The following is a 115343-nucleotide window of genomic DNA, read 5'->3' as shown; positions in this document are numbered from 1 at the left end:
AAAATAATCAATTAATAAAATCAATGGAGCAACAGCAAAACCAAGTTTGTGCACCAGCTGGAGGTTCTGTTATTGTTCGGATGTAATTCGAATTCAAAAAACACACTTTGTAGTATAAAGTGTGTTTTTTGAATTATTTTCTTTTTGTATAAAACCCTTGCGTAATTCGGTCTAATATAATCGCAATCACGACGATAGCTAGTCCAGCTTCAAATCCCATTCCGATATTTACTTGTGTTACAGAGCGATATACATCGACGCCAAGTCCTGGCGCTCCTACAAGTGAAGCTGTTACAACCATTGATAACGAAAGCATAATACTTTGATTCACGCCAGCCATGATCGTTCCGGTTGCGAGCGGTAATTGTACTTTAAATAATTTTTGTGATGCGGTAGAGCCAAATGCATTCGCAGCTTCAATTAAATCTTCTGGAACTTGTCTAATTCCTAAGTCTGTAAATCTGATTGTCGGTGGCATAGCAAAAATAACGGAAGCAATAATGCCTGGTACGACGCCTACTCCAAAAAATGTTATCGCGGGAATGAGATAGACGAATGCCGGCATTGTTTGCATAAAATCTAATGTCGGCTTTAAAAATTTTGAGAAACGTTCATTTTGAGATGCTAAAATGCCAATGGGAATTCCGATAATAATTGAAATAATAACTGACGTAAGTACGAGCGCTAATGTTTGCATCGTTTGTGCCCAGTAGTTAATATTTAAAATAAATAATAATCCGATGAGCGTAAAAATGACTAAAGATAATTTCCTCGTTGTGTACCAAATGAGGAAACATAAGATGATAATCATCACTATGGCTGGTATTATTGTTAAAAAATTAGTGAGTAAATCAACAAATCCACCGATAATATAGGAGAATCCTCGGAACAAGCCTTCAAAGTGCTCATATAAACTTGCAACAAATGAATCAACCCATTCGCCTAATGGAATGCGCGGAATATTATTCATCGTCTTTCACCTCTTCCTCAATGTTACCTGCAAGAGCTTGAATGACACTTTCACGTTTAATAATTCCTCTTAACCTTTTCTTCTCATCAATTACGGGTAACGGATATTTCATCTCCGCCATTTTTGCATACGTTTCTTCAAGTAAAGTATCTAAATAAACGTGCGGAATATCGTTAAGTAATAAATCAGCAATCGGCCACTGTTTTTGTACTGCTTTACTTGCATCATCCGCAGTTAATATACCTAGAAATTCATACTTTTTGTTTACAACATATACCGTAGAAACACCTGCATTTCTCATAATTTGCAGAGCTACACGCGGCCCACGATCGATTAATAACGTTTCTGGTCTTTTTAAAATAGATTCTGCCGTAATTACTTTTCCTAAATTCACATCCGCAACGAATTTCTCTACAAATTCATTTGCAGGGCTCATCATAATTTCTTCCGGTGTTCCAATTTGGACAATTTCTCCATCTTTCATTAATGCGATACGATCACCAATTCGAAGAGCTTCATCTAAATCATGTGTAATAAAAATAATTGTTTTTTCCATTTTATCTTGTAACTCTAACAATTCATCTTGCATTTCTTTTCGAATTAGTGGATCTAATGCACTAAATGACTCGTCCATTAGTAATACATCTGGATTATTCGTTAGTGCCCTTGCAATTCCAACACGCTGCTGCATACCACCACTAAGTTGACTAGGGTAATTATCTTTATGATGATCGAGTCCTACTAACTGTAGCGATTCTAACGCCTTATTTTCTCGTTCCTCTACTGGAACTCCTTGAATTTCTAACCCGTACGCAACGTTTTGTATTACCGTACGATGTGGAAATAAAGCAAACTTCTGAAAAACCATACTCATTTTCGTCCTTCTTACTCTTCGCAATTCTTCTTTTCCCATCGTTGCGATGTCTTCACCATCTATGTATATATGCCCGGCTGTCGGTTTGATTAATTGATTTAGCATTCGAACTAGCGTTGATTTCCCACTACCAGACAAACCCATAATAACGAAAATTTCTCCAGTGTATACTTCAAACGTTGCCTTTTTCACACCAACGTTCATTCCTGTCTCCTTTAAAATTTCCGATTTGCTTTTTCCTTCTTTTAATAAGGTAAGCGCTCGTTGCGGATGTTTCCCAAAGACTTTTGTTACATTTTCAACACGTACCTTTGTATTATCCATGTCACTACTCCTTTTCTACCCATCTATTTACATAGTGTTGCGATTTTACAGAGAAATATTACATAAAAATGACATATATAAGATTTCTTTAAAAATTCTTGTTTCCGTTCATAATAAGAAGGTTCACTTATAGATTAATTTATAAAAAGCAAAAGCTTCACAGGAGGTTTTGAATGCGAAAAAAAATATGGATTATAAGTCTGTTACTATTTATTAGTATGATTTTCACTTCTTGTAATGCAACAAATGCAAATTCGAAAGGAAAAATTAAACTTGGTGTAACAAGTTGGAAAGAAAATATCGCAACCGCAAATATGTGGAAAGTTTTATTAGAAGAAAAAGGCTATAAAGTTGAACTCATGTATTTAGAAAAAGCTGCGATATGGACTGGCGTCGCACGTGGTGATGTTGATGCGAATCTAGAAGTATGGCTTCCTGTTACAGATAAACCATTAAATGCCCGTTACAAAGATGACTTCGTCTTAAAATCAAAATGGTATGAAGGTACTGGGCTTGGTTTAGTCGTCCCTTCTTATGTGAAAAACGTTAACAGTATTGAAGATTTAAATGCACATAAAGATGAGCTAGATAATAAAATTGTTGGGATTGAACCTGGTAGTAGCCTAATGAATTTAACGAATAAAGCAATGAAGGAATATGATATAAAACTAAAACTTGTCCAATCTTCAGAAGCTGCGATGATGAGCGAACTAAAGAAGGCATATACGAAAAAGAAACCAATCGCTGTTACGCTTTGGAATCCTCATTGGGGCTTTTCAGAGTTTGACTTAAAATATTTAAAAGACCCTAAGAAAGTATATGGTGAAAAAGATGACATTTATTACTCCGTTCGTAAAGGTTTCGAAAAAGATCATCCTGATATTGTGAAATACTTTGACAAATGGAAAATGAACGATGAACAACTAGGTACTTTAATGGTCATGTTAAATAAAACGAAAGATCCAGAAGAAGCCGCGCGAAAATGGATTAAAGAGAATCAAGCTTTAGTTGATGAATGGATAAAAGAATAAAGAATGACAAAAACAGGCTAGGGAATTTATCATATTCTCTAGCCTGTTTTATGTTATTTTTTCTCAATAACTGCATCAACAATTCCATATTCCTTCGCTTCTACTGCCGTCATAAAATAATCTCTTTCTGTATCATGAGCTACCTTTTCTACTGGTTGCCCTGTTCGATCAGATATGATTTTGTTAATATCATGTTTTAACTTTAATATTCTTTTTGCTGTAATTTCAATCTCCGTTGCTTGCCCTTTTACACCGCCGAGCGGTTGATGAATCATGATTTCACTATTAGGGAGCGCAAATCTTTTTCCCTTTGCGCCACCTAATAGTAAAAGTGCACCAAATGATGCTGCAAAGCCCATGCAAAGCGTTTGCACATCTGGCTTAATAAGGTTCATCGTATCTAATATTGCAAATCCTGCTGTAGTTGAGCCGCCAGGACTATTGATATAAAGGAATATATCTTTTTCTGCATCTTCCGCTTCTAAAAATAATAATTGTGCTACTACACTGCTTGCAACTTGATCGTTAATTTCTGAACCAATCATAATAATTCGGTCTTTTAATAATCTTGAATATATATCATAGGAGCGTTCTCCTAATTTCGTTTGTTCTATTACGTAAGGAATTACACTCATTATAAATCCCTCCATCTGTTTTATGCCGCATTAAGCATACAACTGTAAGAAGAAGATTGTTTCATACTGAAGAATAACACTGGTTGTATTGATGGTAACTTAGTGAAATCTATTGTTGGGAGAAGTTTCGTCAACAATTCAGGTCTTTCTTCTCGAATAGAAGTTATAACGATTTCAACATCATCCGTGTACTCCACTATTTCAATGCCTTCTTCATTTACAGTTTTCAGCCTATTTCTACTCCTAAATAACGATGCTTTCACTGCACCTTCTGATACCGAACACACTTTAGCAATATCCGCGATACTATACTGAAAAACATCCTTCAATAATAAAATTACGGATTGTTGCACATTTAACGAAGACAATACTTTCCCTACCATTTCATGCAAATCTGCAATTTTCCCATGTGGTTCTTCAAATGTATTTTGCTGTTCTAACTTTTCTTGAACGGATTTTGATTTTATTTGATCTAACCATTGATTTCGAGCAATTTTATACAGAAGCGTTATACAAATTTCCTTCTCACTATACTTTTGAAGAACTTTGCAAATTGCTTCTTGGGCAAGGTCTTCCCCATCCCATTTGTTTTTCGTCAAAAACGTACAGTATCTTTTTACCTCTGCATAATGTTCAATTAAAAAATTTATATTTGAATGATTCATATCGATATGATCCTTTAAAACCTGAGTTACTTTTGTGCACAAAATAACCACTCCTTTTCAGCGCTTACTTATTAAACGATTGAACAAAGAAAAAAGTTACGGGGCTTATAATTAATTTTATGTTTATGTTCATGAATACGGGTCATAAATATGTTATATAGCATTTTACATGAGGAGGAATCAATTTGCCAAAATTAACAGTGGAAGGTACCGGAACTTTCGATATTAAAGAAGGAACGAAATTAGTATTAGCACTTGAAGATAACGGTGTACACATTCTTCATCGTTGCGGTGGCAAAGCAAGATGTACAACTTGTAGAGTTGAAGTCATTGCAGGTGATTTTTGTGAGGCTACAAATGATGAAAAACAAGCTATTACGGAAAAAGGAATTGAAGACCACTTACGATTATCGTGCCAAATGCGTGTACATAAAGATATTACTGTTCGCCCAATACTTACAGTTGAAAGTTCCGGTTTAGATGCTGGAGCACGTCCGGCGGAGTAAAATGATGAATTTAAAACAGCTAGCCGGTGAATATGCTGCTGGCTTTGTAAGAGATGGTATGACGATTGGACTTGGTACGGGTTCAACCGTATATTGGACGATACAAAAGTTAGGTCACCGTGTACAAGAAGGGTTATCTATTCAAGCTGTACCGACATCAAAAGAAACTGAAGTATTAGCAAAACAATTATCTATTCCGCTAATCTCTTTAAATGAAATTGATATACTTGATCTCACAATTGATGGAGCAGATGAAATCAATAATGATTTACAATTAATAAAAGGTGGTGGTGGTGCATTACTTCGCGAAAAGATTGTTGCCACCTCCTCTAAAGAACTTATTATTATTGCAGATGAATCCAAACTCGTTTCACATTTAGGTACCTTTCCACTTCCTATTGAAATCATCCCCTTCTCTTGGAAGCAAACTGAAAAGAGAATTCAATCTTTAGGATGCGAAACGCGTTTACGTATGAAAGATGGCGGACCATTTATAACTGATAACGGCAATTTAATTATTGATTGTATTTTTCCAAACAAAATATTGAATCCAAATGATACACATACAGAGTTAAAGATGATTACCGGTGTAGTTGAAACAGGATTATTTATCAATATGACGAGCAAAGCGATCATCGGAACAAAAAACGGTATAAAAGAATATTAAGCATTTTAAAGGCTGACTTTTGCAAGTCAGTTTTTTCTTTTATAGCATTACATTATGATATACTATGACAACACATTCATATCACACTAGAAAGGGCTGAACAATTTGCAATCCAAACTCATAACAGAACTTACTGATTTAGAAACTGCCTTTTACATTCGAAAAGAAGTATTCGTAAAAGAACAAGGTGTACCTCTTGAGGATGAATTCGATACATATGACCAAATTGACGAGGCATGCAAACATATATTAGTTTATTATAATGAACTTCCTGTAGGAACTGGCCGTATACGATTCGTTGACGGAATGGGTAAACTAGAAAGAATTTGTATTTTAAAAGACTATCGCAAATACGGATTAGGCAAAGTAATCATTCAAAAGTTAGAAGAGATTGCTCGTAACAAAGAAGCAAACAAAGTTAAACTACACGGTCAAACACAAGCTGAAGGGTTTTATGAAAAATTAGGCTATCAAACTTCTTCCGACGTATTTATGGAAGATGGAATTCCACATATTCTTATGACGAAAGTGTTATCATAATAGAAAGGTTACTATATGATTCTACATTATGTATTCGTATAGTAACCTTTCTGTAGCTTATTCGTTTGAAAGTCTCTTTGATGAATATTCTAGATTAATACAAAAAGACGACGCTGAATACGTCGTCTTTTTTATAAGCAGAAAAGTTAACTCTCAAACTTCCTTTTTTTGCATCAAAGCCCATCATCTTTCATTTCATTTTGAGGTAAAGCTTACACTGTTTTCCATAAGGATAAAGCAAAAATCCAGTTTGGATCCCCATGTCCTTCATAATTCTGGACTGCTTCATACACTTTTCCCTCGTGTAAAACTTTATCTCCCTTTTTATATGCTTTCTTTGCATCCCACGCTTCATATGAAGCGCTTTCAGTTTTTGTAGTAATTGTGAACGTATCACTTTGTACGGATTCATTTCCAACTACATCCACTGCTTTCACTGCATATTTATAAGTAGTATTAGCGAGTAAATTTTTATCCATATAAGAAGTCGTATTGGATGTTGCAATTTTTTTCATTGTTCCTTCTATTTCTCTATAAATATCGTAATAGTCTACACCAACGTTATCATCAGATGGACTCCACATTAGATTCACACTTGACGCTGTTGTTCCCATGCTATGTAATCCTTTTGGTTGTGTTGGTGCTTCTGTATCAGGAGCCTCAACTGTTGTTTTCACTGTAAGCGCTGTACTTTCTTTCGATACATTGCCAGCTGTGTCAATTGCTTTTACAGTATAAGTGTATTCTGTACTTGGTTTTAATTGTTTATTAATAAAATGAGTGCCTAGTACAGTGTCAATCATCTCTCCGTTATGGAAAACTTGATATCCTTTCACCCCTACATTATCCGTAGAAGTGTTCCATGTTAGTTCTATACTATTTGCTGTTACTTTTTGCGCCTGAAGTCCATTTGGAATACTTGGAGCTTCTGTGTCTGGTTTCACATTGTTGATGAGGTTAACATCAATTACATTATAGAATGCATTTACTGTATCAGCTACATCCCATACTGCTAAAATTACATGATATCCACTACGGTCAGTAGGTACATTGATTTTGTGAGTTAAATTATTTGAAGCTGCAGAACCATCATGTTGTACAGTGCCAATTGGCTCAAAGTCCGCTCTTGTTAGTGCTTTATTTGGATTCCATCCTTTTTTTGTAATATAGTAATGCCATTTGCTTGTTAAGTGAGGCGCTGTATACTTCCAAGTAAATGTATTTTCCCCACCTGTGATTGTATTTTTAAACCAACGATTTGCTGCTTGTTGATCTAAAATACCGCCAAATTTTCCACCTGCAGAAGCGATTTGCCCATCAACTGGGCCAATTTGTGGGAATCCTTTTGGAGCTTCTAAACTTTGTGGTTCATACATAACACTTCCGCAGTTTACATTTAGAGCACCATAAGTTGGACTACATAAAGCAGAACGGCTACCAGGCTTTTCAACAAAGCCGTGCGCGTATGCATTTTGAGGAATAAGTGTCGTTCCGATAATTCCAGCTGTTAATGCAACAGCTCCAATACTTTTTTTGTTCATTTTCAAGTTTTGTAGTTGTTTTAAAAATCGATTATTCATGTTCCTGTCCCCTTCTTGTTATACTTCGTAGTGTAATGTGGGCTTTGATGTAAAAGAATAACAAGAGTCAATCTTATTTCGTGTATGCGTAAATATGCATACACCATCGTAAAGAAACATTTCATTTCTTGTGAAATATTTCACTTACTGAATATATCATGACATAGAAATCACTTAAATGTGTGCAGAAGTTGTGCAGAAACAGTGAAATTACTACTAACACGTAAAACTACATCCTAAATTTATAAAGTAAAAGTGAGCAATAGAAATTGTAGTACTTGTAATGAAAAATTTTAGGTATATATATGGATGAATTGTACCAAGTCGTCTTGAAACTCTTCATCGTTAACTTAAAACGCATGGCAATGTGAGATCACATTATTTTAAAACAACGTGCCATCTCCATTTTCCATATATCTTTCTATCAATACTTTGAAATTACTTATCACTTGTAAACATTTCCGAATCCGTCAATATAGTTTCATAAAACTTATCATATTCTTCACTGTATTGAAGTTTTAACTTTTCTATTAAACTTGTATCTGGTGAAATAATATCAATTACGTCTGTACTTATATACAATAAATAAGTATCGTTATAAAAAGAAATATACGCTTGCTGACCACCATTAACGACATACTTGCAATACTTATATACTTCATCTTCATGTACACCTTTAATCGTAGTAAATATGATTGTACTTTCAAGATCATCAACGTCTACTTTCGTTTCTGCCCAATTCTTAATCTTCATGAACCTTCCAATTTTTGTTTTCTCATTTATTCTCTTACTTTTACCATATGTTATGTAACCGGAAATAAATGAAACATCAATTGTATCAGGACTTTTAAAAAGTTCAGTCAAAATCCCTCTTAACCCTCTCAAATTACCCTCAAATAATTCTATATCGAATCTAATTCTATTTTTCGCCTCCACTTGAAAAAATGGTGTAGCTGTCATGTCAGAAAAATTTACATCTAGTATTTTCATTCTTTCCATTTCATCAATTCCTCGCTTCATATAACATAAAAGTGTCTATATCATTTAATATAGACACTCTTTCACATGTATAGTTTTAATAACAGCCTGTAAATTTAAAAATTTCATCAACTGCTTGCTTATACCCACCTGATTTTCGGAGAGACTCCTTCAAATTCAAAGCAGCTTCTTTACATGACGGATTATTTAATACTATTTCTACACTTTCACTTAGTTGATCCGCAGTTAATCCTTGCATTTGCAATTTAACTCCTGCCCCGAGACTCTCCACTTGCTTTGCGATTACTGGCTGATCTGCACTTTGCGGAATTACAACGAGTGGAACACCGTTATATATCCCTTCATGCGTACTGTTCATACCGCCGTGTGTAATAAATAGTTTCGTATATTTGAGAAGTTCAGTTTGTGGTACATAGTTTTTCACAATGAAGTTTTTAGGGATATTACCTAAATCACTTATTTCCGTTTTGTTGCCAATAGACATAACAATTGTATGCTTACTATTCTCGAACGCCTTCATACAAAGTTTATAAAAATCAAGCGCTTCATTAAAAACAGTACCTAATGAAATGTAAATCAGGCTTTTTTCTTCAATTGAAGTGTAATCAAAACCTTCATTTTTCACTTGTGTAGAGATAGATGGACCCACAAATTTGAATGTTTCATTAAATGTATCCCCAAAAGGTTGGAACTCCTTAATTGTATACACAATAGTAAGTGAAGCTGGATTACAGAAAACTTCATACGGTGAGTTTATATTAACACCATATTTTTCTGTAATTCCATTAGTTAAGTTTTCAAAATCATTATGTATTCTATCCTGAACTTCCAGTGGGATATTTTTAGAAAGATGGTCTAACATTTGTTTAAATGATTTTTCATCTTGTGCAAAAGATGTGCATGAATTTATGGCTGGAAGATTAAGAATTTGGGCAATTAAGCGACCACAGCCAAACATCGAATCATGAATAATATAATCAAAATGTTCTCCTTCAATTTGTTCTAGAACACTCGGTATAATAACATCTGCTGTATGTAAAAGACCATTTATTCTTTCCTGTAAATAATTCCGACCACCGGAAAGAAATGCTTGTATAAATTTTTGATCATCAATCGTTCGTACAGTAGCACCTGTCTTCTCAATACGCTCCCTGAAAGCCTCTATTGAAAAATAAACTACCTCTTCACCGCGAGAAATCAGTTCTTCTACAACATGTAATGTTGGATTTATATGTCCTTCTGATCCAGCGTTAATGAATAAAACACGTGCCATTCAAAACACTCCTTAAATTTAAAAATTTCTATGTTGTAAAGAATATGGATACTTTCCATACTCTTTACGGAGTTATATGTATCATTTTCCTGCTAAATTGACCTAGCAAGCCTAAAACCGAGATCATCTATATGAAATGTAGGATGACTACGACGGCGACAAGTAGCACCGCACCCTCTCGCTTCTTCAGCCCAGCTACCGCCTCGGAAAATTCGGTACGATCCATATACCTTTTCATCATACAAATCATAACACCATTCCCAAACGTTCCCTAACATATCATATACTCCCCATGCATTCGGTTCTTTTTTACCGACCTCATGAATTTTCCCATCCGAGTTTTTATTATACCAAGCTATCTTATCAAGTTCTCCATATGTATACCCAGTAGTCCCTGCTTTACATGCATATTGCCACTCTGCCTCAGAAGGTAATCGGTAGCCGTTGGACTCTACATTACAACTAACCTTTTGACCGCCATCACTAATAGAATAATATTCTTTTAATCCCGCTTTTTTTGAAAGTAAATTACAAAATATAATCACATCATTCCAAGAAGTATTAACAACGGGTTTATGATTGCCTAGAAAAGAATTTGATGATTCATTTATAACAGTATAATATAATTCCATCGTTACAGTATATTGTGCAAGAAGAAACGGCTTAATTTGGGCCTTCCATTCTCTTTTAATTCGATCGTCTCTTAAAACTATCTCCCCTCGTCGGGATTTTTACCATATAAGAATCAATCAAGCGAATTATTTCATTCAATATTATTCCTCCATTCAAAATGGAACATAATTTAATGTTTTTAATGCACCAATTTATACTTACTGCACTTCCTTTATGAATCGTTGAACCTCATTTGGTGTTTTTAAAATAATAATTCTTTTATCCTTATTGAATTGATCGATTCTTTTTAAAATTGCAGGTCTTTTCGACTTAGGATATTCCCATATCCATTTGAAAAATTGCAAGTCAAATCTTTCTTCACATCCAGCACCCATATCCGGTCTTGTTTTATTACGATATTGCACAATTCTTTTAAAAGCACGATAAACACATATTGTTCTATGAATATCAAGGAAGATAATTGTATCAGCTGCGTTAATTCTTATGTCCATTGTCCCGCCATAATTCCCATCAATAATCCACTTTTCCCCTTTAACTAATTCATTTTGAACCGTTCTTTGCTCCTCTTTCGGTACACCCTCCCAATTTGGTTTCCAAAATAGTGTATCAAGATGATGCACCTTAATATTTAGCTTATTACCTAACTGCCTTGCTAATGTGGATTTTCCTGAACCACCAGAACCTATTAATATTATTTTTTTCATAAATACCCCTTTTTACATCTTTTATTTCTTCCGTAGCATAAACTCACCAAGCATTCCTACTCCAACACCAATTGTGTAAGCCACTAAATCACTCCATAAAAATCCGTAACCTAATACGAGTCCACCTAAAGTCGTTGCTCGAATGCTATCTATCCATTCCGCATGGTACAATTGACTAATTTCAATCCCGTAGCAAAATATCAAACTAATAAAAGCTAATTTCCTCGTTTCTATTTTAGGAAACAAAAATCCAAATCCAATAAAAATCATTAATGCCCATAAAGCATCACCTAAGTACCCATTTAACAAATCTGGTAACGCAAAAGCAAACTTTCTTGAACTAAGACCTAAAATAATAACAACTATAGTAAACACCGCATATAGTAATCTATTTCGTTTCGTATTCATTTCAAAATCCCCTAATATATAATGTAAAACTGCAAATAGCTAGTAAAATATAATCATTTTACTAGCTATTTATAGTCGACTTCACTTTGTATTTAATCCAATAACTCTTGCTGCTTTTTCTTTGAAAATGATTGTAATACTAAATCATACGACCAATCTATCATTTTATTAATTTGTTCTTGCCCCACATCCTTATGTATGTACACTGTATTCCAATGCTTTTTATTCATATGATATCCAGGAATTATTGTTTCTGGGTAATCTTCTCTTATTCGTAAAGAGAGTTCTGGATCACATTTTAATGTAATCGCAGCTTTTTCCCCTTCTTCATGGTTCACTATCGCAAATATTTTATTATTGAGCCTCATACATGTTGCACTCCAGCCATCTGGAGAATCCTCTGTCGCTTTTCTTTTCGATAAACAATACGATCTTGTTGCATTCATTCTAATTGGCACCTCTTATTCTTTCACTATTTGATTACGCTGCATCACAATTTGCTTCGTCGCTTTAAATTGCTGTTCACCATAAAACTTTATTAGTTTCTCGCCGCAAAATAGACTTACAATATCAATATGAGATATCTCTCGAAGTAACATTGTAAGCATCTTCTCACCAATACCTTTATTTCTTACACTCTCATGTACGACAACATCTTCAATATACGCCCGAAAAACACCGTCAGTAACAACTCTAGCAAATCCAATTAATTCGTTTTCTTCCCATACTCCAATAGCTATACTATTCTTTAACATTTTTTCAATATCGACTTCTTTTCTTTCTGGCCACCAGCCTACAATACCGTAAAGTTTCTTTATTTTTTCTACACAGATTGGTTGTTCATGTTGTAATTTATACGTGTACATTTTTCCTCCCCTAAACTAGTGTACATAATATTATTATAATCTCTTTTCTAAAAAGTGTTGGCTATGCCCTTTAGGATGATCTTCAACAACACCATATTCTCGGTATCCGTGCTTTTTATAAAAATCTGGTGCTTGGAAACTAAATGAATCTAGTAAAATGAGTCTACATCCTTTTTCCATCGCAATTTCTTCTATTTCATGTAACAATTGACTACCATAACCATCATGACGAACAGATTCATCAACCCATAAAAAATCTATATGAAGATGATAAAAATACATCGTTCCTGTTACACCGCCAAAGATTTTTCCATCTTCATCTTTCACTACGAAGCTTACTTGTTCCATCGGTTGCTTTACTTCATCTGTTAAAATAGACATGTTATATTGAATTACTTTATTTTTAATGTATTCTCCTTCAGTGCGAGTGCCATTCTCTATGCTTTTCATATATTTCCTCCTTTCAACTTAGTAAGCTACATTTAATTTTTACTTCTTCTCTTTAATATACTAATGAATACAAATCCGCCATATGTAACAAAGCAAGAAAACCCAATTATCCCTGGTACAGAGACATAACCTGTTCTCACATAACTTATAACGGCAAAACTAGCGATTAATAATAAAATAGATGGCCAAAATATAAGAGCTGTTTTTCTTCGTCTCTGTTTCGATGTACTTTCTTTCTCCTCAGAAACACGTGTGCCAAAAAGCAAAACAATACAAATAAGAATCGCTGCAAAGTAAATAGTATCTAATGACAAAGTGTGATCGTATAGCGCAATTCCAACTTCAAGAGCAATAATTGTAAGGATTAAAATAATGATTGTTGAAGTCTTTAAGTTTCGCTTCAATCGCTCACCCCTAATATACTTTTACTGTATTCTTTGTATACGTACCTCAAAGCTTCTATAACGATTTCATCAACTTGTTTATTATCAGATCGATTAGGTAAATCTCTTCCCCCAATTACATAAAGAAACGGAAATTTATGAAACATTCCTATTATACCAATATTTATTATAGCGGTGGATAAACCACCTGTCATATGAGCTAAATGATAATACGGTATCCCTTCATAATCACCTTGTTGCCTTACCATTCCATTAATAATGGGTTCCCATAATTCTGGTTCTGATTTATATCCTTGAAAAATATGTACTAAAAGTGAAAGAACTTGATTTAACTCTCCGACATTTTGCTCATCTCTAGGGTTTTCCTGTATATGAATCTTTGAAAAGTACGTTAAAACATTTTCTCTGACAGTTTCCCATCCTCCGCAGTGCATAACAATTGACTGAGCTATACAGCTGTCGTGACATGCTATCATTACTTCAACCGCTTTACTAAGTGTTAATGTAGCTCTGTCTTGTAAGTGAGGATATAACTGCGCACTATCCTCATTTGGACTATACTTAATGTGATGAAGTGTATCACTCCAACTAATTAGTTTATCCTTTACCATCTTTGCTACTGTAAATCCAATTGCCACTTTTGCTGCTGATGCTAAAGGAACGTATAGCTCATTGTTATGGGTAGCAACTATATTTCCATTCTTTGTTGAATAAACAAGTATTCCAACTTGACCAATTTGTATTTCTTTTATTTTTCTAATGACAGCCTACATATTCATCCCTCTTCTTATATCGTTTTATCATCTTCTCAAAATTCGATATAGAATATAAGAATCCTTTTTTGTTAAATGATAATCATGAATACAATAAGAAAAAGATAGCATGAGATTTCTTCATACTATCTTTTGAAGTATATACAATTTCTTTTTAAAATTATTTTTACAGTAATAGATACAGCTATTCTTCAGTAGGATTTTTAGGACCATTAAGCTCCAATTGATAAAAAGCTAAATCTAGCCATCCATTGAACTTATAACCAGCCTTTTTTATTGTTCCCGAATAAACAAATCCGAAGTTTTTATGCATTGCAATGCTTTTTTCATTTTCCGCATCAATTCCAGCAATTAAGGTCATATATTCTCTTTCTTTTGCAATTGTAATTAATTCTTCCAGTAAAGAGGACCCAACTCCATTTTTTCTATATTCTTTATCAACATACACAGAATGTTCAACTGAATATTTATAGGCAGGCCATGCCCTAAAGGGGCCAAATGTCGCAAATCCTACTACTTTATTATCTAGCTCGTAGACTAAAATTGGATAGCCATCAGCCTTTTTTTGTTCATACCAACCTATTCTATTTTCAAGGGTTACAGGTTTGTACGCATATACAGCTGTTGAATTAAGGATTGCATCATTATAAATATCTAAAATAAATGTTACATCTTTTTTCATTGCTTCCCTTATCATTGTTTTCTTCCTTTCATAATGATCTTTCTCTGTACCTTTCTTTCAACTGATCTACCTATTAATAATACAAACTTATTTTTACAACCGAATTCTAGATTTTCGAAAACCATCAATTGCATTTAGTACCGCAGATAATATGAAGATAATTATCCCTCCACCAATTAACCACGTTTTAAATTCCTCTGGAGAAATTGTAAACACATTTGCCACATACGTAATGAATCCTTCGTTAAATAAATGAGGATTTACTACGATTACAATGAATACTATTGTTGCAGCTAACTGTAGGATTGCATTCCCAATTGCCAATTTTTGCGTCCATTGTCCTTGCACTAACTTATAAAGAGATATACCTATTTCGAAAACGATCATAATTACAACGATTGGCCAATACTGAAGTAAAACATCTTGATTGAAAGTTGGTGCGACAAACTTCAATCCATTTGCCGTACCATTATATACGCCAACAAGATAATTCGCATAAAAGTAAAGTGTAGCCCACACTGCCGTCCACATCAAACCTCCAAAAACTTCAAACTTTGAAATTGACTTTTTCTTTGGCACATACGAGATATTTTTCAAATCATCAGGTGTCCATTTTTTTAAACTTGTCGTCAACGGTTGGGTGCTTTTGTCTTTATCTGTTCTTTCTAAAATAGCAAATACAAGTGTCAACCAGAAAAATACATGGAGGCCTACTTCGACAATTTCCCCAATGCCTTTACCTATCAATTGTAAAATAACATTCAATACTGCCTGATCACCAGTATAGCCTATAAAATTTTCTGCAACCATTGAAATGAGTGCGATAACAGCTGCAATTGGTAGGATCATTTTTAATAATGTCGTATATACATCAAAATAACGTGGTCCAATTAAATGCATCGGTCTATCCAAATACCCATTAGCCAACGAAACTGGGCTCCCCAATTTTTCAAGGACACTCTTTACATCTTCCTCATTGTACTCATCAGGTAACATATCCTCTATTGTCGACCGTAGTTCAAGCGTAATATCTTCACGATTTTTTTCAGGTAATCTCTTCGCAACTTCATGGACGTACATATCAATCAAACTCATTCTCGTCCTCCTCCTTTAATAGGTTATAAAGCTCTTTTGAATCCTTTATCCACTCCTTTTTCAATTGTAAAAATATCTCTAATCCATATTCACTTAAAACATAATACTTACGAGGTCTACTCTCCGTTTTATCCCAACTACTCGTCACTAGCTCCTGCTTTTCTAATCGGCGAAGTAGTGGATATAAAGTACTTTGATCTATCATGATTCCTGATTGCTCCAATAATTGGACAAGCGAATATCCATATTGCGGCGTTCTTAGTTGACTTAAAACCGCTAATGTCAATGTCCCTCTCCTTAGCTCAGTAATTAATGAATTTAATAAAGTATCCATTCACCCACCTCATTTCCATTACTATATGTCATACAGTATGTGTTTTATACTATGTATCGTACAGTATTAGTGTGACAAAAACAATAATTTTCCAAAAAATATATACAATAAAAAGCACAAACTATCTAATTTGCGCTTTTCTAGCTAACTTAAATACCTATAACACTCTTAACTTTGTCCCTCTGGTAATAAAAAATCTCCCTTTTCTTTAAAAAATGGAGCAACACCTACAATTGCCTCAAAATTGATTACTCCATATACATGCGGGTATTCTTGACCGTTAGAAGCAAGTTCATATTTTATTTCTGCTTTTACTAGGGATGGATCAATTGTAAGTAATAAAACATCTTCTTCATGACTGAAATATGTTTCCGCAACTATTAAAGCTTGGTCTAATAATGAACAATGAATGAACCCCTCTTCTTTAAGTGAGGCTTCATTAATCTCTCTAGTTGTTTTTGCGATTTCCCAATTCCTTTTTGTTATTACTTTTGTAATCATATCCATTCCCCCTATATCTTTATATAGAAAAAAAGAGGTTTTTCTGTTTATTACTAGAAAATCCTCTTTTTACGTTTATTTTAATTCCTTAATTAAAGGTGACGCTTCCCCACTATGGAAAATCCATAAATCATGAAGCGATCTCGTACATCCGACATACAATAATTTCGCATCATGTTTTGTATTTTTGTAATGTTCCTCATCAACGTCGATTAGAAGTACGGCATCAAATTCTAATCCTTTCGCCAAATATACAGGTACTACCGAAATACCACCTTCATATTTGCTTTGATCTGCTTCAATGACATTAACAGTCCACCCTCCATTTGTTAACTTCTCATATATATCACGGCATTCATCGTCTGTTCTTCCAATTACCGCGATTGTTTTCACATCTTCAGTTTGCAAATGCTGTAATGTCTTTAAAACTTCAGTAAATTGGTCCTCTGCCGAAATTACTTTCACGTCTTCACCGCTACGGAAAACTGGAGTTGCGAGTCCCACTGGAATCTCTGCATTTTTAATTATTTCATTCGCGAATTCAATAATTTCTTTTGTAGAACGATAACTTCTCGTCAATTCATAATAACCTGTTTCTTGGAATACTTCCTTAAAAGCACCCCAGTCTTCAATTCCTTGATAATCATAAATCGCTTGAGATAAATCACCTAATATAGTGAAAGAATTACCTAGTGTAATTTCTTTTAATACATATACTTGGAATGGCGAGAAATCTTGCGCTTCATCAATAACGACGTGATGGAACTTTTGTCCAATTTCAATTCCTGTTATGCGATGTTGTATGTAAATTAAAGCTGGTAAGTCTTCTACATACACTTCTTTTTTACGACAATTCTTTTCTGTTTCTTGAACAAGTTCTTCAGGTAATACTTCGAGTATTTCTTTACTCTTTATCATTGAATTATATATTGAAAGCGGGCTCATTTTCGGCCAAAAATTCATATATGTGTTCAATCTCTTTGTCGCTTCTTTTTTTAGTAATTTTTTCTCGTTTGTTTCTCCAAACTTTTTAAGCTCAATTTCAATCCAGCGCTTCATACGGCCGACTAAACGTTCTCTTCTTTTCTTTAATGGATAGTGTTTATATTCAACCTGCATCCATTTTTTAACGTCTTCCACTGGAATAACAGCTTTATCCCATGCCTCAAAATCTTTTGTTGGCACTAAATCTTTTTCAAATTGAATCATTCTTTCTTCAATAAACGACTTAAATTCCAGCGTGCCTTTCAATTTACCTAGCATAACCTTTTTTTCATCGCGATTAATTGAGAAAGCTTCTTTCAATTTTTCTTCTGTCTGCTTCAGTTTCACCGAACCATCTAACGTACGTAATGCCCAATCTGGAAACGTTGTTTGACTAATATTTCCTACACCTAACTCAGGAAGTACACTTGAAATATAGTCTAAAAACAAACTGTTTGGAGCGAATACGATCATTCTCTCCGCTTCAAGTTGTTCACGATATTCATAAATTAAAAAAGCAAGGCGATGTAAAGCGATCGTTGTTTTTCCACTCCCTGCAACCCCTTGAATTAATAACGGTAAGTTTCTTTCCGCGCGAATAATATCATTTTGCTCCGATTGTATAGTCGAAACGATATCTTTCAATTTGTTATCTTTATTCTCACCTAATCGATATAGAAGAAAATCATCAGCATGTGAGACATCTTCATTTCCTTTCACATATGTATCAACAACACGTTCTAGTTCTCTCTTTCGAATCGAAATGTTTCGTTTTAAATAAACATCGCCTTCTACTAATCCGTCTGGTGAATGATAAAATGCTAATTCTTCACCACCGGTAAATGAATAAAACATACTTGCGACAGGTGCACGCCAATCAATTACAATTGGTTTCATCGTATCTTTATCCGAAACACCTACTTTACCGATGTAAATCGGCATTACGTCTTCCTTGCCATCCTCCTGAAAGTCTAATCTTCCAAAATACGGCTCATGTACACCAATACGTAAGCTTTGTCTATTAGACTCCCTCATACTTTCAAGAATTTGCTCTTTAAAATCTTCTCCATAATAAACCGGGATTTTTTCAAGCTGTTCTAATTGATCATCCATCGTACTTAAAGTATCTTTCATTTTTTGTAACTCTTCGTCAAAAATGTTGTTCATTTGATGATTCCCTCCTGTCCGTTCCAATTTTTTCAGTCGAAATATAATTTTATTAAAAATCCATTCATAAAGTCAATAGTTTTAGTAAGAATTTTCTAAATTAAAAAAGAGTAGAGATTAATCCCTACTCTTCCTTACTTTAATTCGATATGCCAAACATTCATTTAATGTTGCCAATTCTTTATATTTTCGTTTTTCAAAATCATATGCTCCCCCAGGGAAGAATCCCATAATACTTAAACCAGCTTCAGCACATAGATTGCTAATCTCATCTACCGTATAACATCGTAAAGACTGTGTTACTACATCATTTGGATAATTAGGGTCCCACCAATGATCTAACATTCTTTCATTTATACTATCATATTCGTATTTTCGTATAGCTGCACTTAAGGACATTTCTTGTCCACTTACTTTTTTCCAATACAATGGTTGATAAATATCAATAAGTGCACATCCATCATCCTTCATCCAATTTTTAATCCGTTTTAATAGAATCAATTGCTCATCATCTGTTCCTACACCAAATCCGTCTAAATAACTAACAACATCAAACTTTTCTTCAAAGTTAATTTTATAAAAATCAGCGCAATGAATATCTATATAATTAGTAGAATGTTCTTTTGCAAACATAACTAACTCTGGTACAAGTTCAACCGTAGTCATTTTCACTTGTAACCTAGACATCGCCCTTGCAAATCTACCATTTCCTGCTCCTAATTCTAACATCGTTTGAAATGGATGACCAACTTGTTCTTGAACTTCTTTAGCAACCTGCTCTAACCAGCTTTCTGTATTGATATCGTAATTCGACAGTTCGAATTGTTTTTGGTAAAATCCCTTCACATTTAATTCGTTCATTATTATTCTCCTCCTGCACTAGATTTTTCTGCTACAGGTGAGAAACTAAATTTCTGACACCCATGAAAAAAACCATTTTTATTTCTCTATATTTATGATTTATCAAAATAATAAGAATTTTGAAATTACCAATATAAAAAGCAGATAATGGTCGATTCCACTATCTGCTCTATAGCTGCTTCTATTTTCCTTGTTGATACTCCACCCAATCACCAGAAATGATAACTTTCTTTAGCATCTCTTTATCTTGAGCAATATACACAAATGCACGTATTTCTCTATCACCTAAATAAATCGTTTCGGTGATTCGGTCATATAAATCACTCTCTGTATTACCTGTGTATTCTTCAAGTTCATCTAACTTTTGCAGAACATCATCATTTACTTCATAAACTTCTCCGTATACTTTGTCCTCATTTGAACAAATCATCGCAGGGTACCCTTCGTATGTATCAAATAATTTACCATACGTCCATGCTTCGTCTGCGATGCATATTGCACCTTGCATAAAATGAGCATTCGTTTGCTCTTTTCTTAACGTGCCATACACGAAAACGTGATGCATAAATCCCTATCCCCTTTATATGTCTCTACTTTCTAATTTGTAAATAAGCACGAATCATAAAGTAACTCACTTCATTTGGAAGTTGGTCCTTAATCGATTTCAGACCACCCTCTGCATTTTGCACGGCAGTTTCAATTAGAGCTTCATACTCTGCTGGAACAAAGCTATTCCAGTCTACTTCCATACCATCTTCAAAGCAACGGATTAAATGATTTTCAATTGTTTGTCTTGATAACCCACGTTCCTTTGCAACCTCATTTAGATCAATACCTTGTTTATACATTTCATATGTTTCTAAATGAGAATTTGCTGAAGCTTTCCCTGACTTTTTACGTTCTGAAACAACTTCCGTCTTAATTGTTTCAGCATAGTTTGGGTTATCCTCAATAAAGTGCTGCACTGCTTGTAAGAATTGAGAGCCATACTTCACAAGTTTGTGTTCTCCGATTCCTTTTACAGTTAGGAGTTCGGAGTCACTTTGTGGCATTTTCGCACACATATCTTTTAACGTTTGGTCAGAGAAAATAACGAACGGCGGTACACCTTCTCCTTGTGCAATTTCTTTACGCACTTCACGAAGCACTTCAAATAAAGGATGGTCTTGAACAATTTGTCTCGTTTCTACTCGTTCTTTGCGTAAAACATTCTCTTTACCAAGTAATACTTCTTTTCCTTTTTCCGTTACTTTTAATGTTGGATACGTACCATGTTCAACTGCAATTAACTCATCTGAAATTAAAAACTCAATAAACTCACTGACTTCTTTCACACTACGGTTTGATAAAAGACCATACGTTGGCAAAGTATGAAAATTAAATTCAATGACTTTCTTATTTTTAGATCCAGTTAATACTTGTGCAATCATTTGCTTTCCGAATCGTTGGTTCGTCCTAATCATACAAGATAGTACCATTTGGGATTCTCTCGTCACATCGATACTTTCACGGTCATCCGTACAATTACCGCAGCGACCACAATCTTCCTTCGGCTCTTCTCCGAAGTATTGCAAAATAAATGATTGTAAACATTGTTCTGTATGACAGTAATCGGTCATATTTTGGAGTTTTTCAAGCTCATTTGAAAAACGTGATTCTCCAGTTGATTGATCGATTAAAAAGCGTTGTACTTGCACATCTTGAGAAGAATATAACAAAATACATTCACTATCTAATCCATCACGACCAGCACGTCCTGCTTCTTGATAGTAACTTTCCATATTTTTTGGAAGTTGATAATGGATAACGTAACGTATATTCGATTTATCTATACCCATTCCAAATGCAGATGTTGCCACCATAACACTTATTTCATCTCGTAAAAAGAGTTCTTGCTGTTCATTTCGATCGTGGTCGCTCATACCAGCATGATATTTCGATACAGAAACTCCTGCTTTCCCTAAATCTTCATATAACTGATCCACAACTTTTCTTGTAGCTGCATATATAATCCCAGATTCCTTCTGATTTTGACGAATATAATCCGCTAAATAAGCATTACGATCCTGTCCTTTAATGACAGAGAATGATAAGTTCTCGCGCTCAAACGTTGTCATAATCGTGTTTTCTTGATTAATTCCAAGCGTGTTGCAAATATCTTCGCGAACTTGTGGTGTTGCCGTAGCAGTTAACGCTAATACGAGCGGCTTTTCTGGAAGATAATCTAATATGCGATGTATATGTAAATAACTAGGACGGAAATCATGTCCCCACTGCGAAATACAGTGCGCCTCATCAATTGCAATCATCGGGATTTTCATATCGATAAGTTGATCAACAAATTCCATTGAATCAAGACGCTCAGGCGCCACATAAAGTAACTTATAATGGCCTTGTTTCGCTAATTGAATTCGTTGATTTGCTTCTGTAATAGAAATAGAACTATTAATATAAGTCGCTGAAATACCGTTTTGTACTAATGTATCTACTTGGTCTTTCATAAGTGAAATCAAAGGTGAAATAACTAATGTCGTTCCTTCGAATACTAATGCGGGAATTTGATAACAAATTGACTTACCACCACCCGTAGGCATAATACAGACTGTATCTTTCCCATCTAATACATTTTTAATTGTTTCATCTTGTCCTCTTCGGAATGACGAATAACCGAAATAAGACGCTAAAAGTTCTTGTGCTTTTGTAAACAAAAAAGAGTCACCTGCTTTTCTTTATCTTTCATCTATTCCCATTATATCATCAAACTGATTCTCGCCACTTTGAATTTTATAAGTATTTGAGTTCTATTTGCTTCCTACGTTTTCCAACATAAAAAAAACAAATCTAGTACACAAGAAGAAAGAATTTCAAAATAAATATTCATTTAATTTACCTTCCTAGAATACTACTAATCGTATACATATGAATTTGAGGAGGTTAAATTATGAAGAGTCGTTACAATAATTCCAACAAACCTAAAGCATCAAATAAACAACTCCAATTCTCTAATAATGATGCGTGGAAATATGAATCATTTTATAAGTATCAGCCCTTATTTTCTTATAGCAAGCTTATGAATTTCCTTTCTCAACTTTTTAAACGTTAATACATGTGCCAAATATATATCATTCAAACAAATTTTCTCAACATATAACTTATAGACTTACTACAATACAGTTGTTACCATATATAATAATCTGTTAGATAAACCCCTTATGTTGACCTGCTTAAATTAGCAGGTCTTTTTTTATCCTTACATATTGCAATGTATCGTAGCCTGGCTGAAAAGTCTTTTCTCCATTTTAGAACCCTATTCCGCTCTCCACAAATGATTATAATTCCAAAAAGCAAAATATAAATCTGCTACATTCATACAAGTAATTCATTTTTTCTCAATACACAAAGTGAATTTCATTTGTTACTATGAAAGTACTCCAGATGAGTTTTTGCTCATCAACATTATCTAGTTAAAGGGATCTGCCGCGGGAAGCAGATCCCTTTAACTTTATTAAAAAGTACCCTTCTCATTTGGACACATTTACCAGGTTTTTTCGAAAGAATTTTATGTTAATATTACGTAGTCGAGTCCGACATCTCGGCAATACCCTTTTGAGGTCCTGTAATTTCCCTTGCAGGACCTCTATTATTTTAAAATTCTTTTGATTCATATATATCATAATCATGTTTTTCATTCCCCTTCAACCTTCAACTTTCTTCTTTTCCAACTCTCAAAAAACTCTTGGACACGTAACTTAAAAATAACGTTTATCATATTGTGAGGTATACATGTTCAAAGGAGTGTAACTATTTATGTATACTTATTGGCAATCGTATTACTCCCCTTATCATATCACTAATGGAAACGTCGATTCATTTGTACGAAATTACCGAGTTAGTAAAAACGAAAACTTTTTAAAAGGATATATGCGTTCTTTATGGGAACAACACGTCGCTTGGACTCGATTAGCTATAATAGGCATCGTCTTTAACTTGCCCGACGTAAACGTTACCGTTGGACGTCTTCTACAAAATGCAACACACATGGGGCTATCACTTGAACCATTCTACGGTGAAGATGCAGTAAAAAAATATAGTGCATTAATTAAAGACCACTTAACAATCGCTGCTGATCTTGTTAAAGCCGCAAAAGCTGGTGATCAAAACGCATCGGCCGCTATAGAAAAGAAGTGGTACGCTAATGGAGATGAAATTGTTGAGTTTCTAACCAGTATCAACCCATATATAGAAAAAGAAGCATTTAGAAAAATGTTTTATGAGCATTTAGCGTTAACGAAAGCGGAAGCACTCGCCTTCCTAAATAAGGATTATGATGCCAGTGTAAAACTATACGATAAAATTGAAAAAGAAGCATTAGAAATGGCCGACATGATAACAGACGCAATCGTAAAACAATTTCCGCAAGTATTTCAATAAAAATAAGCCGATTTGAAAAAACAAATCGGCTTATTTAGTTTTCTATCAATGATATTTCACTACTCCTCTTTACATTTAACGTATATCGATATATTTTATTAATATCCGTTTTTTATAGGAGGAAATAGTTTGATTAACGCAATTGGTCTCGTATTTATCCTCACAAATAAGCACGAGAAAAAGAAGAAAGTTTATCTGAATGAAAAATTCGCATTAATAGACATTATTGATTCTAAAGAAGTATTTGATGATGAAGGTAACTCATTAGTAGAACTAACATGTAAATACAGCATATACTTAGATGAAAAATACTATTGTAAATCTCTCGATGATTATACTGGACAAGTATTCCCCTTCTTAAGCACAAAAATAGGAAAAGGACTTCTTAGAAACTTAAATTATTACTTTTCTTACGTTGATGCCTATGATAAAAAACCACCTGTTAAAGAAATAAGACCTCTTATGAAACAAGTAACTAACAGATAGCGGACAGTATTCAAAAAGAAAGCACCTAACTTCAGATGCTTTCTTTTTTTGAATCAGTAACTCTCTAACTTTCATCTCCTTCTAAATATATATACCCACGCATACTTTAAAATAAAAACATTGGAGGATTAGGCTGAATGAAATATTCAGAAACAATCGTAAGTAAACGGCTTCGAAAACTTAAAACTGCTGGTATGTTTTTTATACTATTTTTAATCGCCTGGCTTGGATATACAAAATTCCTTTATGGAAATGGTTTTCTTCTAGAAAAGAAAAATTCAGTTGAAGTAATGAATACTAGCGTTACTGGAGAAATAGAAAAGAATTTCCATGTAAACTTACAAGGCTTTCGCAAAACGAACCTTGATACACTTATAGATGCTAGTAAAACTGATCCTAGCGAACTATCCTTAATTGAACTTATCAATACATCTTGTTCTAAAGATTGCACAGGTGAACCTTCAACCTACGTTAATTCCAACCACGGGTATATCTTTTATACAGAATCTAATGGTACGAATGTAGCTCTAAAAATTAAAAAGCAAGATTCATGGGAAATTGAAAAGAAATCTGTTCAAAATGGAATTTAAAAGGTTCATACAAAAAAAGAGTACTTTACTTTAAAGTACTCTTTTTAAAATATTACCACTTACGACATTTATTATCATCGTCGTCACGTTTACGATTGCGACGGCAATCATCACAATCACAGTCACGTTTACGTCTACAACCACAATCATCACAATCTCTGCGTCTACATCTTCCAAACATTAAATCATCCCAAAATCTATTACAATCTCTGCGTCTACAACCACAATTATTACACATGAATATGACTCCCCTAATACATATTTGAATTCATCATATTCTATGTTTAAAAGCGTAAAAAGGCTTGTTTAATAGTCTATTTTAAATGTATTAATATGATATAATTTGAATCAAGTACTAATTCATGCCTATATTTCCTGCTGTGCTTCCACAGCCCCCTTCAACCTCTGCAACATATACCCAATTCCTTGACACCCTTCTAACGGATATGTAATGACTTCTTCTGGATATAATTTTGTCACTACTTTCTTATGCTTCTTCCCTGCAAGTAAAACTATTTCATCAAACTGAAGTAAGCCTTTATCAATCATCTGTTGTTTTAATTGTTCTATACTAATAATTTCATTACTCTTTGAATCAAATGCAAGATCATAGTTTTCCTGTACAATATCATTTGATTTTAAAAATCCATGCTTTGCTGATAATATAACCCAGTTCTCGAAAAACTCAGTTGCATACGCCTGACATGCTTTTCCGAATGGACTAATATATACATCTTTTGCCTCTGCCTCTCCGTAATCTGAGTACTTATCCCAAATTTTCTTCTTTCCGCATGGAATTATGCATAACCTTTTCATCGTTATTTCTTACCTCGCTTCTATATTTCTTATGGAATATCAATTTTCCAGTACATTTTTTTACAGAATACTATATACTTATCTCGAAAGATAAAATTACATTATCTCCTATATTTGGTTTAATTTATTTCAGAACAGTCTATTAAGCATATTTATTACATAAACACACCGTACTAAAGTCACTTTCATACAGCATGCAAACACGTCATCCTTTAGTGAATTTGTAAAAATTTCGTAAAATCAAGTACACTTAATCTCCCAATTGCTATTTAATAGTACAATATATAAATGTAGTATGAAAAGGAGGTGAACAACTATGAAAAATATACTCCCAAGCATTATTAGCTTATATTATTGTTTGTATCATCGCGATTATCATTCCAAGCATCTGACGGCTATAATACTATAGGTTGGAAATTCTTTGTTGGGCAAGCGTACGCAATACCTATTTTCATTATCGCTGCTATTATCACATTTTATATAAATAAGAAACGATCTTATGAATAAATGATAAAAAGGACAAGTAGCCAATATGACTACTTGTCCTTTCTTTTATCCATACTCAATAATATTAAGCTTGGAATGTTTCTGTTAGTACAGGAACGATTTGTTTTTTACGAGATACAACACCTTTTAAAGTGGCTGTGTTGTTTTGTAATGTTACGTTGTAAGCTTTCTCAACAACGTTTGTTGCTTTACCAATCGCAAGACCAACAGAATCGTTAGTTAAGATATCAGTTACAACGAATAAGAATAGGTCCAAACCTTTTTCTTCTACTACTGTAGTGATAACTTTTTCAAGTTCTGCTTGGTGTACAAGAACGTCGTTTGTATCAACAGCGTTTACTTGTGCGATTTCAACTTTCGCGTTACCCATTTGGAATTCTTTAGCGTCAAGAGAGATTAATTGCTCCATTGTTTTTCCGCTTAAGTCAGCACCAGCTTTTAACATTTCTAAGCCGTAGCTATCTGCATCTACACCAGCGATTTCCGCTAATTCACGAGCTGCTGCTATGTCTTGTTCTGTGCAAGTTGGAGATTTGAATAGTAAAGAATCTGAAATGATTGCAGATAACATTAAACCAGCAACTTCTTTACGAATTGTAACGCCATTTTCTTTGTACATTTTATTTAAGATTGTAGCTGTACATCCAACTGGCTCACAACGGTAGTATATAGGATCGCTTGTTTCAAAGTTAGCAATACGGTGATGGTCAATAACTTCTAACACACGAACAGATTCGATATCGTTAGCACTTTGTTGACGCTCGTTATGGTCAACTAAAATAACGTTGTCCACTTCGTTTGCTACTGTCTCAACAAAACGCGGTCCTTCTACTTTAAAAGAGTCTAACGCAAATTGAGTTTCACCGCTGATTTCGCCTAAACGTACAGGCTCAGCATTCATTCCTAATTCTTTTTTCAATTCTGCATAAGCAATCGCAGAACAAATTGCATCTGTATCTGGGTTTTTATGCCCGAAAACTAGTACTTTTTCCATGTTTTCCACCTCTTCATGAAAAGGATATCTTAAAGAAGCAAATATGACAATATTTTAGACACATTTTTTTATAAATAATTGTACTTTCTTCTATATTTTTCATAAAAAAGATCATCTAAAATGAATTAGATGATCAAAATGTATATTTAATTTAAAATAGTGTAGGAACTTGCACTACATTGTTAAACGCAAAATTGGAATTTAAAACATTATTCACAAGGTTCACATCAATAACTTGATAAAACGCATTTCCAGTGTCCGCAATCTCCCAAACAGCTAAAATAAGATGATAGCCACTACGGTCAGTTGGTACATTTGCTTCATGCGTTACTGTTGTCCCCGGTCTAACTCCGCCATCATTTTTTACATAGAACGGCACTAAATCTAAACTAGACCTTGTTAAAGGCATATTTGGATTCCAATCCTTCTTTGTAATGTAGTATTTCCATTCTTTCGTACTATGAGGAGCGGTTAGTTTCCACTTGAATGTATTCGTCCCGCCGTTTAACGTAACTTTCTTCCACCTATCCACTGATTGAGCGTCTAAAGCAGGAAAATGACCAGCACCTGCAATTTGTCCATCAGAAGGTCCTAATTGCGGAAAGCCGCCTATTCCTTCTACACTTTGTGGTTCATATTGAACTGGACCGCAATTTACATTTACCCCTTGCTTACATAAAAAAGATCGGCTCGCTGGTGATTCTACATACCCATGAGCTGAAGCCTTTTCTGAAAATCCAAATGTTAATAATCCCGTAAGTAATATCCCACCACTTAACATAATCTTTTTCATCTTTTGTAAACTTGTCTTTTTCATTCTTTCATCCCCTTCCCAAAAATGAAACGAAAATAACTATAGTTGCCTAGTCATCTTCTCTACAACCATTATAAGTGGAAGGGCATTACTAAAAGAACCCTCTAAAAACTTTCTCAAATTCTTTTAGCTACAAAAATATCAATTCTTCACGCATTTTAATTACCAGTTATCAAATCTATTATTTATTTTGTCGTTTTACTGTTAAATACTTATAACACCGTCTGAAAATACAAACGGCGTTAAAGTAGTTAATAATTACTTACAATTATATATCACAGTGTAGCTTCGAAAAAAGTTTGATTACATTAACTCTATAAACCTAGATAAAATAATACAAAGAAAAATTGTGTTTTGAAAAAGATTGATCTAAACACACTTTAAATATACTCAATTAAACCATTCGTTTATAAATAAATTACGAAATTGGCAAAGGTAGTCTAGTTATCAAATAGCCCTCTTCCTCTCAGATTTGCGGAAACAGGCTCCTTTCCTATTTCACGTGCCCATATAGATAACTGGCCGATATGGTGGATTTCATGGACAATGACATGACGTATTATCTCTCCGTGTGTACATTCAATGACTCGGCGCCTGATTGGGGCGTCTCTAGAGCTAATCGGTTCTTCATTGAAATCAGTTTCTGAAAGTTTCCGAGAATCCATTTCATTTGTCCAAGATGTCACAAATGGCTTCACTTTCTCGTGATATTGAGCTGAGAGATTTTTTACTTTTTGCAAGCTGGCATACTCTTCAAACAATGGCTCCTCAGGAACTGGCTCACCTCGCAAACCTAAGATCCACATATATTCCACATCTACAATATGAAATAAAGTATGTAGGATACTGCCGAACCCGCCGACCCGTTTCTTTAATAGTTCTTCATCCGGCATGTCTTCGCACAATGTAAACCACCCATCACGAACTTGCCAGTTATATTGAAACAGTTTCAACATCACAGCAACCTCCATCTTTTAGATTAACATTTAATATTCACCAAAAGACTTCAAAATCAAAATCTAAAAAACTGTTAAAATTCTCTACAGACTAGCCCTTTAAATTAAACATTCCAGATGAAGTTAAAGGGTCAAAAGAAAAAAACTATTATACAGGATTTTATCAAACTTTATTTCGAATTATTAATCTTTTTGTAAATCAACACACGGACATAATAACAAATATGTCGTTTGAAATTATCTCCCTTTTCAAATAAAAAACTAAATCATTTTATAATAAATTACTGTTGCATCTAACTCACCATTCGGAGAAATTGCATACCCTGGTATTTTACCGGATTCTTGATAGTCTAACGACTTGTACAATCTATTCGAGGGATCTCCTTCTCTAGTATCTAACACTAAAAGAGATCTGTTTTCTCGCTTTGCCCGTTCTTCTGCTTTTTGCATAAGTAAACGCCCAATACCATTTCGTCTATAATTCGGATGAGTCATTAACTTGCAAATTTCAGCTCTATGTATCCCATTAGGCTTTGTAACTAAATGTAATTGAATACTCCCTGCCACTTCATTGTTTATTTTAGCAACATACAATATCACTTCTGGTGCTAATACAGTTTGCCAATAATTTGTTGCTTCTTTTTGTTCCAGTGGAGGTAAAAAACCAATTGACGCCCCATCATTTACTACAGTTTTCAACAGTTCAGAAAGCTCTTCAATGTCTTCATCAAGTCGTTTAATTTCTTCTATTACTATACTTCGCATTCCTTTTCCCCCTTTTGTTTCATTGTAACAACTTTTAAAGAAGGAATAATGAAATTCTAAGATGAAATTATTAAATATATGATTTTTTAAAGAAAGGATACCTATATGAAATATATATTAGATAGGACATATGCAAGAGAATTACTCCGGTGGGCATATGAACAAAACCCAGGTCCGTGGTTCGATCATTCACGTAATGTTGCCCTTGCAACTGAAAAGATAGTAGTTGTTGAACTTATTAATAATGGGTACGACCTAGATGCTGATATAGCATACAACGCTGCCCTCCTGCATGACATAGGAAGATATAAAGGTTTTACTAAATCTGTTATTCATTCCTATGATGGTTATATGTATATGAATGATTTAGGGTATACAGGAAACGCCATTATATGTGTGACGCATTCATTTCCTTGCAAAAATGAGCATTTAGATATCGCGGCAGAGTGGAGCATTGTTCCTGATTATATGGAAAGCCGATTAATTGAAATATTGAATGAAAACAGTGACTACGACTTATACAATAAGGTGATTACCCTTTGTGACGCACTTGCTGATGCGGAAGGCTTTACTACTCTTGAAAAAAGATTGGTTTCAGTTGGTTTACGTCATGGCACAACCTCTCACACTTCTTTACATTGGAAGGGATTCTATGCAATTAAGAAAGAATTAGAATCTTTAATTGGTAAGAGCATATACAAACTTCTCCCTAATATAGAGATATCGATTTATAAAAATATAGAATATTAAAATGGGATTTGACTTGATAGAACATAAAGGTAACTTTGATTTTGGATATGAAGATATTGCGGGTATATCTCGGAAATGTAAATTTTCTAATTGTTCGCATACAAATGAACCACACTGTGCAGTAAAAAAAGCTATCTCTGACGGCATACTTTCTGAAGAAATATTTAATAGTTTTTATAGAAATTTAAACGAGGCACACTATGTTTCTAAACAGAGTAATAAAACAAAAGCTATCGACTATATGAAACAATTGAAACTCTTTCAAAAAAATTAGACTAAACTAGAAAGTCCCCCTTAAAAGAATATTTTAAGGAGGGCTTTTTCTTGTTTAATGATTTTGATGTTTCAATTCCACCAGACATTCTTGTACTAAGGTTACTGCCTGACTCATTGCAGCTCCCCCAGCAAACGCGGCTGAAACACCACAAGCTTCTAAAATTTCTTTATCAGAACATCCTTGGTCAATACAGCCCTTCGTATGATAAATCGTACAATATTCGTCTTGTGTTGCTAAACTAATCCCTAATGCAATGAGCTGCTTTTCTCTTTTAGTTAATGTACCCTCCTGAAAACATGCTTGTGTAAAAGCGTTATATGTTTCTGCAATTTCAGGGATTTGTTGCGTAAAATTCCCTATACCTTCTTTATAATCAAGTAATACATCATTTATAGAGCCATATTGTTGATTTTCCATCGTATATCCTCCATTCAATTTATTCACACTTACTTTAGTATGAGATAAAATGAAGGACATATACAAATATTTACTTTAAAAAATAGAATGAATTTTCAGTTTATTTCACTTTTAAATTTGCACATCTACAGTTTCAGCCCATTATCTACTGACACTTTTTCTTTAGAATTTTTCCTTTCAACCTCTTTACTTCTTTCTTCCCAAAATGTTAAACCTTCAATTCCCACATTTTTAGGATCAAACACTGGATCTTTCCCTTCTTTTTTCTGCGTTTCATAGTCTTTTAACACTTTTAATGCCGTTTTACTTAATAATAGAATCGCGATTAAGTTTAACCATGCCATACTACCGATTCCTAAATCTCCAAGGTTCCATAATAGCGAAGCTGATTCTACGCTACCGATGTAAACCATAATTAAAAACCCAATTTTCAAAATTGGTTTTAACCAGCTATATTTGAGGTCACGATCTAAATAAGTGAGTGTCGTTTCAGCGATATAGTAGTACGCGAGTAAAGTTGTAAATGCAAAAAAGAAGATTGCGATTGAAATAAATAATGGACCAAATCCTGTCATAACAGTTTCAACTGCTTGTTGTGTATAGATTGGACCTGCATCTACATTTCCCATATTCTTTACAATAGCGCTTTTCCCTTCAGGTATTACATTATACATACCTGTTATTAATATCATAAGAGCTGTCGCTGTACATACTACAATTGTATCAATATATACAGAAAACGCTTGAACTAGCCCTTGTTTTGCAGGATGAGATACTTCAGCAGCGGCAGAGCTATACGTTGCTTCTCCAACACCAGCAACATTTGAAAATACAGCACGCTTTACACCCCATGCAATAGCTGCGCCGACGATGCCGCCAAACATTTCATTTACACCAAAAGCACTTGAGAAAATTAAAGCAAACATACTTGGAATTTCCGTTACATTCGCAATTAATACGATACATGTAACAATTACATAACCAATTGCCATAAATGGAACTAGCATTTGAGAAACGCCCGCAATTCTCTTTACGCCACCAAAAATGATAGCTGCTAATAATATGACTAACAATATACCAGTTATATATTTGCTAATACCATTAGAATTTTCAAATCCAACTGCGATACTACTCGATTGAATACCTGGTAATAAAACGCCATATGATAGTGTTACAACGACCGCTACAATGACCGCAAACCATTTCATTTTCAAGCCTTTCTCAATGAAATATGGCGTACCACCACGGTATTCATTGCCTACTTTACTTTTATATACTTGTGCTAATGTTGATTCAACAAATGCACTAGCTGCTCCTAATAATGCCATCACCCACATCCAAAATACAGCTCCAGGTCCGCCGAAAGCGATAGCTGTCGCTACTCCTGCGATATTACCAATTCCAACCCTACCTGATAACGCCAAACAAAATGCTTGAAAGGATGATATCCCAGTCTCCGAGCTCTTCCCTTCAAATAATAGTTTAATCATCTCCTTAAAATAGCGAATTTGTAAAAAACGAGTTGCAATTGTGAAATACACTCCTGCTCCTAATGCGAAAACAACTAAGCCAATACTCCAAACTTGCCCTACTAACCATTCTACTAACTGCTCCACCCAAATCCCCCTTATAATTCTTTTGAAAAAGCAATTTTATATATAAGAAAACGGACAACTATTATTAAACCTTCCAGTTGTCCGCATCTCTCATTATTTCATCCCTCTATTTATTAACAGTTAGACTCTCTATTACTTTATATTTACCCAAACACTTTTCACTTCTGTATAGTTATCAAGGGCGTATGAACCTAATTCACGTCCGATACCAGATTGTTTATATCCACCAAATGGTGCAGCAGCATTTTCTAAGTTATAATCATTAATCCACACTGTTCCTGCCTTTAATTTATTGGCCACTTGATGCCCTGTTTTAATATTTTGTGTCCATACGCCCGCAGCAAGTCCGTAAGACGAGCGATTTGCTCTTTCAATTACTTCTTCTGTCGAATCGAACGGGAGTACAACGACAACTGGTCCGAAAATTTCTTCCTTAACAATTGTCATATCGTCTGTAACATTTGTGAATACTGTTGGCTGTACAAAATAACCTTTTTCAAATGCACGTTCACCGCCAGCTGCAACAGTAGCACCTTCAGATTTTCCTTGTTCAATGTAATTTAGCACACGCTCTTGTTGTTTTTTAGATACGAGCGGTCCCATTTCAGTTTCCGCCTCCATACCTGCCCCTAGCTTCACGTTATTTGCCATTTTCACAAGTTCATTTACTACTATTTCATAATGTTTCCGATGAACGAAAACTCGAGATCCTGCGCTACAATTTTGACCATGATTATACATAATGCCTTGGAACGCACCGTTAATCGCTTCTTCTAAGTCAGCGTCTTCTAAAATGATGTTTGGTGACTTACCACCAAGTTCTAACGTTACATGTTTAATTGTTTCTGCAGATTGACGCATAATATATTTCCCTGTAACTGTTGAACCTGTGAAAGCTACTTTATCAATATCATGATGGTTTACAATTGCCGATCCTGCTTCAGGACCGAAACCTGGTACAAAGTTTACGACACCGTTTGGAAAACCAGCTTCTTTAAAAAGCTTCGCTGTATATAGTAAAGATAAAGGTGTTTGCTCTGCTGGTTTTAATACAATCGTACAACCTGTCGCAAGAGCGGCTCCCATTTTCCAAGAAGACATAACGAGCGGAAAATTCCACGGGATAATTTGACCTACAACGCCAACCGGTTCATGGCGTGTGTAATTTAAATAATCTTTTGAAATTGGAATGGTTTGACCAATAATTTTTGTAGCCCATCCCGCGTAATAGCGGTAATTTTCTACAGTCGCTGAAATATCATCATCAAGTGCTACTTGATATGGTTTTCCATTATCTAAAGCTTCTAGCTGTGCTAATTCTTCTCTATGCTCTTCAATTAAGTCTGCTAATTTATAAATAAGGTGTGCTCTTTCAGCAGTAGTCATCTCTGCCCACGGGCCTGATTCAAAAGCAAATCTTGCCGCTTTTACTGCGACATCAATATCTTCTTCTTGCGCTTCACATACGACTGCTAGAACATCTTCTGTTGCTGGATTGTATGTTTCAAACGTCTTTCCACTTATTGAAGAAACAAATTCACCATTAATAAACATTTTAATTTCTTCATTTAAAAACGCTTTCACTTTTGGTTTCAGCTCAATGTTTGTCGTTAACATATATACTCTCCTCCTTATTTAAACAGCTGCATGAGCTGCAATTTCTAGTAAAATAGTTTGAAGCTTTTGATCTTCTTCTTCAGTTAATCCTAATCTCGGATAACGTGAAGGTCCTCCGACTTGCCCATGTAATTCCATTGAACGTTTAACGATTTGCACATACTTTCCTGATCCTTCAAGAAACTCACAAAGAGGTAAAATAGCATCGTTCATTTCCCACGCTTTTTCTAATTCACCATTTTGAAAATGCTCATACATTTTCGTAACGAGTCCTGGAACGATATTTCCTGCTACTGAAACCCATCCCGAGGCACCAACTAAATAAGATTCCATAACTAAATCTTCAGATCCGCAGAAGACTTGGAAAGCACCTTCGCCTTGTCTTACTAAATCTCTCGCTTTTCGAATATCTCCGCTAGATTCTTTAATATGTGTAACATTTTCACATTCTTTTCCAATACGGAGCATTAGCTCTGTACTCATATCAACACCAGAAGTAAATGGATTATTGTATAGCATAATTGGTATATTTACAGCGTTTGAGATTTCTTTAAAATGAAAATAAATTTCCTCTTCTTTCGGTTTACAGTAATACGAGTTTATAATTAAGGCACAATCTGCTCCGTGCGCTTCTGCATGTTTCGTATATTCAATCGTTTCTTTCGTCGTCTCCGCAGCAGTTCCAACAATAACTGGAATACGGCCATCAACTTCTTTTAATACTGTTTCTACCATGTTAAATCGTTCTTCTTTTGATAAACTAACAAATTCCCCCGTACTTCCATTAATAATAATTCCAGCTACCTTTTGCTCAATAAAGTAGTTTACGTTTTGTTTTACGCCTTGCCAATCAATCTCTTGAAATTCATCCATTGGTGTTATTAATACTGGAAATGCCCCTTTAATTTTTTGCATCTTTATCTCTCCCTTTAACATATTATTTTAATAAGAAACCTGTTGGAAACGGATCAGTAGGATCTAATATAAATGTTTGCATACCTGTAATAAACCCTCTACTTTCAAATCGAAAAATGTATCCGAGTTCTTCTTTCTTCACTTTTTCTACTGTTATAAAGCTATTAAAAATACTTTCATTTCTAAAAGGTTTATCCGCTATATAATCATTTTTAAATAATGTATGAACATAAGACACAATAGTAGAAACAAAACCTGGTGAACGTACTATAAAGTTATCTTCATGAAATGTAATCGACTTTATATGGTTCTTTTCTTTTTGCATAGAATCTACTAAAATAAGTCTTTTTATTAATAACTGTTTTTGTATAGTTTGAAGTGTAGCTTCACCCCATTTTTTTAATTTAGAGATGTTTTCAATACTGATTTCTGGCGAATACGTATCTTTTTCTACAACTGCATATACTTTATCTGCCTGTATGAGAGAGTAACTTATATTACCAATCTTTAAATTTTTCTCAATCATATAACATAGTTTGCTTTCAATCGAAACAGATACAACTTCATCATTCTCTACATATGCATCGACTGAAAATATTCCAGATAGCGTTTCGATTTTGTATTGATTAGACTCTCTCTTTTTTAAATACCCGCTTTCTAGTAACATCGTTATTACTGCGACAATGCCTCCGTAATGAAGAGGAATGGATCCTTCATGATTAAAAAACAATACAGCTGCATCCACTTCATTATGAATAGAAGGAACGACAATACATCCATTTAAACCGATAAAACCACGTGGTTCATTTAATAAAAGCTTCATTTCTTCTGCTAATTCACCTGAAAATTGTTCGTTTAACTGCTCCAAACTGTAGTAGTATTTGCATGGTACGTCTTTCATTACACGAAATGCCTCACCATTTACGTGTACGTCTACTGCTGTATACATTTTTTGAACGTTCATTTTACATCCTCCGTTTCATGTTCCATCGGCGGAATTAGCAAAAAGCCTTCTTTAAGTGGATCCTTTTCATTGTAAAAAAATCTATGCATACCCATAAGCCAAGCTGATCCTGTAATTTTCGTTATTACAGCTTCAATATTTTCCACATATGTCGTATTTATGACACACCCTTTAAATAATGAGCCAACGATACTCTCATGAATAAACTCTTCATCGATTTTAATTTTTTTATGAGCGTATAATACAGCTAACTTCGCTGATGTTCCTGTGCCACATGGAGATCGATCAATTCCTCCTGGCGGAACAACAACTGTATTTTTCACATGCGCACTTTCATGAGTAGGATCTGTATAAAATTCAACATGTGTTAATCCTCTTATAAACGAATACTCTGGATGAATGATTTCAAACTTCTCATTAATTGTATTTCTAATATGAATCGCCTTATCAATGATTGTAGATGCGTTTTCTGGTACTAACTCTAAACCTACTGACTTCGCATCGATAATGGCATAAAAATTCCCTCCATACGCAATATCCGCCTCTACAGTTCCAATTTCTTCGACGTGTACAGAAATATTTTTCAGTAAAAAAGCTGGTATGTTACAGAAGGAGACTTCTTTCGCTTTCCCATCTTGAACAGAAATATCTACTTCAACTAAGCCAGCTGGTGTATCTAGCTTTAAAGAAGTAACCGGTTCAATTACTGGAATTAAACCTGATTCAACTAAAGCTGTACATACACCGATTGTATCGTGGCCACACATCGGCAAATATCCACCTGTCTCTATGTATATAACACCTATATCAGCTTCAGGATGACACGGATCTGTTAATAGTGCTCCTGACATTACATCATGACCACGTGGCTCATTCATTAACAATTTGCGAATCCAGTCATACTCCTTTTTCATATGTAACATCTTCTCTGCCATTGTCTCTCCAATTAACTTAGGAAGTCCGCTAATTAATGTCCTCGTTGGATTCCCTCCTGTATGTGTATCAATCGTCGTAAAGACTCTTTGTAACCTCATCCGTTTAACACCCTTTCTGTAAAACGACTCAAACGAAGTGGTTCAATAGGAATGATTGTTTCTTTTTCATTTAATAACTCCTCAATCACTTTCCCGGTAACTGCCGCAAGACTAATTCCATCGCCTTCATGTCCTGCTGCAATAAAATAATTCGGAATATGTTCCACTCGTGAAATTATCGGCAAATGATCTTCTGTCCACGGGCGTAATCCAGCATATGAACGAATCACCATCATATCTGCCATTTTCGGATAAAAACGAATTGCTCTATTCGCAATACATTTAATAACCTCGTTATTTATCTTCGTATGAAAACCTACAAACTCTCTACTACTACCAATTAAAAAATTTTGGCTTTCTGTCGGTTCAAATACAAGTGCCACCCCATACTTTTCAGTTAAAGCATCCACTTTTCTTTTTCCACCAAATTTAGAAATTAAATAACCAAATTCCATTACTTTACGGCAGCCAACGTGTTGTTGCCTTGAAGCTACAATAATATGTCCCTTTCTCGGTTCAATTGGGATATTCACATCTAACATCTGTCCGATTTTAGGAGCCCACACACCGGCTGCGTTCACCACTTTTTTCGCAGTAAACGTTCCATTTGTCGTTTCTACAATAAAGGAACCGTCTATATCTCTTTTCACTTCTTTAACTTCTGTATGATTAAAAGCTTTTGTACCAAATTTCTTCGATTCTGCAAGAAGTGAAAAAGCAAGAAGATACGGATTTACAGTTGAATCCGTTGCACATTCTAAACCGCCTAATAAATCATCTGCAAAAAATGGTGATTCTTCTTTTATATCTTGCCTATCAAGCATTCGAAATGGTAAACCAGCCTCTTTTTGACGATTTACCCATTGCTGCGCTGCCTCCATCTCTTCGTCTGATTCACAAACGAGAATGCTTCCTGGCGCTCTATATTCAAATGAGTGCTCCAATTCTTCACTTAATTCATTTACTAACTTTTGACTTACTAACGACATTTGACTATCAAACCCTGGGTCTTTATCAATAGCCAAAATGTTCCCATCACACCGTGAAGACGTCCCACTGACAAATTCCCCTTTTTCAATGATTGTTACGTCTCTTCCGTATTTTGATGTGTAATACGCGATAGAACAGCCTATAATACCACCGCCTATTATTAAAACGTCACTGTGTCTCACATAGCAGCCTCCTTTCTCCTAAATCTCTCACTTTCTATTTATGCAATTGGTGTGCCAACTCTACATACAGAACTATTTATATGAAATAATTTTTATTTGTAAAAATATTTTAAATTTATCGTAAATAGGTGTATTATTTTTTTATCACTGTCTAAATTTTTATACATAATAGGAGGACAATATGGCATTTTCATTCCCAACAATAAAAGAGTTAATAAAAATTTTGTCAATTGATTGTACAAGTATCGTTAAGCGCATGAAACAGGTAGGTGAAAAATTTTATTACCTCCATTCACCTACTGAGGAATGGAGGTGCACAGTTATATATGAAGATGACTCTTTCACTACTTTAATCGACGCATTTTCTCATGAACTAGCCGTTGTCATCATTAAAGAAAATCAAGAGCCTTTATGCTGTATAACTGCTCAGCAAATGATTCCTTTTCTTTATAAGTATTACAATGAACTACTAGCTTTTTATAACACCGTTATTCAAACGTCTGATTCTTCTGTTACAGTCATCGACGATAAAGAATGCGTTCGTACTTGGACAGATGGCGCTGAAAAGATTTTTTCAGTGAACCATAATGAAATTATCGGACAACCCATCACCCGTTTTTTTGATTATAAAGATTTAGAAATTCTGCAATCATTACATGACGGAAAAAGCATAATTGCTCATTTCCATCAGCCACGTCCAGATTTGTTCGTATTAATTAATTCAAACCCAGTTTATTGCAACGATAAAATTATTGGAGCAGTCGTTTCAGAAACGGATGTTACAAATCAAGTCGTATTAAATGAAAAACTATTTAATATGTCGCATGAAATGCACCGTTTAGAACAAGAAGTAGCAAAATATAAAGATACATCCGATCCTTTCCTTGCGATGAATGGAAAAAGCCCTGTTATACAAAGAACGATTCAATTAGCTAGAAAGGTTTGTTCAGTGAAATCCACGGTTTTAATACTCGGAGAAAGTGGAGTTGGAAAAGAAGTGTTTGCGAAAGCAATTCATGAAGCAAGTGAGACAGCAAATGCCCCTTTCATTTCAATTAACTGCGGCGCAATCCCAGAAGCGTTATTTGAAAGTGAATTATTTGGTTACGAGCGCGGGGCGTTTTCTGGTGCAAATAGTAAAGGTAAGAAAGGTAAAATAGAACTTGCACAAGGCGGTACTTTATTCCTCGATGAAATAGGCGAAATGCCGCTCGATATGCAAGTGAAACTTTTGCGTGTACTGCAGGAACGAAAGTATTACCGAGTTGGTGGAGAAAAAGAAATACATATCGATTTCCGCATTATCGCTGCTACAAATCGTGATTTACAAGAAGAAATGAGAAAAGGAACTTTCCGAGAAGATTTATACTATCGCTTAAATGTAGTTAGCTTGCTTATTCCACCGCTGCGGGAAAGACGAGAGGATATTATCGAATTAACCTATTCCTTCTTAAACGATTTTTCAATAAACTATAACAGGCCTATTCGCGACTTACCTTCAAATATTATGCATGAACTGCTTCATTACAATTGGCCTGGTAATATTCGCGAGCTCCGCAACGTAGTTGAAAGACTCGTCGTATTTGCAACAGACGGCATTATTAAACAAGAATATTTACCATTTCATACAAATGAAACTTTAGACAATCATATAGCTCAATCCCTATTACTCAGCAACAATAATACGATTCTTTCTTTACAAGAAGAAATGGATGAGCACGAGAAAAAGGTAATTGAAAGAGCTTTACGCATTTTAGATGGTAATAAATTAGAATGTGCGAAACACCTTGGCGTAACGAGGGCCACTTTATATAACCGTTTAAAAAGACTAGGGTTACAATAAAGTGAAACTTTAATCAGTGGGGGTTTTGTTCATCCCCACTTGATTATCAGCCCTCACCAATTGGACTTTTACGGGCAGCCCGCCCCCCACCTAACTTCTTTGCTTTCACTGAATTTTGAGGTGGAGTCTTACTGCCCAGCAAATAGCGGGATAATCCCTCTCCTCCTCTATATTGGCATAGTTTTTGCATAATAATTTATGTAAACCGAACTAGAGGAGGAATACATATGACGAATAAAGAGAACTTAATTGTTTGTCGTTGTGAAGAAGTTACATACGAACAACTTCAATCGACAATTGCTGAATATAATTGCTCAGCTCGTGAGCTAAAACTAAGAACACGTGCTGGTATGGGTTTTTGCGGCGGTAGAACATGTAGAATGACGATAGAACGAATGGTAGAAAATGCGAATCCTAACATATCCCAAAATGAAATTCCATTAAAATATCAACCGCCAGTGCGTGCAGTTACTTTTGGAGCGGTAGGTGACAATCAATGAGTAGAATTACACATCACCCTATTTTAGGTAGTTTAAATAGTAGTCAGCGTATCAATTTTCAATTTAATGGTCAACAATATGAAGCATATGGACATGAAACGATAGCGGCCGCTCTACTCGCAAACGGAATAAGAACGTTAAGAGTGCATGAAGATAGCGGAACTCCGCGAGGTATTTATTGTAATATCGGGCATTGTTCTGAATGCCGCGTGACTGTAAACAATCAAACGAATGTACGAGCTTGCTTAACTGTAGTTGAAAACGATATGGTTGTTGACAGCGGAAAACAGCATCCAAATACCGTGAGAGAGATGGTGAAAAAGCGATGATCGATGTAATTATTATTGGTGCAGGACCAGCAGGATTATCAGCTTCCATCTCTTGTGCACGTTTTGGACTTAACGTACTTGTTATTGATGAATTTATGAAGCCGGGCGGGAGATTGTTAGGACAGTTGCATCAAGAGCCTACTGGGGAATGGTGGAACGGAATAGAAGAATCAAAACGTCTTCACGAAGAAGCAAAATCTCTTTCAGTCGATATTCGGTGCGGTGTTTCCGTCTATAATTTAGATAAAGATGAGAGTTGTTGGTTCGTGCATACAAATATCGGTACGTTAGAAGCACCGTTCGTACTAATTGCTACTGGGGCTGCGGAGTATTCTATTCCCCTACCCGGCTGGACACTTCCAGGGGTTATGTCAATTGGCGCAGCTCAAGTTATGACAAATGTTCACCGCGTTCAAGTTGGTAAAAAAGGAATCATTATCGGTGCTAATATTTTGTCATTCGCCATTTTAAACGAATTGCAATTAGCTGGCATCACAGTGGATCATATTGTAATTCCTGAAAAAAGCGAGTTAAGCCAAAAGGCCGGTGAACCAGAAGAAGTTTTAAAATCGCTCTTAAATGCGGCTCACCTCGCCCCATCTCCCTTCCTACGTATAGGTAGCCGTTTTATGAAATATGATTGGATTCGAAAAGCTGGATTAACATTTTATCCAAATAGCGGCATGAAAATAAACGGGACGCCGCTTCATCTTCGTAAAGCTGCACTTGAAATTATCGGTACAGATCAAGTAGAGGGTGTACGTGTTGCTAACATTGACTCTAAAGGGAATATTATTAACGGATCAGAAAAGATCTATGAGGCAGACTTCGTTTGTATAGCCGGAGGTTTATATCCGCTTGCTGAGCTTGCCGCTGTAGCGGGATGCCCTTTCCATTATATTCCTGAACTTGGCGGGCATGTTCCACTTCATTCAGAAGAAATGGAAACCCCTCTTCCAGGTTTATTTGTAGCTGGAAATATTACTGGCATTGAAAGCGGAAAAATCGCGATGGTGCAAGGAACAGTTGCAGGTCTATCTATCGCTAAACATGCAAGTGAGAAACTTGACGTAGTCGACCAACAATTACAACAAGCAATTCAAAACGTTCACTCTGTTCGTCAAAAAGCAGCGATTCAATTTAATCCAATGATTGATGTTGGTAGACGGAAGATGAATGAGATTTGGCGTGCTTTTCAATCATTCGAAGAAAATCAACAAATGAAAGCGTGAAAAACTAGCATATAAAAAAGTGGTGGATTCATTACTACACCTTCTTTTCTAATGTATTAATCAACTGTATTTTAAAAATTAATAGGACTTAACCTAATAAAAATCACACCATCATTCTTCTACCGTGCTTTGAATAATAAAATATAAGATTTCTGAAATATCATATCAAATATAGTCGCGATTTATTTATCGCAATTTATCGAATAGATAAATAAAATTTGTTTTATGTCAAAATTATTATTTATTTGGATAGCCAACTTTGGATTAGATAGATAAAATGATGCAAATACTAAATTGAAGACACTTGAAATACTGGATTTTATTCTAAAAGAAGAAACATACTAGCAATATTAATACAAATAAAAAACTGTTAGAGCATACAGCTCTAACAGTTTTATTGTTCATTATTATTAAATTTCGCTAATGCGTAGATGCCTTCTTCATCATCTAATTCAAGTTGCAATCTTGCTGCAAATGAATTGACGTTGTATTCTCGATCAAGCAACAAGCGTAGTGCTTCGATTAAGTTTGCTTGAATTAAAATTTGCTGGCGACCATTTACCTCTACTTCTGCAGAGAAACCGTAGTCATCATCATACATTAGTTCAACTGAAACTTCTTCTGGACCAACTTGTCTTTTTTCAGCGATATATACGCAAAGTGCATTTATAAGTTCTTGTTCAGAAATTTTTATTGTTTCCATGCTACTTCATCTGCCTTTTTCTTACGTTGATCTTTGAAGTATTTAAATGCACGAACTGCTAACATTACGATACCAGCCATTACTAACATATTTACCATAAACGCTAATACAGAACCAAGTGCTCCCATATTTGCAAATAAGCTACCCATTAGTAAACCACCAAGACCACCTAGTAATAAGCCTTTCATAAAGCCACCTTTATTACTTTTTGGCGCTGTGTTTGTTGCTTTTGTTTTTGAATCAGTTGTCGTTTTTTGTGAATTCACATTAGAATCTTTTTTGTTTAAATCAACTTTTGACTTTTGACCTGAACTTGGTGTATATGATTTTTTACCAGATTTGTAACTTTTCGCTGCCGCATGATCTACGAACATAAAGCTACTAGCCCCAAAGATAACCATGAATGCTGTCATTACTGCTACAAGTTTTTTCAACATATTATATCCATTCTCCTTTTATATAGATATATGTGAAATCTACCTTTCTAGTAAATTCAGAATGATAGATTTGTTTTAAAACCATTTTAAAGGTTCTTATGAACTTATTATATGAACTTTTGTCGAAATATGCAAGCATTATTTACTTACGACATTTCATGACATAGGAAAAATTAAGCAAAACGGAATTGACTTTAAATGAAACAAAACATATTATAAGTTCATAAGAACTTTTTATAATTTTGGAGGTGAAAAGATGGAAACATTTCATCTCACACGAAACGAAATGGCAACGCTCCTTCTATCACTAAGAGGATGGAATACGAAGAAGCCTCTCGGCATTTTACAAGAAGCTTGGGCAAAGTCACATAAAAAAGATATTGAAAGCGGACAAAGCGTTACTGCTTTTATTACAACCGCACTTTCACCTATTTTTGAAAAATTGATTAAGATTGACGATACAGATGTCGGTTTTTCTTTAAATGAAATAGTTGCGCTTGGCAATCAGATTGAAAATACAAGCTTCTCTGTAACTGCTATGCAAAACTGGGTGAAACGAGATATAAAAGAAATGATTGGCTCCCCTCAAAAAGGGAAGAAATACTCAATCGAACAAGCAGCATTACTATTCATTGTCGAAGATTTAAAAACAGCGCTTGATTTTGAATCTATTCGCAAACTATTACGACTCATCGTAAATGACCCGGCCGATCGAAGTGATGATTTAATTAACCCTCTTCATTTATATGTAGCTTATTCTTCTTTATTTGAAGAACTGAATCAAGGGAATTGTTTACAACTAAATGCTACAGATACAGTTCATACGATCGAAAATATCGTAAAAGAAAAAGCTGATAAAATAGCAAGTAAGTTCGATCAAATTAATAACGAACAACGCGAAGCAATTCGTAACGCTATTATTATCGCCACACTTTCTGTACATACCGCTTATGTACAAATGCTAGCGAAACGATATGTGACAGCAACATTATTTTTACAAAATTTAGATGTGAAACCTTAAAAAACAGGAGCAAATTTGCTCCTGTTTTTTTATATCAATATATCTTTTGTACTATTAAGCTCACATGAAATTCGAAATTGCCTTTCATGAACTTTTTCGGTGACTAAAAAAGTTTTATGTAGACACCTTTATTCTCACTAATATATGAGAAATTTTTAATAATCTTTTCATTATCTCTTCATGAAAACATGGCTTATATCCTTTACTATAATACTTATGAGAGACATAAAAGAATTGAAATGGCAATCCCCTATATAAATAAGGTATAATCTACATATAGTGAACCTTTTATATTGTTAAATAAAGGGGCTTATATTCAAAATTCATAAATTAGAAGGTGCAACAATGTTAAGTAGTTTTATTCACTCAGTATTAACGTTTTTTGAAGGATTAGGTTATTGGGGCATTATGCTCGGACTTATGATTGAAATTATTCCAAGTGAGATTGTCCTTGCTTATGCGGGATACTTAGTATTCAATGGTAGTATCTCATTTGTAGGCGCAGTTATATTCGGTACAATTGGTGGTGTTATTGCCCAAATCTTTGTTTACTGGATTGGTCGATATGGTGGTCGCCCTGTATTAGAACGTTACGGTAAGTATATTTTCATACATAAAAAACAAATGGATTCTGCTGAAGATTGGTTTAATCGTTACGGAACTGGCGTAATTTTCACTGCACGTTTCATTCCTATCGTTCGTCATGCGATATCAATTCCTGCTGGTATTACAAAAATGCCATTACTACGTTTCACTACATTAACAGCACTTGCGATCATCCCTTGGTCTATCATTTTCATTTATTTAGGTGAGAAACTAGGTGAAAATTGGGAGAATATTAACGATATTGCTCGGACCGTATGTGAAATCGTTCGCTATCGGTGGCGTTGTACTTATACTTTTATATTTCGTAATAAAAAAGTGGACAAAAAAACGTGAAAATCTTGCTTAAGATTATAATAAAAACCGCTATAAATTCATTAAGAATTATAGCGGTTTTTATTATCGGCTTGATCATGTATTAGAAATTGTATTATTTCTTTTTTATGCTTTAAGTCATGCTCGATAAGTGATGAAAAATAATTATTTAACCTCAATTTTTTTGTACCAAATTGATAGTCATTATTAAAATTCCGAGCAGGAATTCGCTCAATTTGGTCTACTAATTGTTTACGAGTAAAGCTAAATTGATCTATTAGTTCTTCTTTTGAAATACCAGACCTTGCATATTTTATTTCACCCTTATTCATTTCCTCAACACCTGTTGGAACGATATGTACAGATTTCCCGCTTACAAAATATGAAATTCTATACTTCATTAAAAACTCATCCCAAACAATAAAATGTGAAATTACATCCGTAATTGCCCATGAACCTTTTTTAAATGGTTGAAACCATATATCCTCCGATATTCCATTCAATGTTTGGCACCATTCTATTAGATTTAACTTTTCTTCCAGAATCCTCCCTTTCTCCATAATGCACTCCTCTTCCACACTAATAATTCATTCATATTAATGATTTCTAGACATTTCATTAAAACCCTCCAGTCTAAGATTTACATGGATAAGCAACAATTCCACCATAAAATACGTATAGTAACTCAAAAAGGATTGATTCCCTATGCATTGGCAGCAAAAAGTACCATACTTAATCGGACGCCCTGTTGGTGTTTCTCTCATTAATGGGCAAGGGACATCCGGCGTTTTATGCGGCGTTCAAAATAATCAATTATTTGTTTACGAATACCTTTACCAAACCCAGTTCGCCATGAAACATTATGACTTTAGACAAATTCAAGATATACACGCCTTTCCAAATTGCCCACACCAAAATCCTCTATACTAAAAAACAGGAACGGCTTTATTGCCATTCCTGTTTCTATTGTTTATGCATTATTTTTCAGAGTAAAACTTCTGCACTGCTTCATCAAAATAGATCCATCCTTTCCAGCCTAAATGAATCGTATCTTTTAAGAAATACTTATCATATTCATGGCTAGAAAAATCGACTACTGGGTATCCTGCTTTCTCAACTTGATCGCGAACCTTATTGTAATACACATCACGACGTTCTTTTGGGAAACCAGCGTAATCATACCACGGTCCGTTTACAGGCACAGAAATAAAGAGTGGTTTTACATTTTTTTCTTTGAAAAGATCTAAAACAATTTGTAAGTCATCATATTCTGGTGAATCATCATACGATTCATTTGCTCTAAAGTTTTTTAAACCTTTTAATTTTTTCTTTAAATTATGTTTATAATAATATGGATTTTCAATTCCGAATGTATTTGTTGTGGATCCTACTTTACCTTCTTGTTCCGCATGTTTACGTGCATCTTCCCAAGAAAGCGAACGTAATCCCATATTTGTTTCCTCTTTCATCGCTTCGATCTTAAATAGAGAGTTAAATAAATCTCTATGATCTAAAATGTTCCGGTACATATACGCTAGCGGTTTAGCTAGTCCAGCTTTTATGTTATGTTTTGTATCGTTATATACAATACTTTCTAGCGAACTACTTAATATCGCATCCTTACGAACAACTTTATAATCTAGTAAACGTTTCGCGATTTTTTTCTTCATTTCAGGCTTTATTTCGTCATTAAAAATAAAGTGATAGGCTTGTTGTTTGGAGAAATTATTTGTAAAATCCCCTTGTGATACACCGGTTTTTGTAAACCATTGTGGTGAAAGAACAAAGACTACCTTTTTACCTTCTAATTCATCCATTGTAGACGTCATATTTAATATATGAGCCAAGCTTTGCGTACCACCAGTCCCTATTAAAAATGGAGTAAAACCTGCTGGATTTACTTTAAAATAGTTAGATGGATGATATGCATCCATTCGTAAAAACTCTGATGAACCATACATCGGTAAATACTGCGAATTCTCTAACATTTTCTGTTGCAAGAAAACACTTTGTAATTTCTCTTTTTGTAAGGAAGTTGCTGCATCTTCTATCTTTTTATCGCTTATTAGTGATACTAAACTCTTAGATGGAATAAGCAATACAATGAAAAAGAGTAGACACGCTAAAATAATTGGACCAAAAGCATGCTTCATCTTCATCGGTTGTTCCTCTTTCTATTACGAATAAATTGTAACCCTTGTTTATGACACGTCATCATTTTTCTCCTTTTTTCTATACATGTTCCATTCTATTTATCTATTATATACATGTATGTATTCCTCTCTTTTCTCTGCAAATTCATACATTCATAGAGAAAGAAAATGTTTCCAAAGAAACATTTTAATTATACAAGATTCTACATAAATTTCACACTGGAATTTATGTAATAATTTTATTTTTAAGCTATGAAAAAACTTATAAAATGTCTATAATTCATTTGAAGCTATAAGAAAAAACAGACTATCACATACGTGAAGTCTGTTTCTCCATCACTTTATTTTTGTACATCTGCCCATTTTAAACTTGTAGCTGGACCGAATTGATGTACATATAATTCTTTCACATATGGTTTTTGTAAGTAAGAAAGACCGCGCTGGAATACTGGTGCAATTACCGCATCATCAAGGAGCACTTTTTCCGCATCTTGTAGTGCTTTCCAACGAGCTTTTTCATCATTACCTAACTCTGTTTTAATCTTCTTAATTAAAGCGTCGTATTCTGGATTTGCATATCCTGTATTATTTACGGTACTTCCCGAAAGGAAAACTTCTAAGTATGTCATTGGATCTGGATAATCAGGTAACCAACGTGATAACGACATTTCGTATTCTTTTTTCTTCTCTAACGCTAGTTTTTGCGTATGTGGTTGTAATTTCACATTTACTTTTAGCCCCGGTAAGTTTTTCTCAAGCTGTTCTTTAATATATTCGCCTACCTTTTTAAAGTTCTCTAAGTCATAGTTTAATAGTTCTAACGTCACTTCATTTGTGCCTGTCTCTTGCTTCGCCTTTTCCCAATATTCTTTCGCTTGTTTTACATCCGTCTTATTAAACTCACCTGCCGTACTTCTAAAATCTTTCTTATCTGGTCCTTTTAAAAATCCTTTTGGTACGTAATAATTCGCAGCAACTGATCCGTCATTTAAAAATGATGTCGCCAAGCCCTTTTTATCAAACACTGTACTTAGCGCAAGACGTGCATTTTTATTTTTAAGAATCGGCACATTTTCATTGAAACGGAAGAAATACATAACCGGATCTGTATATTGTTTCAACTCTTTATTGTTTTTATATTTATCTACGAATTCTGTTGAAATGACAGCTCTATCAACTTTATCTGTCTCATATAAATTTACCGCAGTTGAAATTTCTTTAACAATTTGATAGTTTACTTCATCTAACTTCACTTCTTTTTTATCCCAATATTTATCGTTTTTCTTCATTGTAAAGCTCGCTTCGTGCTTCCACTCTGATAATGTAAACGGCCCATTATATATCGCTTTATTTGCCTCTAACCCGTATTTATCACCTTGCTCCTTCGCATATTTTTCATTAATTGGATAGAAAGATGGTAAAATGAGTAGTTTCGTAAAATACGGTACAGGATGTTCCAGCTCTACAACGAACGTTTTATCATCCTTTGCTTTCACACCTAATTCTTCTAAGCCTAATTGTTTCTTATTTATCTTCTCCGCATTTTTCACATCGTACGCGATATATGCATATTGAGAGGCTGTATCTGGATTTATAAGTTGCTTCCAAGCATATACGTAATCATGAGCTGTTACTGTATCTCCGTTAGACCATTTCGCATCACGTAAGTGGAATGTATATGTCTTACCATCTTTACTCACTTCATATTTTTGTGCTCCCGCTTGAATCACTTCATCATTTTTCGATAAACGGAATAATCCTTCCATTACGTTATTCAAAACGTTAAATGATACCGCATCTGTTACTTTCCCTGAATTTAATGATGGAATTTCACCCGTTTCTAGTAGTTGTAATACTTTCTTCTCATCTTTCGGCTTTGTAGCTGTTTTTTCTTTAGCACAGCCTACTAAAAATGAAGATACAAGTAGAGTACTAACTAATGAGTAGCGAACAACCTTTTTCATATAAAGCCCCCCTATCTTTTTTAAGGTAAGTAACGACGAGCACCAGCGTATTCTTCTATATATCCTGGTGTATTTAGCGGTATAATTTCTACCGATCTTTCAGCCTTTGGAGAGTGAATCATATTTCCATCACCAATATACATGGCAACGTGATGAACACTACCTTTTCCTTGATTATGTGCAAAGAATATTAAATCGCCCTTTTGTAGGTTTTCTTTATCAACCGCAATTCCTGCTTTTGATTGTGGCCCAGAATCCCTCGGTATTGTAATGCCATGTGATTTATAAATCGTATGTGTAAATCCAGAGCAATCAAATCCAAAACCACTTGTACCAGCCCATATATACGGTAATCCTAAAAATATTTTTCCAGTGTTTATTAAGTCATCAGCGGTTGGAGTTGGAATATCATTTTGAGAATGGTAAACAGTTCCATCATTTTTCCGTAGCCACGCCTTCTGACCATTTGGCAACAATACGCGGTATGAGATCGTATCTTCACTTAATAGCGGTAAACGCGTATTATAGCTGACTTCAAGCGATTTATGTTTTTCAGAAGGGTTAATATATACAATTGCTGTCGGTTTCGTTACTAATACAAAAGCTTCGTTTGTTTTATCTGCAAATTCCTGATTATACGTTAATTGTTTTTCAGGCATCCACCCTGGATACCCTTCTTCATTTCGCGGCGTTGGCTGTCCGTGCACTAGTACTTTTACCCAATCACCTTTTTTATCAATTACTGTTACTTCTTGACCGAGTAGCGCTTGCGTTTCTAATTTATTTGCACTCGTTAACCAAAGCTTCTCATCTAGCGTCATTGATTTCGTCCACTTCCATAAATCAACTGGATTTGTCGCACTCGGTGCATCAATTGGTCGTAATGAATCTGGTGCAGTCCATAACGTTGCAGCAGATACATCTATAAATGCTTTACTACCCTTCTTCTCCTCAGCATTCACCGAAGTAAACGATGAAAATATAAATAAAGTTGTTAAAAATGCAGTTCCTACTTTTTTCATATATATCCCCCTTATAAGATAGTTTACTAGGTACTACTTCTAAGATTGTATATTCACTATAGAATGCAGGTTTACCTTTGGACCAGTGTAAGTCATCCCTTCTGGCTCTTCTACTAACCATAACGGTGCATCAAGATCAAAGTAATGAATATTCGGATGAGCCGCAGCTAAATGGGCGACAGCACTAACTGAAAGTGAAGATTCCATCATACTTCCGACCATACATTTCACACCTGCTGCTTCCGCAATATCCGCAATTTTCCATGCTTCTCGTATGCCGCCGCATTTCATTAATTTAATATTAAGTAGGTCTGCATATCCTCCTTGGACAATCTTTAATGCGTCTCTTGCCGAAAACATACTTTCATCTGCCATAATAGGCGTTTGTACATTGTCCTTCACGTACTTTAATCCTTCCCAATCTTTCGCATGAACTGGTTGTTCTACAAATTCTATATTTAAATTTCTATTCTCCATTTCTCTAATAATAGAAACCGCTTCTTTCGGTTTCCATCCTTGATTTGCATCTAAACGTAACGTCGTATTCTTTGGTACTACATTTCGAATTGCCTCTATGCGTTCTAAATCTAAATGTGCCTCTTTACCCACCTTAATTTTTAATGTTTGGAATCCCTTTTCGATATGCTTTTTCGCTTCTTTTGCCATTAATAAAGGCTCATCAACACTTACTGTAATATCAGTATAAATCTCTTTCTTCCCACCTAACAATGCATATAACGGTATGTTGTGAAATCGACAATATACATCGTATAAAGCCATATCTACCGCCGCTTTCGCACTTGTATTTCCTATACAGCTCATTTGAATGTGTAACAATAACGTTTGAAATTGCAGCACATCTTTATCAACTAATACGGAGCGAATTGGCCCTAATATTGCTTCCTCAATCCCGTTGGCAAAATCACCTGTAATAACCGGTGTTGCTGCAGCAGCTCCTTTTCCAACAATCCCTTCATCTGTATGAATAAACACATCTATACTTTCGATTTCCGTTACAGTGCGAAGCGCAGTTTTAAACGGTGTATGAAGCTTTACATGTCGGCGGTTTACCTTCACATCGGTAATTTTCATTTTGTTCATCCTTTCATTGTTTATAGAGTGATACTTTAATATCCGGGTGGCTTTTCCGTTAATGCGAAACAAAAAAATCCAGCCATAAGAAGATTCTTACGGCTGGATTTTGTCTATGAATGGGTAGACAAAGCAGCGATCTGATTATATTTTTTCTGTGCATCCTTTAGCGCTACAAGTAGCGCCTTTTGAGACGAACCGAAGTACCGATTTTTTATTTCTGTTACTAATGCTTGGGTCATTAATATTTTTATGTAGAAACAAATATTTAACAAATTGAGATGTTAATGTAATTGTGGCTGAGCAATCTGCATCTACAATTTCCCCTGTATCCTTCTCAAGTACAAATGCTACAAAATAACTTTTGAACTTTTCGGTAATGGGATTATTTTGAGGTGCTTTCGCATCCCCTACGACGTAAATTGTATTTGAAGCGTACACAGCTATCTTCCTTTCTTATACGAGGATAACGGTTTTCTTAACAGACGTATAAGCTGTTAACTCAACGTTGATTAAAAAATGTATCCGATTACCTTGTATTATATACAATTGACAGAATTTTAACAATATTTATTTTGACATATATTCCATAATTATGAAAATCTCTTGAAACAATTAAAATCGGCTCAAACTTCTCATTTTTACAATATGTCATTGCTCCTTGTACCATGACATTCACACTACAAACAACTTTTCCCTCATACATCAAAAAACAGTTAGCTATCGCTAACTGTTCCACCACTTCACTTTGGCAATACGAATATTGTTTCGTTTGACTTAGAAAATTGATACTCTTTTCTAGCAAACTTTAAAATCTCTTCTTCATTATCGGTTAAATTCTCAATGTTAGTCTTTAAAGAACCTTGATCTTTCTTTAAAGAAACTAATTGTTTCTTTTGATTTGTTATTGTATTTTTTTGCCATTAATTACTTCTTGTTGTTTCGTTAAAATATATTGAACGTACAAAGTAGTCGCAGCAATAAAAATGAACATGAAAATAAAACGCCTTAACTTCTTCTTATTTATAGTTCGCTTGTCGTTAGGCTGTGATAGTTGCTCTGGTATATTAGGAACATTGACTCTTTTGAGTTTCCTCATTTTCAAATCCCCCTAACCCATATTTTCTCACTACCATAGGTACGATCTCTTACTAACTTAAATTCTATTCTTATAAAATAACCTCCTTCACAAAAAAATCTCACAAATTAACCAATTAGAGATAGCGTTCGACGACATCTCTGTATTTAAAATGAGAATTTTTATTTATGCTGCTATAAAATAGTAGTTTATGTTATTCTTTTTCCCCAATTGTAGAAAACATTTTTACACATATAAATTCTAGTTTTGCATACCGATGTTATAACATGCTTACAAGGAGGAAAAATGATGCACTACCGTACATTAGGTAAAACTGGAATTACTGTTTCTGAAATTGGCTTTGGAGCGTGGGCGATTGGCGGCGATGAATGGGGTCCTGTTAACGACAAACAATCTATAACCGCTATGAAAAAAGCAATTGAATGTGGCGTAAACTTTATTGATACTGCTGATGTATACGGATTAGGACATAGTGAAAGGTTAGTAACTCAAGCAATAAGAGAGCACCGTAATAATATCGTTTTATCAACGAAAGGCGGTTTAATTGGGCATCACTATGATCCAAGTGGAGAGCCTGTTTATAATACTGCAGAAAAAGTGATCGCAGTATTTGAAACTAGCTTACTGCGCCTAGAAACAGATTATATTGATGTTTATTTCTGTCACATTTGGTGGGATAAACAAGAAGAAACAGAAGCATTTTTACGAGCATTTGAAATATTAAAACGGGACGGAAAAGTAAGAGCTGTTGGTGTTTCAACTCACGACATACAATATATAAAACACTTCAATAAAAACGATGAAATTGATGTTGTGCAACTTGATTACAACATATTAAACCGAAAACCAGAAAACGACATACTGCCCTACCTACAGGAGAACAATTTAGGAGCTGTTATACGCGGCCCTTTAAAAATGGGGATATTAACTGGAAAATTTACAAATAAAACAACTTTTCTTGACGGAGATTTACGCAAAGAATGGCCAAAAGAAAAGTGGTTTCAAGAAGATTTACAAAAAGTAGAGAAACTACGATTACTCTCAAATGAAAATCAAACCTTAGGGCAACTTGCACTTCGTTATGTCCTCACTCATCCAGCGGTATCGGTCGCAATTCCTGGCGCAAAAACAGAAAAACAAGCGAAAGAAAATGCAGACTCGTCTATCCGTCCGATTCTTACAGATGAGGAATTAGCGCATATTCAGTCAATATAAAACAATACCAGCAGCTGGAAATATCCAACTGCTGGTCTTGTTTTACTTTTAATATTGTAAATCAATATCATATTCCATCCTCTTCGCTGTTTCTTCAGCAACCCGAGCACCTAACAAATTTCTCACAATGTGAAATGACATATCAATTCCAGCTGAAATTCCTCCAGACGTAATAATATGCCCCTCATCTACAAACTTTACATTCTCTAATACTTCCACATTCGGAAAATCATTTCTAAAACTTTCAATACTTGCCCAATGTGTTGTCGCTTTGAAGCCATCGAGTAATCCAGCTTTCGCAAGTAAAAGCGCACCGGTACAAACAGAAGTCATTAACTTTACTTCTTTCATTTGCTCACGGATCCAATTTGTTATTATTTCATTTTTCATTTCGTTTTCTCTAACACCTAACCCACCAGGAATAATTAAAATATCAACTGGAGGCAAGTTTTCGATACTATAGTCCGGTTGTACCTTTAATCCATTTCTCGCTGTAATCATTTCTCCATCTTGACTAACAGTATGAACTGTAAATGGTTGACCTTCACTTGTTGCTGTAACGGAAAAAACTTCAAATGGACCAGCAAAATCTAACACTTCCACTTCATTAAAAAGAAAAATCCCTACATTCCAGTGGCTAATCATAAGCTCACTTCCTCTTGCAAATGATGTAATAGGGATTCATGCCCTTTTTCTAAAGCAATATCATATGCGGTTTTCCCATCATTTTTCTTAATCATTTTATTAGCACCATTTTCAAGAAGTAATATAATGATTTCTTCATTTCCTAATAACGCCGCTTCATGAAGTCCTGTCCAGCCACCACTTTGCACAGCATTCACATCTGATCCCTTTTCAATTAAGAAAGCTACAAGCTCGCTTTGTTTGTTCGCAATTGCTGCTTGAAGTGGCGTATTTTCATTTTCGTTTTTTGCTCTAATATGTATATCTGCACCCTGTTCTAAAAGGAAGCTTGCTAGTTCTTTCTGTCCAAAATAAGCTGCTAAATGAAGTGGTGTCCGACCATCTTCACTAAATTCGTTAACAACACTTGGATCCGTATTAATGATTTCTACTACCTTTTCTTTTTCCCCTCTTATGACTGCTTGTGATATTGATATGATTTGTTCCATAATGAACCTCCATGTATACAAATATTAAGTACCCCTTAATAAATTCCATTAATAATCACATGTTCCTTTCTAAATAATTAAGTTTACATAATAATATTATTTTTACAATTCGCTATCCTAATAAAAAAACAACCCACTCTAATGAGTAGATTGTTTTTGAATTTCATTTTTATAATTGTTTAAAAAAATATCATTTTCACTTACAACTAATAAACATTAATAAAAATGAAATGAAATTATATATTTAGCAGCCATAAACTCTTTACATATCAAAACCGGCTATTTACTTAAATTAATAGTTTTTATCATTTAAAAATAAAAATGGCATTTATCCTTACATTTGAAAAATACATATGTGACAAGAATCTATAGCAGTACGCTTATCATACTAATCTATAACAATTCTGCCTTCTTCCCTTACCTGTATCCTTTAAAACATAAGACTTTAAAACGAGTGCTGTTAGTGAATCTGTTAATGTTTTATATGATAAATTTGAAAGAGCTAATAGATCGTTCGTATATAACATTCTATGCTTCTCTAATAATAATAGTACTAATCGTTCTGACGGTTTTAATGTTTCATCACTTTCTAGTATAAAATCTATATTTTTCATATTCCTATTCTTACTCCTTATATAAAAAAATGATTTTAGTAGTTATTTAATATAAAAATACTACATAACAAATTTGAAGATATATCGAAATAACATAACGCCCAAACACTTTTATACTATAACATAAAAAAGGCATTTCCCCAAATTGAAAATGCCTTTTTATATCTACTTCTCTTTTTTATATAATTGATATGATTGTTCTAGCCCTTTATTATATTTCGTATTATTATCTGTCCATTCTCCCCCTAAATTTCCTGGCCACCCTGATGTATTAGCAACATATTTAAGCAACTCCCAATCCTGCAGTCCTTTTTTCACACCACGCTCATACGATTTGACCATACTTGAAATTGCTATCGTTGTATTTATACGCGAATCCACTAAACTCTCTTCCGATGATTGCGCTGGTGCTAATCCACCACGATGTAATTGGAATAATCCGAAAGATGTCCCGTTATCTCCTATTGCTTTTCGGTTAAATTTTGTTTCATGATCCGCAATTGATAATGGTATCCAATCTGGAATATCATACCTCTTTGCAACTTCACTAATTACTTGTTTATTATTTTTAATCTCTTTCTGCTTTTCATAGTTAATATAAATTACATAACTTAAAGTAAATAACGTAAATAATATGAATATATATTGTAGTGCCTTTTTCATCATTTCATCTCCTGCTTTGTATATGTTTCACTTTCTATATACACTATAAGACTTTTATGTGACATTCATTTGACAAAATGATATTAATTATACATAAGCTGTTACAGTTTTAACTATCAATCTAAAAACTACAATTCTTCTAAAAGACTCCTTCAACACATAAAAACAATCAGCCTTTCATGTACTATACATGAAAGGCTGATTGTTTTTCACTACACTTTTTTATGTATACAGTATATCCCTGCTATAATAAAACAAATTGAAATTACCGATAAAATTGTACCCTGGATTTCATAAAATGCAGTAAAGAATTTTCCGCTTGGTCTATCCCAAATTTCTAATGAACCCGCGTAAATTGCGGAAGTTATATATGTAAGACCGAATAGGAGAATTCCCGAAAGAACATAGGTTACTCCACTATTTTTCATTATTAGCTCACCTCCATTAATTTTATATGTGAATAAAACAAAAAAAGACCTTTATACGTTAAAGATCTTTTTCATCTTATTTTGTTACAAAAAACGCCAGAATCTAAAACAAAAACTTACTTTATGATTAACATCCCTATATACAAATTAAAGACTATAAGGTTGCCAGCGTCTTCTCAATTATCATTTTTACATTAAATGTTTCTTGCAATATGCGGTTTACTATAATGGCTTGTTCCACCACCGCCTACTATTACTTTACCGCCTTTTTCGAAGATTAATAATTTACTTGAACCATCTGAAAGTAAAACTATTACTTCAGCATGATCACTTGTCGCTACATAGATTACATAACCACTTTTTGAAATACAAGTTTCCCAATGCTTATCAAATTCTGATCTTACGACTCGATTAGAATACACTTGATTTTCAATTCTTCCTGGCTGTTCATTTTCCAAATTTTTCTTACCTCCTTCCAAAGTTGTCATTTATATATAAATGACGGTTTCTCAATAAATTAGTGACCGTCCTTAATATAAATAGTATATGTAGTTAGTAGGAGAATGCTTGGACAATGAAAACGTAACAGCATTTAAGTATTTTACAATCGGAATTTTTCCTTAATCATTACAGCTACTTCTTTAGCACTCAAATGAGTATTATTAATTTTTATGTACTCTTCTTTTTCAATTTCATCATGAAATGAATTTAATCTATGTTTTGTCATCGTTTCTTTTAAATTTTTTTCAGACCATTCAATGTCTCTTTTTTCGGTTTATGCTCTAGTCTATGTGGACTTTTATTTCGCTCTAATCTTTCATCTAATTCTGCCTCGAGCTCTACAAAATATACTGCTGCGCCTTTTGATTCAAAAATACTTACTACATGGTTTATGTACTCCCAATCCGATTGAAGGTCAAATGCCCATACATATGTAAAAATCATTCCGTATAAATCACTTTTAGACACTTCTTCAAATATTTCATTACGAAACAAACTTACTAATCTTTTTGCTTCCTTTGTACTGTAATCAAAAAATGGACTTACTAAATCAATGGTCATGTGATTATGAAAAATTTTCAAATCTGTTAGTTTCGCTAATTCTTGTCCGACTGTCATTTTCCCGACTGCTTGCGGGCCAAATATTAAGATGAATTTCATTTGTTTTCCTCCGATTTCCCTCTATAAACAATGAAATAAAACATATCCTAACATTGAAAATAAGACAGTCGATGTTGTGTCGATTGCCTTATTTTCATGAATAATTCCTATATTATTCCTTTCGTACAGCTTCAAAAGTAATAATTTGTTCTGCATTTGACGGTTGCTTTTCACAAACATAGTCAGCAGAGCAAGTAATGTCAGTGAAACCTATACTTTCTAAAAGGAGTTTAAACTCTTCTATTCCATACCACCGCATTGCAAAACGTTGTAGTTCAGTTTGTACTAACTGTCCTTTACTCCATTTTTCGTATTTTAAATATGATACAGTTACTTGGTTAAGCCAATCTATTTCAATTGATTTATTTTCTAATGTAATCCCGTCTCCGCTTGGTAAGGAAAAAGTCGATGTATGAATCTCACCCGTCTTCCAATCATACGGAAGTCCAAGGTCTACAATTAAACGCCCACCTGGATTAAGATGTTCATAAAAACATTTCAAAGCGTTTATAGAATCATCACGATTTACAATTAAACAAAAGGATCTGGTAGGAATTATTATCGCCTCATATTTATATGGTAATGAAAATTGTTGTAAGCTTCCTTGGTATAAATTAGGGTTTAAGCCTCTCTCTTTACAACGCTTACGGCAAGAATCTAGCATTTCAGTTGAATAATCTATCCCATCAACTTTAAATCCAACTTCAAGAAGTGGAATAATGACACGCCCTGATCCTACTGCCGCTTCGAGAATTCTTCCCCCACAATTATTTAAACGTTCTTGGTAATACTCAATATCACCATTTAAAGAATAACCGACAGGTTTTGTAAAATCATATAGTTCTGTACAAAGTGTACTATAAAAACTAAACATTTATTTTCTCCTCCGTTTTATGTGTACGGAAGATTCTAATTTACTTAATCTTTCCGTACCTCAAATTTTAATGAGAATTCGAAAGAGCTGACTGTCATAATTTACCACTCACTTTCCATGTAATATATTTACATTGTATACTATTTCCTCGCGATTGAACATATAAAAGTTGAAAATTCTGATTATAAACAAAGGGCTTACTATAGTAAGCTCTTTATCAAAAACTATTTATTTCACAATCGGCAATGTCACTTCACTCAATTTCACCGTTAGCTTCGTTCCTGCTTTCGGTCTAATTGTATAATCGTAATCACTTGCGATTAAAACAACCCCCATTTGATGCCCTGCTTTAAATACATAATCATCTGGCTGCATGTCCCATGTAAATGTGTAATCTTTACCAGGTTGAATCGCTGTTGAATTTTCTATACTATTTAAGTTTTGCGGATCCATCCAACCTCTCGTTACAATTTCAGGCCTCGCTCCGCCATAATCAACAAGTAAAGCTGTTAAATTTGAAACAGATCGATCAATATTTCCTGTTATTGAAATTTTAGGCGTACCACTTATTCGCATATCTTTTTGCAGTACAGGCATTGTATATACTAATCGATTCGCTATTTCTAACTCAGGGTTTTCTACTAGTTGATTTGACTTTATTTTGGCATCATCTACTAATGAGAAAACATTGTTTACTGATCCCATACTTAATGGTAGATTGACTGCTTTATTACTTAAATACATACGGACTTTTGATGGTACAGCTGCTGGATCTGGCCAATTTTTTATTTTTTGCCACGATTTATTTTCACGTTGTACATCTACCATCGGTTCATCCATAATTCCATTTTCAATTCCATATAACCAATAATCGAACCATTTATTTTGGGTTTGTTGCCAGTTATTACTTGATGTTCCGCCGTGTCCACCTTGATGTAACCACATTTTACGAGGAACATTATTTTCGCCAAGAGCTTCCCACCACTGTGAGAACTGCTTCGTTTTTACATTCCAATCATTTAAACCGTGAACAACAAACACACTAGCCTTCACATTCTTAACATCTTTTACATAGTTACGTTTATCCCAAAAATCGTTATAATCGCCTGTTTTACGATCTTGTCCAGCTGTTAGTTCTTTAATAATTTGCCCGCAAACTTCAGGGTTCTTTCTTGTTAGTACTGCTTCAGCCATATTATCTGTATCTTCTCCTTGATAACCACCCGGCGCAATAACCGCCCCATTTGCACGATAATAATCATACCAACTACTAATCGCTGCGATTGGAATAATTGTTTTTAACCCTTCCACTCCTGTCGTTGCGACAGCATTTGGTAACGTACCATTATAAGAAACTCCTGTCATCCCTACATTTCCCGTAGACCAATTCGCATTTACTTCCTTACCATCCTCTGTATATGCTTTTGCACGACCATTCACCCAATCAATTACAGACTTCGTCCCAAGTATTTCTTGCTCATCTCCAGTTGTCGGACATCCATCTGATTTTCCAGTTCCGATACTTTCACCTAAAATGACTGCATATCCTCTCGGAACATAATAATTACCATAAGATCCAAGATTAACTGCCCCATACGGTTTTCCTTCATACGCATACAATTCTTCATCAACATTATAAACAGGAACATCTTTTAATCCAGATCGATATGGACTCATTTCATAAATAACGGGGACTTTCACATCTGGATTCGTCTTTGGACGCATAACCTTTACTGATACACGATCTTTTTTACCATCTCTATCACTATCGACTTCTGTCTCTACAAATAAATTTTCAATAATTGCTTCATCAAGAGAATAGATTGGTTTTGTCATCCCATTTTCCAATTGAATTTTTGTGTTTGGAGTTAAAGCTTCTGAAATTTGACCATTTAACTTAATATCACTCCCTTTTACAGAGCTCCCTTCCTTATTTTCTGCATGTGCAGTCATACTAGAAACTCCTGAAGTAATTGTTAAAGATAATATAGTTGAAAGTGTTATTGCTAATTTCTTTTTCCTCATGCCCTTCCCTCCCCATATATTCCTTCTTTTACTATACATTAAAATTACAGAAAATTCAGTTTATATTTTATGGAAAGTTGAGAAATTTGTAAAACATTCGAATCTTTCAAGATAATAGAAAAGGAACTAATAACAATTAGTTCCTTTCTATATACATATAAAATTGTATTTCTCCATCTTCTACCGAAACTCCGTATTCAAAACCATGTCTTTCTAATATACTTTTTACAATCGCTAATCCTAATCCAGTACCTGATTTTTCTTTACTGCGAGAAGATTCTAATACGTAAAAAGGCTCCCAAATTTTATCTATCTCTTTAATTACCTCAGCAGCAATACCATTTTGAATTTGAAAATACACAATGCCATTTTTCTCTTCTAATGTGATTTTTATATTTTGATTCGTTGTATATTTTATCGCATTAGAAATTAAATTTTGAAAGACCATTCTCATTTTATTTAAATCAGCATAAACAATCGTGTCACCAACACTATAGTTCACTTGCAACTTGATTTCTTTCGACTCCAGTTCAATCTTATGCTTATCTATTATACTTTGTACTAGTGGTTCAATAGGGAATTCTTCTTTTTGTAAAATATCTCTTTCTAGTTTAGAAAATCGCAATAACTCTTCAATTAAATTTGAAATTTGATCTGTTTGTTTAATGATTGTATCAACATATGTGCCATCATCTAAACCGTCTTTTATTCCCATAGAATATGCTTTTACTAATGCGATTGGTGTTTTTAATTCATGAGTTACATCGCCCATAAATCGTTTTAAGTGGTCATTTCGATCTGTTAAATCTTGATGTGCTTCCTGTAATTTATCACTCATAATGTTTATACTATTTGCTAAATCACCTATTTCATCATTCGTTTTAACTTTCGTCCGTTTAAATTTCAGACGTGAAATATCTTCTGCGACATCACTCAATTCATTCAGTGGTGTAGTGATTGTTTTTGAAAAAATCCAGACGAGCACAATAATAAGAAGTAGTGAGAATCCCAAAATGTATAAATAAAATGAGTTAAGCGTTTTAATTACTTCATTTGAATGTGCTATAGAAACTCCTACTAAAATCAACATATCATCTTTCGCAATGTATTTCGCAAAAAAACTAGATTTTATCTTTTCTTGATCATATATTTTATTCGATTGTCCGAGGTTCTTCACTTTCGTAATTTCTTCTTTTGTAATCCAAAGTTTATTCAATGCAACTCTCTTTTTTGTAAGTTGCATGCGTAATTCTTCATTAATAGCATCTTCTGAACTATTTATTGATGTATAAGCAATCGTAACATTACCTTCATTTTCAATACGATTTATAGCATCATCCAGTTCTTTACGCGGTATTGACTGGATTTGCGCTGTAATGCCTTCTAAGCTTTCGCGTGTTTTGTGCACATTATATTTTGGTAAAAAATAGTTAATTAATAATAAAGAGATGGAAAAAATAAGGATGACTGTTAAAGAGATGCTGAAAAATAACTTTTTACCGAGTTTATTCACACTCTTCCTCCAAACTGTATCCTAAACCGCGATGTGTCTTTATAATATTTTCTCCTATTTTTTTACGTAATCTTCTTACATGCGTATCAACCGTTCGCTCTTCCCCAAAATAATCAAATCCCCAGACGATATCTAACAACTTTTTCCTCGTTAAAATCGTGCCTTTATGATTTAAAAAACACTTTATTAATTGTAATTCTGTCTTTGTAATGTCTAGTTCTTTCTCGTTTTTATATACTTTATTTTTAGTGAAATCTATTTTTAAATCTTGAACTTGAATAACATCTTCATGCTGTACAAGCTTTTTCGCTCGCGTAATTAGCACTCCTGGGTGAAATGGTTTTTTCACATACTCATCTGCCCCACTTTGAAGAGCTGCTAATTCATCTTCACTTTCACTTTTCGCAGTAAGCATTAATACTTTTACACTCGAATTCTTTTTTATTTCCTGACAGACAGTAATACCACTACTTTTCGGCATCATCCAGTCTAAAATAGCTAAGTCAATTTTCTCATCATAAAATATTTGAAGTGCTTCCTCTCCATCTTTTGCTAATAAAACTTCGAAGCCTTCTTTTTCAAAATATGCTTTTAAAATTTTCAGCATATCTTGTTCATCATCCGCGATTAATACTTTCATTACAATTCCTCCGTTACTTATAAACAAATATCAATTTTATCATACAACTTCTTTGTTACATCAATGTGACATAAAAATATTTACAACGTTTGAGGGTATAGTAAGCGTGAGGTGTTGTTTCATGTTCAAAAAAATAGGAGCCATTACTCTTCTCTTCTTTTTATTATCAACAAATGCGTTCGCAAATACAAATAAACAAATTGAAGTATTTGATTGTAAAAAAGAAATGGTCGTTCAAAAACAATCTTTAGATCCACCTATTCAAAAAGAAGCTGTTCAATATGCTAAATCCATTACTGGCCCGTTCAAAAACTTAAACGTCGTTCCAAAAGATGGTCACATGATAAAAATCCCTTTATCTAAACCAGTTTCTATTACAAATCAATGGTTACATACAACAATTGATGAGGTACTTATCCTTCTCCCACTTAATGAAAAACCTTACATTATGCTTTACGATGATGAGAATAATCCACATTTTTATTATGTAAAAGGTAATCCGAAGGTTTTATTGAAACAAATGAATGTTAAATTATAATTAAAAAAGATCCCGCAAGTATCATTCGCGGGATCTTTCTTTATCAGTTAACAACTTGATTTTCATTTAAAAAATTAATAATCTGCCTTTTGTGATGGTTATCGTGATCTACGAATTCTTTAATAATATATATTAGAGAGTACGGCATTCCAGTATGAGGACAATATGATACTCCATTGGAAGTTAAATGTTCCTTTAGCTTTCCAATAGACAGTCGGTTAAGCTCTTGAACAAGTAAATCTCTTTTAGCTTGTGCTTCTTCAAGAAGTTTTATCTTAGATATACCTGATTTTGCATAATTAGAGGCTAGTTTATTATATGTATCAAAGTCAGGGAACTCCATTCCCTGTCCATCTCTCACTGATGATAATGTCTCACGTAAAAGATAGTCATCCCAATTCATAATATGAGATACAATCTCACCAATAGTCCATTTCCCCTCTGATATTGGCGCTGTCCACAATTCTTCTTTCATACCTTTCAATGTGGTTATCCACATTGAATAATCTTTAAAATCATTAATAATTTTATTTTCTCCCATCATCTAATCCCCATTCTAATAGTAGATTCAAATAAATTATACCATAAATCTACACAACTCAGAACAAACGTTCTTTTGGAGATCAAATAATAATTCACTACATCCTTTTATCTAAGTTTAGATAATGGCTTGTTCCTACATACATTTTCCCTTTCACAAATCCACTCGAAGTATAAAATTGATCCCCCTGTTCTGTATCTGTATGTAAGACAACAATAGTAAAATAGATTTTTGCATCGCTTAAGATTCTCCCTAACAGTAACCTTCCAAATCCTTTCCGCCGGTAATCTTTTGCAATATAAAATCTCCTTAACCTACCAATCTTATTGTCTTCTGTATACAGATTTTCATTTATACCTCCAATCCCAATTAGCCTTTCCCCTTGAAAAATGCCATATAACACATCCATCAACTTAAGAAAAGTAAACACCCCAAAAACAAAAAAATGAGCTGACTTCTCAAAATAACTAACTGTAGAGAAAGAAAAATTTCATTTAGTGGGTACTTCAAAACCTTAGCTTGATGGCGATGGGGTAGCGAATCTGAGCACCAAGCAACCAATGAAAACAGATTTTCGCTTTCGCATTGGCAGCGTGACGAAGACGTTCACAGCAACGGTTGTACTTCAATTAGTCGGAGAGAACCGCTTGAATCTAGACGACTACATCGAAAAATGGTTGCCTGGTGTCATTCAAGGAAACGGATATGATGGTAACCAGATTACTATTCGGCACATATTGAACCATACAAGTGGTATCGCTGAATACTCAAGGTCAAAAGACGCTGACTTTACGGATACAAAAAAATCGTATACGGCTGAAGAGTTAGTGAAGATGGGGATTTCTCTGCCCCCGGACTTTGCCCCAGGAAAGGGCTGGTCTTATTCAAACACAGGATACGTATTACTAGGTATTCTTATTGAAAAAGTAACCGGAAACAGCTATGCGGAAGAGATTGAAAGTCGGATTATTGAACCGCTTGAATTGTCGAATACATTCCTACCAGGCAATTCAAGCGTTATTCCAGGCACCAAGCATGCCCGTGGATATGTCCAACCAGACGGAGTAAGTGAGCTAAAAGACGTTACTTATTATAACCCAAGTGCAGGTAGCTCAGCTGGAGATATGATTTCTACTGCTGACGACTTAAATAAATTCTTCTCTTACTTGCTCGGGGGTAAATTACTGAAAGAACAGCAACTAAAACAAATGCTTACTACAGTTCCTACAGGAAAAGAAGGAATCGATGGATATGGTCTTGGAATCTATGAAACTAAGCTTCCAAACGATGTCTCGATATGGGGACACACAGGTGGCATTCTAGGGTTTACTACTCTTGTTGGAGGTAAACTTGGAGGCAAGCATACGTTGGTCGTCAATTGGAATAGTTTGGGTAGAACTGATAGTCCTAATCCCTTTAAAAATATTTTACTTGCTGAATTTAGCAAGTAGGAAAAAAGGAAAAATTTATCGTAGTTTTCATAGTTAAAAATATACTTTTCTAGTTCAAAAGCCCCAACTTATTTTCAAGAAAAATTTGGGGCTTTTTTTGTTTTGGTGGCGTTTATTCTTCTTAAGTTGATGTGTGAGTGTGCCATGTTGGTTAAAATTAGTATCCGAAACACCTCGGATAATTCCTACATCGTATAGGGCTTGTACATCATAATGCCGGCTGCGAACGTATTTACACCGAGAAGATGAGTGGGGCAAAAGATGATTGCCAAGAACTGGTATGCTAGCTGTTCTTGCAGAGTTTGAGCGTGATATTATTCGTGGAAAGCCTCTTCATAAAGATCATACGTAAATACAAACAAAACCAGCAAAACACCTCTTCTGTGTCGTACTGGTTTTGTTGAAGTCCATCTAGAATTGTAGCTAGTTCAACGTGATTGCAAATTCCGAGTTCGGCGCGCCAGCAAATACAACCGTTCCGTTCTTCGGCAGTTTTACTTTGTTATTACCGCTCACAACGGTAAAATTGACACATACTCCCTTCTCATCATACACCGCGAACGAACTCTTCGATGGCAACGCCACGGTCATCGTTTTCCCCGCTGCCGCTTGTGGGATCGTAAACCATTTCGCATACCCATTTGCTTGCAGCGTAACTTTGGATGATTGGCCTGCATCAAGCGGTTTTACGCTGGATCCACTTACGTATAACAATCCGGCCATCTCCATATATTCACTGCCGCCTTCTGTATAGAAATGAGTTTCCGTCGTATCACGGCCATTCATCACTGGGATTTGGAGCTGATGCGCCGCGGTGTTCGGACCTGTAATTTTTCTGCCGTCCCAATAGCCCGCCAGGCCTTCCTTGCGAGTAATTTCTGTGGTAATAAGTTTCGGTTGAACGAGATATTCAATAGAACTAAATTTCTCGTTCACGAGATAGAACTTGACGCCTTCCCGCTTCGCCCATGCGGCAGCGGTTTTCTTCGATAGCACGTTGTCTTCTAGTTTCTCGGCTAAATAGTGAGTCATCACATTTTGCCCTAAGCCTGGCGTCGATTTATATGTGCTCTCCTTCAAATAAGTTCTTCCATTCTTCTCAGTGACGAAGTTGAGCTTGGAAGTACCCTTCTCATTAATAAAGCTTCCATTCGCAGTATATACATATTTTTCTTCTCGATTAGATGGTAAGAACAGTTCTCCATTCTTCGTAATTTCTATTTTGAAATGACTGTCGCTATTGCCGTAAAAGCCCGCTTTCTTCGCCACGTCTTGAGGCATCTTGGCCTTGACCGGCTTGCCAAAGGATTTGTTTGGCTTAATTTCCTTAATTGTACCCTTCTCTTTAAGCGCGGCGAGCAGTAATTCAGTTGCCAGTAGTTGATTTGTAGAGCTTTGCCCGCCGGATGACAACACAGCCACTGCCATCTTCTGTTCCGGAAGCACGACCAGTATAGCATGTTGCAGTGACGTGTCGCCGCCCTTAGCCAAGCCTTTTATCCCATATTCACTGAATGGGTATAGTTTCACACTATCCCAGCCAAGACCATAGTTAAAAATATTATCTCCATCCCCCGGCCACATTCCTTTTTTATATTCCTCTTGCTCCATCGCCTTGACTGCCTTATCAGAGAGGATCCCTTTTCCCTGTCCCATAAATAATTGTGAGAATCGTACCATATCTTCTGCCGTGGAAGAGATCCCTCCCGAACCAATCACATTCACCGATTCAATGGGAAGTTGCCCTTGGTACGTCGGAAAATAAAGTTCAGCCCGCTTTTCGCCTTCCCATTTGTCCTGCGGCGTTTTCGTATGATTCAGCTTTAAGGGTTCTGTAAACCGTTGATGTAGAAATTCGGTAAAGCTCATACCGCTGACTCTTTCCACCAAAATCTCAGCCAGCGTAAAGCCGTCGTTGCAGTATACCGAGAGCGCGCCAGGATCCGCCTTCAAGCTTTGGTTGGACAATTGCCGCAACAAGACATCATGGGCATAGGTATCATTATCGTTAAATAAAAATGCATTACTTAACGTGGAACCTTGCAAGCCGGAGGAGTGGTTTAACAGCATACGCGGCGTAATGCGTTTGTACCGCTCGTCTTTCATCTTGAAATCAGGAACATAGTGGACGACAGGAGCATCCAAATCGACTTTTCCTTCGTCGACCAATTTCATTACAGCCGTTGCTGCATACATTTTACTGACTGAACCAATCCCGTATAGAGTATCTTTAGTCAGCAATTGTTTCCTTTTCATATCGTTCTTGTCTGTCTGACCCGACAAAATAAGTTTGCCATTATCAATCAGCGCATACTGCACGCTAGTCGTCCCATGGGACTTCGTGAGTAGGGCAGCCTTATCTGCCGCAATCTTCTCCAGTTCTTGGCTAGCAACTTCTTGGTTAGCTACAACCGGAGTCTTACTGCTAGAAGACGCCATCGCGCCTGTTGGTAGGGTCATCGTTAGCGCCAATGTAGCGGCTAATACCCCAGATAGTTTATTTTTCATGAGAGAATTGCCTCCTTAGATAAGTGATCGATTTAATCACTTATTTGTTTAACTATAAAAAACATGACAAAATCTATCCGTTTTTCCTCTTTGCCTACTTGCTAAATTCAGCAAGTAAAATATTTTTATAAAAATCAGGACTGTCAGATTTACCCAAGCCGTTAAAATTGACGGCTAACGTATGCTTACCTCCAAGTGTGCCTCCAGCAAAAGTAAGAAACCCTGGAATGGCGTCTCCGTGTCCCATATCGAGACACCGTTTGGAAGCTTAATTTCATAGATTGCAAGACTATACCCATCGATCCCTTTTCTTCCTGTAGGAACTGTAGTAAGCATTTGTTTTAGTTGCTGTTCCTTCAGTCATTTGCCACTGAATAAGTAAGAGAAGAATTTGTTTAAGTCGTCAGCAGTAGAAATCATATATCTGTTCCGCCTTTCATGCTTATTTATATTTTGATCATACACAATGAAAATCTCTTTTTCCTTACCTATTCCTTACAAATCCCTTACGTTCAAAATAGCTTCTATAATAGGGGTCACCATACATGCCCATAAACTTAAGAGATTTTAATACTCTTAGGTACTAAAAAACGTTATTCTTTCTAAACAAGCTAGAATAGAAAGGATGACGTTTTCTTATGAATCTCTCGATTCAAGATGAACTACAACCTGGAGGAACATTGGAATTAAAAAATGCTTATATTGGTGATAAACAACAACTGTTCGCACGTGTAATTTTTAATCGATTAACAGAAAAACAACTTCAAAAACGACGAGCGAAAATTTCGGAAAAAGAAAAATCCCAAAATAGATCGTACTCGGAGAAAAGTAAAATGGTAGCGGGATTAAACGTGTACGTGACGAATACACCTTGGGAATGGGTTCCGATGGAACAGGTACATGAGTTATATACTTTGCGTTGGCAAATAGAGATTGTCTTTAAAACGTGGAAATCACTCTTCAAAATAGACCATTATCGTAATGTAAAACAGGAACGATTAGAGTGCCAACTATATGGAAAGCTAATCGCTATTTCCCTTTGCTCCTCTACTATGTTTAAAATGCGCCAACTTCTTTTACAAAAGAAGAAAAGAGAATTAAGCGAATATAAAGCGATAGGAATGATCCAAGATTATCTATATCTTTTGTATCAAGCTATACAGAAAGACACCCAAGAAATAACAAAGATTCTAATCCGTCTATTCCACCTATTACAGAAAAATGGGCGGAAATCTCATCGATATGAGAAGAAAACAGTTTTTGATATTATGGGTGTTGTCTATGAGTATAGTGGACTTAGAAAACAAAAGAAAGCTGCATAATCTTTAAAAATGATACCTACCTAGGTTTATTTGGCATGCTCATCTTTAAGAATAAAAAGTGTTTTAAGAGTGTTGTAGTTTATTTGAACGAAAGTTCATTTTGTTTCTGTTCTTAAGTTGATGGGTATGATGCCATATAAACATTCACTAGTTTTATTAGGAAATTAAATCCTTCGTCTTTGCTTTCTTGAACAAGATAATCGTGTTCGTATATCATTAAATCTTCAATTCGTTAAATATGTATATCTTTCAAGTAAATTCCTCCTTAATATGAAAATACATAAAAATGCTCAAGAATCATTTATTCTGAGCATTTTTATGATTGTTACTTTATTCAATTCGTAGTATGCGTATTCTTCACTTCAGATGTAAATCGATAATATAATTGTTTAAGTTCTATACATTTAAAGGTATGTGTACTCAAAAATCATTAATAAAGTTGTTTAATTCTTATTGAACTAAAGCACTTGTTTGTTTAAGTGAATACATTCACATTTATAATGTCTCTCAAGTATAATATCAGTTTATATATTCACCATTCTTCTCTAACAGGTTCAAGAAAAATTGTAATTTGTTAATCGATATGTTTGTGTAACCACTGTCCAAATATCTTTAACTGTTTTTCAATATGAAAGTAATGTTCACCTGTCTCCGTATCAACTATTTAAATTGTACATTCATACTTTGATTATTTCTATACTTCTTGTTAAATTAAATGGTAAAAAATCGGTTTTTTCGGCTATTTTTTTCATACAATTTTACTACTTGTTATTAACAAAGACAGCGCCATATACTTGAATTACGATAAACTTAATAAAAGGGATTTAACTAAATGTAAACTATCATTCCTAATTTGGATAGTATGGTTGGTTAAACTTGCCGATTACATAGAGAGCATCTATTGTAAATCCGAAAGAAATTAATTAATCTTAATAGATTGATTATAACCGTCATATCCTATAAGTTCGTTTATCGAATTATTTATTAAATATGAAAGGATGATAAACATGATTGTAAGACTTAAAAATGAATCAGCACGAAAAATAGTAAGATATGTTGGAGGGGCCGTTTTACTTTTAATAATCGCTTCTTTCCTTTATCAGTGGAAAAATGACTTAGTAATTGATCATACTGAAAGAATCAGCTTTGCACTAGCTATCACTACTTTTCTATCTACCTTCTTACCTTTTAAAGAGAAAGTTAAGAAGTAATTACATATTTTTCATTCGCATAAAACATTTATTTTAGAATTTAAAAAAGATTCATCAAATGTTAACTATCTTTCTTGATTTAAATAGGCTTAATAGATGAATTCCAAATATCACATCCTATAAGTTAGTTCATCGAATTATTTATTAAATATGAAAGGGCGATAAATATGATTGTAAAACCTAAAAACAATTCAACACGAAAAATAGTAAGATATGTTGGAGGAGCCGCTACTCTTTTAATACTAGCATCCTTCCTTTATCAGTGGAACAATGGTTTAGTAGTTGATGATACTGAAACATTTGGTTTCATGCTAGCCTTCACCGGTTTCCTAACTACCTTCTTACCTACTAAAAAGAAAGCTACTAACTAATAAATAATTACATATTTTTTTATTAACATAAAACAATTATATTAGAATAAAAAAAGGATTGATCAAAAGATCAATCCTTTACTCTACTTCATTTAAGAAGAACAATGTTAACGCACCAGGTCCTGTATGCGCTCCGATTGCTGCTCCAATTGTATTTACGATAAATACTTCACAGCCGAATCTTTCAGTAATTAATGCTTTTAATGCTTCGGCAGTTTCTAAATCATCACCGTGAGTCATACCGATTGTTTGACCTTTAAGGTCTTTCCCGCGCTCTTCCATAATATCAACAATTCGGCTTAATACTTTCTTTTTCCCTCTTACCTTTTCAAGTGGTACAAGTTTTCCTTCATCCACATTTAAAATTGGCTTAATGTTTAATAAACCACCGATGAAACCGGCTACTTTACTTAAACGTCCACCTCTAACAAGGTACTGTAAGTCAGCTACAGTGAAGATATGTTCCATATGCTCCATTAGAAAAGCGACACGGTTTAATATTACTTCTTTTGATGCGCCCTCTTTTGCCATTTTTGCAGCCTCTAATACGACAATACCTTGACCGAGTGAGGCACATTTTGTATCGATAATTTCTAAATCTAAATCAGTGTATGTTTCTTTCACTTCTTTTTTAATGAGAACTGACGATTGATATGTACCAGACAATTCAGATGAAAAGGCTAAATATATACAAGGGTTACCTTCCTTTGCATAGGAAACAAATTTTTCTTGGAATGTTTCAAGTGAAGGCAATGACGTTTTATAAATTGCGCCTTCTCTCATTTTTTGCAGTAATGTAACTGATTTTAATGTAACCCCATCTAAATACTCTGTTTCTGCTTCATCATATACACGGAGTGGAATTAAATCTATATCATATGCTTGCAGCAATTCTACCGGTAAATCCGCCGCACTATCCGTAATGATTTTAACGCCCATTTTTAAACCTCTATTCTGTTATAAATATATAAAAAAATAAAATAAAAATATTACTTTTAAATTATATACGTAAAACAAGAATGAAGAAAGGGAAAGTACTTTATATTATATGCACTCTTCCTCAAAACTTGAACTGTTAAGAAAAATGATTTTGATTTATCCTCTTTTCACTAGTTATTGAGCCATATATAATGAGAATATTAATACTTTTCCAAAGGTGGTTACTTATGAGTATACAACTAGCTACTTCTAAAGATTTAGAATGGATTAATAATCAATACGAATCAATAGGATTTGTACCAAGTGATTTAAAGCGCGATAAGGTTGCGATTATTACATACAACGGCGAGTATGCAGGTGTAGGTCGTTTAGTTCAAATTGATGAAGATACTATTGAAATGGGTGGTATTTTCATACTTCCTAAATTTAGAGGCTTACAATTAGCCGGAGAACTCGTTTTATTTTTAGTACAAGCAGCGAAGGAATTACATATTCAAAATGTATTTTGTCTCCCTTTCGAGGAATTAAGAAACTTTTATAAAAAATACGGTTTTACTGAAGTCGATACTACGCAAGAGGTTGTCCATCCAATTATTCTAAAAAAATATAATTGGTGTTTAAAAACTTATGATAAACATGTATTACTATTTAAGTTTTGAGTTTTCTATAATAGGTGGGGGTACACGTTGTATTACACCTTATGTTTTAACAAAGGTTTACCCATTTCACCTATTTAAGTAACTTGTTTTTCCAATCAATCTGTCAATTGTATTTCACATCTTTCCACATCGCTTATTAGTTAGCTCGTTTACAAACTTACTAACACTATTTTTAAGTCTCTCTATTATATATTCCTGAAGAAATTTTCAGCTAATTGATGGAGATATGATTTTTTATGTAATCCGCACTCGCACTTCCTGTTCTTGTAATACTTGAATGATTAATTCTAATACAATATTTTGCATTAGTTGATACACATTATCATGCGATGTACTTTGTTCTATAATATATGCAACCCTTTGAAAGATATAACCTTCTACAAGTAAGCTCCCTTTTTCAAAGGTACGCGGATTCTTTCCTTTCTTTTTTATTTTTGGTAATGAAATTTCATTTTTTGTCAAAATAATTTCCTGTGACACCTCTTTTATTCCTATTACTTTTTCTTTAAATACTATCTTTTCTTGCAAACTAATTTCACCTTTATACCTACCTATTTCTATTGGTAGTTTCGCTGTTACATATTTATTTAATTCTCCTTCCCTTTCCTTTTCTAATATCCTACTGTGGATAGGAACCCACGAAGATGTCTCTATCCTATTTTCTTCAATATCACCTTTGACTTTTTGATTAGAGAACTCTAAAAGTACTCTCTCTTCATGAAGATTTGAAGAAACTAAATGACAATACGCCTCTCCATGATAATGATGCACTGTAGTTAATAACTTTGAATCTAATTCTCTACACCCTGCATTTTTTTCATTTTGAAATACAAATTCTTCTTGATTTCCCACACTAATATTAGGAAACTTTAAAAAACTAGACACTTCGGAAATAATGGAAAATGGGGTTTTCACTATAATGGAACGTACTGAATTATTTATTTCTGATTCTGAATCTACAACTTCTTTTTCTAATTCCGCAACTTCAACTTCTTTCTCTGAATCTGAAGCTAGACCTTCCGATCCAGATACTTCCTTATTTTCTAGTTTTACCTTGTGACTGTAATTACCCGGTGTGTTTAGCTTTTTTGCTTTATAAATTTTGTGCCCCACTTCGGCACCAACCCATGGCTTATTCATGATCATCCGCCCCCGTCTCCATTTAATAAATTTTGAACAGATCTATGTTTTTATGTTCACATCATTCTCCTCTTTATATATGTTTTATAATAAAAAAAGACATTGTCTTCGTTACGAAAGACAATGCCTTTTCTATTACTAGGCTTGTACTTGTTGTACTTGTAACACTTTTAAAGTAAGGTCTAATACAATTTTTTCACGTAGTGTATCAAACGAATCATTTAAAGGTGTAGGGCATGGTGAAAAATCTAACTCAAAGAAATTAGCAGCAATTAATTCACAATACGGTTGCTCATTATAATAAACTGTGTTTTCAAAGAAGTACTTGTCCAAACGAGGCAAATCGCCATTCTTAGGGTTAATGAAATGAGAAGCTGCGTCTGAAGAAGCTGCAATTATAGGTTGCGTAAGGAAATCTGCTGCTGTTAAGTCTGCAAATCCGTAAAAATTAACATTAGCAATGCGATCATATAAAGCTGCATTACATTCGTTAGATGCATATTCAATATTTTTACGAATATAGCCTTCTACGAATAGTTTCGCTCTTGTAACTCGGCGATAATTTGTACCCGGAATTGGTGAGAATGCTACTGGAACTAACTTACATTGAGTTAAAAATACATTTTTCAATACCCTTTTAATTTCAACAGCTGGAGGATCAAGTGGAATATCTGCTTCTACAACGATTTGTACTGTTCTCTCCGCTAAGACAACTGGCACCTTAATTAATGCATTTGGCGTAACAATTGGTGCTGCAGCCTGATCAGCTAAAGGTATTTGATTTTGTGCCCCAACTTGGCATGGTACATTAATCGGACATTGTTCACTCATATTTTATAATCTCCTTTTATATAAAAAATTTAGAGTTTTTTAACTCTCTTTACTGTATATGTACTTTTTCTATTAATGCGTGGGTTTGTATCATAGTCATTTTTATCATTTACAAAGTAAGAGATTCATTTCTTCTTGATAGTTACAAACACATAAATTAATATACGGAGCCTATACGAATATCTACCTATATAAAATAGAATTTCTCGATCTTTTTACGATAGAACTAATAAGAATACTAAAATTAATTTTTAAAGAGTCTTTTACTCTATCTAGCAAAGGATATATTTAATAAGAATCATTTCCCCACTTAATAAAATCCATAAAATAGAACATCACGACTATTGTCCCCTTCAATAAAAAAATAAAAACCGACTAAAAAAGCCGGTTTTTGTACTCAATAAATTGTAAAATCCTCTTATTATTGAACTAATTATTTTATTCTAGTCATCTGCCTTTTCCTTTAAGTTCTTTATTTTGTACAAATCGTACAATCCCTGCTCATTCATCTATTATTCACAAAATAAGTATCATACGCCTTATCAAAAACATAACCTAGCTTTTCTGCTAATTTGGCAGAAGTACTATTCGCTGCATCCCAGTTTGGATATTTCCCCTGTTCTAAACAATTCAATATTAAGGCCGCACTAACTACAGTCGCTAAACCCTTTCTTCTATGATTCGGATCAGTAGCAAGTTCGATTTCAATACCACCATCATAAATACTATATGATGATGCGCCACATACGACTTCTCCATCATATAAAATACTATAGCCTATGCCACGATCTATATAATCATCTATTGATCGAAATTGACTTGTAAAATCTTCAGAAACCTTATGTAATGTTGGGTTATTCACAATATGCTCATCTATTTTTCTCAATTCATATCCTTTTGGAAGTGCAGTTATAAAAGATTTTAATTTTGAGCCATTAAATACTTCTGGATTTCGTTTAAATTTATATCGTAAAAACTTATCTATTTTTCTTTCAGAGAATGCTTCTAAACGCTTTTTCCATTCATCACTATTTACGATTACTAGAATTCTTTCAGGGATGTTACGTAATAACTCTTCTGTTTCTTTTGCATTTGGATCCCCGACGTAAAATGTGAAAATCCCTACCGTAATTTGCGCTACTGTCGGATTTTCAAGATCATTCACCCAAGCAGTTCCCATATGTCCTTGTAAATAAGAAAGTAAAACAACATTATTGAAATCCTCAAACATAGAAAATAATTTTTTTCTTGTATGTATATTCGCTTCATATATCATTTACATTCCCGCTTTCCTTAAAATCAACTAGGCTCAACATTTTCATGAGTTAACTTTTATTAGTATTCTTATACACACTTATTTATTATCTAAGTAAATGTCTATGAAACTCAACTCTCAAATATCAAATAATTATAAATTATACGTAAATGCAAATTTATTATAACATCTAATTACATTGAAATGATTTTCCAATCAAGAATTGCTATTTTCAGATTCATTTTAATCCTCATATCTCATTTTCTATTTACAGGTAAAAACATTACTATTTACTCAATAAATACATTGTTCACCAAAACGAAAAATTTGTAATTCCTCAACATAAAATAAAAGCATCTTAATATTCTAATGAAACCTATTTATTGATAAATTTTTGCATGTATACCAAATCAAGATAAATAACTGTAAGATTGATTTATAAATAAACTTTTTAAGGGGGATTATTAAATGTCTGATTTGTATTCTCGTCTTTCAAAAAGTGATGCCGCGGTTCTTCTAGTGGATCATCAAACTGGCCTTATTTCCAGCCTAGTGCGTGACTATGGTGTTGATGAGTTCAAGAACAATGTTTTAGCGCTTGCTAATACCGCTAATTTTTTTGATTTACCGGTTATTTTAACGACTAGCTTCGAAGATGGTCCTAACGGTCCACTTATGCAAGAATTAATTGAACTATTTCCGAATGCGCCTAAAATAGCACGTCCTGGACAAATTAACGCGTGGGACAATGATGAATTTGTAAAAGCTATTGAAGCAACCGGTAAAAAACAGTTAATTATCGCAGGTGTCGTTACTGATGTTTGTGTTGCGTTCCCAGCTCTATCAGCTATAAATGCAGGGTATGAGGTATTTGTTGTAACGGATGCATCTGGAACTTTTAGTAAACAAGTTGCTGATGCTGCCCTTATGCGCATGGCTCACGGAGGAGTCCAGCTAATGAATTGGTTTAGCGTTGCAGCAGAATTACAGCGTGACTGGCGAAATGATGTTGAAGGCTTTGGAGCTTTACTTGCTAAGCATCTTCCAAGTTATCAAAATATCATCGGAAGCTATATGGGAGCTCAAAAAGAATTTAGTAAATAAATTAATTCTTGATTAAACTTGATATCAATTTTGAATAACTATGTAAACTCAATAAACACTACCAATAGCTATTTTACATAATTAAGAAAAGGGCTGCTTTAATAGCCCTTTTCTTAATTGCTTTACCAATATTGTATGTTCCTCCGTCACTATATTTAAATTACAAATAGCAATTATTAGTACAACTAGCCATCCTATTTACTTCTAACATCCATACTAACAAAGCGATTTCTTCCGTTACTACAATCCGCCTCGTATATTTTAAGAGGATTAATCAATAGGTACGTTATAGCTCCTTCTTAGAAATAAAAGATTCCGTCGCACCATTTTTATATATTTTGGTCAACTTAATAATCGACTTGTACGTATTATTGTCATCCACTATCATTTTTTTCATCTCTTCTATTTCGGCATTGCCAGTTCCACTCTCTATTTTTAAACAGTTCGAAATGGAAAGGTATCCGCTTGATACTAAAATAATAATAAAAGTAACATCAAGGAAATTAATAAATAGCAATCCATAGTTCAAAGGATCCCCAGCTGGATGCGATAAAAGCAATCGGAAATCTAGTAGTTCTGGCACTTGAACAAAATCTTTAGAAACAATCGCTTCACCTACTATTGTAATTTGCTTTACTACATTCCCAAGTTCATCTGTAAATTCAATACATCTAGGCGCATTAATTGTTTTTGCTTGTAGAGATAAATTCAATTCAGAATTATAAAAATCGAAAAAGAGTGTACTTCCCTCCGTTAAACACTGTGGACAAACATTTCCAAGGAGACTAAAATCCTCTTCAATAAATTTAACTTTCGCTTTACAACTACACACTTTTCCTATTCGAATCGCATCAATCCTTGAACAATCTACAAATATTACCTCATTGTCTTCTTGTGCAAATGAAACTATACCTTTTATCTCATTAAATGAAATGAAATATGATACAACTATTTCGTTTCCGTCTATTGTGATACTCTCAATCCTAGAATAAGGATCTAAACTTTTCAAAAATTCACATATACTATTTTGACAACATTGACAATTTCGTTTCGGCTCGCAATCCACTTACATTCAATCCCTTCCCTATATGTTTTTATCTAATACACATAATATGAGCGGGATATATGAAAAGCTTGGACAATATAATTTTAACGTAAGGATATAATTTGTTACGCCTAACATCAATATGGAAATTACACCAATAATAAGTAATAACACATAATTTTTACTATAAATACATATAACAATTTCATCTTTCAATGAAAAAGCGTTATAATGAGGTGCAGCCTCTAAGATTACGTAATAAAGGAGATTAAAACAATGACTAAAATTAAAGTATATCAAGTAAAAGAAGAAAATATGGAAGCAGTAAAAAACATTATTGATGTTGAGGAACAAAACCCAACTGCTGAAAACTTACAAAATCTATACGCATGTGTGTTAGATACTGAAGATATGGCATTGCCTGAATCATACGTTGAAGAAGATATCTTAATTGATTCTATGGAAGTTATGGTTAACGCTTCTCAAAGCAAGCTAAGAGACTTAGGTACATATGATGTAATCGAAGTTCAAAACAAAGGTAAGAAAACACAAATTTTATTATTAGCAGACGAAGAATACGAAATTATCGAAGGCTAATTCGACTCCGTACATAAGAAAAAGCTCCTTTCAAAATTGAAAGGAGCTTTTTCTTTACGCTTTTGATGTTTCACTTTTCACCTTGTTTTGTTCTTTTTTATATACCATGCGCTCATTTCCCATAAAGAATACGAATACGAACGCTAAACTTGCGGGGACTAACGCCCACATAAATGTCTGAACGATTGAACTAGAGAGAGCTTCAATAATTTTATCTAATATTTGCGGCGGAATTTGAGATCTTGCCGATTCTGATAGAATGGCTCTTGAATCTCCTAAAGCGTTTGTATTCATTCCCCCGCTCATACCTTTAAACGCTTCTTCTAATTGATCCTGGAAACCAGTTCTTTGAATCATTCCGAAGATTGTAATACCAAGTGTCATACCTAATGAACGGATGAAGTTACTCGTTGAAGTCGCAGACCCGCGTTGCTCCATACCGAAGTTATGAATAGCAGCCATACTTAGTACAGAGAATGAGAAACCAACTCCAAAACCGATAATAACCATATAAATTGTTAATAATATACGACTTGTTTCTGGCGTTAATGTACTTAATAAGAATAATCCGATTAGCATAATTACAGCAGAAATAATCATAATGTTTCGGTAGCTAAGTTTCGATGTTAAAAATCCACCTAACTGCGCTGTAACTACTGATCCTAACATCATTGGTAATAACAATAATCCTGAGTTTGTTGCCGTACCACCGTATACACCTTGAATAAATAACGGAATGTACACAGTTGCTGACATAAATGCCGCCCCGTAACATAAGGCAATAATTGTACTCATTCCGAATAGACGTTGTTTAAACATCTCAAATGAAATGATTGGTTCTTCTACTTTTCGTTCAATAACAATAAAAGCAATTACTAAAATAGCGAACCCAGCAAATAAACTTAAAATAAAGCTAGAATCCCAATCATACTTTTGTCCGCCTAATTCTAAGGCGAACATTAAACAAACTACTGCACCAACTAAAGTAATTGCGCCAAACCAATCAATCTTTTGTTCTCTATGAACTCGTGACTCTTTATAAAATAATGTAATAAAAATAAGTGCTAAAATTCCAAGTGGTAAGTTAATATAAAACACCCAGTGCCGACTAATATAATCCGTAATATATGCGCCAAGTAATGGCCCGAAAATACTTGATAAACCAAATACTGCTCCGAATAAACCACCCATTTTCCCGCGCTTTTCTGGAGGGAAAATATCAAAAACGATAGTAAATGCGATTGGCACTAGTGCCCCGCCGCCAATACCTTGAATGGCACGATAAATACCTAACTGTGTAATATTTTCAGCAGTTCCACAAAGTGCCGAACCAATCATAAAAACGATTAAACCGAAAATAAAGAATCTCTTTCTACCATACATATCTGATAGTTTACCGAAAATCGGCATACCTGCCATTTCTGCGACCATATAGGCAGAAACGACCCATACAAAGTTTTCAAGGCCTCCTAAATCACCAACGATTGTTCCCATCGCTGTTACGACAATGGTATTATCCATTGATGCCATTAAAATCCCTAGCAATAAGCCCGCTACAACAAAACCGAGCTTATTATTCTTCTCAACCATAACCTTGCTCTCCCTCATACTACTTATATTTGTTTATGCTCTTTTACGACTGCATTACCTTTCTGATTAAAACTAGTATGATATTCTACTACACTAATTTCACAGCCAGGGCCAATTATAACATGATTTCCTCTTACTACGTCTGCTATTGTATGTTCTAAATAAATATCATCCCCTTCAATAATTGATGTTTGAAGGCTTCCTGCATGACTTGTAAAAGGAATAACTCTCGCTTTTTTACGTACTGTAATCTTTTTCCCACCGATTTCTCTCACTTTACTTCCTTCATAACGAAGTGAGATTTCAATATTTTCAGCATTAAGCAAACCATCACTTTCAAGACCACCAGTTAGTAATAATTCCTCTACTTCTATATCTCCCTTTACATTTAAAGCGCCTTTCACATCTACGAAATCACCGGATAGCTTCCCTTTAAACTCTATCATACCTCTAACTTTTGTTTTATTAATTTGTCCGTCGCCTTGTACTTGGGCATTGCCATATACTTTTACATATTCCGCCTCCATATTCCCCTGTACTTCACTATCTCCATACACGACATAATTTTTCGCTTTCATATTGCCACGTACTTCACTCGTACCATACGTTTTAAAATCATTACAACTCATATGATTAGAAATTGTTCCTTCGCCGCGTATCTTTACTTTGTTATAATCTCCACCTGCTGAGCTACCTGATCCATTTACAGTAAGACTATGTTGATTTTCCATACCGATTCCTCTCTCCCTTTTAAACTTAAACTTGCTTAATTTCTTTTACATTTGCGCTTTTATCAACAGTAAGAACCCCAGTATATTCAATTAGTTCAATCTCACAGTTCGGCCCTACAGTAACATTGTTTCCCCTTACTGTTTTAATGTGAGCATAATCAATATCGATATTGTCACCTTCTAGCAGTTCAGCTTCTAACTGTAAGCCAAATACTGTTTTAAATAGTCTACTAAAAGCACTCAATCTATGTTTTACTTTAATGGTTTGGCCACCAATTTCTTTCGCTCTACATGTACCATGAATATTTATATTAATTTCATCTGCGCTTAATAATCCACCAACTGTAAATTGTCCTTCAGAAGAAAAAACATCAACCTCGCAATTACCATCAATCGTCGCTTGACCATTGATTTTAAATTCTTCACCGGTGACATTACCACCTATCGTCCCTTTTCCTGCAATTTTTAAAGTGGTCGCCTTTACATCTTGTGTAATTGTCCCTTTCCCATCGATTCGCATCATTTCTGCACTAACTGTACCCTCAACTTTACCTGATCCGCTAATTCTCGCATCGCTACTTTTCAAATCACCAGTAACAATTCCGTAACCATTACATTCAAATTGGTCGCACTCAACGTTTCCATTAACAGTTCCTTTTCCATTTAGTTGCACTTTATGAAACTCTCCACCGTTTGATGAACCATATCCGTTTATAATTAAATTTTCTGTACGCATTATTTCTCCTCCACTACAACAGTTTAGTTTTTAATGCTTCGGTAAATTTCATAATTGCTACACGTAAAACAATCTTTGTTCCCTTTTCAAAAATTAAATCCTCAACGCTTGATACTAAGAAGCATGTAGAAATCCCTAACTTCCGAATAATAACTAAGTCACAATTTTTATGTTTAATCGCTTCATAATTTTCACGTAAAACTTGTAAAACCATTTTCCCTTCTTCTAAACTCACGTCTCCTGATTGAAGAAGTTCTTCTAACACGTATACATAAAGAATCTCTGCAAATTGAAAATCTTCCGTTTTGTTCGTTTGCTCCATGAAAAATTGTAAAACAGGTTCTGATGTAATTTCTTTACGAATGAGATCTTCCTTTGCTAAAAGAATCTCTGTTACGCTTGGTGAAAACATATTTGCCAATTCATCAAGCGATAGATCCTCTTTCATCGTTTGAATTTTATCAATACGCTCTAATATCTTTTCTTTCGGAAAAAATGTTTCCTGACCTGTGAACGTTGACTTCCGTACAAACCAATCTTCCGGTATTAAATTTTTTCTCTTCCACCTATATAACTGTCCGTATGAAATACCAGTTAACTCTAATAAATCTTTTTTTGAAATTAAATTTGTAATCAACTGTATATCACTCCTTCCTAATAACAATGTAACATAACACTGTTACGCTGTAAATGAACTTTTATAACATGTAGCGTAACAATGTGCAAAACAAACTTCATTTCCATACAAAAAAGGTTCTTACACATCTTACAAAAATGCATAAAAACCTTTATATATCAAGCCTTAAACCATATTTGATAAAAATCAATCCAACCTTGTGGATTGATCATTATATTTTGCACTTTTTCGTGTGAACTTACTTGCTGTTTGTTACGATATAAAGGAATAATATGAATTTGACGTAACAATGTGTCTTCAATATCGTGTAACAGTGTCATCCGTTTCTCTAATTGATTCTCTATAAAATAAGACTGCAATACTTCGTTAAATTTTATATTGCTATGTTGATGAATAAAGCTGTTTTTTGTAAGAAACATATATAGTAAACTTTCTTCAATACGCTCACTAATTGTCGCACTATCATGTATTATATCAGCCTTTTGTATCGTACTTGTTTGCAATAACTCTTTTGTTTCAAGAAAAATGACTTCAATAGTGACACCATACTTCGCACACTCTTTTTGTATCCAATATGAGTCTTCAACATGATCTTGTTCTGTAAATGTATATAGTCGCAGTGTTTCATTACGGTAAGAGCTCTCTTTAATAAGCGTATATATGTCCTCATTTATATGTATAGTGCCACCCTTTGTTAGAACCAATTCTTCTGCTATTTCTCCGCGCGCTCCTTGCAATTCCTCGATAAGCGCATTGCTATGAATGATTTTATGTAGAGCTTTCCGAAACATCGTGTTTTGCATAGGTCCTTCTTTTGCGGTATTTAATGTAATGTATGTTACATTCGACTCAAGTCTAGTTAGTTCTTTATGATGCTTTTCTATATTGTTATAGTGTGCTTTCGCTAAAATATCGCACGTATTTACGCTGTGCTCTACATTCCATAATTCAATTCGATCGAGAAATGGTCGCTCGCGAAAATATAAATCATTTGCTTCTAATACGAATACATCCTCATTCTTTTCACATAATCGAAACGGTCCAGTACCGATTAACCTTCCATCTCCATCTTCATTTACAATAGAACACTGTTCTGTACTTAAAGCATGTAAAAACAACTTATTATCTGTAGATAAACGAATCTGCACAATGTAGTCATCAAGAATATGTAAACTTTCAATGTGCTGTAACATCCAAGCATGCGGGTTATTTTTCTCTTTCAAGAATCGTTTAAATGTATGTACAACGTCATAAGCAGTAAATTCTTTCCTGTTATGAAACTGAACACCTTTTCGTAAGTAGAAGGTCCATATATATTTCTGGTCATCATATTCCCAATAAAACGCAAGTCTTGGCTCTACACTGTTTGTATTTCCGTCTATATACACTAACGTGTCGTATATATGCTTTACCATATGACATTCCGAACGCATCGTAGCGTATACAGGATCTAATGCAATATCTAGATTCATTTGGACTTGCAAACGTAGCACATCTCTTCTCCCTTTAGATGTCCTTTCGACTTGATAACCGAATATCGAATCAATCCACGTTTGAAATTGCGTTTGAAGTGATGGAAAATACGAGCTATATCTTTCAATAAATGCACTTCCACTTTTTACGTCCCCTTGTTTCGTTATTTCTTTTCCTCTTTCTAAAATTAAAGAAAGTGGATGTTTTTGAAATAACAACTTTGAACGATTTCCTCTCCCTCGGCCTGGAAACCACATAATCCAATTAAATTCTTCTAATTTTTTTATGATTAATTTACTATTTCGCTCTGTACAAAATAATGTTTCAGATATATTTTGTATAGTTATTTCTAATTGTTCTCCCTCTGCTCTCCCATTTCCATACTGGAGCCACAGGTGCATATATTGCTCCAAAATAATCATAAAACGCCCCCTAAAAGATGAAAAATCTTCCTCTTTCATTCTACCCTTTTTCATTTCTGGCTTCCATCTTATCATTTCAATATAGAAAGGAGGAAATAAAAATGAAGTATCTTTTAAAACGTTATAATAAGCCTATTCTCATTCGATTGTTCGGTGAATTGTTAGTCCGAACGACTGAAGCGATGTTAGCTATCATTTTTATCGTTCATGTTAATAAAGCGTTAAATGGTAATGTCATCGTTACAATGCTTCTTTTCGGATTACAGCCTCTCGCTGATATTGTGTTTACATTAATCGCTGGGGGTGTAACAGATAAATACGGCCGAAAGAAAATAATGTTACTCGGATTACTTTTACAAGCTTTTGCCGTAAGCGGCTTCGTTTTTGCTGAATCGGTCGCCTTTTTCGCCTTATTGTATGTAGTAAATGGTATTGGACGCTCTTTATATATTCCGGCACAGCGAGCACAAATCGCTGACTTAACGAAGGAAGAACAACAGGCAGAAATATTTGCTGTTCTGCATACTACGGGAGCAATAGGCTCTGTAATTGGCCCATTAATCGGCGCCTTTTTCTATACTAGTCACCCTGAGTATTTATTTATTTTGCAAGGTGTAGCCCTTACGCTATATGCTATTCTCGTTTGGACGCAGCTTCCTGAAACGGTCCCACTCAGACAAAGCGTTAATAAAACTAAAGAAGTATATTCGCCAAAACAATTTATTTCAAAGCATTATGCTGTGTTTGGACTTATGGTTTCTACACTACCTATTAGTTTTTTCTACGCTCAAACCGAATCAAATTATCGTATATTCGCCGAAAGTGTATTTCCAAATTTTTTATTCATACTCGTATTTATCTCAACTTGTAAAGCAATCATGGAAGTTATGCTCCAAATTTTCCTTGTGAAATGGTCTGAACGATTTTCTATGCCTAAAATCATTGTTATTTCCTATACTTGCTATACGTTAGCTGCGATTGGCTACGGTTATTCCACAACAATATGGTCATTATTCTTCACATTGCTCTTTTTAGTAATTGGGCAAAGTATAGCTTTGAATCACTTACTACGATTCGTTTCACAAATCGCTCCAAGTCATAGACGCGGATTATATTTTTCTATATACGGTATACATTGGGATATTTCAAGAACTTTCGGGCCTTTTGTAGGTGCATTGTTATTAAGTAAATTAAACGGTAGTACTCTATTTTATATTTGCGCCTTCTTATTAATAATCGGTGGTATCATTCAAGCTTTTTTTGTTCAATCGTTAGAAAGAAACAAAACAAAAGAGCTGTCCCTATAGGAACAGCTCTTCATTTAACCTGCCATTTTATTAATACTATCCTCCGGTGAGAACACAGAAATATGATGTACTTTACCAGTTGACTTTGGAATAACGAATTTCAATTCAAATTGGTCATTTACTTTATAAACGTATATTTTGTCATTACTATTTACTTTAACAGACGCTGGTTTTCCTAAAGCCTTTTCGATTTCTTGCAACGTAATCGATTTGAGTTCTGAATGATATGAGCGAACGTCAAAGACTTGAGATCCTTTGTTAAAGCCAAATGCTACATTTTTACTTGTAAAAGTTGCATACATCCCGTTGCCTGCTTGATCAGTTTTATCTGCTTTTCCCCACTCTTTTTCTATTTCCTCGATGTCACCTGTATGTGCTGCATATGGTACGTTAGGTACTTTACCTTCTTTCGCTTGCTCAAATAAATCTTTTACATGGTTAATTGATTTTTGATTAAGTACTGTATTTTTCGTATTAGACTCCGTTGAAGGTTTTACCGAATCATGACCTTTTGGTTTTTCCACTGGTTCTTTCTCTTTTTTGGGAGCAGTCTCTTCATTCTTTTTATCCGTTTCTGACGTATCACTCTTTTTTTCCGTACTATTTTCTGATGTTGAATTAGTTTGCTTCTTTTCCTCAGCGTTAGTACATGCGGTTAAAGCCGCTACACACGTTAAAGTTAGAAAAAATATAAGTACTTTCATATATACTTTCATCATTTTCAGCCTCCCTCTTCAACATATTCACTTTTGTAACCATTCCATTACACTACTCTTTAAATTATTTTTAGTCCAAAAAGTAAGTGCTTCGCTTTCCCCGAAAGTATTCACAATATACTCCATATACGATGTTCCTAAAAAATAACCGAGTCGGTTGCATCCGAAATAAGTCCCTCCTGATAAACGGAACCATTCTTTCTCTTTTTCATCTGTCCACCCTTTAACATAATCTTGTAAAAAATGTTTCTTAATATGATCTTTATGTTCTTCATAGCAATACAACCAATCGTCACCATCATTATCATATGAATAATAGACTGATTTACTTAATCCTTTAGCTATTCTTTGCGATAAATATGTCGCGACTCCCTCACGATATAAACTAACCGCTGCATCAGTCCATTGTGCTTTAGTCCAATCCATTCCACTCTCTTGCAATACGAAATTATGATATATATGACCAATTTCATGAGCAACGATAACACGAAGATGCTCCCTTTCAGGAGATAATTTTTCTGCCGAAAGAAATATATCCCCAATAATATCTCTTTCTACAAATGCATTGGAGCCAAACCCACCTACAAATAGATGAAAAGTCAAATCTATATTAAAACCAAATTGAATGTGATACTCCTCACTAATTTCTTGAATAATAGATGGTAAAGTTTCCGAAATAATACGGATGTCTTTTAGTTTTTCAGGATATTTTTTAATTGCACTAGAAAGACGTTCTTCCGTCTTAGGACAATGATAATTAAAATACTCTTCAAATGCTTCTGGATACATATCATAATATTTGTCCAAGTCATGTAATCCTATATCATCGCTTTCCAAAAGCTTCAAAAAGCTTGGAATTGTATTGTTAATCATCTTATTCATCTCCTTGTATACACCTTCTCTCCATACTCGCTATATCCTTTTTGTAACTTGAATTAAACTGCTACAAAATCTCCTTTAAATGCAAAAAACCAGCAGAAAGTGAATACTCATTCTCTGCTGGTTTAATGTTTTGTTCCTTCTGAATCTTATTCAAATCATTTGTCATGATCAGAAATCCATTAAGATTAACTATTTATATAATTAAAAAAGCTGTCCTATTAAAGGACAGCTTCAATTATGTATTTTTATACTTCGATAGATTTACCATCTTCAACGATATGGTAAAGTAAGTGCGCTAAATGATGAATTGGACCATTTTCTTCCTCTTCTTCATTTGTCTCACCTTGGAATTCAAGATCATTTAAGTATAGTGCTAAAAATTGATAGAACAATTTCAAATCAAATCCGTAGCAAGCACTTGGTTCTTCATGATCTCCTTCATATTGTAACATTAAGTATTGCTCGTTTCCTTCTGTATCTTCAGCATCAAAGAATACGAAGAAACCAACGTTTGTATCTAAATCAAATAGATGACGAGTACCTTTTTCTGTTGCTTTCTCGAAGTCCTCTTCACTTAATTTATGTACTGTTGTTGCCTTTGCATTATCCTCTTGATGAAAATTTACTGTAAATGATTTCAATGCTGACACCTCCTGATTGTATAACAGTAGCATAACAGATTAGACAACATAATACAAAGGGACTGCTTACAAATGTAAACAGTCCCCTGTATTCATTTCCGCATTGCACGGAATATAAAGCTTACGATGAAAATCAAAACAATCGCGCCTATTAAAGCCGGAACAATCGCATATCCGCCTATAACAGGTCCGAATTTACCAAGTAACGCTGTACCAAGCCAAGAACCGACAATACCTGCAATAATATTACCGATTACACCGCCAGGTACATCCTTCCCAGTAATTAAACTTGCAAACCATCCTAATATACCACCAACGATTAAAGACCAAATCATATCATTTCCTCCTTTATAATTGACCAATAAAAATTATAATCAGAAACAATTGCTTACCATTAGTTATGTTACATTTTTCGTAAGTTATTCGTCTTATGAAAATCATTCAAATCTGCTCACCCTTTTAAGGACAATCTGGCTTCAATATTGTTCTCATAAATTCGTCTTTAAACGCTTGATAATTAAATTCAACGGCAATTTTTTGTATAGGACGATTATCAAACGTCGTTGGCTCAGCTATTTTTCTAAAATCTGCAACACTTTGACCTCTCGTTACATCATTCGTCGTACTAATCCAAACTGCTGATTTTTTATATTCAAAAATATCATCATTTATAAATGAAATGAACGGAAGTAAATCGTGAATCGGACTCCCAGCAATACCTGGATATTCTTTTTTGTAAAAGTTCTCGTAATAAAAATCGATCATTGGCTTTATGAGTTTCGCCTGCCCTGTTCCTTCTTTATCAATAATATCGACCATTTCAGGGGTAATAAGAGCACGCTGCGTTACATTTAACGGATATATTGTAGCATTCTGCGCATATTTCATAACGATATTCGCGGCAATTGGATCGCCGTAAAAATTAGCTTCTGATACAGGTGTAACGTTTCCCGGAAATAGAAAAGCACCGCCCATTATATAATAAGAACATACTCGATTCATTAAATTGGGGTACAATAAAAATAATGTTGCAAGTGTTGTTAATCGTCCCGTCGCGACTATAATAATATCTTCTGGACAAGGCTCAATTAATTTAATCAATTCACAAAAATTTTCTCTGTCACAAATTCTCATTTTCGGTGGAATAATTGGACCTAAACCGTGATCCCCATGAATTTCAGGGAAAAACAAAGGTTCTTCAGCTGTCATTGGTCTACTGGCACCTTCAATAATCTTCACTTTTGTAGCATAGTATCTTTCTAAAAAATAAACATTTTCCGTTACAATTTCTCTTGACACATTTCCATACTCTGCAACGATACCTATAATATCTAATTTGCATGTTTTATTCGCATAAATTAAGGTTACTGCATCATCAATACCAAAATCTCCGAAAAAGATTATTTTTTTATTAACATTCCTCACCCCTCTCCAGCATAATCTACTATCATTATTATGCGAAAAAGACAAGGTGGTGAAACGGAGATAATTAAAAAAGCCGCCTATTTATTGGCGACTTCAATCTTTTTATAAGATAAATATGCTAGTATACTTTTGCTTGAATCATATTTCGGATTATTCCCTTTTCTCGGTTCTCTCATATGTGTTTTTTCAAACCCAGGAATGTCAGGCATTTTCTCTAAAAATTCAAGCATCTCTTCCTCAGTTCCCTCAATACGTACACGAATCATTATTACTATTCCTCAATTCTCATTTTCTCTGTACTAAGTATATCGTACATCAGAAAGACTGCAAGAAATTTATCTTTTTAATGTTGAACTTTTTTTACATACGAACAGTGCCATTTCAGTATAAAACGATTCTATTTTATTGTTTTCAAATTGAATTTCGAAAAATTCTTGCATTTCATTTGATGTTTTCATCATACACTCTGTTAACTTTACACGTTTTTGCATAGGAACATCCATCATATCGCACCACCAATCAAAATCGAACTTCTTGTCAAAAGTATGACATGACTGCATTTGCAAACCATGTTTTTCTAATAAAGTAATCCATTCTGTTTTTTTCAAAGCTCGTTCATGGCTTGGATCTCTCTTCTTTTCGATAAAGTTATAAAATGTATCAAACTCATTATTTTCTGGTGAAACGTTATCAATTAATATAAATAACCCATTATCTTCTAACGTTCGATTTACTTCAAAAATAAATTGCAAAGGATCAACAAAGTGATGTGCTGCAATTCGGCATGTAATTGTATCAAAGGATTCATCAGCAAATGGTAACCTTTCTGCATGTCCTGCTACAAATGATACATTTTCATGTCCGTTCCCTTCTATAAAACCTTTTGCTTTTTCTAACATTTTTTCTGTTAAATCAAGAGCGACTACCTCTTTGAACATTGGGGCTAACAAATTAGCAACATGTCCGCCACCAGTAGCAATATCAAGAAGACGAGTATTATGACGAGTTTCAACTTGCTGAACTACATATTGTAAATCCAGTCCTTTTGCATGAATTTTACTTTTTACATACTTCTCTGCATTACTACCAAATTGTTGTTTCACAAGTTCTTCTTTACTCATTTTTATCATCTTCTTTCTATAAAGTATTATATTTAATTTATAAGTTCTCTTTATATAATTTCAAATCCTCTTTTAGTTTAGTCTCGTCTCTTGTATTAGAGACCTTCTATCAAAAAAATTTAACTCTTTTATTTTTAAGCACAAAACAAAAAAGGTTATGGGGAATTATCCCACACCCACACAAAGTATCTCTTATATTTGAGGATCTTCTTACACGTCTAATCCCCCTGTAACTTCACAATAACTTCTACTTCGCTATTAGTAGCCTCTCTTGCATGCAATCCATATTGGTCCATGCCAATCCATATCCACCCAGGACTATCATAAAGAATATCTATGTTGAAATGCTTCAACTTAGTAAGCTCTGACCTAATAAATTTATCCCTACTAGCGATTTCCTTATCAAGCAAGCCATATTCTTTCCCATTTTCAAATAGTGCTATCATCTTTCCTGCAAGTGGATGTATACGAACTATAAAGTGATATTCTTTTTCATTTATATTCGCTACAATCGTATTAGAATCAGGTACATCACATCTAGAATTCGGCATATTCATATCGGTCAGCTCCTTTATTGATTTCATTAATATCGTAACAGGTTAATATTTAGATATTATTAATATAATGTAAAAAATATAAAAGCTGACTTCCCTTTAGAAATCAGCTTTTACACATTGTTTATCTTTAAACCTTTTTACAAATTTTATAATGTTTCTTTCTCTTCATCATTTCCGGAAACTAAATCTCCTAAAACATCCACCGTAACTTCAACTACAAATTCACAAATCCCTGCTACAACTTCTCCAATTACTTCCTCCATCTTTCTACCCCCTTGTTTTATGGAACCTATTTTTAGTATAGAAGATACTGGTTAATTTTAACTATCGGCAAAGGTGACAAAAACATTACAGATTTGTAAGCTATTTCAATGTTTTTTTGAATTTATACTTCTCCCCTTTGAAACTTTAAGTATTATTAACAACCAGATAGGTCATCATAATATAAAGTATTTAAGAATCCTAATTTAAAGGAGGCGTGTAAAATATACTACGTAAAACTAATTAAAGGTCAATCTTTCTATGCTTTTGATCATCGTTTCTTAATATCCGAAGAAAAAGAGGTTTCAGAGAAAATTTTTAATTACTTACGACGGAATGAATTCTTCGAAGTACGTAAAGAGGAATACTCTGCCTAATGTACAAACAGCATCGAGAAACAACTCACAGTATTGTGACTCTTTCTTGATGCTTTTATATTATCGCCCCATATTCAACTTTATTCTCAATTCTATTAACATCTTCTAGTATATGTCTAAGCTAATTTATCGTTACTTTCATATTTTAGTATATGAGGAGGTAACAAATATGACTCATATCATTGATTACCAAGCTACTCAACCAATAAATAAAACGGGTGAAACAACTTTTGTAATTCCCCATTCCCCAAACAAAGCAATTCTAGCAAATATTAAATTGAAAATTTCAAGAAAAGATTCACGTGATAATCGAGTAGAATTTTGCTACAGTTGGGGTTAAAGGTATAACTGACATAGCACAAATATTATTTAGAATTTTCCGTGATAATACAGAAATCTTCAACGCTCAAGTAGGTATTGAATCTACAGATTCAGAGCAATTCTACGCTCAAACATTTCAAGCTATTGATAAAGATGTAAGCTGCGGGACTCACGAATATTCATTAACTGTGGAAAATCTAACAAATGCTGCAAGTGCAGACGTTGTTGGCCCTCTATCTTTTAGTGGTTTAGCTATTGGACAAGATCATAAGTGTTGCTAAAGGAATCTATTGTTTGATGTTGCATTTGAGAAAAGTGAGACGTAGTAACTATAATCTGTACCCTTTGTAAAGGACATTTTGAAAAAAGTTAGGCAACATCAAGAAGATGATTTCTGTATCCAACAGGAGTCATCTTTTTTAAATTCCATTGATATCTATAGTGATTATAGTACGTCATATATTTCTTAATCTCTTGTTTCAACTCAGTAAAAGACTCGCAAGGTTTTATATGTGCTTCATCTTTCAGATGACCAAAAAATGATTCTTGTGGAGCGTTATCCCAACAGTTCCCTCTTCTTGACATAGATTGTCCGAGCTTTAGCTTTTTGACTAATTTTTGGTAGGTAGGGCTTGTGTAGTGGGCTCCTTGATCTGAATGAATATATGCACCTTCAGTCAATCGAATCCTCTTATTCCGTTTTAGTTTATGAAGAGTTGTTGTTACGAGGTCTAATGTCATCTGTTCTGAAACATGGTAAGCTAAAATTTCATTGGTTGAGCCGTCTAAAATTGTAGATAAATAAGCTCTTTTATTCTTACCGTAAACTAAATAAGTGATATCTGTAAGAAGCGTTTTTCCTGGGGTGTTTTGTTTAAATTCTCGATTTAATTGATTCGGCACTACTCGATGTTCTTTTGAAGCTTTCAGCATTCTTTTATAAGGATTTGCTTTCCGAATCGGACAGACAATCTCATATTTTTTCATGATTCTACGGATACGCTTTAAATTGTAGACAACTTGAAAATGACCCACCAATGTCATTTTTATTTGACGAGCCCCTTTCTTTCGATTTCTAAATCGAAGTGCTTTTAATATGATTTCTTTCACGATTTCATCTTGATTGTTCTTTTGTTTCCGTTGTTCTTGAGATGAAATGGAAAAATAATTATAGTATCCCGAACGGGATACACCGACTACTTTACACAAATAACTCACCATATTTCTTAAGTTATATTTTATGATGACAGAACGAATCAGGATATATTTCTGACTAGGTGATAAAGTTATTTCCTTCTCATCCTCCCTTCCATAAGTTTGATCTTTTTTAACAATTCATTTTCTGCCTTTAGTAAGTTCCGTTCGGCTTCTAAACGAGCATACTTCTCTTCTAACGTAAGCTCTCTCTCAAGAGTTCTTCCCGCGTTTTGGCGTGTATCTCGCAAACCAAATACACCATTTTTTCTGTAAGCAGCACGCCATCTACTTCCTGATGACATAATTCGTTTCATTCCAATCATATCTATATCAAAACCACATTCTTCAAAAATATTTCGAGGTAGTTTTCCTTTCTCATTTTCCTCAATAAAAATACGCTTAAATTCATCTGTATAAGTGATACCTTTCTGACTTACAGATTTTATGTAGGGGTTATTTGATAGAATTTGAATGTCTCTTTCTGTAAATAGCTTTTTTGTCATTTTGAACTTTCTCCGATCCCAATTTTCTCTCATTATACAAGAAATACCCTATAGAATAGACTTTTTTTCAGTGTCTATTCTATAGGGTACATTTTACTACGTTCTCACTTTTTTATTTTCTCTATGTTTTTCTTTATTTTCAATTTGTATTTAATCAAGAGTTTTTCACATTTTGAATTACTTATTTCATCATATAATTAATCAAATTTTCAACAAATCAAAAAGATTGAAATTCACTAATGAAACACGTAATATAGACTCTGACTCTAAAAATAGCGCGTTAAAAAATAATGAATAAATTAGGAGGTTTTATATACGAGTTGTTAATTTTAAAAGACTGAGAGGTTTAAATTATGTGGCGTAATAAAAATGTTTGGATCGTATTAATTGGGGAGTTTATTGCTGGTCTAGGGTTATGGCTTGGTATTCTTGGTAATCTTGAATTTATGCAAAAATACGTCCCTTCTGATTTTATGAAATCCGTTATATTATTTATCGGACTGTTAGCTGGTGTTCTAGTCGGTCCAATGGCTGGGCGTGTCATTGATCAATATGAAAAAAAGAAAGTTCTTCTTTACGCTGGATTTGGTCGTGTTATTAGTGTTATTTTCATGTTTTTCGCTATTCAATATGAAAGTATCGCTTTCATGATTGCATTTATGATTGCACTTCAAATTTCCGCGGCATTTTATTTCCCTGCATTACAATCTGTAATTCCACTCATCGTTAATGAACATGAGCTATTACAAATGAACGGTGTACATATGAATATCGGTACAATCGCTCGTATTGCAGGTACTTCACTAGGTGGCATTCTTTTAGTTGTAATGAGTTTACAGTATATGTATGCCTTCTCAATGGCAGCATACGCTTTATTATTCCTCTCAACTTTCTTCCTACAATTTGAAGATAAAAAATCCGCTACATCAAGTAAACAATCAGCTAAGGATAATAGTTTTATGGAAGTATTTCGTATATTAAAAGGAATTCCTATTGCTTTTACAGCACTTATATTAAGTATTATCCCTCTATTATTTATAGCTGGATTCAATTTAATGGTTATTAACATTAGCGAAATGCAACATGACCCAACGATTAAAGGATTCATATATACAATTGAAGGTGTAGCATTTATGTTAGGTGCCTTCGTTATTAAACGTTTATCTGATCATTTCAAACCTGAAAAGTTACTATACTTCTTCGCAATTTGTACCGCTTTTGCACACCTTTCGTTGTTCTTTAGCGATATTAAATGGATGGCACTTGCCTCATTTGGTTTGTTTGGATTTAGTGTAGGCTGCTTCTTCCCTATTATGTCGACAATTTTCCAAACGAAAGTCGAAAAAAGCTATCACGGACGTCTCTTCTCATTCCGTAATATGTTTGAAAGAGTTATGTTCCAAATTGTCTTACTTGGAACTGGCTTCTTCTTAGATACGATTGGGTTACAATATATGGTTCTCATCTTCGGAGTTATTTCGTTGTTGATTATTTTTATTTCCTTATCTAAGCAGAAACAATTTAAAAAACAAACGTCACAATCTGCGAATATATAAAACTAATACTTCTTAAGAATGGATCCCGTATTTTACTGGGTCCATTCTTTTTGAATTTCAGGGATTAAAATCTATTTTCTTTATGTAGTTCAAATATTTAAAGGAGTATCCCCTACTACTTTCGAATAAAATAAATTATAGATTTTTCAAAAAGGAGCTGTGGAAATGTCTTATGGCATCCAATTATTAATTATCCTTCTTTTTTCATTGGTCATGTTTGGCGTCCTTAATTTTTTAGCCATTTCCTTATCTCAAAATAACTTTAAAAGAAGGATTGTTGCAGGTTTCCTATTTTTATTGTTAACTCCCATTATCTTTTTGACTAATACAGCACTCACATCTATATTCGATAAAGGTGGTTTGGGAGTAGCTAACCTAGTCTTCGTTATTTTAAATGTATATATTGTAAATGGAATTGTCATTCTTCTTTCCGCTTCATTTATCCTCAAAAGACATAACATAAGATAGAGTACTAGGCATGAATCTAGCATTACACTAGATTCATGCCTTTTCATTTTAAAAATCTCACCTTTCTCCAAATTTTTATGTGAAATTTAAAAATTCTTTATGAAAATTTAAACTTTATTTTTTACAATATTCCTATCGTATTCGCACGTTTATAAAAACGAATAAGAAAGGAGTACACAATGAAAAAGTTTCTATTTATTTTCCCTATATTAATCGTTCTACTTAGTGGATGTAGCAATAATGATATATACGGCTCTTGGGAAGTCATTGATAATAAAAAAGGTGAATGCCCTGTATATTATAAATTTGAAACAGTTGTGAAAGAAGAAAAGAAAGAAAAGGTTGTTCACAATTTAGTGGAAATGCAAACAACAAATAAAAAAGAGGATTTATTTAAAGGATCGTTTGTTAAAAATTCTAACGTGTATCGTATTGATTATGGTAACTCGTTTACATCGGATCAATCTTTAAAAGTTGTCGATAATGAATTAAATGTATACTTTTTTACAACTGAAAACACATGTACATATAAAAAAACAAACAATTAATCTTCATTTATAACGTAGAAAATATTTTCTACGTTATTTTTATATTTCCCCTTATTATCCTCCCTCTAAATTTGTCAATCGTTTTAATTTTCATAAAAAAATGATAAAATGTAAACATGTGTTTTCAGAATAATTAAAAATACAGACAGAAAACACTGTTTTTAGGAGGGGTTTTGATGACTTACACTTTAGCAACTAGAATGAAAGCATTCCAATCTTCTATATTTAGTGAATTAGGGGCCTATAAAAAAGAGAAAATTGCAGCAGGTCATAAAATGATCGATTTAAGTATCGGGAATCCTGATATGCCTCCTGCTGATTTTGTGAGAGAAGAAATGGTACATACAGCAAGTGCAAAAGAAAGTTACGGATATACGTTATCTGGTATTCAAGAATTTCACGAAGCTGTAACTGAATATTACAACAACACTCATAATGTTATATTAAATGCTGAAAAAGAAGTTTTATTATTAATGGGTTCACAAGACGGACTCGTTCATTTACCTATGGTTTTTGCAAATCCGGGAGATATAATACTAGTTCCTGATCCAGGATATACAGCTTATGAAACAGGAATTCAAATGGCCGGTGCAACATCTTACTACATGCCATTAAAAAAAGAAAATGATTTCTTACCTAACTTAGAAGTTATCCCTGAAGAAATCGCCAATAAAGCAAAGATGATGATTTTGAACTTCCCAGGAAATCCAGTTCCAGCAATGGCACATGAAGATTTCTTTAAAGATGTAATCGCATTCGCGAAAAAACATAATATTATCGTTGTCCATGATTTTGCTTATGCTGAATTTTATTTTGATGGTCAAAAGCCAATTAGCTTCTTATCTGTACCTGGTGCAAAAGAAGTTGGCGTTGAAATTAATTCTTTATCTAAAAGTTATAGTTTAGCTGGTAGCCGTATTGGTTATATGATTGGTAACGAAGAAATTGTCGGCGCGCTTACGCAATTTAAGTCTAATACAGATTACGGTGTGTTTTTACCAATTCAAAAAGCTGCATCCGCTGCATTACGACACGGCGCTGCATTTTGCGAAAAAAACCGTGGAATTTACCAAGAACGTAGAGATACTTTAGTGGACGGATTCCGCAAATTCGGTTGGAATGTCGATAAACCAGCTGGAAGTATGTTCGTTTGGGCTGAAATTCCGAAAGGATGGACTTCGCTAGAGTTCGCTTATGCACTTATGGATCGTGCAAATGTCGTTGTCACACCAGGCCATGCATTTGGTCCTCATGGCGAAGGTTTTGTACGTATTGCACTTGTTCAAGATAAAGTAGTATTACAAGAAGTAGTTGAAAACATTAAAAACAGCGGTATTTTCTCTATTGAAAAAATAGAAGAATTAGTTAAGAATTAATAATAACTCCCTGCTTAACTTTAGCAGGGGTATTATTATTCCTGGAGGTACGATATGAATATTAAAGATACTCTTCCCCATCGCTATCCATTTTTAATGATTGATAAAATTACAAACGTTAAAGAATCTCAATCGGCTACAGGATACAAACTGATCACAAATAACGAGTGGTTTATTAATAAAAATCAAAACTATATGCCTCATATGCTAATTGTAGAAGCACTCGCTCAACTTAGTGCTTTTGTAAGTACAGGTGAATCTGAAGGACTTGGTTTCCTCTCCTCTTTAGATGGGGTGGAATTTCATGAAAATGCGTATCCCGGTGATAAACTTGACTTACATTATGAATTAACACGTAACAGACGAGGTTTTGTTCTTGGGAAAGGAATTGCCTCTGTAAACGGTCAATCAATCGTTACCATTGAAAAGCTATTAATATATCAAGCTGATTAAACAGATTACATAGTGAGGGGTAGGGAAATGCGGAATATTGTTGGTATTGATGTCTGGGGAACATTAACAAAAATTGCTTACTTTAACCTAGAGAAAAAATTATGTTTTGAAAAATTTTATTCATATGAACAAGAAAGAATTAAAGAATGGCTTCAAAATCATAATTCAATTACACAATTATGCATTACAGGTGGTAAAGCTAAACAGTTAGAAGAACTACTTTCAGGTTCATATAAAATAGTAGAGTTAAACGAGTTTGAAGCAACTTTAGTAGGAGTACGCTACATACTAAAAGAAGAAAAACGTGCTATAAACAACTTTGTATTAACAAATATCGGTACAGGTACTTCCATTCACTATGTTCACGACAAGCAATATGTTCGCGCTGGTGGAACTGGAGTTGGCGGTGGTACTATTATGGGTCTTTCAAAACTATTAACAAATATAGATCATTTTGAAGACGTGATTCCACTTACGAAAATTGGTTCAAGAAACAGTCTAGATATTACAGTTGGAGATATTTATGGCGGGATTCTCTCCCCTCTTGATAATAACTTAACTGCTAGCAATTTCGGAAAAGCGACCATTACAGACTCAAATTATAGTAGTTCAGATATACTAGCTACCGTTCAAGGACTTGTCGGTGAAGTCGTCACAGCATTAAGTCTTCAATTCGCCGAAGCAAAAAACATTGACCATATCATTTACATCGGTTCTACTCTATGTAATAACGTACATCTTCAAAATATTATAAGTAGCTATACAGAATATCAAAACAAAATACCTGTCTTTTTACAAGACGGCGGTTATAGTGGTTCGATTGGTACTTTACTTCATGGTATGAAATAAAAAAGCTGACTTTTGTCAGCTTTTTTGCAATGGTACTTCAAATTCAATAATTGATTCTCCATTCTCACCAATTCGTTCCACACTAATTTTATCAATTACACAATTTAACTTCTCATGAAAACTAGGAATATCCTTCGCTATTTCAGCCGCTAACTCCGCGCTATCTTTTCTCCCAACTGTTACATGTGGTATGTATGGAATATCCGTTCTAAAAAATTGTAGTAAAGGACCTGTATACAATCTATCGTGCAATTCTTCTATTTTTTCTTTCCCTCTTTCAACTTCCAAAAATAGATACTCTCCCTTGCTACTTATCCGGTTAGCAAACTCAATTTCAATCGGATGAACCCCTTTCGCCACTTTCAAAATATGTAATTCCAGCTCATCATTTGAAATGGAACTTTCAAACGGGAATACAATTGTTATATGAGGAGAAATTAATTCAAATAAAGGATCATGATTTTCTCTCATACTCTCTATTTCATCTATGGGCATATTATGTAAAAACAGTAGAATTGTACGCACTTTTATATCCCCTACTTCCCCTCAATTTTTTTATATTTATCATATTGTATGGTAGCGTGAACCTCAACAAATTATTTTGCTTGCATATAAAAATAAAAAACTTCTCATTTGAGAAGTTTTCATATAGCATGGTTATTATTTTCTCGCCAAACTTTCCTAAACTTTATATAACAAGCAATTCTCCACGGAATAATATACGATACTGCAACTACGTAAAATAATAAACCTATTGTTTGCTGATCTAAGTCAACAATATATTGTCTTGAACCATATCTTAAAATAACAATTCCGATAAAAGTAATTAAAAAGGCAGCACTTTTTTTCGTATAAATGTTTCTGTCTTCTCTTCGCTCATAGTTTGTTAGAAATATAAGTGGGATTGCGAAAATCACCCCAATGGATGCTGCTATAGTCACTTGTACTATAGCTGGATGTACTGGACCAAAAAACAATAAAATGCCCGGTGTTAAAAATAGTAATGGACACAAAATACGTTTTCCCGTTCCCTTTATCGGCTTATACATAGAACGATAACGGCGCCAAAAAATTAGCAGTGCTACGCATAAAAAGACGGTTATTAGTGAAGAAGTATCTCCCATACAGTCTTCCTTCTCTCTTCAAGTAATTGTGCTTAAATCGTATCCTCAAAAGAAACTTTACGAATAAATAGAGCGCCAATTATAAAGTATATTAAAATAAGCACTATCGAAATTGATATAAAATTAGGTATATCAAGTAACGATTTACTATCAATAAATACCAATTCTTTCAAACCTACCTTACCATAAATTGTACTCGTCAACCCCAAGAAAAAAATCACACTAAAAGCAAAGCCTATCCAATTAAATCTTTTCTGAAAAATAGTTGTTAATTGAAATAAGCTAGCTAATAAAAGATAGAACACGAACTGTGCAAAGAATTGTTCGATTGTATGTGCTCCTAAATTTATATGTTTCGTTTCATAAAATGTACCTTGTAAAAGCAAAACCTGAAGAAATGAAAAAATTACTGATTGTAATATGATAAAACATACTGAACCAATAAAGAATTGTAATCTAGTAACGCCAAATGAGACAACTGTACGAAATATGTCATCTTGAACAAGAAAAACACTTGCCACAATAAATATTGCAATTGCAATAGATGAATTATTGAAGATGTCATGTAAAAATGCTACCTTTAGTCCCTTTATATCAGTTGCAGTTGTTGTCCATTTTATAAGTAATGCCACACACCAAAAGATAAGAACAGCCTTATAATGAAATTTCATATGTAACTTTAATTGTTTTAAAAGCATTTTCATTTCACCTCACTATCTGTTAGATAAATAAATAGTTTTTGCAGTGTTACTCTGTCTATTTCTAACCCTTCAGTTTCTAACAGCTCATAATCTCTAGCAGAAAGATCTTCCCATATCACAGAAATCTCTTTATTCCCATACAACTCTTGCTTTACAACATTTTTCCCCATTAAAAAATTTGTCACTTTATCTTTATGTCCTGATATTATGTGTCCTTTTTCTAAAAAATCTTCCACAAAGGATTGAACAGCTAATGATCCTTCTTTTAATATGATTACATTTTCTATAACATGGGACACTTCCTCAACTAAATGTGTTGATAAGATGATTGTTCGTGGATATTCACTATAATCTTCCAATAGTAATTCGTAAAACAACTCTCGATGTGCTGCATCTAAACCGGTAGTCGGCTCATCAAAAATAGTAATTGGTGCTCTACTAGCTAAACCTTTAATAATACCAACAATTGTTTGCATACCATGGGATAAATCATAATATTTTTCTTTTGCATTCAATTGAAATTTTTTAATAAGTTCCTCAGCATATTCTTGATCCCAATTTTCATAAAACATGTTACACAAATAAAAAACATCTTTTACCTTACTACTTAAATTAATGTTTTCTTTCACCTTTACGATACAAATATTTTGCATCGCTTTACTATTTTCAAAAACATTTTCACCAAATACAGCTACGCTTCCACTACTTGAAATAATTTGACCAGATAAGTATGTTTAATAATGTCGTTTTCCCCGCTCCGTTTCTTCCAAGCAAACCATATATTTTATGCTCTTCCAATGAAATAGTTACTTCGTTAACAGCTAATTTCTTTTTATATTTTTTAGACAAGTTTTTCGTTTCAAGTGCAATCATCCCTCTTTCCCCTCCTTCGTAATTTTGTGTATCATGTCCATCAATTCGTCTTTTGATATTTCTAGTACTTTTGCTTCTTCCCACACTTTAGGTAAATACTCAGTCATAAAAACATGCTGTCTTTTTTTTAGTACAACTTCTTTTGCTCCCTTTGTAACAAACATCCCGATCCCTCTCTTTTTATATAAAATCCCCTCATCTACTAGTAGATTTACTCCTTTTGCAGCTGTAGCCGGATTAATTTGTAACATCTTCGCAAATTGATTTGTCGACGGAACTTGTTCTTCTTCAAGTAATATGTCTTTTAAAATATCAGATTCAATTGTTTCTGCAATTTGTATGTATATTAACTTATTTTGTTCTAGAGTAGGTTTCACGATTTCACCACCTTAGGTTCATAGGTTCATCACTTGTGTAATTAACCATAGCACAACGTTATATTTTTTTCCATAATTTTCATCAAAAAAAGAATCATTCGATACTGAATGACTCCCTTTAAAAAATGTCCGTATTTTCAATCGTAAAATAACCACATCTTCCTCCATATCACTTAAATTCCCGCACAGGATGTTCATTAAAAAATTGCTTTCGAAAATCTTTATTATTAACTAGCTTTTCTATTTTTTCTTGATTACCGTAAAAGAAATTCATTACGATTCCCTTATTCCATATAAGATCATCCTTTGGCAAATCATTAAATTCTTTATACAGTATGGGTAAAAGTTCTTCTCTTTTTAATGCAAAACTTTGATTTTCAATCTGAAACTCATACCCTTTCGCATTCGGTACTAAAACTGCAAGATAAATAGCATTAAAGAGTAAATTCTTCTTCATCGTATCCTTCCCATCAAACCAATACGTCTCAATCATTTCTTCTGTAAGATTTCCATTCTCTTTTGCACCATATTCCACTTTAATATTTTCATTTTCTAAATTTAAACTTTGAACTGTTTCACCACCAGGTAAGTTTGTAACAATCGCAATAACGTCGGAATTATTTCCAACGTATGTCCCCGTATATTTTTTAAAAGCCCCAGGTTCAATATGTGATATTTCTTTTATTTGCTCCCCATTAGAACAAGCAGTAACAACTAATAAAATTGTTAGCATAATACCTGCTATTCTATTCATATAGTTCATTAGACACCACCAAGTTCTATTTATTATCCAATCCATACAATGTATCCTTTAAAAAGCCCTTTTAAATATACGCATTTTAATCAAAATTAAAAATTTTCACTTTTCATGTTTACAATTATCCATTAATTGTATATAATTACTAACGTAAGAAAAATATTCTAAAAGGAGGTCGAAGGAAATGATGAAATTACAACTACATGCTTTAACTTTAGCGTTAACTGCACCTGTGTTTTTCGGACAATTAAATATGAATTCGACCACCCTAACGGAGAATTGAAAATCGTACTTTATTTCTATTAATTCATAAATTCGCCACAGGAGGTCGTATACTTTCCTGTGGCTTTTTCACGCCCGACCATAGGAGAACGATATCTTCCTGTGGCTTTTTTGTGCGATTTTTTAGTCTCATACATTATTTTTTAAAGAAAGGAGCAACATTCGATGACTATTAGCGTATTGTTTTTAAGTATTACGATTCAAAGAAATACACTTTCCAAAGCTGAAATTCTTCATAATGAGCAAATTACAAAAGCTATGAATGATGTTAAGGAGCGCCAAGTGCTTTATTGCGATCACCTGTAATTCCTTTTCGAAAGGAGGAATTCGTCTATGACTTTTCATATTTTCTTTTTTACGGCAGCACTTCAGAAAAAAACGTTATCTGAAGCTGAAATCTTTCGTAAACAACAATTAAAACAAACTATGGATAAAATAACGGACATTAAAAGTTCGTATTATACACAAATGTATTAAAAATATTTTGTAAAGGGGCAATATCCTAATGAAATTCAAAGCTCTCTTTTTAACGATTACCATTCAAAAACGCAAACTTTCAAGAGATGAAATTTCTCGTGAACAACAAATTAAAAATATTATGGATGATGTGAAAGAGCGCCAGTCCTCTTATTACAATCTTCTTTACTAAATACATTATAAAGGGGTAATTTCCTAATGAAATTTAAAGCTTTCTTTTTAACGATTACCATTCAAAAGCTTAAACTTTCAAGAGATGAAATTTCTCGTGAACAACAAATTAAAAATATTATGGATGATGTGAAAGAGCGTCAGTCCTCTTATTACAATCGTCTTTACTAAATACATTATAAAGGGGTAATATCCTAATGAAATTTAAAGCTTTCTTTTTAACGATTACCATTCAAAAGCGTAAACTTTCAAGAGATGAAATTTCTCGTGAACAACAAATTAAAAATATTATGGATGATGTGAAAGAGCGCCAGTCCTCTTATTACAATCGTCTTTACTAAATACATTATAAAGGGGTAATATCCAATGAAATTCAGAGTATTATTTTTAACGATTACCATTCAAAAAAACAAACTGTCTGAGTCTGATATGCTTCACGACCGACAAATTGAGCAGGCTATGTACAACGTAAAAGAACGACAAAGTCATTATTGTAGTCACCTGTAATTCCTATTCGAAAGGAGGAATTCATGTATGAGGTTTCACCTTTTCTTTTTAACCATTACGATTCAAAAAGAAACTATATCTGCAAATGAAGTAAAACAAGAGGAACAGTATAAAAAGATTATAGATGAAATTCGTGATCGTAGAAGCAAGTACTACACTCACCTATAATTGTTTGAACTTATATTAGAAATGAAAGGAGTCGATTATGATGTTAATAACGCGGTGTAAAGAAATGATTTGGATAGTTCAGAGGGATTCCACATAGTTCATTTAACAAAAATTCACCGCCTGATTTGATGTGTGAAAAATATACAATAATAAGTATTTCATACACTAAAAAATAAAAGATACACCCCTTTTATTAAGCGGTGTATCTTTCTCAACATATTCTATTTCCGTTTACTTCGTTTCGTCTTAAACAATCTCACTAAGTTCGAAACAACTGTTTTTGTTACCGCATAAGCTGGTACTGCTAAAATCATTCCGATAATTCCCGCGAAATTACCTACCCCTAAAATAAGGATGATAATTGTCAACGGATGGATATTTAATTTTGAACTCATAATACGCGGTGAAATGATGTTACTTTCAAACTGTTGTACGATTGTTACTATAATAATTACGTACAGAGCTTGCATCGGAGATACGAACAGACCTATAATGACAGCTGGTGCTGCTCCGATAAATGGACCTAAGTTCGGAATTATATTTGTAAATGCTGCGATAATTCCTAAAACGAAAGCATACGGTAAACCGATGATTAAATAACCAGTAAATGTAAAGGCACCAATGAACATACAAACGAGCGCTTGACCTTGAATATATGCAGATAATGTTTCGTTCGTTTCCTTTATGATACGAAGTCCTTCTTCACGGTAAGACTCTGGTAATACACTAACAGCTTTTCCTGGAAATGCATGTCCATCTTTAAACATATAAAATAAAATGAACGGTACTGTAAAGATAACTAACGCCACGTTCGTGATAATACCAAATAAAGCCGTTGCACTCGACGTAAGTGTGTTTGGTATTTCCTTTAAGTATTCAATTGCATTTTTCTCAATTGTCTCAATGGAAACGTAGTTTTGTGTAGATAGCCATTCAAATAATCTATGATGGGATAGATCTTGTATGTATACTTTTCCCTCTTTTATGTAAGTCGGCATATTTTTTACTAAATCCATTAGCTGTTGTGAGATGGTTGGAACGACTACTCCAATAGCAACTCCAGTTAATGTAATGATAAAAAGGTACAGTAGTAAGATCGCTAAACCTCTAGGTACTTTTTTATTCTCCAAAAAGACTAACACAGGGTTAAATATGAAGTATAAAAATAGCGCGATTAAAATTGGGAAAAATAATGTTGATATGAAGATACCAATCGGTTGAAATAGAAACGATATTTTTGTGCAAATAAATATAATTCCTACAACCATCAGCACTTCTAATGTCCAAAAGTGCACTTTCGATTTCAAAAAAACGTCCTCCTTTAAACTAGCACTTCTCTTCATTGTACCAAATTAAACTTAGATTTCACATAATATTTTCCTTTACAATATTCCAAAATCCCATTAAATACACTACAATGAGATTACAGACAAATTTGCAGGTAAAGGTGATAAATATGACACAATGCATCATTTGCAGAAAAGATACGAAAGAACTTAGTGAACAATATGTCATTCCAGAGATATTATGTGGATATTATTTCATAAACTCAATTTGTGATTCCTGTCATGAACATATGACAACAAATATTGACCGTCCTTTAATTAGACATAAATTAAGTCAATATAAGATTGAGCAAATGAAAAAACAAATCGACTCCCCTCTCTATACGAATGAACATGGTGAGGAGCTAGCAGCCGCTGAGACAGATGTAGTCGAAGTAAGTGATGAGATACTTTATTCCAATGCATTAATTATGAAACTATGTAAAAAGCACGATATTTCATTACATAATGAAATTTGGAAAGAAGAGCGCGTAACAAAAGTAGCTAGTTCTATTCAACGTGAATTGCTTTTAGATAACCGTAAATATAAAATGAGTGTATTAAAAATGGCTTATACTTTTGCTGTACAAACAATTGATGGCTACTTTGACGATCCAGATGCGATTGATATTTCTACCATTCTATTAAATGCCGATTTCATGGAATTAAAGGAAAAGAGTATCGTTCGTGACTTAAGCAAAAGCTCTTTATGGAATACATTAAATACAACGAGCGAAAACCATTACTTTATTTTACTTAGTGATAAAGACGGTCTATTCTGCTTCATTCGCCTATTTGATATTTTTGATGTTGTTGTTCATTTATCAGAAAAAAGATACAATCTTCCATCACCAATTGTCGGCGTAAATAATGTAGACAAAAAAGGATTTTTTGTGGAAAGTTTAAAACAGTATATGGATGGGCTATTTAAAGAAACTACACGTTCTATTTAATCCATATAGGAACATACGGTCTCCTTTCTTCATGAAAAGACACTGTGTTATAATGAGTGTGAAAAGAACAATACAATCACATAAAACAATTAAAACCTGTATATAAATAAAAAAGACTAGTGTGCGGCTACACACTAGTCCACGTAACTTAGCAGATTGGATTGTTCATTTATCCTATTTGTTTCGTACAAACACAACAACCCACTTTCTATAGGCATAGGTGGGTTGTTATTTTTTGAGCTTGTCAATTAAGACGACAATAAACGTTAACAATGCAATGAGAAACAGTCCACCTTGCAATAACAACGCAATTTCACTCACTTATTATCACCCCCCTCCTACTTTGGAGAAGTGATAATTGAACAACCAACCGTACCATAAGTTACCTCTTAATTTTATCATATTTTTTAATTGTTTACGACGAAAACTCGCAAGCTAGTAAGCTGCGAGTTTTTTTATTTTTCATGTAGAAAAAATCTCTTTCTGTTTAAATATAGTCTCCGTTTCTAAAATCATTTGAGGTAAGAAGACATGAATTGTATCCGTTAATACGTTAAGAGCTTCTTTCACATAACCATTTTCAAATTGATCTAATGACTCAGGTAATTCGACTTCATCTAATATGAAATACTCACCATTAGGAAGAACCATAATATCAATGATTAAATCTTCAAATGTTACTAACTCATTTCCTACATGTGTGTTTTTTATGATATTAAAATATGACCCTAAATAATGCCCAGCATCATCTCTCCATATGTATAGGTTATACGGACGATCTTCCCAATAATATGCGGTTGTATAACTACCTTTAGGAATAGTTAATTTTATTTCGTTTGCTGTCATAGTAAAAGGATACTGTACCTCATGAAATAGTACGATTCTCTTCGGCTGTGCTTCTACTAATAAACAAACGTGATCTACAGTTGTAGAATCATAACGTATTTTTCTTTCTATAATTTCAATCCTTGATGTACGTAAACTATAGTCCGTTTTTAATTATATCCTTTACGCTCCTGATTAAGAAAGTATACCGTATTCCGCATCATAAAAACTCCTTCTATAATGGAAGGAGTTAATGAACTACTACTATTTTATTAACCACAATTCATATATGGTCTTTTATTTTTTTCAATACAAACTCCATATACACCAAACGCACGATGATATTTAGGAGCTTTACTCATGTTTTAACTTTCCCTTAACTACATCATAAAATTTCCGTTCATCGTCTACATTTAAGTGAATACGACTTACTGTTTTAGAAAATCCATATAACAACTGCGCTTTAATTGGCTCTTTTAACGTTATTTCAAAAGTTGGAGGTTCCTTTATAAATTCCATAACAGTTGCGTCAAGAACCTCTTTCTCTTCTTCTTTCTTTAAAGGTTCGCCTTTATAAAACGCAATGTTATCAATTTGTGTAAATGATATAACGATTTTCTTTCCTAATCCAATTTGAATAATCACTTTTTCTTCCGCAACGATAATTGGATTTTTACGCATCGCTTGTATTTCAGCTAAAAAATAAAACATCGCATATATGTTTAAGATGAGTAAAACCCAAGCTATTACTGGATTCCATTGATGAAGTAAATAATGAAAACCGATACTTTCAATTAATGTTGCATGAATAATCATGATATAAACACCTATTGCACCGGTCTTTTTATGATATGAGTATGTGAATTCACTTTCTAATACTTTTTCACGCCACGATAAAAAAGCATAATAGAGTAACTTACACTCTGTAAGAATGATATTTACTGCCTTACTTCTCTTCATATTAGCATCAAACGCTGCATCAATCGCATAAGAAAATGAAGAATACTCACTTCTATATTCTTTATATCGTTTTATTATTTTAGGAAGTACTCTTATAATTTTATATATAAGAAACAGTTCAAAACATACGAACACAATTTCTCCGAAGCAACTATTACATACGAAACAAATGAAAAAGCTTGTAAATAATCACTAGGAATTATAAATCTTGCGAATACATATCCGACTATAACTATAGGAAACATATACGTTAACGAATATCTTTTCCGTATAATAAAGAAATATGTGATGACTGGAATTACAAACATAAAATCTAATAATGAACCGAGGACTACTTCTTTCGGGGCAGTCGGCACCATTGGAAGGGCATACAATAAATAGTTTGATAACATAATTAAAGATACGAGTCCAATCCAAATGCCTTTTTTCCTTCGTGAAATTGATGGATTCATTCCTTCTCTCCTCTATTCAAAAACCTCATTTAAATGGTCTTTATAAAATGAAATAGCACGTTCAAATTCTTTTACCTCATCTACTTTCACAACTGTCTCTAACAGTAATTTCATCGCTTCTTCATGTTCGTTTACGTTATATTTTGCTAATGATAAAAACACTTTCATCACGTCATTTTCCGGGAACTTCTTTATCCCTGCTTCTAATACAGTAATCGCTTTATCATATTCCCCTATACAACGATACGTACTGCCAAGACCGATATACGCACCGCAAAGGGATTCACCATCAAGTCCGTTCGCAATTGCCTGTTCATAATACGGAACCGCCTCCGTTTCAAGACCCATTACATCATGTATCCAAGCGCATTGATATAGCACTTCTGCATCCCTCGTAAAGTTTGTTAATCCTATAAGTATCTCTCTAGACTGCGCATATTTCTTTTCATTTCTAAGTTTAATGGCTTGCTTTAATAAATGTTCCATACAATCCACTCCTCACAAAATGTTCATTATGCATATATCATGTATTACACATTTACGAGCAGCTAATGGCCTATTTCATTGATTTGATTCAATTTAATAATTAGTGAGGGATACGTTCCCCCACTAATTTAATATTAACTCCATTATATACTATGCGACTGCATCTCTTTCTAAAAGCTTAAATCTACATAGTAGTGATACGATTACATAAATGCTCTAACATATTGACAATTTCTTTTGCAGTTTCATCTTTCCCATTACATAACTTCACATTACCGTCTTGTCCAATAACGTGATGCACAGCGCCGCGAGAATATAAAGAATGCGGTGAGTTCGCTATCATTACACTCGCTTTTGCACCTTCCATTCTTTTGCTTGCTCTTTCAATAAGTTCTGCTTCATTTACGTCACTTTCCAGTTTAAAGCCAACGAGTATCGTTTCTGGATCCCAACTCTTTATTTGTTTTAATACTTTTGGTGCTTTTTGAAAATGAATAATTGGAGCGATATCACTTGAAATCTTTCCGTTCATATTAAGAACATTTCCATCTTGATTACAAATCTTTTCGACAACCCAATCTGAGCCAGCAGCAGCCATAATAACTGCATCTACTTTTTCATGTGTAATAATACTTTTCATCTTATCTTGTAAATCAATAATCCCCTCAAATGGGTGCAATTCTAATTGGTTTTTTACATCCATTGGCTTCTCAGCGAAATAGCCATGCAAATATATAACATTTGCTCCTTTTTTCATTAGCTCTTCTGCAATAATTCTTCCAATCGTACCTTTTGCTAAATTTGTATGCCCACGTACTTGATCCCATTTTTCTAGGCAGCCGCCGCTCGTAATTAATACTTTTTTCCCCTGCATAATAACCATCCCTTACTGATTTTTCGCACGAAACCACTCTGTTCCAAAGTCAACTGCATCACGCTGCCTCATAAAACGGCACGTCGCATTCCCTATCTTCCCACGCGTAACTGTTCCTTTAAGCTCATATTCAACTCCGATTTCTACAAACGTATCAGAATCGTAATCCATTTCAACGAATTCTTTCCATACTCTTACACCTTCTTCTATAATAGGTGCTCCTACCTTTATTAACTCGCGTGCACCTGTACGTACCTCAGATAAATGTATAGACGTATTAGAGTCATAACCAACACCAAGTAATAATATGTATCCATCTAAATCGTATATTTTTCGTAATGGCGATTCTTCACCAAAACTTATGGAAAGTGAATGATTCGCTGTAATTTCTTCTGCGTGTTGCCCCCATGCTGCAAAACTACTGAGTGGATGATTACTGCGCAATACATTCGGATATGTACGAAAACATTCAACTACTTCTCCCATTGCCCTTGTTGGTGTTATACGCGGATCAAATGCTGGGACGTTATCCCGAATAATTTGCCACCATTCTTCTGGTACAGGTGGTCTTGACCAATGTTTTGGATCGGATAAATCCGAAGATTGCGTCGGCATAACTATCGTTCCTTCTTCTGTAACAACTTTCATTAACGCTTCTACTACGGCAACTGCACCGCCTGATATCCAACCGATTGAACTTAATGAAGAATGTACAATAACTGTCATTCCCTTTTCTATCCCTAATGCTTTTAAATCATTTGTAATTGTTTCGATTGTATTTGGAAATTGTGTATTCGCCACTATGTCATTCATTTTCACGATTGTTCCCCCATTTTGCTTTAAACTAATACATACATATATTATCATATTTTTCTCAATTTTTAACATAATCATATAGATTACTATACACCTATCGTTCTTATCATATCGAAAACAGTTAAATTATGGTGTATTAATTTGAAATCAATATAGAAAGGTGAACACGATGAAAAAAATGATATTATCCCTTTTCATATTAGGGATGATTAACTTAAGTGGCTGTACTTTTTCTAATAATAAATATGGAAATTTTCGGGTGTTAGAAAAATCTAGATATAACGAAGGTGGATATAGTCCTTCACACTTATACGAAAAAGCACAAGAAGATCCAACTATGATTCATTACTCAAATGATAGCATTAGTGAAGGAAAGAGAATGGTATATTTAGCATTGGGAGAAAAGTATAAAAACGAAAAAATTACAGTAAAAGAAGTTAAAGACGAAAAAGCTTTTCACATTTACATTACCACCAATAACAGAGAATAGAGACCTAAGAAATAATGCTATGAAAATATAAAAACGTCTTTTGAATTGTCTATTTTTGTAGTTTCTCCGTTTAATCGTTGGTTTTTCAAATCGAAATAAGCATCTAATATCTCTCTTCTAATTGCAGAGTTAATACCTGATTTATCATCTCTAATCCACGGCATAACAATAGAAAGTGCTACTCCCGAATTGCCATATGGCGCATATCCTGCTAACGTTAAATACTAGCATTTTCTACGCGCACCTTTTTCATCTCTGATATATTATGAAAACTTGTATTATTTTCTAACTAAATCAATTTATTAACTTAATAAGAATTATAAATTTAACGACTGACTTTAAGGAAGGAATTAGACAGTTGTTTATATTTAAAAATGAATTTTTAATTCTTTCTATTAACTTCTATATATGATGTTTCATTTTCCTTTAAGTACTTATAAGGTTTGTATGTACATGGTTCATATAGAAGGTTCTAATGCAAATAATAAATAAAGATTACAAAATCAGAAACTCCAAATGAAATCCGCTTTTAAGTATTCATTTCAAAAGCCTTTTTATAGATTATTACTATCAGTATGCTTAAGGTCACTAGATTGATTTTATATATTTTTTACACCAGAACAAAAAAATATCATAAAATATAATAAAAAACAAATATCTATATGCATTGTTATATTTCATACAATTCATATCCATTTTAAATTTCGTGAATTTATTTCAAACAAAAAAGAAATTGTACTCATTCCTTCACTGTTTGTGCGCAAAAAATTCAGCTATATAACTTTCTTATATTCTTTTGAAAATCACTATATTCTTCTCCTCCCCTCATGAAATCTCTATTTACAGGTATTCATTGTTAATAATGAACAAATAAACTTATCTATTAAAACGGTTTTATACATGATGATATTTTATAGTTAGTTATCATTAACCAAAAAGGATGATGAGGATGAATTTAGAAGATCTAAAAAACTCATATGATGTAGTCGTGAGTTTAGGAGGTTTATGTCAAGTCACCAATCAATTAAAAAGGCATAATTTAAGAACATTTTCAGGACCATTAGATTGGTTTTATTATCCATCACTCTCGGATGCAAACAGATTACTTCAAAATCGATTTAAAAAGTTTATGGAACTTGAAAATATGGTCGTAGAAGGTTCAGAAAGCTACGGCCTTATTGAATCAGAATTTGATAATCAAACTAAATGGGCAGAACGAATTACCTACTGTATAAAGGACACTTATTATAATTGTTTTTCAATGCATGACTTTCCAATTGAACCAGAAGTCGATTGGAAAGTCACCTACCCTTTATTTAATGCTAAATTAACTACTAGAATTAATCGATTTCTTGAAAAAATAACTACCAGTGAAACAATTTTGTTCGTTAGGATATGGGGAAATCGAGATGAAGCAGTTGAATTACAAAAGGTATTATCAAAAATTACAAATAAAGATTTTAATATTCTTATTGTTAATTTTGCAGAGGGCATACCGGATGTTGTTGAACTAAATTGGGGAATAGCAAGGGTTTGTTCGATTGAAATCCCACGTTATCAGGATAGATGGGAAGGTGATAATTCAGACTGGGATAAAATTTTAAATAAAATAACATTAACTTACTAACTTTTTGCTTATTCTTAACATTATTGCATCCTTAGTTGCATTTACACGGGTGTTGAGAAATAAAATTCCCATTAAATTGATACGCACTTAATTAAAAGTAAGTTCATATAATATTCCATAGTACTTTCTTTATAGGATAAATAGTTCTTTACAAATTAAATCTCATCACTAGAGCACCTTTATGCGGTGCTCTTTTTATGTTTCGAGTAAACTTAGAATAAAGTATTTGTTTCCTCTCCCTTCGAAAATCTTTGAGCAATTAATTTTAGCAAATCCATTCTAATTATTTCTACGATTAATAAATTATTCAATCAATACATAACAATATCTTTACTGCTAATCGCTGAATATCTTCTGCAGCATAAACTTTTACTAAAGTGTCTACAATTTCATTATATATATTTCGGTATAACTTTTCAGATCTTGCTTAAACCATAATAATTTCTTTGAAATTATTTATATAATGCTCATGTTCATGCCGTTGCGGTGTGTTCACGACTACTTACCTTTTCATTTTCTGCTTCGCTTTCACTATGAGTATGTCTGTGTTGACCCTTGTCATCTGTATTCTTATGTTGAGAATGAGAAGTATCCTCATGAGCTCGATTACTAGACATTTCGAACGCCTTTTGGCTTGCACCTTCACTGTGCTGATTGCTTTTTGCTTCATGCTCGTTATTACTTGATTCTTTATGCGCTCTTTCACTTACATTTTCTTCACTATTATTACTTTCTACTTCATGCCCGCTATCACTATATTCTTTATGACCTTGACGATGTTCTCTTTCTTGTTGACTATTACTTTCAGCCTCATGCTCTGATTTTTCACTCGCCTGGTGTTCTTTCTTTTCTCCGTCATCATGATGATGCTGACTTTCATCCTTACTCTGTTTATTCTCCACTTCTTTATGCCCTTCTTCACTTGCCGTTATTTTATTCCCCTCATGATCTTCCTCTTTTACCGCCTTGCTTTTTTTCTTTACCAACTACCGATTTCTTCGCCTTTTTTTGCACCATTGTCAATAACTCCAGAAATATCATACTTTACGGTTTACATGCCTATGAAATGTAAACAACAAATATAATATTTCCAAATCATGCTTTTTAATGTGCAGTAATGTAATACATCCTTCATTTAACTGCAATACGTATTCCTCACATCTAATCCGCATTTTAATTATATAATCCAACATTTTTTTTAGATGATTATCATTATGGTACAACCGTGTATACATTTAACAAACAAACCACATAGTTTAAATTAATAAAATATATTGAGAGGAAGGAGATAGGTCTATGAAAGTCATAATTTTGTGTGGTGGAAAAGGACTTCGGATGCAAGGAATTTTAGAGGATATTCCAAAACCATTAGTTCGAGTTCAAGGAAAGCCTCTTCTCTTGCATATAATGAATTGGTATAGAGAATATGGACATTCTGATTTTATTTTGCCCTTAGGATATAAAGGTGAGAAAATTAAAGAATATTTTATGGACTATAGTCTGGAAAGAGCATAACTTTAGTTTGAATTTTAAAACCAATCAATATAAGTTACTACAGGAATTAGAACCGTGGAATATACACTTTATAGATACAGGAATCAATACAATGACAGGCGCAAGATTAAAAAAACTTAAATCATTTGTACAGGATGAAACCTTTTTATTAACTTATGGCGATGGATTAGCCAATATAGATATTGATCAACTTATAACATTCCATAAAACAAAAGGAAAAATTGCTACATTAACTGGAATTAAAAAGAATAGTCAGTATGGCCTATTGGCAGTCGAAAATGGAATTGCTATTGATTTT

The 115343-nt window shown here is 33.9% G+C and carries 127 protein-coding genes and 17 pseudogenes (2 of these 144 only partly in view); 47 read left to right on the top strand and 97 right to left on the bottom strand.

Annotated elements, in window-relative coordinates:
* Positions 1-86: the final stretch of a hypothetical protein gene (locus JFU18_RS01600; RefSeq protein WP_085311517.1), read on the top strand. Its footprint begins 151 nt before the window's first position; 86 of the gene's 237 nt are visible here — the last part of the coding sequence; its start codon lies off the left edge, out of view; its stop codon occupies positions 84-86.
* 47 nt (positions 87-133) lie between these two features.
* On the opposite strand, the gene JFU18_RS01595 is transcribed toward JFU18_RS01600, so the two are convergent.
* Positions 134-970, bottom strand: coding sequence for an ABC transporter permease (locus JFU18_RS01595; protein WP_002127727.1), 837 nt, complete (start codon positions 968-970; stop codon positions 134-136).
* Positions 963-2168, bottom strand: coding sequence for a quaternary amine ABC transporter ATP-binding protein (locus tag JFU18_RS01590; protein ID WP_000370622.1), 1206 nt, complete (start codon positions 2166-2168; stop codon positions 963-965). Before JFU18_RS01590 ends, JFU18_RS01595 begins: the two co-directional genes overlap by 8 nt.
* 173 nt (positions 2169-2341) lie before the next feature.
* On the opposite strand from JFU18_RS01590, the gene JFU18_RS01585 reads away from it, so the two are divergent.
* Positions 2342-3199, top strand: a complete 858-nt coding sequence (locus JFU18_RS01585) for a glycine betaine ABC transporter substrate-binding protein (RefSeq protein WP_085311519.1) — start codon at positions 2342-2344, stop codon at positions 3197-3199.
* 53 nt (positions 3200-3252) lie between these two features.
* Here the strand turns inward: JFU18_RS01585 and clpP are convergent, their stop codons facing one another.
* Both clpP and JFU18_RS01575 read right to left on the bottom strand, forming a co-directional pair.
* Positions 3253-3834 carry an ATP-dependent Clp endopeptidase proteolytic subunit ClpP gene (clpP, locus tag JFU18_RS01580; RefSeq protein WP_201050203.1) on the bottom strand — a complete coding sequence of 194 codons (582 nt, stop codon included), beginning with the start codon at positions 3832-3834 and terminating at the stop codon, positions 3253-3255.
* Between the two features lie 20 nt (positions 3835-3854).
* Positions 3855-4541 (bottom strand): RNA polymerase subunit sigma-70, encoded by a 687-nt coding sequence (locus tag JFU18_RS01575; protein WP_085311521.1) that lies wholly within the window; start codon positions 4539-4541, stop codon positions 3855-3857.
* Positions 4542-4684: 143 nt separating this feature from the next.
* On the opposite strand from JFU18_RS01575, the gene JFU18_RS01570 reads away from it, so the two are divergent.
* The 3 genes from JFU18_RS01570 to JFU18_RS01560 all read left to right on the top strand — a co-directional run bounded on the left by JFU18_RS01570 (position 4685) and on the right by JFU18_RS01560 (position 6212).
* Positions 4685-5005: a 2Fe-2S iron-sulfur cluster-binding protein gene (locus JFU18_RS01570; protein ID WP_201031180.1), complete on the top strand. Its 321-nt coding sequence runs from the start codon at positions 4685-4687 to the stop codon at positions 5003-5005.
* Positions 5006-5009: 4 nt separating this feature from the next.
* The gene (gene rpiA, locus JFU18_RS01565; protein WP_002085117.1) at positions 5010-5672 is read left to right on the top strand and encodes a ribose 5-phosphate isomerase A; all 663 of its coding nucleotides are present in this window, start codon (positions 5010-5012) and stop codon (positions 5670-5672) included.
* Positions 5673-5777: 105 nt separating this feature from the next.
* Complete coding sequence (locus tag JFU18_RS01560; RefSeq protein ID WP_002085113.1) at positions 5778-6212, top strand: GNAT family N-acetyltransferase; 435 nt, start codon at positions 5778-5780, stop codon at positions 6210-6212.
* Positions 6213-6424: 212 nt separating this feature from the next.
* Here the strand turns inward: JFU18_RS01560 and JFU18_RS01555 are convergent, their stop codons facing one another.
* The 19 genes and pseudogenes from JFU18_RS01555 to recQ all read right to left on the bottom strand — a co-directional run bounded on the left by JFU18_RS01555 (position 6425) and on the right by recQ (position 22634).
* A complete protein-coding gene (locus JFU18_RS01555; RefSeq protein WP_201033912.1) occupies positions 6425-7792 on the bottom strand; it encodes a lytic polysaccharide monooxygenase in 1368 nt (455 codons plus the stop codon).
* Positions 7793-8230: 438 nt separating this feature from the next.
* Positions 8231-8791, bottom strand: coding sequence for a phosphatase (locus JFU18_RS01550; RefSeq protein ID WP_201031182.1), 561 nt, complete (start codon positions 8789-8791; stop codon positions 8231-8233).
* A gap of 76 nt (positions 8792-8867) precedes the next feature.
* Complete coding sequence (locus JFU18_RS01545) at positions 8868-10064, bottom strand: macrolide family glycosyltransferase (RefSeq protein ID WP_201031183.1); 1197 nt, start codon at positions 10062-10064, stop codon at positions 8868-8870.
* 92 nt (positions 10065-10156) lie between these two features.
* A pseudogene (locus tag JFU18_RS01540) lies at positions 10157-10835 on the bottom strand (formylglycine-generating enzyme family protein).
* A 59-nt stretch (positions 10836-10894) separates the two neighbouring features.
* Positions 10895-11401 carry a DNA topology modulation protein gene (locus tag JFU18_RS01535; RefSeq protein ID WP_201031184.1) on the bottom strand — a complete coding sequence of 169 codons (507 nt, stop codon included), beginning with the start codon at positions 11399-11401 and terminating at the stop codon, positions 10895-10897.
* Positions 11402-11422: 21 nt separating this feature from the next.
* Positions 11423-11809 (bottom strand): ribosomal maturation YjgA family protein, encoded by a 387-nt coding sequence (locus tag JFU18_RS01530; protein ID WP_002032651.1) that lies wholly within the window; start codon positions 11807-11809, stop codon positions 11423-11425.
* A gap of 92 nt (positions 11810-11901) precedes the next feature.
* A complete protein-coding gene (locus tag JFU18_RS01525; RefSeq protein ID WP_085311530.1) occupies positions 11902-12255 on the bottom strand; it encodes an MmcQ/YjbR family DNA-binding protein in 354 nt (117 codons plus the stop codon).
* A 15-nt stretch (positions 12256-12270) separates the two neighbouring features.
* On the bottom strand, positions 12271-12675 hold the full coding sequence (locus tag JFU18_RS01520) for a GNAT family N-acetyltransferase (RefSeq protein ID WP_137059767.1): 405 nt from the start codon (positions 12673-12675) through the stop codon (positions 12271-12273).
* A gap of 33 nt (positions 12676-12708) precedes the next feature.
* Complete coding sequence (locus JFU18_RS01515; RefSeq protein WP_137059768.1) at positions 12709-13125, bottom strand: GNAT family N-acetyltransferase; 417 nt, start codon at positions 13123-13125, stop codon at positions 12709-12711.
* 32 nt (positions 13126-13157) lie between these two features.
* Positions 13158-13529 carry a hypothetical protein gene (locus JFU18_RS01510; RefSeq protein WP_201031185.1) on the bottom strand — a complete coding sequence of 124 codons (372 nt, stop codon included), beginning with the start codon at positions 13527-13529 and terminating at the stop codon, positions 13158-13160.
* The gene (locus JFU18_RS01505; RefSeq protein WP_307838360.1) at positions 13526-14290 is read right to left on the bottom strand and encodes a serine hydrolase; all 765 of its coding nucleotides are present in this window, start codon (positions 14288-14290) and stop codon (positions 13526-13528) included. Before JFU18_RS01505 ends, JFU18_RS01510 begins: the two co-directional genes overlap by 4 nt.
* A 196-nt stretch (positions 14291-14486) precedes the next feature.
* Positions 14487-14999, bottom strand: a complete 513-nt coding sequence (locus JFU18_RS01500; RefSeq protein WP_201031186.1) for a GNAT family N-acetyltransferase — start codon at positions 14997-14999, stop codon at positions 14487-14489.
* 78 nt (positions 15000-15077) lie between these two features.
* Entirely contained in the window at positions 15078-16079 is a 1002-nt protein-coding gene (locus JFU18_RS01495; protein ID WP_201031187.1) for an HAAS signaling domain-containing protein, read from the bottom strand.
* On the bottom strand, positions 16066-16413 hold the full coding sequence (locus JFU18_RS01490) for a PadR family transcriptional regulator (protein ID WP_002085093.1): 348 nt from the start codon (positions 16411-16413) through the stop codon (positions 16066-16068). Before JFU18_RS01490 ends, JFU18_RS01495 begins: the two co-directional genes overlap by 14 nt.
* Positions 16414-16581: 168 nt before the next feature.
* Complete coding sequence (locus JFU18_RS01485; RefSeq protein WP_201031188.1) at positions 16582-16914, bottom strand: DUF952 domain-containing protein; 333 nt, start codon at positions 16912-16914, stop codon at positions 16582-16584.
* A 75-nt stretch (positions 16915-16989) separates the two neighbouring features.
* On the bottom strand, positions 16990-19065 hold the full coding sequence (locus JFU18_RS01480; RefSeq protein ID WP_201031189.1) for a HelD family protein: 2076 nt from the start codon (positions 19063-19065) through the stop codon (positions 16990-16992).
* 117 nt (positions 19066-19182) lie between these two features.
* On the bottom strand, positions 19183-19926 hold the full coding sequence (locus JFU18_RS01475) for a class I SAM-dependent methyltransferase (RefSeq protein ID WP_201031190.1): 744 nt from the start codon (positions 19924-19926) through the stop codon (positions 19183-19185).
* 181 nt (positions 19927-20107) lie between these two features.
* Positions 20108-20491, bottom strand: a complete 384-nt coding sequence (locus JFU18_RS01470; RefSeq protein WP_002127749.1) for a gamma-glutamylcyclotransferase family protein — start codon at positions 20489-20491, stop codon at positions 20108-20110.
* A 25-nt stretch (positions 20492-20516) separates the two neighbouring features.
* A complete protein-coding gene (gene recQ / locus JFU18_RS01465) occupies positions 20517-22634 on the bottom strand; it encodes a DNA helicase RecQ (RefSeq protein ID WP_201033913.1) in 2118 nt (705 codons plus the stop codon).
* 1099 nt (positions 22635-23733) lie between these two features.
* Between recQ and JFU18_RS01460 the strand changes: the two genes are divergently transcribed.
* The 3 genes from JFU18_RS01460 (at position 23734) to JFU18_RS01450 (ending at position 25433) form a co-directional block, all read left to right on the top strand.
* Positions 23734-24357 carry an acetylglutamate kinase gene (locus tag JFU18_RS01460; protein ID WP_201031192.1) on the top strand — a complete coding sequence of 208 codons (624 nt, stop codon included), beginning with the start codon at positions 23734-23736 and terminating at the stop codon, positions 24355-24357.
* Between the two features lie 129 nt (positions 24358-24486).
* Positions 24487-24843 (top strand): hypothetical protein, encoded by a 357-nt coding sequence (locus JFU18_RS01455; RefSeq protein ID WP_002012999.1) that lies wholly within the window; start codon positions 24487-24489, stop codon positions 24841-24843.
* Between the two features lie 137 nt (positions 24844-24980).
* Positions 24981-25433 (top strand): hypothetical protein, encoded by a 453-nt coding sequence (locus tag JFU18_RS01450; RefSeq protein WP_201033914.1) that lies wholly within the window; start codon positions 24981-24983, stop codon positions 25431-25433.
* A gap of 52 nt (positions 25434-25485) precedes the next feature.
* Here JFU18_RS01450 and JFU18_RS01445 read toward each other — a convergent pair whose 3' ends face one another.
* Both JFU18_RS01445 and JFU18_RS01440 read right to left on the bottom strand, forming a co-directional pair.
* Entirely contained in the window at positions 25486-25671 is a 186-nt protein-coding gene (locus JFU18_RS01445; RefSeq protein WP_137056870.1) for a hypothetical protein, read from the bottom strand.
* A gap of 128 nt (positions 25672-25799) precedes the next feature.
* Entirely contained in the window at positions 25800-26249 is a 450-nt protein-coding gene (locus JFU18_RS01440; protein WP_085311555.1) for a DUF6884 domain-containing protein, read from the bottom strand.
* A 316-nt stretch (positions 26250-26565) separates the two neighbouring features.
* Here JFU18_RS01440 and JFU18_RS01435 point away from each other — a divergent pair.
* Positions 26566-26756, top strand: a pseudogene (locus tag JFU18_RS01435) (DUF4017 family protein).
* Between the two features lie 64 nt (positions 26757-26820).
* Here the strand turns inward: JFU18_RS01435 and ppaC are convergent.
* The 4 genes from ppaC to JFU18_RS01415 all read right to left on the bottom strand — a co-directional run bounded on the left by ppaC (position 26821) and on the right by JFU18_RS01415 (position 30285).
* Positions 26821-27750, bottom strand: a complete 930-nt coding sequence (ppaC, locus tag JFU18_RS01430; RefSeq protein WP_201031194.1) for a manganese-dependent inorganic pyrophosphatase — start codon at positions 27748-27750, stop codon at positions 26821-26823.
* A gap of 151 nt (positions 27751-27901) precedes the next feature.
* A complete protein-coding gene (locus JFU18_RS01425) occupies positions 27902-28567 on the bottom strand; it encodes a lytic polysaccharide monooxygenase (RefSeq protein WP_201033916.1) in 666 nt (221 codons plus the stop codon).
* Positions 28568-29004: 437 nt separating this feature from the next.
* Positions 29005-29520: a DinB family protein gene (locus tag JFU18_RS01420; protein WP_201031196.1), complete on the bottom strand. Its 516-nt coding sequence runs from the start codon at positions 29518-29520 to the stop codon at positions 29005-29007.
* A 261-nt stretch (positions 29521-29781) separates the two neighbouring features.
* Positions 29782-30285, bottom strand: a complete 504-nt coding sequence (locus JFU18_RS01415) for a GNAT family N-acetyltransferase (RefSeq protein ID WP_201033917.1) — start codon at positions 30283-30285, stop codon at positions 29782-29784.
* 105 nt (positions 30286-30390) lie between these two features.
* Between JFU18_RS01415 and JFU18_RS01410 the strand changes: the two genes are divergently transcribed.
* The gene (locus JFU18_RS01410) at positions 30391-31035 is read left to right on the top strand and encodes an HD domain-containing protein (RefSeq protein WP_201033918.1); all 645 of its coding nucleotides are present in this window, start codon (positions 30391-30393) and stop codon (positions 31033-31035) included.
* Between the two features lies 1 nt (position 31036).
* Positions 31037-31309 (top strand): P-loop NTPase family protein, encoded by a 273-nt coding sequence (locus tag JFU18_RS01405; protein WP_033713265.1) that lies wholly within the window; start codon positions 31037-31039, stop codon positions 31307-31309.
* A 54-nt stretch (positions 31310-31363) separates the two neighbouring features.
* Here the strand turns inward: JFU18_RS01405 and JFU18_RS01400 are convergent, their stop codons facing one another.
* The 7 genes from JFU18_RS01400 to JFU18_RS01370 all read right to left on the bottom strand — a co-directional run bounded on the left by JFU18_RS01400 (position 31364) and on the right by JFU18_RS01370 (position 39047).
* The gene (locus tag JFU18_RS01400; protein ID WP_002168216.1) at positions 31364-31729 is read right to left on the bottom strand and encodes a carboxymuconolactone decarboxylase family protein; all 366 of its coding nucleotides are present in this window, start codon (positions 31727-31729) and stop codon (positions 31364-31366) included.
* 125 nt (positions 31730-31854) lie between these two features.
* Positions 31855-33345, bottom strand: coding sequence for an alanine/glycine:cation symporter family protein (locus JFU18_RS01395; RefSeq protein ID WP_201033919.1), 1491 nt, complete (start codon positions 33343-33345; stop codon positions 31855-31857).
* A gap of 132 nt (positions 33346-33477) precedes the next feature.
* Positions 33478-34962 (bottom strand): aldehyde dehydrogenase family protein, encoded by a 1485-nt coding sequence (locus tag JFU18_RS01390; protein ID WP_201031200.1) that lies wholly within the window; start codon positions 34960-34962, stop codon positions 33478-33480.
* A gap of 18 nt (positions 34963-34980) precedes the next feature.
* Positions 34981-35877, bottom strand: a complete 897-nt coding sequence (dapA, locus tag JFU18_RS01385; protein ID WP_201031201.1) for a 4-hydroxy-tetrahydrodipicolinate synthase — start codon at positions 35875-35877, stop codon at positions 34981-34983.
* A gap of 22 nt (positions 35878-35899) precedes the next feature.
* On the bottom strand, positions 35900-36841 hold the full coding sequence (locus JFU18_RS01380) for a proline racemase family protein (protein WP_137059032.1): 942 nt from the start codon (positions 36839-36841) through the stop codon (positions 35900-35902).
* Positions 36838-37875, bottom strand: coding sequence for a proline racemase family protein (locus JFU18_RS01375; protein WP_012261087.1), 1038 nt, complete (start codon positions 37873-37875; stop codon positions 36838-36840). Before JFU18_RS01375 ends, JFU18_RS01380 begins: the two co-directional genes overlap by 4 nt.
* Positions 37872-39047 carry an NAD(P)/FAD-dependent oxidoreductase gene (locus JFU18_RS01370; protein WP_201033920.1) on the bottom strand — a complete coding sequence of 392 codons (1176 nt, stop codon included), beginning with the start codon at positions 39045-39047 and terminating at the stop codon, positions 37872-37874. Before JFU18_RS01370 ends, JFU18_RS01375 begins: the two co-directional genes overlap by 4 nt.
* Before the next feature lie 181 nt (positions 39048-39228).
* On the opposite strand from JFU18_RS01370, the gene JFU18_RS01365 reads away from it, so the two are divergent.
* The 4 genes from JFU18_RS01365 to JFU18_RS01350 all read left to right on the top strand — a co-directional run bounded on the left by JFU18_RS01365 (position 39229) and on the right by JFU18_RS01350 (position 42951).
* On the top strand, positions 39229-40890 hold the full coding sequence (locus JFU18_RS01365) for a sigma-54 interaction domain-containing protein (RefSeq protein WP_201033921.1): 1662 nt from the start codon (positions 39229-39231) through the stop codon (positions 40888-40890).
* 227 nt (positions 40891-41117) lie between these two features.
* The gene (locus JFU18_RS01360) at positions 41118-41390 is read left to right on the top strand and encodes a (2Fe-2S)-binding protein (RefSeq protein ID WP_201033922.1); all 273 of its coding nucleotides are present in this window, start codon (positions 41118-41120) and stop codon (positions 41388-41390) included.
* Positions 41387-41719 (top strand): (2Fe-2S)-binding protein, encoded by a 333-nt coding sequence (locus tag JFU18_RS01355; RefSeq protein WP_201031205.1) that lies wholly within the window; start codon positions 41387-41389, stop codon positions 41717-41719. The genes JFU18_RS01360 and JFU18_RS01355 overlap by 4 nt, the downstream gene beginning before the upstream one ends.
* Positions 41716-42951, top strand: a complete 1236-nt coding sequence (locus tag JFU18_RS01350) for an NAD(P)/FAD-dependent oxidoreductase (protein WP_201033923.1) — start codon at positions 41716-41718, stop codon at positions 42949-42951. Before JFU18_RS01355 ends, JFU18_RS01350 begins: the two co-directional genes overlap by 4 nt.
* Before the next feature lie 394 nt (positions 42952-43345).
* Here JFU18_RS01350 and JFU18_RS01345 read toward each other — a convergent pair whose 3' ends face one another.
* Both JFU18_RS01345 and JFU18_RS01340 read right to left on the bottom strand, forming a co-directional pair.
* The gene (locus JFU18_RS01345; RefSeq protein ID WP_000447767.1) at positions 43346-43654 is read right to left on the bottom strand and encodes a YxcD family protein; all 309 of its coding nucleotides are present in this window, start codon (positions 43652-43654) and stop codon (positions 43346-43348) included.
* A complete protein-coding gene (locus JFU18_RS01340) occupies positions 43642-44091 on the bottom strand; it encodes a hypothetical protein (RefSeq protein ID WP_002032604.1) in 450 nt (149 codons plus the stop codon). The genes JFU18_RS01345 and JFU18_RS01340 overlap by 13 nt, the downstream gene beginning before the upstream one ends.
* 256 nt (positions 44092-44347) lie before the next feature.
* Between JFU18_RS01340 and JFU18_RS01335 the strand changes: the two genes are divergently transcribed.
* Together JFU18_RS01335 and uptA are read left to right on the top strand one after the other, a co-directional pair.
* Positions 44348-45112: a DUF1836 domain-containing protein gene (locus tag JFU18_RS01335; RefSeq protein ID WP_002085036.1), complete on the top strand. Its 765-nt coding sequence runs from the start codon at positions 44348-44350 to the stop codon at positions 45110-45112.
* Between the two features lie 345 nt (positions 45113-45457).
* Positions 45458-46064: pseudogene (gene uptA / locus JFU18_RS01330) on the top strand (undecaprenyl phosphate transporter UptA).
* A 28-nt stretch (positions 46065-46092) separates the two neighbouring features.
* On the opposite strand, the gene JFU18_RS01325 reads toward uptA, so the two are convergent.
* Positions 46093-46590 (bottom strand): DinB family protein, encoded by a 498-nt coding sequence (locus tag JFU18_RS01325; protein ID WP_201033925.1) that lies wholly within the window; start codon positions 46588-46590, stop codon positions 46093-46095.
* A 145-nt stretch (positions 46591-46735) separates the two neighbouring features.
* Between JFU18_RS01325 and JFU18_RS01320 the strand changes: the two genes are divergently transcribed.
* Entirely contained in the window at positions 46736-46960 is a 225-nt protein-coding gene (locus tag JFU18_RS01320; protein ID WP_085311582.1) for a hypothetical protein, read from the top strand.
* Positions 46961-47007: 47 nt separating this feature from the next.
* Here the strand turns inward: JFU18_RS01320 and dltD are convergent, their stop codons facing one another.
* The 7 genes and pseudogenes from dltD to JFU18_RS01285 form a co-directional block, all read right to left on the bottom strand.
* Complete coding sequence (dltD, locus tag JFU18_RS01315; protein WP_137058257.1) at positions 47008-48189, bottom strand: D-alanyl-lipoteichoic acid biosynthesis protein DltD; 1182 nt, start codon at positions 48187-48189, stop codon at positions 47008-47010.
* Positions 48190-48524: 335 nt separating this feature from the next.
* Entirely contained in the window at positions 48525-50147 is a 1623-nt protein-coding gene (locus JFU18_RS01310; RefSeq protein ID WP_201033926.1) for a peptide ABC transporter substrate-binding protein, read from the bottom strand.
* A 20-nt stretch (positions 50148-50167) separates the two neighbouring features.
* Positions 50168-51169 carry a C40 family peptidase gene (locus JFU18_RS01305; RefSeq protein WP_201033927.1) on the bottom strand — a complete coding sequence of 334 codons (1002 nt, stop codon included), beginning with the start codon at positions 51167-51169 and terminating at the stop codon, positions 50168-50170.
* Positions 51170-51208: 39 nt separating this feature from the next.
* The gene (locus JFU18_RS01300) at positions 51209-52270 is read right to left on the bottom strand and encodes a dipeptide epimerase (protein ID WP_176126856.1); all 1062 of its coding nucleotides are present in this window, start codon (positions 52268-52270) and stop codon (positions 51209-51211) included.
* Positions 52271-52374: 104 nt separating this feature from the next.
* Positions 52375-52702: pseudogene (locus tag JFU18_RS01295) on the bottom strand (DUF3870 domain-containing protein).
* Between the two features lie 88 nt (positions 52703-52790).
* Positions 52791-53066 carry a hypothetical protein gene (locus tag JFU18_RS01290; protein WP_113937479.1) on the bottom strand — a complete coding sequence of 92 codons (276 nt, stop codon included), beginning with the start codon at positions 53064-53066 and terminating at the stop codon, positions 52791-52793.
* Positions 53005-53360, bottom strand: a pseudogene (locus tag JFU18_RS01285) (FtsB family cell division protein). Before JFU18_RS01285 ends, JFU18_RS01290 begins: the two are co-directional and overlap by 62 nt.
* A gap of 288 nt (positions 53361-53648) precedes the next feature.
* Here JFU18_RS01285 and JFU18_RS01280 point away from each other — a divergent pair.
* Positions 53649-54575 (top strand): aldo/keto reductase, encoded by a 927-nt coding sequence (locus JFU18_RS01280; RefSeq protein ID WP_033715770.1) that lies wholly within the window; start codon positions 53649-53651, stop codon positions 54573-54575.
* 48 nt (positions 54576-54623) lie between these two features.
* Here the strand turns inward: JFU18_RS01280 and JFU18_RS01275 are convergent, their stop codons facing one another.
* The 11 genes and pseudogenes from JFU18_RS01275 to JFU18_RS01230 all read right to left on the bottom strand — a co-directional run bounded on the left by JFU18_RS01275 (position 54624) and on the right by JFU18_RS01230 (position 63626).
* Entirely contained in the window at positions 54624-55220 is a 597-nt protein-coding gene (locus JFU18_RS01275; RefSeq protein WP_201031213.1) for a DJ-1/PfpI family protein, read from the bottom strand.
* On the bottom strand, positions 55217-55708 hold the full coding sequence (locus JFU18_RS01270) for an ankyrin repeat domain-containing protein (RefSeq protein ID WP_201050200.1): 492 nt from the start codon (positions 55706-55708) through the stop codon (positions 55217-55219). The genes JFU18_RS01275 and JFU18_RS01270 overlap by 4 nt, the downstream gene beginning before the upstream one ends.
* 383 nt (positions 55709-56091) lie before the next feature.
* Positions 56092-56322 carry a hypothetical protein gene (locus JFU18_RS01265; protein ID WP_000789035.1) on the bottom strand — a complete coding sequence of 77 codons (231 nt, stop codon included), beginning with the start codon at positions 56320-56322 and terminating at the stop codon, positions 56092-56094.
* Between the two features lie 165 nt (positions 56323-56487).
* Positions 56488-56988: a lysozyme family protein gene (locus JFU18_RS01260; protein WP_201033928.1), complete on the bottom strand. Its 501-nt coding sequence runs from the start codon at positions 56986-56988 to the stop codon at positions 56488-56490.
* 209 nt (positions 56989-57197) lie between these two features.
* Positions 57198-57413, bottom strand: coding sequence for a hypothetical protein (locus JFU18_RS30295; RefSeq protein WP_002136785.1), 216 nt, complete (start codon positions 57411-57413; stop codon positions 57198-57200).
* 194 nt (positions 57414-57607) lie between these two features.
* Positions 57608-57871: a hypothetical protein gene (locus JFU18_RS01255; protein ID WP_002136786.1), complete on the bottom strand. Its 264-nt coding sequence runs from the start codon at positions 57869-57871 to the stop codon at positions 57608-57610.
* A 143-nt stretch (positions 57872-58014) separates the two neighbouring features.
* Positions 58015-58574, bottom strand: a pseudogene (locus JFU18_RS01250) (AAA family ATPase).
* A gap of 112 nt (positions 58575-58686) precedes the next feature.
* Positions 58687-59448, bottom strand: a complete 762-nt coding sequence (locus JFU18_RS01245) for a class I SAM-dependent methyltransferase (RefSeq protein WP_201033929.1) — start codon at positions 59446-59448, stop codon at positions 58687-58689.
* Between the two features lie 228 nt (positions 59449-59676).
* The gene (locus tag JFU18_RS01240; protein ID WP_201033930.1) at positions 59677-61473 is read right to left on the bottom strand and encodes a Xaa-Pro dipeptidyl-peptidase; all 1797 of its coding nucleotides are present in this window, start codon (positions 61471-61473) and stop codon (positions 59677-59679) included.
* 136 nt (positions 61474-61609) lie between these two features.
* Positions 61610-62986 carry a sensor histidine kinase gene (locus tag JFU18_RS01235; RefSeq protein ID WP_201033931.1) on the bottom strand — a complete coding sequence of 459 codons (1377 nt, stop codon included), beginning with the start codon at positions 62984-62986 and terminating at the stop codon, positions 61610-61612.
* Positions 62979-63626 carry a response regulator transcription factor gene (locus JFU18_RS01230; RefSeq protein WP_000865958.1) on the bottom strand — a complete coding sequence of 216 codons (648 nt, stop codon included), beginning with the start codon at positions 63624-63626 and terminating at the stop codon, positions 62979-62981. Before JFU18_RS01230 ends, JFU18_RS01235 begins: the two co-directional genes overlap by 8 nt.
* Positions 63627-63747: 121 nt before the next feature.
* On the opposite strand from JFU18_RS01230, the gene JFU18_RS01225 reads away from it, so the two are divergent.
* A complete protein-coding gene (locus JFU18_RS01225) occupies positions 63748-64164 on the top strand; it encodes a hypothetical protein (protein ID WP_201050198.1) in 417 nt (138 codons plus the stop codon).
* 43 nt (positions 64165-64207) lie between these two features.
* Here the strand turns inward: JFU18_RS01225 and JFU18_RS01220 are convergent, their stop codons facing one another.
* Together JFU18_RS01220 and JFU18_RS01215 are read right to left on the bottom strand one after the other, a co-directional pair.
* A complete protein-coding gene (locus tag JFU18_RS01220) occupies positions 64208-64705 on the bottom strand; it encodes a DinB family protein (protein ID WP_201031218.1) in 498 nt (165 codons plus the stop codon).
* Positions 64706-64802: 97 nt separating this feature from the next.
* On the bottom strand, positions 64803-65114 hold the full coding sequence (locus tag JFU18_RS01215) for a GNAT family N-acetyltransferase (RefSeq protein WP_242486470.1): 312 nt from the start codon (positions 65112-65114) through the stop codon (positions 64803-64805).
* Between the two features lie 121 nt (positions 65115-65235).
* Here JFU18_RS01215 and JFU18_RS01210 point away from each other — a divergent pair.
* Positions 65236-66156, top strand: a pseudogene (locus JFU18_RS01210) (serine hydrolase domain-containing protein); the annotation flags it as partial.
* A gap of 423 nt (positions 66157-66579) precedes the next feature.
* Here the strand turns inward: JFU18_RS01210 and JFU18_RS01205 are convergent.
* Positions 66580-68664, bottom strand: coding sequence for a serine hydrolase domain-containing protein (locus tag JFU18_RS01205; RefSeq protein WP_201033932.1), 2085 nt, complete (start codon positions 68662-68664; stop codon positions 66580-66582).
* Positions 68665-68758: 94 nt separating this feature from the next.
* A pseudogene (locus JFU18_RS01200) lies at positions 68759-69084 on the bottom strand (serine hydrolase domain-containing protein); the annotation flags it as partial.
* 236 nt (positions 69085-69320) lie between these two features.
* Between JFU18_RS01200 and JFU18_RS01195 the strand changes: the two are divergent.
* A pseudogene (locus JFU18_RS01195) lies at positions 69321-69986 on the top strand (transposase); the annotation flags it as partial.
* A 136-nt stretch (positions 69987-70122) separates the two neighbouring features.
* On the opposite strand, the pseudogene JFU18_RS30620 reads toward JFU18_RS01195, so the two are convergent.
* Together JFU18_RS30620 and JFU18_RS29705 are read right to left on the bottom strand one after the other, a co-directional pair.
* Positions 70123-70203: pseudogene (locus JFU18_RS30620) on the bottom strand (GNAT family N-acetyltransferase); the annotation flags it as partial.
* 357 nt (positions 70204-70560) lie between these two features.
* A pseudogene (locus JFU18_RS29705) lies at positions 70561-70638 on the bottom strand (alpha/beta hydrolase); the annotation flags it as partial.
* Positions 70639-70993: 355 nt separating this feature from the next.
* Here JFU18_RS29705 and JFU18_RS01185 point away from each other — a divergent pair.
* Both JFU18_RS01185 and JFU18_RS01180 read left to right on the top strand, forming a co-directional pair.
* The gene (locus tag JFU18_RS01185) at positions 70994-71197 is read left to right on the top strand and encodes a hypothetical protein (RefSeq protein WP_144506412.1); all 204 of its coding nucleotides are present in this window, start codon (positions 70994-70996) and stop codon (positions 71195-71197) included.
* Positions 71198-71364: 167 nt separating this feature from the next.
* Positions 71365-71568 (top strand): hypothetical protein, encoded by a 204-nt coding sequence (locus JFU18_RS01180; protein WP_201033933.1) that lies wholly within the window; start codon positions 71365-71367, stop codon positions 71566-71568.
* Between the two features lie 78 nt (positions 71569-71646).
* Here the strand turns inward: JFU18_RS01180 and JFU18_RS01175 are convergent, their stop codons facing one another.
* A complete protein-coding gene (locus tag JFU18_RS01175) occupies positions 71647-72507 on the bottom strand; it encodes a DegV family protein (protein WP_201033934.1) in 861 nt (286 codons plus the stop codon).
* Between the two features lie 227 nt (positions 72508-72734).
* On the opposite strand from JFU18_RS01175, the gene JFU18_RS01170 reads away from it, so the two are divergent.
* Entirely contained in the window at positions 72735-73166 is a 432-nt protein-coding gene (locus tag JFU18_RS01170; protein ID WP_201033935.1) for a GNAT family N-acetyltransferase, read from the top strand.
* Positions 73167-73400: 234 nt separating this feature from the next.
* Here JFU18_RS01170 and JFU18_RS01165 read toward each other — a convergent pair.
* The 3 genes and pseudogenes from JFU18_RS01165 to JFU18_RS01155 form a co-directional block, all read right to left on the bottom strand.
* A pseudogene (locus JFU18_RS01165) lies at positions 73401-74282 on the bottom strand (BC_2427 family protein); the annotation flags it as partial.
* A 162-nt stretch (positions 74283-74444) separates the two neighbouring features.
* Positions 74445-75137: a CsxC family protein gene (locus JFU18_RS01160; protein ID WP_201031226.1), complete on the bottom strand. Its 693-nt coding sequence runs from the start codon at positions 75135-75137 to the stop codon at positions 74445-74447.
* A 505-nt stretch (positions 75138-75642) separates the two neighbouring features.
* Positions 75643-76413, bottom strand: a complete 771-nt coding sequence (locus tag JFU18_RS01155; protein WP_201050196.1) for a GNAT family N-acetyltransferase — start codon at positions 76411-76413, stop codon at positions 75643-75645.
* Between the two features lie 447 nt (positions 76414-76860).
* On the opposite strand from JFU18_RS01155, the gene ycaC reads away from it, so the two are divergent.
* Positions 76861-77496, top strand: coding sequence for an isochorismate family cysteine hydrolase YcaC (gene ycaC, locus JFU18_RS01150; RefSeq protein ID WP_201033936.1), 636 nt, complete (start codon positions 76861-76863; stop codon positions 77494-77496).
* 286 nt (positions 77497-77782) lie between these two features.
* Here ycaC and JFU18_RS01145 read toward each other — a convergent pair whose 3' ends face one another.
* Positions 77783-78562 carry a BC_2878 family exosporium-associated protein gene (locus JFU18_RS01145; RefSeq protein ID WP_201050194.1) on the bottom strand — a complete coding sequence of 260 codons (780 nt, stop codon included), beginning with the start codon at positions 78560-78562 and terminating at the stop codon, positions 77783-77785.
* 255 nt (positions 78563-78817) lie between these two features.
* Here JFU18_RS01145 and JFU18_RS01140 point away from each other — a divergent pair, with 255 nt between their 5' ends.
* Positions 78818-79138 (top strand): hypothetical protein, encoded by a 321-nt coding sequence (locus JFU18_RS01140; protein WP_002168197.1) that lies wholly within the window; start codon positions 78818-78820, stop codon positions 79136-79138.
* 54 nt (positions 79139-79192) lie between these two features.
* Here the strand turns inward: JFU18_RS01140 and JFU18_RS01135 are convergent, their stop codons facing one another.
* From JFU18_RS01135 to JFU18_RS01115, 5 genes are all read right to left on the bottom strand, one after another.
* A complete protein-coding gene (locus tag JFU18_RS01135) occupies positions 79193-80728 on the bottom strand; it encodes an MDR family MFS transporter (protein WP_201033937.1) in 1536 nt (511 codons plus the stop codon).
* A 23-nt stretch (positions 80729-80751) separates the two neighbouring features.
* Complete coding sequence (locus JFU18_RS01130; protein WP_201033938.1) at positions 80752-81459, bottom strand: polymer-forming cytoskeletal protein; 708 nt, start codon at positions 81457-81459, stop codon at positions 80752-80754.
* 25 nt (positions 81460-81484) lie between these two features.
* On the bottom strand, positions 81485-82195 hold the full coding sequence (locus tag JFU18_RS01125; RefSeq protein ID WP_201031230.1) for a bactofilin family protein: 711 nt from the start codon (positions 82193-82195) through the stop codon (positions 81485-81487).
* Positions 82196-82208: 13 nt separating this feature from the next.
* A complete protein-coding gene (locus JFU18_RS01120; protein ID WP_201033939.1) occupies positions 82209-82832 on the bottom strand; it encodes a YhbD family protein in 624 nt (207 codons plus the stop codon).
* A 158-nt stretch (positions 82833-82990) separates the two neighbouring features.
* Positions 82991-84766 carry an SgrR family transcriptional regulator gene (locus tag JFU18_RS01115; RefSeq protein WP_201034599.1) on the bottom strand — a complete coding sequence of 592 codons (1776 nt, stop codon included), beginning with the start codon at positions 84764-84766 and terminating at the stop codon, positions 82991-82993.
* Between the two features lie 62 nt (positions 84767-84828).
* Here JFU18_RS01115 and JFU18_RS01110 point away from each other — a divergent pair, with 62 nt between their 5' ends.
* Positions 84829-86034 (top strand): MDR family MFS transporter, encoded by a 1206-nt coding sequence (locus JFU18_RS01110; RefSeq protein ID WP_078176546.1) that lies wholly within the window; start codon positions 84829-84831, stop codon positions 86032-86034.
* Between the two features lie 14 nt (positions 86035-86048).
* Here JFU18_RS01110 and JFU18_RS01105 read toward each other — a convergent pair whose 3' ends face one another.
* From JFU18_RS01105 to JFU18_RS01070, 8 genes are all read right to left on the bottom strand, one after another.
* Complete coding sequence (locus JFU18_RS01105) at positions 86049-86753, bottom strand: YjgB family protein (protein WP_201033940.1); 705 nt, start codon at positions 86751-86753, stop codon at positions 86049-86051.
* A 24-nt stretch (positions 86754-86777) separates the two neighbouring features.
* Positions 86778-87623 carry a DUF5700 domain-containing putative Zn-dependent protease gene (locus JFU18_RS01100; protein WP_002165597.1) on the bottom strand — a complete coding sequence of 282 codons (846 nt, stop codon included), beginning with the start codon at positions 87621-87623 and terminating at the stop codon, positions 86778-86780.
* A 254-nt stretch (positions 87624-87877) separates the two neighbouring features.
* On the bottom strand, positions 87878-88273 hold the full coding sequence (locus JFU18_RS01095) for a hypothetical protein (RefSeq protein WP_002084959.1): 396 nt from the start codon (positions 88271-88273) through the stop codon (positions 87878-87880).
* Between the two features lie 92 nt (positions 88274-88365).
* The gene (locus tag JFU18_RS01090; protein ID WP_002013368.1) at positions 88366-88608 is read right to left on the bottom strand and encodes a GlsB/YeaQ/YmgE family stress response membrane protein; all 243 of its coding nucleotides are present in this window, start codon (positions 88606-88608) and stop codon (positions 88366-88368) included.
* A gap of 124 nt (positions 88609-88732) precedes the next feature.
* Entirely contained in the window at positions 88733-89698 is a 966-nt protein-coding gene (locus JFU18_RS01085; RefSeq protein WP_078203356.1) for a nucleoside hydrolase, read from the bottom strand.
* Between the two features lie 77 nt (positions 89699-89775).
* Positions 89776-89964: a DUF3970 family protein gene (locus JFU18_RS01080; RefSeq protein WP_002065918.1), complete on the bottom strand. Its 189-nt coding sequence runs from the start codon at positions 89962-89964 to the stop codon at positions 89776-89778.
* A 69-nt stretch (positions 89965-90033) separates the two neighbouring features.
* Positions 90034-90819: a class I SAM-dependent methyltransferase gene (locus JFU18_RS01075; RefSeq protein WP_137059162.1), complete on the bottom strand. Its 786-nt coding sequence runs from the start codon at positions 90817-90819 to the stop codon at positions 90034-90036.
* 218 nt (positions 90820-91037) lie between these two features.
* Positions 91038-91376, bottom strand: coding sequence for a hypothetical protein (locus tag JFU18_RS01070; RefSeq protein WP_002127815.1), 339 nt, complete (start codon positions 91374-91376; stop codon positions 91038-91040).
* A 485-nt stretch (positions 91377-91861) separates the two neighbouring features.
* Here JFU18_RS01070 and JFU18_RS01065 point away from each other — a divergent pair, with 485 nt between their 5' ends.
* Both JFU18_RS01065 and exsC read left to right on the top strand, forming a co-directional pair.
* Positions 91862-92014 (top strand): YqbF domain-containing protein, encoded by a 153-nt coding sequence (locus tag JFU18_RS01065; protein WP_078176551.1) that lies wholly within the window; start codon positions 91862-91864, stop codon positions 92012-92014.
* Positions 92015-92183: 169 nt separating this feature from the next.
* Positions 92184-92616 (top strand): annotated as a pseudogene (gene exsC / locus JFU18_RS01060) (exosporium protein ExsC).
* 88 nt (positions 92617-92704) lie between these two features.
* Here exsC and JFU18_RS01055 read toward each other — a convergent pair.
* Positions 92705-94035, bottom strand: a protein-coding gene (locus JFU18_RS01055) for an IS3 family transposase (protein WP_201050192.1) whose coding sequence is annotated in 2 segments (ribosomal slippage) — positions 92705-93651 and positions 93651-94035 — 1332 coding nt in all. Because the reading frame shifts where the segments join, the coding sequence is not laid out codon by codon here.
* A gap of 353 nt (positions 94036-94388) precedes the next feature.
* Here JFU18_RS01055 and JFU18_RS01050 point away from each other — a divergent pair.
* The 6 genes from JFU18_RS01050 (at position 94389) to coaW (ending at position 99285) form a co-directional block, all read left to right on the top strand.
* A complete protein-coding gene (locus tag JFU18_RS01050; RefSeq protein WP_002032512.1) occupies positions 94389-95591 on the top strand; it encodes an MFS transporter in 1203 nt (400 codons plus the stop codon).
* Positions 95592-95756: 165 nt separating this feature from the next.
* The gene (locus JFU18_RS01045; RefSeq protein WP_201033941.1) at positions 95757-96059 is read left to right on the top strand and encodes a hypothetical protein; all 303 of its coding nucleotides are present in this window, start codon (positions 95757-95759) and stop codon (positions 96057-96059) included.
* 179 nt (positions 96060-96238) lie between these two features.
* Positions 96239-96607, top strand: coding sequence for a hypothetical protein (locus JFU18_RS01040; protein ID WP_002127817.1), 369 nt, complete (start codon positions 96239-96241; stop codon positions 96605-96607).
* 176 nt (positions 96608-96783) lie between these two features.
* A complete protein-coding gene (locus JFU18_RS01035; RefSeq protein WP_044444173.1) occupies positions 96784-97983 on the top strand; it encodes an LL-diaminopimelate aminotransferase in 1200 nt (399 codons plus the stop codon).
* Positions 97984-98037: 54 nt separating this feature from the next.
* Positions 98038-98436 (top strand): 3-hydroxyacyl-ACP dehydratase FabZ family protein, encoded by a 399-nt coding sequence (locus tag JFU18_RS01030; protein ID WP_001021821.1) that lies wholly within the window; start codon positions 98038-98040, stop codon positions 98434-98436.
* A 27-nt stretch (positions 98437-98463) separates the two neighbouring features.
* Positions 98464-99285, top strand: a complete 822-nt coding sequence (gene coaW, locus JFU18_RS01025; RefSeq protein WP_201050190.1) for a type II pantothenate kinase — start codon at positions 98464-98466, stop codon at positions 99283-99285.
* Positions 99286-99300: 15 nt separating this feature from the next.
* Here the strand turns inward: coaW and JFU18_RS01020 are convergent, their stop codons facing one another.
* The 6 genes and pseudogenes from JFU18_RS01020 to JFU18_RS00995 all read right to left on the bottom strand — a co-directional run bounded on the left by JFU18_RS01020 (position 99301) and on the right by JFU18_RS00995 (position 103123).
* Entirely contained in the window at positions 99301-99810 is a 510-nt protein-coding gene (locus JFU18_RS01020; protein WP_201033942.1) for a 2'-5' RNA ligase family protein, read from the bottom strand.
* Positions 99811-99929: 119 nt separating this feature from the next.
* On the bottom strand, positions 99930-100409 hold the full coding sequence (locus JFU18_RS01015) for a CcdC family protein (protein ID WP_201031237.1): 480 nt from the start codon (positions 100407-100409) through the stop codon (positions 99930-99932).
* Positions 100410-100441: 32 nt separating this feature from the next.
* Positions 100442-101113 carry a DUF4052 family protein gene (locus JFU18_RS01010; protein WP_172805423.1) on the bottom strand — a complete coding sequence of 224 codons (672 nt, stop codon included), beginning with the start codon at positions 101111-101113 and terminating at the stop codon, positions 100442-100444.
* A pseudogene (locus JFU18_RS01005) lies at positions 101110-101983 on the bottom strand (ATP-binding cassette domain-containing protein). The gene JFU18_RS01010 and the pseudogene JFU18_RS01005 overlap by 4 nt, the downstream one beginning before the upstream one ends.
* A complete protein-coding gene (locus tag JFU18_RS01000) occupies positions 101980-102360 on the bottom strand; it encodes a GntR family transcriptional regulator (protein WP_000805181.1) in 381 nt (126 codons plus the stop codon). Before JFU18_RS01000 ends, JFU18_RS01005 begins: the two are co-directional and overlap by 4 nt.
* A gap of 169 nt (positions 102361-102529) precedes the next feature.
* Positions 102530-103123 carry a DUF4825 domain-containing protein gene (locus tag JFU18_RS00995; protein WP_201033944.1) on the bottom strand — a complete coding sequence of 198 codons (594 nt, stop codon included), beginning with the start codon at positions 103121-103123 and terminating at the stop codon, positions 102530-102532.
* A gap of 441 nt (positions 103124-103564) precedes the next feature.
* Between JFU18_RS00995 and JFU18_RS00990 the strand changes: the two genes are divergently transcribed.
* From JFU18_RS00990 to JFU18_RS00960, 7 genes are read left to right on the top strand one after another with little or no spacing between them, the layout of a single operon-like run.
* Positions 103565-103705 carry a YrzI family small protein gene (locus tag JFU18_RS00990; RefSeq protein WP_000156202.1) on the top strand — a complete coding sequence of 47 codons (141 nt, stop codon included), beginning with the start codon at positions 103565-103567 and terminating at the stop codon, positions 103703-103705.
* Between the two features lie 27 nt (positions 103706-103732).
* The gene (locus JFU18_RS00985) at positions 103733-103876 is read left to right on the top strand and encodes a YrzI family small protein (protein ID WP_098498461.1); all 144 of its coding nucleotides are present in this window, start codon (positions 103733-103735) and stop codon (positions 103874-103876) included.
* Positions 103877-103904: 28 nt separating this feature from the next.
* Complete coding sequence (locus JFU18_RS00980) at positions 103905-104048, top strand: YrzI family small protein (RefSeq protein WP_201033945.1); 144 nt, start codon at positions 103905-103907, stop codon at positions 104046-104048.
* 26 nt (positions 104049-104074) lie between these two features.
* Positions 104075-104218, top strand: a complete 144-nt coding sequence (locus tag JFU18_RS00975) for a YrzI family small protein (protein ID WP_201033946.1) — start codon at positions 104075-104077, stop codon at positions 104216-104218.
* A 26-nt stretch (positions 104219-104244) separates the two neighbouring features.
* Positions 104245-104388 (top strand): YrzI family small protein, encoded by a 144-nt coding sequence (locus JFU18_RS00970; RefSeq protein WP_002120145.1) that lies wholly within the window; start codon positions 104245-104247, stop codon positions 104386-104388.
* A gap of 25 nt (positions 104389-104413) precedes the next feature.
* Positions 104414-104554 carry a YrzI family small protein gene (locus tag JFU18_RS00965; RefSeq protein ID WP_000672237.1) on the top strand — a complete coding sequence of 47 codons (141 nt, stop codon included), beginning with the start codon at positions 104414-104416 and terminating at the stop codon, positions 104552-104554.
* 27 nt (positions 104555-104581) lie between these two features.
* Complete coding sequence (locus JFU18_RS00960) at positions 104582-104722, top strand: YrzI family small protein (protein WP_002013395.1); 141 nt, start codon at positions 104582-104584, stop codon at positions 104720-104722.
* A gap of 221 nt (positions 104723-104943) precedes the next feature.
* On the opposite strand, the gene JFU18_RS00955 is transcribed toward JFU18_RS00960, so the two are convergent.
* A complete protein-coding gene (locus tag JFU18_RS00955; protein WP_002136851.1) occupies positions 104944-106029 on the bottom strand; it encodes an AI-2E family transporter in 1086 nt (361 codons plus the stop codon).
* 149 nt (positions 106030-106178) lie between these two features.
* On the opposite strand from JFU18_RS00955, the gene JFU18_RS00950 reads away from it, so the two are divergent.
* Positions 106179-107000 (top strand): HNH endonuclease, encoded by an 822-nt coding sequence (locus JFU18_RS00950; RefSeq protein ID WP_000189680.1) that lies wholly within the window; start codon positions 106179-106181, stop codon positions 106998-107000.
* Positions 107001-107228: 228 nt separating this feature from the next.
* Here JFU18_RS00950 and JFU18_RS29700 read toward each other — a convergent pair whose 3' ends face one another.
* The 6 genes and pseudogenes from JFU18_RS29700 to JFU18_RS00925 all read right to left on the bottom strand — a co-directional run bounded on the left by JFU18_RS29700 (position 107229) and on the right by JFU18_RS00925 (position 111410).
* Complete coding sequence (locus JFU18_RS29700; RefSeq protein ID WP_001289318.1) at positions 107229-107321, bottom strand: putative holin-like toxin; 93 nt, start codon at positions 107319-107321, stop codon at positions 107229-107231.
* Positions 107322-107462: 141 nt separating this feature from the next.
* Positions 107463-107966 carry a ribonuclease FAU-1 family protein gene (locus JFU18_RS00945; RefSeq protein ID WP_201050392.1) on the bottom strand — a complete coding sequence of 168 codons (504 nt, stop codon included), beginning with the start codon at positions 107964-107966 and terminating at the stop codon, positions 107463-107465.
* Positions 107967-108179: 213 nt separating this feature from the next.
* Positions 108180-109237 (bottom strand): annotated as a pseudogene (locus JFU18_RS00940) (hypothetical protein).
* 12 nt (positions 109238-109249) lie between these two features.
* Positions 109250-109723, bottom strand: coding sequence for a tetratricopeptide repeat protein (locus JFU18_RS00935; protein ID WP_002065953.1), 474 nt, complete (start codon positions 109721-109723; stop codon positions 109250-109252).
* A 184-nt stretch (positions 109724-109907) separates the two neighbouring features.
* Complete coding sequence (locus JFU18_RS00930) at positions 109908-110597, bottom strand: phosphopantothenoylcysteine decarboxylase domain-containing protein (RefSeq protein WP_201033947.1); 690 nt, start codon at positions 110595-110597, stop codon at positions 109908-109910.
* 12 nt (positions 110598-110609) lie between these two features.
* Entirely contained in the window at positions 110610-111410 is an 801-nt protein-coding gene (locus JFU18_RS00925) for an AAC(3) family N-acetyltransferase (protein WP_201034600.1), read from the bottom strand.
* Between the two features lie 172 nt (positions 111411-111582).
* Here JFU18_RS00925 and JFU18_RS00920 point away from each other — a divergent pair, with 172 nt between their 5' ends.
* Positions 111583-111903 carry a hypothetical protein gene (locus JFU18_RS00920; protein WP_201033948.1) on the top strand — a complete coding sequence of 107 codons (321 nt, stop codon included), beginning with the start codon at positions 111583-111585 and terminating at the stop codon, positions 111901-111903.
* Between the two features lie 17 nt (positions 111904-111920).
* Here JFU18_RS00920 and JFU18_RS29695 read toward each other — a convergent pair.
* A pseudogene (locus JFU18_RS29695) lies at positions 111921-112160 on the bottom strand (penicillin-binding protein); the annotation flags it as partial.
* A gap of 692 nt (positions 112161-112852) precedes the next feature.
* Here JFU18_RS29695 and JFU18_RS00915 point away from each other — a divergent pair.
* Positions 112853-113530 (top strand): papain-like cysteine peptidase, encoded by a 678-nt coding sequence (locus JFU18_RS00915; protein WP_201033949.1) that lies wholly within the window; start codon positions 112853-112855, stop codon positions 113528-113530.
* 473 nt (positions 113531-114003) lie between these two features.
* On the opposite strand, the gene JFU18_RS00910 is transcribed toward JFU18_RS00915, so the two are convergent.
* On the bottom strand, positions 114004-114516 hold the full coding sequence (locus JFU18_RS00910; RefSeq protein ID WP_201031247.1) for a hypothetical protein: 513 nt from the start codon (positions 114514-114516) through the stop codon (positions 114004-114006).
* A 310-nt stretch (positions 114517-114826) separates the two neighbouring features.
* On the opposite strand from JFU18_RS00910, the pseudogene JFU18_RS00905 reads away from it, so the two are divergent.
* A pseudogene (locus JFU18_RS00905) lies at positions 114827-115343 on the top strand (sugar phosphate nucleotidyltransferase); it runs 234 nt beyond the window's last position.

The sequence above is a fragment of the Bacillus sp. TH22 genome, from assembly GCF_016651015.1.
Lineage (GTDB): Bacteria > Bacillota > Bacilli > Bacillales > Bacillaceae_G > Bacillus_A > Bacillus_A mycoides.
This window is presented reverse-complemented; position numbering and strand designations above follow the sequence as displayed.

Bases quoted from the DNA above. Each gene is read 5' to 3' on its own strand.
- JFU18_RS01100 (WP_002165597.1), bottom strand. From the start codon at position 87,623: ATGATTAACAATACAATTCCAAGCTTTTTGAAGCTTTTGGAAAGCGAT.
- JFU18_RS01305 (WP_201033927.1), bottom strand. From the start codon at position 51,169: ATGAAAAAAGTAGGAACTGCATTTTTAACAACTTTATTTATATTTTCA.
- JFU18_RS01090 (WP_002013368.1), bottom strand. From the start codon at position 88,608: ATGATTTGGTCTTTAATCGTTGGTGGTATATTAGGATGGTTTGCAAGT.
- JFU18_RS01220 (WP_201031218.1), bottom strand. From the start codon at position 64,705: ATGGGAGAAAATAAAATTATTAATGATTTTAAAGATTATTCAATGTGG.
- JFU18_RS01325 (WP_201033925.1), bottom strand. From the start codon at position 46,590: ATGGAGAAAGGGAGGATTCTGGAAGAAAAGTTAAATCTAATAGAATGG.
- JFU18_RS01070 (WP_002127815.1), bottom strand. From the start codon at position 91,376: ATGAATATGCCGAATTCTAGATGTGATGTACCTGATTCTAATACGATT.
- JFU18_RS01040 (WP_002127817.1), top strand. From the start codon at position 96,239: ATGAAAAAGTTTCTATTTATTTTCCCTATATTAATCGTTCTACTTAGT.
- JFU18_RS01595 (WP_002127727.1), bottom strand. From the start codon at position 970: ATGAATAATATTCCGCGCATTCCATTAGGCGAATGGGTTGATTCATTT.
- JFU18_RS01390 (WP_201031200.1), bottom strand. From the start codon at position 34,962: ATGTTAACGACAAACATTGAGCTGAAACCAAAAGTGAAAGCGTTTTTA.
- JFU18_RS01050 (WP_002032512.1), top strand. From the start codon at position 94,389: ATGTGGCGTAATAAAAATGTTTGGATCGTATTAATTGGGGAGTTTATT.
- JFU18_RS01170 (WP_201033935.1), top strand. From the start codon at position 72,735: ATGAGTATACAACTAGCTACTTCTAAAGATTTAGAATGGATTAATAAT.
- JFU18_RS01415 (WP_201033917.1), bottom strand. From the start codon at position 30,285: ATGCGAAGTATAGTAATAGAAGAAATTAAACGACTTGATGAAGACATT.
- rpiA (WP_002085117.1), top strand. From the start codon at position 5,010: ATGAATTTAAAACAGCTAGCCGGTGAATATGCTGCTGGCTTTGTAAGA.
- JFU18_RS01405 (WP_033713265.1), top strand. From the start codon at position 31,037: ATGGGATTTGACTTGATAGAACATAAAGGTAACTTTGATTTTGGATAT.
- JFU18_RS01355 (WP_201031205.1), top strand. From the start codon at position 41,387: ATGAGTAGAATTACACATCACCCTATTTTAGGTAGTTTAAATAGTAGT.
- JFU18_RS30295 (WP_002136785.1), bottom strand. From the start codon at position 57,413: ATGAAAAATAGTGGAGTAACCTATGTTCTTTCGGGAATTCTCCTATTC.
- JFU18_RS01375 (WP_012261087.1), bottom strand. From the start codon at position 37,875: ATGAGGTTACAAAGAGTCTTTACGACGATTGATACACATACAGGAGGG.
- JFU18_RS01480 (WP_201031189.1), bottom strand. From the start codon at position 19,065: ATGAACAACATTTTTGACGAAGAGTTACAAAAAATGAAAGATACTTTA.
- JFU18_RS01585 (WP_085311519.1), top strand. From the start codon at position 2,342: ATGCGAAAAAAAATATGGATTATAAGTCTGTTACTATTTATTAGTATG.
- JFU18_RS01300 (WP_176126856.1), bottom strand. From the start codon at position 52,270: ATGAACAAAATGAAAATTACCGATGTGAAGGTAAACCGCCGACATGTA.
- JFU18_RS01495 (WP_201031187.1), bottom strand. From the start codon at position 16,079: ATGAGTTTGATTGATATGTACGTCCATGAAGTTGCGAAGAGATTACCT.
- JFU18_RS01010 (WP_172805423.1), bottom strand. From the start codon at position 101,113: ATGAAAATGCTTTTAAAACAATTAAAGTTACATATGAAATTTCATTAT.
- JFU18_RS01045 (WP_201033941.1), top strand. From the start codon at position 95,757: ATGTCTTATGGCATCCAATTATTAATTATCCTTCTTTTTTCATTGGTC.
- JFU18_RS01110 (WP_078176546.1), top strand. From the start codon at position 84,829: ATGAAGTATCTTTTAAAACGTTATAATAAGCCTATTCTCATTCGATTG.
- JFU18_RS01350 (WP_201033923.1), top strand. From the start codon at position 41,716: ATGATCGATGTAATTATTATTGGTGCAGGACCAGCAGGATTATCAGCT.
- JFU18_RS00950 (WP_000189680.1), top strand. From the start codon at position 106,179: ATGACACAATGCATCATTTGCAGAAAAGATACGAAAGAACTTAGTGAA.
- ppaC (WP_201031194.1), bottom strand. From the start codon at position 27,750: ATGGAAAAAGTACTAGTTTTCGGGCATAAAAACCCAGATACAGATGCA.
- JFU18_RS01440 (WP_085311555.1), bottom strand. From the start codon at position 26,249: ATGAAAAGGTTATGCATAATTCCATGCGGAAAGAAGAAAATTTGGGAT.
- JFU18_RS01525 (WP_085311530.1), bottom strand. From the start codon at position 12,255: ATGAATGCAACAAGATCGTATTGTTTATCGAAAAGAAAAGCGACAGAG.
- JFU18_RS01535 (WP_201031184.1), bottom strand. From the start codon at position 11,401: ATGAAAAAAATAATATTAATAGGTTCTGGTGGTTCAGGAAAATCCACA.
- JFU18_RS01400 (WP_002168216.1), bottom strand. From the start codon at position 31,729: ATGGAAAATCAACAATATGGCTCTATAAATGATGTATTACTTGATTAT.
- JFU18_RS01205 (WP_201033932.1), bottom strand. From the start codon at position 68,664: ATGAAAAATAAACTATCTGGGGTATTAGCCGCTACATTGGCGCTAACG.
- JFU18_RS01550 (WP_201031182.1), bottom strand. From the start codon at position 8,791: ATGGAAAGAATGAAAATACTAGATGTAAATTTTTCTGACATGACAGCT.
- JFU18_RS01320 (WP_085311582.1), top strand. From the start codon at position 46,736: ATGCATTGGCAGCAAAAAGTACCATACTTAATCGGACGCCCTGTTGGT.
- JFU18_RS01475 (WP_201031190.1), bottom strand. From the start codon at position 19,926: ATGAACGAATTAAATGTGAAGGGATTTTACCAAAAACAATTCGAACTG.
- JFU18_RS01030 (WP_001021821.1), top strand. From the start codon at position 98,038: ATGAATATTAAAGATACTCTTCCCCATCGCTATCCATTTTTAATGATT.
- JFU18_RS00935 (WP_002065953.1), bottom strand. From the start codon at position 109,723: ATGGAACATTTATTAAAGCAAGCCATTAAACTTAGAAATGAAAAGAAA.
- JFU18_RS00985 (WP_098498461.1), top strand. From the start codon at position 103,733: ATGACTTTTCATATTTTCTTTTTTACGGCAGCACTTCAGAAAAAAACG.
- JFU18_RS01420 (WP_201031196.1), bottom strand. From the start codon at position 29,520: ATGTTGAAACTGTTTCAATATAACTGGCAAGTTCGTGATGGGTGGTTT.
- JFU18_RS01230 (WP_000865958.1), bottom strand. From the start codon at position 63,626: ATGAAAGTATTAATCGCGGATGATGAACAAGATATGCTGAAAATTTTA.
- JFU18_RS01225 (WP_201050198.1), top strand. From the start codon at position 63,748: ATGTTCAAAAAAATAGGAGCCATTACTCTTCTCTTCTTTTTATTATCA.
- JFU18_RS01080 (WP_002065918.1), bottom strand. From the start codon at position 89,964: ATGATTCGTGTACGTATTGAGGGAACTGAGGAAGAGATGCTTGAATTT.
- JFU18_RS01500 (WP_201031186.1), bottom strand. From the start codon at position 14,999: ATGATAAGGGAAGCAATGAAAAAAGATGTAACATTTATTTTAGATATT.
- JFU18_RS01520 (WP_137059767.1), bottom strand. From the start codon at position 12,675: ATGTACACGTATAAATTACAACATGAACAACCAATCTGTGTAGAAAAA.
- JFU18_RS01245 (WP_201033929.1), bottom strand. From the start codon at position 59,448: ATGTTTAGTTTTTATAGTACACTTTGTACAGAACTATATGATTTTACA.
- JFU18_RS00960 (WP_002013395.1), top strand. From the start codon at position 104,582: ATGAGGTTTCACCTTTTCTTTTTAACCATTACGATTCAAAAAGAAACT.
- JFU18_RS01485 (WP_201031188.1), bottom strand. From the start codon at position 16,914: ATGATTACAAAAGTAATAACAAAAAGGAATTGGGAAATCGCAAAAACA.
- JFU18_RS01115 (WP_201034599.1), bottom strand. From the start codon at position 84,766: ATGAAAGAGGAAGATTTTTCATCTTTTAGGGGGCGTTTTATGATTATT.
- JFU18_RS01410 (WP_201033918.1), top strand. From the start codon at position 30,391: ATGAAATATATATTAGATAGGACATATGCAAGAGAATTACTCCGGTGG.
- JFU18_RS01545 (WP_201031183.1), bottom strand. From the start codon at position 10,064: ATGGCACGTGTTTTATTCATTAACGCTGGATCAGAAGGACATATAAAT.
- JFU18_RS01275 (WP_201031213.1), bottom strand. From the start codon at position 55,220: ATGATTAGCCACTGGAATGTAGGGATTTTTCTTTTTAATGAAGTGGAA.
- JFU18_RS01175 (WP_201033934.1), bottom strand. From the start codon at position 72,507: ATGGGCGTTAAAATCATTACGGATAGTGCGGCGGATTTACCGGTAGAA.
- JFU18_RS01590 (WP_000370622.1), bottom strand. From the start codon at position 2,168: ATGGATAATACAAAGGTACGTGTTGAAAATGTAACAAAAGTCTTTGGG.
- JFU18_RS01105 (WP_201033940.1), bottom strand. From the start codon at position 86,753: ATGATGAAAGTATATATGAAAGTACTTATATTTTTTCTAACTTTAACG.
- JFU18_RS01470 (WP_002127749.1), bottom strand. From the start codon at position 20,491: ATGCATCACGTTTTCGTGTATGGCACGTTAAGAAAAGAGCAAACGAAT.
- dltD (WP_137058257.1), bottom strand. From the start codon at position 48,189: ATGAAGATGAAGCATGCTTTTGGTCCAATTATTTTAGCGTGTCTACTC.
- JFU18_RS01380 (WP_137059032.1), bottom strand. From the start codon at position 36,841: ATGAACGTTCAAAAAATGTATACAGCAGTAGACGTACACGTAAATGGT.
- JFU18_RS01460 (WP_201031192.1), top strand. From the start codon at position 23,734: ATGTATACTTATTGGCAATCGTATTACTCCCCTTATCATATCACTAAT.
- JFU18_RS01365 (WP_201033921.1), top strand. From the start codon at position 39,229: ATGGCATTTTCATTCCCAACAATAAAAGAGTTAATAAAAATTTTGTCA.
- JFU18_RS01185 (WP_144506412.1), top strand. From the start codon at position 70,994: ATGATTGTAAGACTTAAAAATGAATCAGCACGAAAAATAGTAAGATAT.
- JFU18_RS00980 (WP_201033945.1), top strand. From the start codon at position 103,905: ATGAAATTCAAAGCTCTCTTTTTAACGATTACCATTCAAAAACGCAAA.
- JFU18_RS01160 (WP_201031226.1), bottom strand. From the start codon at position 75,137: ATGAGTGAACAATGTCCGATTAATGTACCATGCCAAGTTGGGGCACAA.
- JFU18_RS00920 (WP_201033948.1), top strand. From the start codon at position 111,583: ATGAAAAAAATGATATTATCCCTTTTCATATTAGGGATGATTAACTTA.
- JFU18_RS01530 (WP_002032651.1), bottom strand. From the start codon at position 11,809: ATGAATACGAAACGAAATAGATTACTATATGCGGTGTTTACTATAGTT.
- dapA (WP_201031201.1), bottom strand. From the start codon at position 35,877: ATGCAAAAAATTAAAGGGGCATTTCCAGTATTAATAACACCAATGGAT.
- clpP (WP_201050203.1), bottom strand. From the start codon at position 3,834: ATGAGTGTAATTCCTTACGTAATAGAACAAACGAAATTAGGAGAACGC.
- JFU18_RS01280 (WP_033715770.1), top strand. From the start codon at position 53,649: ATGCACTACCGTACATTAGGTAAAACTGGAATTACTGTTTCTGAAATT.
- JFU18_RS01555 (WP_201033912.1), bottom strand. From the start codon at position 7,792: ATGAATAATCGATTTTTAAAACAACTACAAAACTTGAAAATGAACAAA.
- JFU18_RS01155 (WP_201050196.1), bottom strand. From the start codon at position 76,413: ATGATATATGAAGCGAATATACATACAAGAAAAAAATTATTTTCTATG.
- JFU18_RS00995 (WP_201033944.1), bottom strand. From the start codon at position 103,123: ATGAACTATATGAATAGAATAGCAGGTATTATGCTAACAATTTTATTA.
- JFU18_RS01360 (WP_201033922.1), top strand. From the start codon at position 41,118: ATGACGAATAAAGAGAACTTAATTGTTTGTCGTTGTGAAGAAGTTACA.
- JFU18_RS00970 (WP_002120145.1), top strand. From the start codon at position 104,245: ATGAAATTTAAAGCTTTCTTTTTAACGATTACCATTCAAAAGCGTAAA.
- JFU18_RS01515 (WP_137059768.1), bottom strand. From the start codon at position 13,125: ATGAAAAGCATAGAGAATGGCACTCGCACTGAAGGAGAATACATTAAA.
- JFU18_RS01340 (WP_002032604.1), bottom strand. From the start codon at position 44,091: ATGTTGAAAAAACTTGTAGCAGTAATGACAGCATTCATGGTTATCTTT.
- JFU18_RS00965 (WP_000672237.1), top strand. From the start codon at position 104,414: ATGAAATTCAGAGTATTATTTTTAACGATTACCATTCAAAAAAACAAA.
- JFU18_RS01215 (WP_242486470.1), bottom strand. From the start codon at position 65,114: ATGGATGTGTTATATGGCATTTTTCAAGGGGAAAGGCTAATTGGGATT.
- JFU18_RS01490 (WP_002085093.1), bottom strand. From the start codon at position 16,413: ATGGATACTTTATTAAATTCATTAATTACTGAGCTAAGGAGAGGGACA.
- JFU18_RS01130 (WP_201033938.1), bottom strand. From the start codon at position 81,459: ATGGAAAATCAACATAGTCTTACTGTAAATGGATCAGGTAGCTCAGCA.
- JFU18_RS01180 (WP_201033933.1), top strand. From the start codon at position 71,365: ATGATTGTAAAACCTAAAAACAATTCAACACGAAAAATAGTAAGATAT.
- JFU18_RS01335 (WP_002085036.1), top strand. From the start codon at position 44,348: ATGGAAACATTTCATCTCACACGAAACGAAATGGCAACGCTCCTTCTA.
- JFU18_RS01265 (WP_000789035.1), bottom strand. From the start codon at position 56,322: ATGAAAAATATAGATTTTATACTAGAAAGTGATGAAACATTAAAACCG.
- JFU18_RS00925 (WP_201034600.1), bottom strand. From the start codon at position 111,410: ATGAATGACATAGTGGCGAATACACAATTTCCAAATACAATCGAAACA.
- JFU18_RS01310 (WP_201033926.1), bottom strand. From the start codon at position 50,147: ATGAAAAAGGTTGTTCGCTACTCATTAGTTAGTACTCTACTTGTATCT.
- JFU18_RS01140 (WP_002168197.1), top strand. From the start codon at position 78,818: ATGACTAAAATTAAAGTATATCAAGTAAAAGAAGAAAATATGGAAGCA.
- JFU18_RS00975 (WP_201033946.1), top strand. From the start codon at position 104,075: ATGAAATTTAAAGCTTTCTTTTTAACGATTACCATTCAAAAGCTTAAA.
- JFU18_RS01075 (WP_137059162.1), bottom strand. From the start codon at position 90,819: ATGAGTAAAGAAGAACTTGTGAAACAACAATTTGGTAGTAATGCAGAG.
- ycaC (WP_201033936.1), top strand. From the start codon at position 76,861: ATGTCTGATTTGTATTCTCGTCTTTCAAAAAGTGATGCCGCGGTTCTT.
- JFU18_RS01015 (WP_201031237.1), bottom strand. From the start codon at position 100,409: ATGGGAGATACTTCTTCACTAATAACCGTCTTTTTATGCGTAGCACTG.
- JFU18_RS01125 (WP_201031230.1), bottom strand. From the start codon at position 82,195: ATGCGTACAGAAAATTTAATTATAAACGGATATGGTTCATCAAACGGT.
- JFU18_RS01240 (WP_201033930.1), bottom strand. From the start codon at position 61,473: ATGAGGAAAAAGAAATTAGCAATAACACTTTCAACTATATTATCTTTA.
- JFU18_RS01260 (WP_201033928.1), bottom strand. From the start codon at position 56,988: ATGATGAAAAAGGCACTACAATATATATTCATATTATTTACGTTATTT.
- JFU18_RS01425 (WP_201033916.1), bottom strand. From the start codon at position 28,567: ATGAAAAAGACAAGTTTACAAAAGATGAAAAAGATTATGTTAAGTGGT.
- JFU18_RS01035 (WP_044444173.1), top strand. From the start codon at position 96,784: ATGACTTACACTTTAGCAACTAGAATGAAAGCATTCCAATCTTCTATA.
- JFU18_RS01450 (WP_201033914.1), top strand. From the start codon at position 24,981: ATGAAATATTCAGAAACAATCGTAAGTAAACGGCTTCGAAAACTTAAA.
- JFU18_RS00990 (WP_000156202.1), top strand. From the start codon at position 103,565: ATGACTATTAGCGTATTGTTTTTAAGTATTACGATTCAAAGAAATACA.
- JFU18_RS00930 (WP_201033947.1), bottom strand. From the start codon at position 110,597: ATGCAGGGGAAAAAAGTATTAATTACGAGCGGCGGCTGCCTAGAAAAA.
- JFU18_RS01135 (WP_201033937.1), bottom strand. From the start codon at position 80,728: ATGGTTGAGAAGAATAATAAGCTCGGTTTTGTTGTAGCGGGCTTATTG.
- JFU18_RS00915 (WP_201033949.1), top strand. From the start codon at position 112,853: ATGAATTTAGAAGATCTAAAAAACTCATATGATGTAGTCGTGAGTTTA.
- coaW (WP_201050190.1), top strand. From the start codon at position 98,464: ATGCGGAATATTGTTGGTATTGATGTCTGGGGAACATTAACAAAAATT.
- JFU18_RS01345 (WP_000447767.1), bottom strand. From the start codon at position 43,654: ATGGAAACAATAAAAATTTCTGAACAAGAACTTATAAATGCACTTTGC.
- JFU18_RS01270 (WP_201050200.1), bottom strand. From the start codon at position 55,708: ATGGAACAAATCATATCAATATCACAAGCAGTCATAAGAGGGGAAAAA.
- JFU18_RS01445 (WP_137056870.1), bottom strand. From the start codon at position 25,671: ATGTGTAATAATTGTGGTTGTAGACGCAGAGATTGTAATAGATTTTGG.